The 115,343-nt window shown below is 31.4% G+C and carries 95 protein-coding genes and 4 pseudogenes (2 of these 99 only partly in view); 74 read left to right on the top strand and 25 right to left on the bottom strand.

Going from position 1 to position 115,343, the window contains the following annotated elements; all coding sequences use genetic code 11:
• Positions 1–648: the 5' portion of a COG4705 family protein gene (locus BM319_RS10625; protein WP_025568716.1), read on the bottom strand. 537 nt of this gene lie to the left of the window's left edge; 648 of the gene's 1,185 nt are visible here — the first part of the coding sequence; its start codon is at positions 646–648; its stop codon lies beyond the left edge, outside the window.
• Positions 649–853: 205 nt separating this feature from the next.
• The gene (locus tag BM319_RS10620; RefSeq protein WP_217648347.1) at positions 854–2,167 is read right to left on the bottom strand and encodes a tetratricopeptide repeat protein; all 1,314 of its coding nucleotides are present in this window, start codon (positions 2,165–2,167) and stop codon (positions 854–856) included.
• A gap of 1,003 nt (positions 2,168–3,170) precedes the next feature.
• Here BM319_RS10620 and BM319_RS10615 point away from each other — a divergent pair.
• Positions 3,171–4,373 carry an exosporium leader peptide gene (locus BM319_RS10615; RefSeq protein WP_286143723.1) on the top strand — a complete coding sequence of 401 codons (1,203 nt, stop codon included), beginning with the start codon at positions 3,171–3,173 and terminating at the stop codon, positions 4,371–4,373.
• 709 nt (positions 4,374–5,082) lie between these two features.
• Here BM319_RS10615 and BM319_RS10605 read toward each other — a convergent pair.
• Entirely contained in the window at positions 5,083–5,427 is a 345-nt protein-coding gene (locus tag BM319_RS10605) for a YetF domain-containing protein (protein ID WP_217648346.1), read from the bottom strand.
• Positions 5,428–5,893: 466 nt separating this feature from the next.
• On the opposite strand from BM319_RS10605, the gene BM319_RS10600 reads away from it, so the two are divergent.
• Both BM319_RS10600 and BM319_RS10595 read left to right on the top strand, forming a co-directional pair.
• Positions 5,894–6,334 carry a VOC family protein gene (locus BM319_RS10600; RefSeq protein WP_091022538.1) on the top strand — a complete coding sequence of 147 codons (441 nt, stop codon included), beginning with the start codon at positions 5,894–5,896 and terminating at the stop codon, positions 6,332–6,334.
• 262 nt (positions 6,335–6,596) lie between these two features.
• A complete protein-coding gene (locus BM319_RS10595) occupies positions 6,597–7,175 on the top strand; it encodes a dihydrofolate reductase family protein (RefSeq protein WP_091022536.1) in 579 nt (192 codons plus the stop codon).
• 304 nt (positions 7,176–7,479) lie between these two features.
• Here the strand turns inward: BM319_RS10595 and BM319_RS10590 are convergent, their stop codons facing one another.
• Positions 7,480–8,205 carry a YwaF family protein gene (locus BM319_RS10590; RefSeq protein WP_069035019.1) on the bottom strand — a complete coding sequence of 242 codons (726 nt, stop codon included), beginning with the start codon at positions 8,203–8,205 and terminating at the stop codon, positions 7,480–7,482.
• 338 nt (positions 8,206–8,543) lie between these two features.
• Between BM319_RS10590 and BM319_RS10585 the strand changes: the two genes are divergently transcribed.
• The 7 genes from BM319_RS10585 to BM319_RS10550 all read left to right on the top strand — a co-directional run bounded on the left by BM319_RS10585 (position 8,544) and on the right by BM319_RS10550 (position 13,781).
• Positions 8,544–9,047, top strand: a complete 504-nt coding sequence (locus BM319_RS10585) for a hypothetical protein (protein WP_069035018.1) — start codon at positions 8,544–8,546, stop codon at positions 9,045–9,047.
• 244 nt (positions 9,048–9,291) lie between these two features.
• Positions 9,292–9,639, top strand: coding sequence for a DUF6054 family protein (locus BM319_RS10580; protein WP_069035017.1), 348 nt, complete (start codon positions 9,292–9,294; stop codon positions 9,637–9,639).
• A 205-nt stretch (positions 9,640–9,844) separates the two neighbouring features.
• Entirely contained in the window at positions 9,845–10,321 is a 477-nt protein-coding gene (locus tag BM319_RS10570; protein ID WP_069035015.1) for a hypothetical protein, read from the top strand.
• 454 nt (positions 10,322–10,775) lie between these two features.
• A complete protein-coding gene (locus BM319_RS10565) occupies positions 10,776–11,252 on the top strand; it encodes a GNAT family N-acetyltransferase (protein WP_069035014.1) in 477 nt (158 codons plus the stop codon).
• Between the two features lie 328 nt (positions 11,253–11,580).
• Positions 11,581–12,417: a glyoxal/methylglyoxal reductase gene (gene pgoN / locus BM319_RS10560; protein WP_069035013.1), complete on the top strand. Its 837-nt coding sequence runs from the start codon at positions 11,581–11,583 to the stop codon at positions 12,415–12,417.
• Between the two features lie 96 nt (positions 12,418–12,513).
• A complete protein-coding gene (locus BM319_RS10555) occupies positions 12,514–12,993 on the top strand; it encodes an ankyrin repeat domain-containing protein (RefSeq protein ID WP_069035012.1) in 480 nt (159 codons plus the stop codon).
• Positions 12,994–13,211: 218 nt separating this feature from the next.
• Complete coding sequence (locus BM319_RS10550; protein WP_069035011.1) at positions 13,212–13,781, top strand: hypothetical protein; 570 nt, start codon at positions 13,212–13,214, stop codon at positions 13,779–13,781.
• Between the two features lie 71 nt (positions 13,782–13,852).
• Here BM319_RS10550 and BM319_RS10545 read toward each other — a convergent pair whose 3' ends face one another.
• Positions 13,853–15,559, bottom strand: coding sequence for a hypothetical protein (locus tag BM319_RS10545; RefSeq protein WP_069035010.1), 1,707 nt, complete (start codon positions 15,557–15,559; stop codon positions 13,853–13,855).
• A gap of 259 nt (positions 15,560–15,818) precedes the next feature.
• Complete coding sequence (locus BM319_RS24695; protein WP_175495596.1) at positions 15,819–15,989, bottom strand: hypothetical protein; 171 nt, start codon at positions 15,987–15,989, stop codon at positions 15,819–15,821.
• Between the two features lie 235 nt (positions 15,990–16,224).
• Between BM319_RS24695 and BM319_RS10540 the strand changes: the two genes are divergently transcribed.
• A complete protein-coding gene (locus BM319_RS10540) occupies positions 16,225–16,437 on the top strand; it encodes an alpha/beta hydrolase family protein (RefSeq protein ID WP_139226516.1) in 213 nt (70 codons plus the stop codon).
• Positions 16,438–16,471: 34 nt separating this feature from the next.
• On the opposite strand, the gene BM319_RS10535 is transcribed toward BM319_RS10540, so the two are convergent.
• Positions 16,472–17,389: an LCP family protein gene (locus BM319_RS10535; RefSeq protein WP_091022532.1), complete on the bottom strand. Its 918-nt coding sequence runs from the start codon at positions 17,387–17,389 to the stop codon at positions 16,472–16,474.
• Between the two features lie 720 nt (positions 17,390–18,109).
• Here BM319_RS10535 and BM319_RS10530 point away from each other — a divergent pair.
• The 7 genes from BM319_RS10530 (at position 18,110) to BM319_RS10495 (ending at position 29,604) form a co-directional block, all read left to right on the top strand.
• Positions 18,110–18,922, top strand: a complete 813-nt coding sequence (locus BM319_RS10530; protein WP_069035008.1) for a hypothetical protein — start codon at positions 18,110–18,112, stop codon at positions 18,920–18,922.
• Between the two features lie 95 nt (positions 18,923–19,017).
• Positions 19,018–19,638 carry a hypothetical protein gene (locus tag BM319_RS10525; RefSeq protein ID WP_069035007.1) on the top strand — a complete coding sequence of 207 codons (621 nt, stop codon included), beginning with the start codon at positions 19,018–19,020 and terminating at the stop codon, positions 19,636–19,638.
• Between the two features lie 199 nt (positions 19,639–19,837).
• Entirely contained in the window at positions 19,838–20,143 is a 306-nt protein-coding gene (locus BM319_RS10520; protein WP_069035006.1) for a hypothetical protein, read from the top strand.
• Positions 20,144–20,290: 147 nt separating this feature from the next.
• A complete protein-coding gene (locus tag BM319_RS24690) occupies positions 20,291–20,785 on the top strand; it encodes a hypothetical protein (RefSeq protein WP_091022530.1) in 495 nt (164 codons plus the stop codon).
• A gap of 812 nt (positions 20,786–21,597) precedes the next feature.
• Positions 21,598–22,194, top strand: coding sequence for a hypothetical protein (locus tag BM319_RS10505; RefSeq protein WP_069034308.1), 597 nt, complete (start codon positions 21,598–21,600; stop codon positions 22,192–22,194).
• 1,015 nt (positions 22,195–23,209) lie between these two features.
• Entirely contained in the window at positions 23,210–26,341 is a 3,132-nt protein-coding gene (locus BM319_RS10500; protein WP_091022528.1) for an efflux RND transporter permease subunit, read from the top strand.
• A gap of 518 nt (positions 26,342–26,859) precedes the next feature.
• A complete protein-coding gene (locus tag BM319_RS10495; protein ID WP_286143722.1) occupies positions 26,860–29,604 on the top strand; it encodes a bifunctional YncE family protein/alkaline phosphatase family protein in 2,745 nt (914 codons plus the stop codon).
• Positions 29,605–30,465: 861 nt separating this feature from the next.
• Here BM319_RS10495 and BM319_RS10490 read toward each other — a convergent pair.
• Entirely contained in the window at positions 30,466–31,791 is a 1,326-nt protein-coding gene (locus BM319_RS10490) for a serine/threonine-protein kinase (protein ID WP_091022523.1), read from the bottom strand.
• Positions 31,792–32,203: 412 nt separating this feature from the next.
• Between BM319_RS10490 and BM319_RS10485 the strand changes: the two genes are divergently transcribed.
• Positions 32,204–32,515 carry a hypothetical protein gene (locus BM319_RS10485; RefSeq protein WP_091022521.1) on the top strand — a complete coding sequence of 104 codons (312 nt, stop codon included), beginning with the start codon at positions 32,204–32,206 and terminating at the stop codon, positions 32,513–32,515.
• 348 nt (positions 32,516–32,863) lie between these two features.
• On the opposite strand, the pseudogene BM319_RS10480 reads toward BM319_RS10485, so the two are convergent.
• From BM319_RS10480 to BM319_RS10470, 3 genes and pseudogenes are all read right to left on the bottom strand, one after another.
• Positions 32,864–33,338, bottom strand: a pseudogene (locus tag BM319_RS10480) (hypothetical protein); the annotation flags it as partial.
• A 411-nt stretch (positions 33,339–33,749) separates the two neighbouring features.
• On the bottom strand, positions 33,750–36,377 hold the full coding sequence (locus BM319_RS10475; protein ID WP_091022519.1) for a hypothetical protein: 2,628 nt from the start codon (positions 36,375–36,377) through the stop codon (positions 33,750–33,752).
• Positions 36,378–37,115: 738 nt separating this feature from the next.
• Complete coding sequence (locus BM319_RS10470) at positions 37,116–38,498, bottom strand: hypothetical protein (RefSeq protein WP_091022517.1); 1,383 nt, start codon at positions 38,496–38,498, stop codon at positions 37,116–37,118.
• Between the two features lie 219 nt (positions 38,499–38,717).
• Here BM319_RS10470 and BM319_RS10465 point away from each other — a divergent pair, with 219 nt between their 5' ends.
• From BM319_RS10465 to BM319_RS10390, 17 genes are all read left to right on the top strand, one after another.
• Entirely contained in the window at positions 38,718–39,440 is a 723-nt protein-coding gene (locus tag BM319_RS10465; protein ID WP_091022849.1) for an amino acid ABC transporter ATP-binding protein, read from the top strand.
• 27 nt (positions 39,441–39,467) lie between these two features.
• On the top strand, positions 39,468–40,250 hold the full coding sequence (locus BM319_RS10460; RefSeq protein ID WP_091022515.1) for an ABC transporter substrate-binding protein: 783 nt from the start codon (positions 39,468–39,470) through the stop codon (positions 40,248–40,250).
• Between the two features lie 67 nt (positions 40,251–40,317).
• Positions 40,318–41,019, top strand: coding sequence for an amino acid ABC transporter permease (locus tag BM319_RS10455; RefSeq protein ID WP_069034298.1), 702 nt, complete (start codon positions 40,318–40,320; stop codon positions 41,017–41,019).
• 242 nt (positions 41,020–41,261) lie between these two features.
• A complete protein-coding gene (locus BM319_RS10450; RefSeq protein WP_091022513.1) occupies positions 41,262–41,999 on the top strand; it encodes an IclR family transcriptional regulator in 738 nt (245 codons plus the stop codon).
• Positions 42,000–42,317: 318 nt separating this feature from the next.
• Complete coding sequence (locus BM319_RS10445; protein ID WP_069034296.1) at positions 42,318–43,688, top strand: PTS transporter subunit EIIC; 1,371 nt, start codon at positions 42,318–42,320, stop codon at positions 43,686–43,688.
• A gap of 392 nt (positions 43,689–44,080) precedes the next feature.
• Positions 44,081–44,194, top strand: coding sequence for a glycoside hydrolase family 3 N-terminal domain-containing protein (locus tag BM319_RS25320; protein ID WP_439097787.1), 114 nt, complete (start codon positions 44,081–44,083; stop codon positions 44,192–44,194).
• 1,121 nt (positions 44,195–45,315) lie between these two features.
• Entirely contained in the window at positions 45,316–46,089 is a 774-nt protein-coding gene (locus BM319_RS10435; protein ID WP_091022511.1) for a hypothetical protein, read from the top strand.
• Between the two features lie 379 nt (positions 46,090–46,468).
• Positions 46,469–47,446, top strand: coding sequence for an ABC transporter ATP-binding protein (locus tag BM319_RS10430; RefSeq protein WP_091022508.1), 978 nt, complete (start codon positions 46,469–46,471; stop codon positions 47,444–47,446).
• Complete coding sequence (locus BM319_RS10425) at positions 47,443–48,246, top strand: ABC transporter permease (RefSeq protein ID WP_091022506.1); 804 nt, start codon at positions 47,443–47,445, stop codon at positions 48,244–48,246. The genes BM319_RS10430 and BM319_RS10425 overlap by 4 nt, the downstream gene beginning before the upstream one ends.
• 4 nt (positions 48,247–48,250) lie before the next feature.
• Positions 48,251–49,033 (top strand): ABC transporter permease, encoded by a 783-nt coding sequence (locus BM319_RS10420; RefSeq protein ID WP_091022504.1) that lies wholly within the window; start codon positions 48,251–48,253, stop codon positions 49,031–49,033.
• Between the two features lie 109 nt (positions 49,034–49,142).
• Positions 49,143–50,066 (top strand): type II toxin-antitoxin system SpoIISA family toxin, encoded by a 924-nt coding sequence (locus BM319_RS10415; RefSeq protein ID WP_091022501.1) that lies wholly within the window; start codon positions 49,143–49,145, stop codon positions 50,064–50,066.
• Positions 50,067–50,124: 58 nt separating this feature from the next.
• Entirely contained in the window at positions 50,125–50,313 is a 189-nt protein-coding gene (locus tag BM319_RS10410; protein ID WP_069034290.1) for a hypothetical protein, read from the top strand.
• A gap of 102 nt (positions 50,314–50,415) precedes the next feature.
• Positions 50,416–50,538, top strand: coding sequence for a hypothetical protein (locus BM319_RS25085; RefSeq protein ID WP_286143721.1), 123 nt, complete (start codon positions 50,416–50,418; stop codon positions 50,536–50,538).
• An 81-nt stretch (positions 50,539–50,619) separates the two neighbouring features.
• Positions 50,620–51,009 carry an 8-oxo-dGTP diphosphatase MutT gene (gene mutT / locus BM319_RS10405; RefSeq protein WP_091022499.1) on the top strand — a complete coding sequence of 130 codons (390 nt, stop codon included), beginning with the start codon at positions 50,620–50,622 and terminating at the stop codon, positions 51,007–51,009.
• 151 nt (positions 51,010–51,160) lie between these two features.
• Positions 51,161–51,556, top strand: a complete 396-nt coding sequence (locus tag BM319_RS10400; protein ID WP_091022497.1) for a VOC family protein — start codon at positions 51,161–51,163, stop codon at positions 51,554–51,556.
• A 263-nt stretch (positions 51,557–51,819) separates the two neighbouring features.
• Positions 51,820–52,560 (top strand): rod shape-determining protein MreC, encoded by a 741-nt coding sequence (gene mreC, locus BM319_RS10395; RefSeq protein WP_091022494.1) that lies wholly within the window; start codon positions 51,820–51,822, stop codon positions 52,558–52,560.
• Between the two features lie 101 nt (positions 52,561–52,661).
• On the top strand, positions 52,662–53,060 hold the full coding sequence (locus tag BM319_RS10390) for a MurR/RpiR family transcriptional regulator (RefSeq protein ID WP_091022492.1): 399 nt from the start codon (positions 52,662–52,664) through the stop codon (positions 53,058–53,060).
• On the opposite strand, the pseudogene BM319_RS10385 reads toward BM319_RS10390, so the two are convergent.
• Positions 53,031–53,546, bottom strand: a pseudogene (locus BM319_RS10385) (PDDEXK family nuclease); the annotation flags it as partial. The gene BM319_RS10390 and the pseudogene BM319_RS10385 overlap by 30 nt on opposite strands.
• Before the next feature lie 186 nt (positions 53,547–53,732).
• On the opposite strand from BM319_RS10385, the gene BM319_RS24685 reads away from it, so the two are divergent.
• Positions 53,733–53,897, top strand: coding sequence for a hypothetical protein (locus BM319_RS24685; RefSeq protein WP_175495595.1), 165 nt, complete (start codon positions 53,733–53,735; stop codon positions 53,895–53,897).
• A 350-nt stretch (positions 53,898–54,247) separates the two neighbouring features.
• Here the strand turns inward: BM319_RS24685 and BM319_RS10380 are convergent.
• A pseudogene (locus BM319_RS10380) lies at positions 54,248–54,841 on the bottom strand (transposase); the annotation flags it as partial.
• 308 nt (positions 54,842–55,149) lie between these two features.
• On the opposite strand from BM319_RS10380, the gene BM319_RS10375 reads away from it, so the two are divergent.
• The 13 genes from BM319_RS10375 (at position 55,150) to dcm (ending at position 77,632) form a co-directional block, all read left to right on the top strand.
• Complete coding sequence (locus BM319_RS10375; RefSeq protein WP_217648345.1) at positions 55,150–56,784, top strand: ATP-binding protein; 1,635 nt, start codon at positions 55,150–55,152, stop codon at positions 56,782–56,784.
• A 903-nt stretch (positions 56,785–57,687) separates the two neighbouring features.
• Complete coding sequence (locus BM319_RS25080; RefSeq protein WP_286143720.1) at positions 57,688–59,781, top strand: AAA family ATPase; 2,094 nt, start codon at positions 57,688–57,690, stop codon at positions 59,779–59,781.
• Positions 59,782–59,786: 5 nt separating this feature from the next.
• On the top strand, positions 59,787–60,278 hold the full coding sequence (locus BM319_RS25075; protein ID WP_286143719.1) for a hypothetical protein: 492 nt from the start codon (positions 59,787–59,789) through the stop codon (positions 60,276–60,278).
• Positions 60,279–60,292: 14 nt separating this feature from the next.
• Entirely contained in the window at positions 60,293–61,588 is a 1,296-nt protein-coding gene (locus tag BM319_RS10365) for an McrC family protein (RefSeq protein ID WP_091022490.1), read from the top strand.
• Between the two features lie 276 nt (positions 61,589–61,864).
• Complete coding sequence (locus BM319_RS10355; protein ID WP_091022486.1) at positions 61,865–63,709, top strand: hypothetical protein; 1,845 nt, start codon at positions 61,865–61,867, stop codon at positions 63,707–63,709.
• A gap of 14 nt (positions 63,710–63,723) precedes the next feature.
• Complete coding sequence (locus BM319_RS10350; protein ID WP_091022484.1) at positions 63,724–64,461, top strand: OmpA/MotB family protein; 738 nt, start codon at positions 63,724–63,726, stop codon at positions 64,459–64,461.
• Complete coding sequence (locus tag BM319_RS10345) at positions 64,451–65,692, top strand: hypothetical protein (protein ID WP_091022482.1); 1,242 nt, start codon at positions 64,451–64,453, stop codon at positions 65,690–65,692. The genes BM319_RS10350 and BM319_RS10345 overlap by 11 nt, the downstream gene beginning before the upstream one ends.
• A 10-nt stretch (positions 65,693–65,702) precedes the next feature.
• On the top strand, positions 65,703–68,450 hold the full coding sequence (locus BM319_RS10340) for a DEAD/DEAH box helicase (protein WP_091022480.1): 2,748 nt from the start codon (positions 65,703–65,705) through the stop codon (positions 68,448–68,450).
• A gap of 358 nt (positions 68,451–68,808) precedes the next feature.
• A complete protein-coding gene (locus BM319_RS10335) occupies positions 68,809–71,850 on the top strand; it encodes a UvrD-helicase domain-containing protein (protein ID WP_091022478.1) in 3,042 nt (1,013 codons plus the stop codon).
• Positions 71,840–74,461, top strand: a complete 2,622-nt coding sequence (locus BM319_RS10330; RefSeq protein WP_286143718.1) for a hypothetical protein — start codon at positions 71,840–71,842, stop codon at positions 74,459–74,461. Before BM319_RS10335 ends, BM319_RS10330 begins: the two co-directional genes overlap by 11 nt.
• Positions 74,454–74,660 carry a hypothetical protein gene (locus tag BM319_RS10325; protein WP_091022476.1) on the top strand — a complete coding sequence of 69 codons (207 nt, stop codon included), beginning with the start codon at positions 74,454–74,456 and terminating at the stop codon, positions 74,658–74,660. Before BM319_RS10330 ends, BM319_RS10325 begins: the two co-directional genes overlap by 8 nt.
• 76 nt (positions 74,661–74,736) lie before the next feature.
• On the top strand, positions 74,737–76,119 hold the full coding sequence (locus tag BM319_RS10320) for a UvrD-helicase domain-containing protein (protein WP_286143717.1): 1,383 nt from the start codon (positions 74,737–74,739) through the stop codon (positions 76,117–76,119).
• Positions 76,120–76,378: 259 nt separating this feature from the next.
• Positions 76,379–77,632: a DNA (cytosine-5-)-methyltransferase gene (gene dcm, locus BM319_RS10315; RefSeq protein ID WP_091022472.1), complete on the top strand. Its 1,254-nt coding sequence runs from the start codon at positions 76,379–76,381 to the stop codon at positions 77,630–77,632.
• Here dcm and BM319_RS10310 read toward each other — a convergent pair.
• The gene (locus BM319_RS10310; protein ID WP_091022470.1) at positions 77,624–78,961 is read right to left on the bottom strand and encodes a Sau3AI family type II restriction endonuclease; all 1,338 of its coding nucleotides are present in this window, start codon (positions 78,959–78,961) and stop codon (positions 77,624–77,626) included. The two genes, dcm and BM319_RS10310, sit on opposite strands and share 9 nt — an antisense overlap.
• 356 nt (positions 78,962–79,317) lie before the next feature.
• Between BM319_RS10310 and BM319_RS10305 the strand changes: the two genes are divergently transcribed.
• The 9 genes from BM319_RS10305 (at position 79,318) to BM319_RS10260 (ending at position 90,406) form a co-directional block, all read left to right on the top strand.
• On the top strand, positions 79,318–81,240 hold the full coding sequence (locus BM319_RS10305; RefSeq protein WP_286143716.1) for a hypothetical protein: 1,923 nt from the start codon (positions 79,318–79,320) through the stop codon (positions 81,238–81,240).
• Positions 81,227–82,072 (top strand): hypothetical protein, encoded by an 846-nt coding sequence (locus tag BM319_RS10300; protein WP_091022466.1) that lies wholly within the window; start codon positions 81,227–81,229, stop codon positions 82,070–82,072. The genes BM319_RS10305 and BM319_RS10300 overlap by 14 nt, the downstream gene beginning before the upstream one ends.
• 2 nt (positions 82,073–82,074) lie before the next feature.
• Complete coding sequence (locus tag BM319_RS25070; RefSeq protein WP_286143715.1) at positions 82,075–82,845, top strand: DUF6339 family protein; 771 nt, start codon at positions 82,075–82,077, stop codon at positions 82,843–82,845.
• A 128-nt stretch (positions 82,846–82,973) separates the two neighbouring features.
• Positions 82,974–84,323, top strand: a complete 1,350-nt coding sequence (locus tag BM319_RS24680; RefSeq protein ID WP_175495594.1) for an HNH endonuclease — start codon at positions 82,974–82,976, stop codon at positions 84,321–84,323.
• A gap of 39 nt (positions 84,324–84,362) precedes the next feature.
• Positions 84,363–85,100: an HNH endonuclease gene (locus tag BM319_RS10280; RefSeq protein ID WP_091022464.1), complete on the top strand. Its 738-nt coding sequence runs from the start codon at positions 84,363–84,365 to the stop codon at positions 85,098–85,100.
• A gap of 378 nt (positions 85,101–85,478) precedes the next feature.
• Entirely contained in the window at positions 85,479–88,202 is a 2,724-nt protein-coding gene (locus tag BM319_RS10275; protein ID WP_091022462.1) for an AAA domain-containing protein, read from the top strand.
• A 216-nt stretch (positions 88,203–88,418) separates the two neighbouring features.
• Entirely contained in the window at positions 88,419–89,015 is a 597-nt protein-coding gene (locus BM319_RS10270) for a hypothetical protein (protein ID WP_091022459.1), read from the top strand.
• A gap of 49 nt (positions 89,016–89,064) precedes the next feature.
• Positions 89,065–89,703, top strand: a complete 639-nt coding sequence (locus tag BM319_RS10265) for a hypothetical protein (protein WP_091022457.1) — start codon at positions 89,065–89,067, stop codon at positions 89,701–89,703.
• Between the two features lie 439 nt (positions 89,704–90,142).
• A complete protein-coding gene (locus BM319_RS10260; protein WP_056475785.1) occupies positions 90,143–90,406 on the top strand; it encodes an excalibur calcium-binding domain-containing protein in 264 nt (87 codons plus the stop codon).
• Positions 90,407–90,551: 145 nt separating this feature from the next.
• Here the strand turns inward: BM319_RS10260 and BM319_RS10255 are convergent, their stop codons facing one another.
• The 4 genes from BM319_RS10255 to BM319_RS10240 form a co-directional block, all read right to left on the bottom strand.
• The gene (locus BM319_RS10255; RefSeq protein ID WP_091022455.1) at positions 90,552–91,214 is read right to left on the bottom strand and encodes an amino acid ABC transporter permease; all 663 of its coding nucleotides are present in this window, start codon (positions 91,212–91,214) and stop codon (positions 90,552–90,554) included.
• A 12-nt stretch (positions 91,215–91,226) separates the two neighbouring features.
• Positions 91,227–91,865 carry an amino acid ABC transporter permease gene (locus BM319_RS10250; RefSeq protein ID WP_091022453.1) on the bottom strand — a complete coding sequence of 213 codons (639 nt, stop codon included), beginning with the start codon at positions 91,863–91,865 and terminating at the stop codon, positions 91,227–91,229.
• Positions 91,866–91,937: 72 nt separating this feature from the next.
• Positions 91,938–92,735, bottom strand: coding sequence for a transporter substrate-binding domain-containing protein (locus tag BM319_RS10245; RefSeq protein ID WP_069034257.1), 798 nt, complete (start codon positions 92,733–92,735; stop codon positions 91,938–91,940).
• Between the two features lie 14 nt (positions 92,736–92,749).
• Positions 92,750–93,478, bottom strand: a complete 729-nt coding sequence (locus BM319_RS10240; RefSeq protein WP_091022451.1) for an amino acid ABC transporter ATP-binding protein — start codon at positions 93,476–93,478, stop codon at positions 92,750–92,752.
• Between the two features lie 306 nt (positions 93,479–93,784).
• Between BM319_RS10240 and BM319_RS10235 the strand changes: the two genes are divergently transcribed.
• Together BM319_RS10235 and BM319_RS10230 are read left to right on the top strand one after the other, a co-directional pair.
• Positions 93,785–94,252 (top strand): hypothetical protein, encoded by a 468-nt coding sequence (locus tag BM319_RS10235; protein ID WP_091022449.1) that lies wholly within the window; start codon positions 93,785–93,787, stop codon positions 94,250–94,252.
• Between the two features lie 197 nt (positions 94,253–94,449).
• Positions 94,450–95,442, top strand: coding sequence for a helix-turn-helix transcriptional regulator (locus BM319_RS10230; RefSeq protein WP_091022447.1), 993 nt, complete (start codon positions 94,450–94,452; stop codon positions 95,440–95,442).
• Between the two features lie 151 nt (positions 95,443–95,593).
• On the opposite strand, the gene BM319_RS10225 is transcribed toward BM319_RS10230, so the two are convergent.
• Positions 95,594–96,118 carry a YcxB family protein gene (locus BM319_RS10225; RefSeq protein WP_091022445.1) on the bottom strand — a complete coding sequence of 175 codons (525 nt, stop codon included), beginning with the start codon at positions 96,116–96,118 and terminating at the stop codon, positions 95,594–95,596.
• A 330-nt stretch (positions 96,119–96,448) separates the two neighbouring features.
• Between BM319_RS10225 and BM319_RS10220 the strand changes: the two genes are divergently transcribed.
• Complete coding sequence (locus tag BM319_RS10220; RefSeq protein ID WP_091022443.1) at positions 96,449–96,958, top strand: hypothetical protein; 510 nt, start codon at positions 96,449–96,451, stop codon at positions 96,956–96,958.
• Here the strand turns inward: BM319_RS10220 and BM319_RS10215 are convergent.
• Entirely contained in the window at positions 96,955–98,370 is a 1,416-nt protein-coding gene (locus tag BM319_RS10215) for an Ig-like domain-containing protein (RefSeq protein WP_175495593.1), read from the bottom strand. The genes BM319_RS10220 and BM319_RS10215 overlap by 4 nt on opposite strands.
• A 431-nt stretch (positions 98,371–98,801) precedes the next feature.
• Here BM319_RS10215 and BM319_RS10210 point away from each other — a divergent pair, with 431 nt between their 5' ends.
• The 3 genes and pseudogenes from BM319_RS10210 to BM319_RS10195 all read left to right on the top strand — a co-directional run bounded on the left by BM319_RS10210 (position 98,802) and on the right by BM319_RS10195 (position 102,106).
• Positions 98,802–100,220, top strand: a complete 1,419-nt coding sequence (locus BM319_RS10210; protein ID WP_175495592.1) for a fibronectin type III domain-containing protein — start codon at positions 98,802–98,804, stop codon at positions 100,218–100,220.
• 237 nt (positions 100,221–100,457) lie between these two features.
• A pseudogene (locus BM319_RS25315) lies at positions 100,458–100,975 on the top strand (DUF6933 domain-containing protein).
• An 816-nt stretch (positions 100,976–101,791) separates the two neighbouring features.
• Positions 101,792–102,106 carry a hypothetical protein gene (locus BM319_RS10195; protein ID WP_091022440.1) on the top strand — a complete coding sequence of 105 codons (315 nt, stop codon included), beginning with the start codon at positions 101,792–101,794 and terminating at the stop codon, positions 102,104–102,106.
• A 34-nt stretch (positions 102,107–102,140) separates the two neighbouring features.
• On the opposite strand, the gene BM319_RS25065 is transcribed toward BM319_RS10195, so the two are convergent.
• Positions 102,141–102,275, bottom strand: a complete 135-nt coding sequence (locus BM319_RS25065; RefSeq protein ID WP_286133442.1) for a hypothetical protein — start codon at positions 102,273–102,275, stop codon at positions 102,141–102,143.
• A gap of 211 nt (positions 102,276–102,486) precedes the next feature.
• Here BM319_RS25065 and BM319_RS10190 point away from each other — a divergent pair, with 211 nt between their 5' ends.
• Both BM319_RS10190 and BM319_RS10185 read left to right on the top strand, forming a co-directional pair.
• Positions 102,487–103,230, top strand: coding sequence for a metallophosphoesterase family protein (locus BM319_RS10190; RefSeq protein WP_069034247.1), 744 nt, complete (start codon positions 102,487–102,489; stop codon positions 103,228–103,230).
• Between the two features lie 692 nt (positions 103,231–103,922).
• On the top strand, positions 103,923–104,273 hold the full coding sequence (locus BM319_RS10185; RefSeq protein ID WP_069034246.1) for a hypothetical protein: 351 nt from the start codon (positions 103,923–103,925) through the stop codon (positions 104,271–104,273).
• Positions 104,274–104,334: 61 nt separating this feature from the next.
• On the opposite strand, the gene BM319_RS25060 is transcribed toward BM319_RS10185, so the two are convergent.
• Entirely contained in the window at positions 104,335–104,466 is a 132-nt protein-coding gene (locus BM319_RS25060; RefSeq protein ID WP_286143714.1) for a hypothetical protein, read from the bottom strand.
• A gap of 292 nt (positions 104,467–104,758) precedes the next feature.
• On the opposite strand from BM319_RS25060, the gene BM319_RS10180 reads away from it, so the two are divergent.
• The 3 genes from BM319_RS10180 to BM319_RS10170 all read left to right on the top strand — a co-directional run bounded on the left by BM319_RS10180 (position 104,759) and on the right by BM319_RS10170 (position 107,247).
• A complete protein-coding gene (locus BM319_RS10180; protein WP_069034245.1) occupies positions 104,759–105,019 on the top strand; it encodes a DUF2187 family protein in 261 nt (86 codons plus the stop codon).
• 311 nt (positions 105,020–105,330) lie between these two features.
• Complete coding sequence (locus tag BM319_RS10175) at positions 105,331–106,227, top strand: ABC transporter ATP-binding protein (protein WP_069034244.1); 897 nt, start codon at positions 105,331–105,333, stop codon at positions 106,225–106,227.
• Between the two features lie 66 nt (positions 106,228–106,293).
• Positions 106,294–107,247, top strand: coding sequence for an ABC transporter permease (locus BM319_RS10170; RefSeq protein ID WP_069034243.1), 954 nt, complete (start codon positions 106,294–106,296; stop codon positions 107,245–107,247).
• A gap of 612 nt (positions 107,248–107,859) precedes the next feature.
• Here the strand turns inward: BM319_RS10170 and BM319_RS10165 are convergent.
• Positions 107,860–108,498: a GntR family transcriptional regulator gene (locus tag BM319_RS10165; protein WP_175495591.1), complete on the bottom strand. Its 639-nt coding sequence runs from the start codon at positions 108,496–108,498 to the stop codon at positions 107,860–107,862.
• Between the two features lie 374 nt (positions 108,499–108,872).
• A complete protein-coding gene (locus BM319_RS10160; RefSeq protein WP_091022436.1) occupies positions 108,873–109,520 on the bottom strand; it encodes a GntR family transcriptional regulator in 648 nt (215 codons plus the stop codon).
• 273 nt (positions 109,521–109,793) lie between these two features.
• Between BM319_RS10160 and BM319_RS10155 the strand changes: the two genes are divergently transcribed.
• The 4 genes from BM319_RS10155 to BM319_RS10140 all read left to right on the top strand — a co-directional run bounded on the left by BM319_RS10155 (position 109,794) and on the right by BM319_RS10140 (position 114,836).
• Positions 109,794–111,281, top strand: a complete 1,488-nt coding sequence (locus BM319_RS10155; protein WP_091022434.1) for a spore germination protein — start codon at positions 109,794–109,796, stop codon at positions 111,279–111,281.
• Positions 111,282–111,299: 18 nt separating this feature from the next.
• On the top strand, positions 111,300–112,385 hold the full coding sequence (locus tag BM319_RS10150; protein ID WP_091022432.1) for a GerAB/ArcD/ProY family transporter: 1,086 nt from the start codon (positions 111,300–111,302) through the stop codon (positions 112,383–112,385).
• The gene (locus BM319_RS10145; protein WP_091022430.1) at positions 112,382–113,464 is read left to right on the top strand and encodes a Ger(x)C family spore germination protein; all 1,083 of its coding nucleotides are present in this window, start codon (positions 112,382–112,384) and stop codon (positions 113,462–113,464) included. The genes BM319_RS10150 and BM319_RS10145 overlap by 4 nt, the downstream gene beginning before the upstream one ends.
• Positions 113,465–113,720: 256 nt before the next feature.
• Positions 113,721–114,836, top strand: coding sequence for a GGDEF domain-containing protein (locus BM319_RS10140; RefSeq protein WP_091022428.1), 1,116 nt, complete (start codon positions 113,721–113,723; stop codon positions 114,834–114,836).
• Between the two features lie 71 nt (positions 114,837–114,907).
• On the opposite strand, the gene BM319_RS10135 is transcribed toward BM319_RS10140, so the two are convergent.
• Positions 114,908–115,343: the 3' portion of a hypothetical protein gene (locus BM319_RS10135; RefSeq protein ID WP_091022426.1), read on the bottom strand. The gene runs 59 nt beyond the window's last position; only the last 436 of its 495 coding nucleotides appear in the window; the start codon falls outside the window, past its right edge; the stop codon is at positions 114,908–114,910.

Genomic DNA, 115,343 nt, shown 5'->3' with positions numbered 1-115,343 from the left:
TGATAAATAATCTCCTAGTGATGCTCCAAGTGGACGTGTAAGAATGTATGCAATCCAGAACCCTAACATTCCATCAAGTTTTAAAAACTTCCAGGCTAAGAATACACAAAGTATGATCACAATAACTGTTACACCAGTTTTAAAATACCCTAGTCCAAGTTGTTCAGAATATAAATCCCCAACAGCAGTACCTAGTGCAAAAGTAAAAAGAATCGCTAACCAATAAAATATTTCTCTTTTTCTTGTGAAAATTGAATGGATAGAAAGTGTTTTTTCACTAAGAAACCAAAATAGAAACGTTAATGCAAGTAGCGCGGAGAATACAATCGTACTTGTTTCAAGAGGTACGCCAATCGCGTCAGTCAAATTATCAGTTACCAATGTACCGAATACACTTATTAGTACAACAGTGATCCAATAAATACTTGGAACATATTTCTTTGCCTTGAATTGAAAAAATAAAGAGATAAAAAATGCAACACCCATAAGGACTGTTGTAAGTCCTAAACCTAAACCAACGTTAAAATTCAAGAAATCAGCAAATGTTTCACCAACAGTTGTACATAGAACTTTAATAATCCAGAAAAATATTGTAACTTCTGGTACCTTGTTAAGCATAGTATTTATTGTCTTTTGTTTTGTCTCCATAATTGAATTCCTTTCTATTGAATTAAAGTACATTTGTATAATCACACATAATAATGAAAGGAAAATGAAAAACTGGACAATTGAACAATTTATTTTTAGAAATTGATATCTTCTTTACATTATTTTGGTTTAGTGCAAAAAAACTGAGAACAAAGTAAAGGAGTAGGTCAAATTCCTACTCCTTTTATTATTGAATAAATAAAGATTACTTTGCTTTATTAAAATCCTGTGTCGCTTCTTTGTTCATGCCTTTTTTAAGGTAAGCATTTCCGCGATCACTGTAAGCAAGTTTAAATTGGGGATTCAATTCAATTGACTTGCTGAAATCGGCAATGGCCTGATCATACATCTGCTTATAGTAATAAGCAAGCCCGCGGTCGTCATATACGAGGTAATTTTTTGGATTTAAATCAATCGCCTTGTTGAAATCGGCAATGGCTTGATCGTACATCTGCTTACTGAGATAGGCATACCCACGGTTGTCAAAAACTTGGTAATCTTTCGGATTCAAATCAATGGCTTTGGTGTAATCAGAAATGGCCTGATCATACATCTGCTTGCTTTGATAAGCAAGCCCGCGGTCGTTATATACGAGGTAATCTTTTTGATTTAAATCGATGGCCTTGCTGTAATCAGAAATGGCCTGATCGAACATCTGCATATGATAATAAGTAAGCCCCCGATTGTCATATACCAGGTAGTCTTTTTGATTTAAATCAATGGCTTTGTTGTAATCAGAAATGGCCTGTTTATACATTTGCTTATCGTAAAAGACAAGCCCCCGGTTGTTATAGGCCAGATAAAATTTTGAATTCAAACTAATGGCCTTGTTATAATCGGAAACTGCTTGATCATACATGTGTTTATAGTAATAGGCAAGCCCGCGATTGTTATAGGCCTTATAATGTTTCGGATTTAATTCAATAGCTTTATCAAAATCAGAAATAGCCACATCGTACATTTGTTTATCCAGATAGACAAGCCCAAGATTACTATATGATGTTGCATAATCAGGTTTTAATTTTATAGCCTGGTTTAAGTCAGAAATGGCTTGATCATACATCTGCTGATCGTAAAAAGTAAGCCCTCGATTGTTATATGACAAATAATCTTTCGGATTTAAATCAATGGCTTTGTTGTAATCGGAAATAGCCTGATCATACATCTGCTGATCGTAGTAGGCAAGCCCTCGATTGTAATATAAAATGTAATCTTTTGAATTCAACTCAATGGCCTTGTTGTAATCGGCAATGGCCTGATCATACATATGCTGATTGTAGTAGGCAAGCCCGCGGTTGCTATATGGCTTATATTTTTTCGGATTCAATTCAATCGCCTTACTATAATCGGCAATTGCTTTATCGTACATTTTTTTGTGATTATACGATAGCCCGCGATTGTTATAAGCTTCCCATAAATTAGGATCATTTTTTATTGCCTTGTTTAAATGGGAAATCTCCGCGTCATACTTCCCCTGTTGTTCTTCTTTATATCCTTTATTATTGTAATAAACTGCCAAAGAGCTACATCCACCTAAAACCAAACCAAAAGTCAAAATGGAGATTAGTTTTAAAAATGATTTTATTGCACTCACCTCTTTCATTGAATTTATCAATTCGAACAAAAGAATAGCTTATAAATGCAAGAAGATTTCCTCCAGAAAGAACAGCCTTCTCCTTTATAATTTTGTAACCATCAGAATCACCGTTTTGATTATATGCTTCATAGTGGATTACTAAGCTAGTTACATAGTCTCAAAAACGAATTGAATTTATAAAGAGGAAATATAAGATAATGTTAATTTTTAAATCTTTATCTTAATGAAACACGAGAGTCTAAACGCGTTTATTTTAAAATTAAAACAATCGATCAAATTATATAACTAATACATAGATCAATTGCTAGTATTTAGCAGGCATTCTCTTTATCAAAGTAATAAATATATACAGTAAAAAACACAAACGCTTCAATCCTTGAAAAACTATGCTTTAATTCAATAGACCATTCTTTAACTTGAATGAATTCTTAGTACAACTTTCCTTTAAATGTATCCAAGTAGTATTACTTTTTTTCCTCTCGCCATTTCCTAAAGCATTCCCAAAATCCATTAATAGTTCTATTTTTTGCATCGTGCTTTTGTTCCCATTCCATTAATATATTAGCGTTCAATCTCACCACTCGCTTCTATAAATTTATATTTTCTTTAAAAGATTCCACGATATATTAATTCAACAAAAGCATGCGTTAGCCAAACATGAATCCTCAGATTCACAACAGTGAATGGAAGTTTTTATTGTACTCCCATTGTAATTGAATAAGCAGCAAAAAGGATTTTAATTTTGTAGCTCTTTTTTTTGCTTTAATATCTTCAATTTAATTTAGAAATAAATATTATATAATATAAAAAAATTAATAGAGTGGGACAAAAGCGATATGCAAGATTTTACATTTAGACATATTAATATATTGATGTTGAATTTGGACAAGTTTAACTATCAAATAATAAAAGGTAAGGTGATAATTTGAAAGATAAAGACAGAGAATTTCTCATAGGTCCTACAGGTCCTACAGGTGCGAGAGGGAAAAGAGGAAAAGAAGGCGAGGAAGGGAAAAGAGGTAAAATGGGAGCTAAAGGCGCAACAGGTGCAACAGGTGCAACAGGACCAATAGGAGCTACTGGGGTGACAGGTGAAACGGGGGCAACGGGACCAATAGGAGCTACTGGGGTAACAGGTGCAACGGGACCTGGTTGCATTGAACCTCCACCGATCGCTACGCGAATCGTTTATGTAAACAAAGCTGGAAATGATTCAATTGCAGACGGATCTGAATGTGCACCATTTTTAACTGTTACTGCAGCAATGGCATCAATAACGGATGCTATAGCACCATTTCCAGATCCTAATAATTTAACTAAACGTTATGCTATCTCTATTGGACCAGGTAGCTATATTGAACCATTAATTCATTTAAAAGCTAACGTCCAATTAGTAGGGACTAGTACTTTATTAACTAGATTGCAAATACCTTTCGATATTAATGATCCATCTTGGTTTGATTTAAATTTTTCACAAGATCCACGATCAGGGTTTGTCAATCTGACATTACTAAATAGCCCTCTCGATTTTAACTTTCAAACAGCGCAAAGTGTTTCAGGTAAATTATTTTTTGTCAGCGTCAACATCACTCCTACTCCAACATTTACGGCATTATCTACCTCTGTTAATCAAGTAAGTATAAGAGATTCACAGTTATCTTCTGGTTATACTCAAAATGGAATTAATATGGTGATGTTTTCTTCTTTCGTTTCTAGTGGAAATATTACTATTAATTCCCAAGCGACTACGGATGCTCAAGTTAATTTAGTAGGTGGGGGTATAAATGGCAATGTCATCGTTAATGTTCAACCTGGTCATATTCCAATCGATCCATTAAATTTAACAAGTTTTGCTATTACGGAGAATATTTTCAATCCATTTCCTAATTCAGGGAGTTTAATTGTTAATGGAGTTAATAGCGTTATTACAAGAGTCAGAGCAACAGTTGATTCAATACCTATTCGTTCTAGGGTAACTCTTGTAGGTACGAATACAACTTTAATTAGAGTAGATGATGCTTTCGGATTAGCGTATACACCGTCTAACCCAGGAGATTGGATAGCTCCCCCTCCAACAACAGTTCAAGAAGCATTAGATAGAATAGCTGCCAAGATTACTCCTGTCTAAAACAAAGCCCTTCATTTTTATCCACTAGGATTTCAAGTAGAAAGTTATAAATAAAAAAGGATTTTCATTATATGAAAATCTTTTTTTATTGCCGATAACGAGTGTTTATGTAAACTAGAACAGAACATGACATGCACGACGTTAACAAGTCAATATACAACTAAAATAAAATTTACTTAATTTTCCAAATAAAAAGGCGTATAACTAAAACAATTGATATTAATTTCTATATAATAATATTACATTTCTTGTTTTAATTTTTTACCAATATCACCTATTTTTTAGAGAAACTTATTCTGTGAGTTTCTCTCTTTTTACAAGCTTGTTTGCCTTTGCCCAATATATAAATTAACCCAAAGTAGAGAATCCCTTTCTGGAGGATTCTCTTTTTTTACCCAACTAAGACATGCGTTAGTTCAGCAAAAAATAAAAAATAGAGAAACTCTAGATAAAGAGCTTCCCTTAAAAAAATAAGTGTTTTGGGTAAAGAAAATATTACATGATAAAATATGTAGATTTAAATTTAATTGTTTAAGTTACACGCCTTTCGTATGTGAAAATTTGCTTAAAATTTAATAAATTCACTTTGACTCGGGAATTTTTGTTTCAATTAATCTTACTAAATTTTGAATGTCTTGTTTAGTTGCAGGTTGTAAGTTTGGCTTCAATTTATATCCTATTTGCCCATTAGTTTCTAAAGTAGCCCATGCTACATCTTCAATTGAAGTTTTCCTAACTGGTGTAAACGCATTATTAAATTTTCAGTTGTAAGTCGTATTTTTTTCATGTTTTCTAAATTTAAGTTTCCATCATCTATAATAACGATTGATCTACCAGTTAGTAATAATTCGATTGATTTATATTTTATTTTTAGAAACTGAAATACAATTACAATCAGAATAAGAATAGAAGCAACACCTACACTAGTCCAAATACTCTTATTTTCAATTGGACGACTTAGTAATGGGCCAATTGTACTCATTAAAACAATTTCAGAGATTGTTAATTTGGAAATAGAGTTTCTTCCAGCTATTTTTAATAAAAAAGTTCCCATAAAAACAATTAGCATTGCTTACAAAACAATATCTAGTTGCATATTATCATCCTTTTAAACTTAATTTTCCAAAGTGAATTAAAGAATTTTCATTAAAAAAGGTAGTCTTCATCTTGGATAAGAACAGCAAATGCTGCTTTTTTTATATGAATAAGGAAATTAATATCCCTCATAAATATCCACATGATGAAGCAGATAAAAAATCACGATAAGTATCACATATATTACTGTTAAAGCTACATCTAGGTTCAATAAATTCTCTAATCTAAATGTAATTTCTAATTAAACTAACGCAATGCTTTGGTTGAAAAACACAATCGGCTGAAAAGTTGGTTTTTTAATTGAGATAAAGGAGGCAGGTTTGTTGAGAAGGATATTTTCTGTTTTAAGCGAATTGTAATTTCAAACAAACCTTACACCAATACAGATATTGAAAATAACAGGTACATAGGAGGTATGAGATAGGGTGATTAATAGAATAGATCATGTGAGTATAAACGTAAACGATCTTTCAGAGGCTAAAGCGTTTTTTATTGACCTTGGACTTGATGTGAAAGCGGAATGGGAATTGGATGGAGAAATGTTGGACAGAATAGTTGGGCTTAATAATGTGAAAACGGCATGTGTAGGAATGGGGATGCCAGATGGTGAGGCATGGATCGAGCTAGTCAAATTTTATACACCGTCAGATGATAAAGATATACAGAAACCTCTTGCAAATACACTAGGTATCCGACATATTTGCTTTGCTGTTGAAGATATTGAAGCTATTATTGCAAAATTGAAAGAGAAGGGCACGGAAATATTTAGTGAAATACAGCAATATGAAGAAAGCTATAAGTTATGCTACGTTCGTGGCCCAGAAGGAATTATTTTAGAGTTAGCGGAGAAAATCAATAAACTTTAAAAACAATCGGGTGAGTTAGGAAGAACATGATCGACAATTTTGTCGTTGTTTTTTAATGTCTGATTGATAGTATTGATTAATTTAGAAATGGGGAAATTATCAAAGATTTGACATGAAAAACCTGATATTAGTTTTTTCCAAGTGAAAAATATAAGAAAATGATTTAAGAAGAAAACTATCTTCTAAACAATAAAAAAAGTTAGTAATTCCTTGTTTACATAAATAAAGAAAATAACTATAACTTAGTACATAGGAGGATTTTATGAGAAATGTTATTTTATTTTTACATTCTTCTTTAGATGGTTTTGTAGAAGGACCAAATGGTCAAATGGATATTGGATGGGTATCTTACAATGAAGAATTAGAAAAGCATGCTAGAGAAATTTTAAGTACTGTAGACACAGTGTTATGGGGAAGAGGAACATATCAAATGATGGAGAACTATTGGACATCAGTACCTTCTAACCCGGAAGCATCAGAATATGAAATTGAACATGCAAAATGGATTGAAGAGACATCAAAGGTTGTATTTTCTACGACCCTTGAAAAAGCTGAATGGAATAATTCAAAATTAGTAAAAGAAAATATTGAGGAAGAAATTAATAACATAAAAAAACAGCCAGGTAGAGATATCGTTATTTTAGGTAGCCCTAGGTTTGCACACGCTCTTATGGAACTTGATTTAATTGATGTCATTAAAATTACTATTTCACCAGTTATTATAGGAAGTGGTCTGCCTTTGTTTAAGGCCTCGGAATATAAACGCAACCTCTCACTTATCGAAAACAAAACATTTAATTCTGGTGCAATTGGCCTTACATATAATATTTTAAAATCATAAGTTATATAAGCAATGAAAACTTGAGCAACTAATGAAAACATTAGTTGTTTTTTATTGTACAAACTTCCAGCAAACAACAATAAGTTACTGCATTATTAACTTAGAAAGCAGAACATCTAGTAGGTCCAAAAATACTTTTCTTTTATAGCAGCAATCATATTTTTTTATTTTGCAGGTCATGTATTCATGGATGGGTACAAAAATTTATTAAATTAATTGAGATAATCGACATACAAAAAAGCCAATCCCAAACTAGGGATTGGCTTTTTCCTTAAATCTTCAAAACATATGTAAAGAACTTTAATTAATTTCTTTGCATTTTCCTTTTTAACCAAAAAGGACTATACAAAATGTAAAAGCTCACAATCATTACCAATTCTGCCGAGAGAAGATACCATGGCCAAGGTCCTAGATAATCTAATAGGGAAGTATTTTCGGGCTTTTTCATGAGATACATGAAGTTAGTTTTCAGCGACTTATTAATGAAAAATACGCAAGCTGCATAAAGGTTAACAATGAGAACGGTCACCCACATAGATGGTATGGTCGGTCGATATTTGCTGGCTACCAGCAAAATCAAACAGGCAAGCACCACTCCTCCGTGCGAAACAAAAAACTCGAAATATCGAAAATGTGGAAACGAATAATGGCCAAGATCAGGTGTCAAGATGGCTTGAATGGAACTGGCTAAACCGGCAAAATACATGAATTGAAACACTCTATAGCTATTTGTCAGAAGCATTATAATTCCCAGAATGACAGTAATATCACTAAGTTCAAGTGGCAAACCTGTTTTAAGCGACCAAGCATTCTCATACACAAGCCACATATGAAAAAAAATCTCAGAAGCCAATAAGAGAAATGCTAAAGAAAAACGAAAAAGTCGTTTTTTCCCCGAGTCCTGAATCTGTTTTCTAAAGACAAATAGAAGAACACTGAGAATCAAAATAATTCCGATCGTTATTAGATGATCTAATGAAAAAAGGTGAAACGGACCCAATTTTGAATGAAATTGAAAAAATCTTTCCAACTTAATACCCCATTAATTGATTTGATTTTTATGTAATAATTTTAGTTTGGGGCAAACTCTACCAGTTCTATACAGGATTTAACGTTTCAATTACCAAAGTAGTGCCTAATAGGAGCATTTTTTTTACATTAAAGTACATTAAATATTTAATAAAGGATTCATATAAAAAAGGTAGTTTCATAGATTTGTGTACAAGCAGTTTTTTCTCTTTTTACATATTATTTATAGATGTCCCTAATCTAATATTATTGATAGAAAGGAAGAAATTAATTGACTAACAACTTTGAAGAAAATTTCTTAGAAGTAAGTTCATCCGAAGAGTGTGGTGAGAATGAAGGATGGGATGTGATAAAATAGTGAAGGCAATTACAACTGGTGTATTTCATGTGCCTGTTGATAACCAAGCGCCAGATAGCAATGATATGATCAACATCTATTTCAAAAATCCAAGTTCAAAAACGCTTAAAGCTAATTTCGTTGTAGAATTTTCCGCTCCTGGGGTACCTGCCGGCGTTCAAAACCCAGAAATATCATCCCCAGCATTTGGTAACTGGACAGTAAATGTTCTCCCTCAGCATACACTCCTCATCGTTGTCACTGGTCCATCATCTCCTCCAGCTTTCGGAACATGGCGTTTTACATTTTGGGGCGATATTGACCGGAATGAGAAGAAAAACAAACTTAGTGTGGAAGTAATAGCTGGAAGAATATTTGGCTCTGGACCGGATTTGGCTTTTAACAATGCAGGGGCGACTTTCCCCCATGCGTTGTTTGTTGATGCAGAAATTGAAAAAACTGGACCATCAATTCCAGTCCCACCAGGAGGTATCATTTCGGTCTAATAAACTAAATAGTTTCTCTGACGCCTTTGAGACTTAAACTAAAAAGATCAAGTGGACCTATCTACTACCTCATGTGTAATAATAAAAAAGCTGCGGAATAGCGGCTTTTTTATTATTGAGCAGTATCTTCAATTAAATAGGATAATTTGCTTTGGAAAATTAAAAGAAATTATTGATAGAATTAAAGTAAATTAATTTAGGATGTATTCTTATATATCACATTATAAGGAGGATAATGTAAGAAATGAAACATTACTTAGAATTCACTGTAAATATTAATCCAAATCAAGCAACTCAACTTATTTTAGAGGACTTAGATTTAAAATCTAATTTGATTTTTCAGGATAATAAAGTTGCTGATGAGAAAGAAGTTGTTATTCTAGTTTTTCAAAAATTCTTTTTCAGAAACAATAGTACAGCTACTTTGACGGTTACAATTGACAACTTTAGTGGTGTTACGTATGTTAAGTGCATTTCCTCAGGTAATGGCGAAGGAATATTTGATTTTGGTTGGGGAGCAGGGAAAAGTTTTATCAAACCGATAAGACTAAAGTTGGCGACTAATATATTGGATGTAATTGAGGATAATTAATCTTTGTAGTGGGTAGTTTTCTTGCTGCTACAGCGGATCTTTTTATTTTAAGCACCCCTTCATTTATAAAATCTTTATAATAATCATTATGAAAGAGTGTTATTTTTGATAATTTTAGTACCGTTTCTATAACGCTACTTTTTAAAATTTTAATACCAACTGAAATAAAAAGCATAGTATTTCATACCAGATTAGGGGAAGGTTTATGCATGAAAAACCGATTTATTTAATTAAGCCTAGAATATTTACCTCAGATAAGTATTATAAGGTATATGTAAAAGGAGCTAGTCTTATTTTTGTAAAACTAGGTGGACAATTTTATGTAGAAAATGCAGTTGAAGAACAGCATTTTATATTAGGGCTGGTATTTTCCTTTTTTAGAAAGAAAGTTTTTGCAAAAAAACGTTCAGTCTTTGAAGCAAATATGGATAAAGAAATAGAAATTAATCCAGATTCCTTATTAGCTAAAAAATCTAATTTTAAAATTGATCTAAATAGTTTAAAGTCAATTCAAATAAACAATCATCCAACATTTCATTCAGGTTGGGAAGATAATGGGAGTGTTAAAATGACATTAATCAACGGAAAAAATCTTAAATTTAATATTCCTAAGTCTGTTTCAACTAAGTCAATTATCGCGATATTTGAATCCGAAAATTTACCAATACAAAATGTTTTTTAAAACTGAAGTTCAACAAGTGTGTAAGAATTAAAAATGAGGTATATTGAGAAATCATATTTTCTATTTAAATGATCATTACAACAAAGTAGTAAAATGGGATATTCGTACTGAAAGAAAAGTATTAGCAGGATGGAGATTATTATGCTGCCTCAGATAAGAATAGGAAAATGGCTAATCGAAGTTGATATTGATCGAACACGAGAATTTTATAATAAAGAAATGGAAGTTTGTAACTGCTTATATTGTAAAAATTACCTTGAAGTTACAAAGTATTTTAAGCCAACTGTAAACGATATAAGCTAATATTCCCTGGATTCTAAAAGAAGATCCTGAAGATTAAGTCTGAGATGAACAAACAGAAATAGATTGAAGTCTATTCAACTGATCTATTTGTTTTTAAAGTTCACATTTATAAATTACGGCAAAGTTAAAACAACCAAAGAGGTGAAACTGCATGGAGATTTCCATCCGAAATGCCAATCAAAAAGACTACGAGTCGTTATTATCTTTATTTAGACAGGTTCACGATTTACACGTTTTTGAACGACCAGACCTATACAAAGAAAACTCAACTCCAGTAGATGAAGAGGAATTCAATAACCAACTAAAAGATAGTAAACAGCATATTCTGGTGGCAACTCTAGGTCCTGTAATAGTAGGCGTGGCAGTTTTGAAGGTAGACGAAATACCTGAAAACTCATTTGTTAATGCAAGGAAGATCTTACTTGTTAATAGTTTATGTGTTGATGATGCGAGTAGGAAAAAGGGAATTGGGAGAAAACTCATGCAATCTGTTCTTGATTTCGCGAAGGATTTAAACGTTGATAGTATTGAATTAGGTGTTTCAGAGAGCAATCAAAATGCGATCCATTTTTATGAGTCTATTGGAATGGCAACAAAAAATAGAAAAATGGAGTTTCGTTTAAGTTAAGCAAAAGAGACGCCCGTAACGGTATCTCTATTTTTAGTTAATTAGTCACGCCCTACATTTTTTACATAAATCGTAGCCAAGGATTAGATTCTAAACAAACAGAACTATATCTTTTTTTTACGTTAAATAGGAGTAGATTTAAACAATATCGAAGAATGGATCCGAAATGGAAGTGTAGCAGTAGGGGGAGGAGGCAAATTAATTGCACCTGCTAAAAATGGAGACTATGATCAAGTTACAGACAATGCAATTCAATATATGGAAAAGGTACGTGCTGCCAAAAAATCTTTGCAGCTTGTATAAAATAAAAAAATTGGAGGTCATTTAGATGCTAACAAATTTAAAAGAAACAGTAACATTACATAATGGAGTAAAAATGCCACGATTAGGCTTAGGAGTTTTCAAAGTTTCTGAAGGAGAAGAAGTTGTTGAATCCGTAAAAGCTGCGATCCGAAATGGCTATATTAGCATTGATACTGCAGCAATCTACAAAAATGAAGAAGGCGTTGGTCAGGCCATTAAAGAATCAGGTATTGCTCGCGAAGAATTGTTTGTAACGAGTAAAGTTTGGAATTCAGACCAAGGTTATGAAACTACTTTACAAGCTTTCGAAACGAGTCTGAATTTATTAGGGCTAGATTATTTAGATCTTTATCTCATCCACTGGCCTGGTGTTGACAAATATAAAGATACTTGGAAGGCACTTGAAAAATTATATAAAGACGGACGTGTCCGTGCAATTGGTGTAAGTAACTTCCAAATTCACCATTTACAAGACTTAATGAGCGATTGCGAAATTAAACCAATGGTTAACCAAGTAGAATTCCATCCACATTTAACTCAAAAAGAGCTATTAGCTTTCTGTAAAAATGAAGGAATTCAAATGGAAGCATGGTCACCTTTAAAACAAGGTCAGCTTTTAGAAGAGCCAGTTTTAACAAAAATTGCTCAAAAATATAATAAATCAGTAGCACAAGTCATCTTAAGATGGGACTTACAACATGATGTAGTTACAATTCCAAAATCAATCAAAGAACACCGCATCGTAGAAAACGCAAATATTTTTGACTTTGAATTAACACAAGAAGACATGGAAAACATTGATTCATTAAACCAAGATAGTCGAGCAGGTTCACATCCTGATACGATGAGAGTTGGGTTTTAAGTTTGTAATTTTAGGGGAGTCTCGTTTGAGATTTCCCTGTTTTGTTTTATGCGATGTTATAATTAAAAAAGCAATCTTTGAAAAGGAAGAAACTAAATGCCTACTAAAAAAGCAGATATTACTACATTAGCTAGATTTGGAGATTATGAATCATTTAAAACTAAATTTATTTCTGATGATATTATTAAAAAAGATGAATTCAGTACTGATTTATTAGCAAAAGCTATTGCAGGTGAAAACTTTGAAATAGCCTTATTTCTAATTAAACAAGGCATAAATGTGAACGGAATTAATAAAGAAGGAAATACGGTACTTCATTTAATATGTGACTATCCAAATATAGATGTTGCCAAAGAAATACTTCAAAGTGGTGGAGATATTAACGTTCGTAATAAATATGGAAATAATGCGATGTGGACTGCTGTTTTTAATTGCAAGGGAAAGTATTATGAAATGGTAGAGCTCTTTATGCAATATAATCCTGATACGACTACGAAAAATAATGCAAGTAGATCTCCATTGGATTTTGCAAAACAGGTTGGAGACGATAAATTAATAGAGATTTTAATGAAGTGAAAAATAATAAATCCACAAGAGAATGTAATTAGTTTATAAGTCCAGATGTAGGATTACTTGAACAAAACTATGAGCCGAGCAATTGGCTCTTTTTATCTATATGGAAGAATAGTACTGCATAAAATACCCTACTATTGAAGGAATAAAAGTTTTATTCAAAATGGTACAATTATTTTTATAACAACACGTTTTTCATTAACATATTTTAGAGGTTAATTATGAAAATAAAATTATTGTACTATGCTCCATTTTTATTAACTGTGGTAGTAGTTATTTGCTATGGCATACCTGAAACTTTATCATTTGTTTTTGGATGTCTATTCACTTCAATATTTATCTTTGAACTTCGAATTTTAGTTCTTTGTTTATCATATGTTCTTTATTTTTTGATGATAGGAAAATACTTTAATAAAACAGTGGCGTCTTCTTTTCAAGCTGCTTTAAAAACAATAGCCTTACTAGGGATCTTTTTATTAGTTTCGCTTAATATTTATGAGCCAATCGAAAATATAGTTTATTTTACAAATGAAACAAAAACTGAATTAACGAAGCGGTCGCTAAATTTATACCAAGAAAGAATGAAAACAAAAGGAAAAGTTGAAGGAATTTATCAAACTAGTAAAATGCATGGCTGGGGTAAAGTTGAAGTTAATGGCCTTGCAGAAGGTAGGATACTAGAAATCTACATAATGCCAATTAAAAAAGAAGATAAACGCAGCGTAGATTTTTATTATCTATATATTGATGGGAAATGGAGACTAGAAAGAACTGAAGCATTTTTAAATTAAATAATAAAATAAAAAGCCTGTATCATTGATTACATGGTAATCGTGGATACAGGCATTTTTTGTTTAATAAATTATTGCTGCTGAATATGCGGTTGTTCCTTTAAATGATCCGTCAACTCATCTACTACAAACGCAAATTCATCGTAAGATACACATTCCAATGGGAATTCTAGTGCAACTTTATTTTGCTTGTTGTAAATAGCTACAACTTTTGAACGTCGATCAAGCATTCTTGTTTTCATGTTAGATTTTTGAATTGTGATTTTTTTTATGTCTTCTAATAAAATTTGAGAGTGAGCATCCTTATCGGTATATCGGACAACATTGCCGACGATTTCGATTTTATTTTTTAATAGTTTGGTTTTATAAATATGGTATGAAACGATTAAAACTGCAAGTAAAGATGTTAAAGTGATGTATACAGGGTCCATTGTGGAGAATGCTTGATATCCTCTAAAAGCTAGTAGGACATACCAAGCGTAGAACCATTTACTTATTTTTGGTTTCCCTTCGTAGTATACAATTGAAGCATCTTCTTCTTTTTCGTTCGCTCTTTTGTCCATAAATAGTTGTACATGTTCTTCGATTGATTTTTCATTGAACTGTCCATCTTCTAAATAAGTCCCATCCCACATATGAACAGAGTCATCTTCTTCCTCAAGAGCATAAGCTCCTACCCATGCTGGAATCACTTGATCATCATGTGAAACGGAAGCTAAATAATAACGGATTGGTTGGTTATATGAATTTTCAATATCAAGATGTTTAATTAACTCGATTGTTTCAGGTACAAAATCATGTTCTTGCACGATATATAGAAACAAGTGACTTTTAGCGAAGTATTCTTGTTTTTTCTCTTTAATAGGGAATAAGTGTTCTTTTCGAATTCTGAGTATTTCCCAATAAAAGTATTCTGTGGATTCAATATTTGTTGCACATTCCAACAGTAGATCTTCAGGTACGTCAATGTCACGTTGAAGAGCGGCAATAATTGCGTTCGTTCGAATAAACGGGTCAGTAAATGACATTGCTTCTTTAATAAAAGGTGTCATCTCATCGTTAAAGTAATACTCCATTAAAGATAGATAGATCGACATAGTTGAACGGATTTGTAAATAGGTTTCTTTCCAAGAGCCATACACAAACTTAATATCATAATCATTTTGATAAGGAAGAAATTCCTCTACTTGCTTTTGATAATCTACTAATAACAATGGTCCGATGTATTTTGTTTTGAAACGGTCTAGATAATTTTTATCTAAACAGTATGACAACAATCGATAAAAAGTAGTTTTATATTCTTCCACTTCAAATAATTGAGAATGTTTTTCTAATAGTTTAATAATGATGCCAGGGTTGGCATATAAAATATCTAATGGTAAGACAACTTGTTTGTTTTGAATATCTTGTTCAATTAATTCCAAGATTGCTAGTTCATATTCTTCTCCGTCAAAAGAGGTTATGTACCTGAATACCTCTTCTTTAGCAGCCTTACTATATTCAGGGTAATATTTTATTAAGGCCTCTGTTAGTTCAGGTATTTCGAAATGAGAGATGAAATTGATTAGATGGTAACTAGGTTCATCCCATACCTTAAATGATGTTGGATATGGATAAGCTGCTTCTTTTGCTAACCATTCTAAAGTTAATAAATTAAATTGTAGGTTGTCTACTTCTGATAGTTCAATTAATTCAAAAATTGCATCATGTCGAATAGCAGGATCTGTATGTTTTAATCCTTCGACGATACGTTTCAATTGAGATTTATAATTTGACACAATATTCCTCCGATATCTAGTTGTAAGTTTAAGAATTCTAATAATATTTTAATTTTATTGGAAATACTTAAAGAGCGCTACTGTTAAATAGTAGAAAGTATACTGAGTTATAAAATAAATTGATTACTTGATAATCGTGGGTACAGGCTATTATTTTATATCATAGTTGTTAAAGGTTTAAAATTGCTCCTTTTTGCATCAAATACTATTTAATTTTTCCATAAATTTTGTAGTTTGTTTTCTACTTTGAGTTATTCGATCATGAAAGTTGTTTTCGTACTTCGCCAATTACACTTTCTAGTGAATTATCTTTTGCAACAATAGTTCGATCACCAATGGTAATTGTTATAACACCAGTTGTGCTGTTTGCATAAGCTTGAACTTTGTTTTTAAAACAATTATTTATTCTTCTATATTCCTCATTCAACATACAAACAAATCACCTTTCTTATTATTGATGTCTTTGAGTATGCCTATAGGATTCTATGAATGTTTGCAAAACCATTTATTAATAGTTTAGTATATTGAAGCCTTAAAAAGTTTGTTTAAGATTGTCTATTTATTGGACAATCTTTTTTTATTTTACGAGGCTACAATAACTACTTCTTTCAATTGTTGGCTTGAATGCGGAAAAGGTAGCGAAGGATATTGAGTGACCATTGTTTGTGGCACATGGTAAGGATAATCTTTTACATCCGGTTGATGAGTCGGTTCAGTTTTTTGAGGCGGCAGCGGAGCCTAAAGAGTTGTATATAATTGATGGGAAGCATAATGATTTTATGTATTATGAGCATCCGGTGTTCCAGGAATTGGTTGGAGAGCTTAAGGGATTTTTTGGGAAGAATTTAAGTTATGCTAAATTGGAGACAGTAAGATAATAGTTTTTAAAGAAAGGACGCATTTTGCGTCCTTTTAGTAATTTAAAAACAGCTCCAAAGCCTCTTTATTTTTTTCTACATCTAGTTCCAATACTTCACCGGCTTTTTCATATCTTTTTGGAGTGAAAGCGTTGTTTACAGGAATTCTCAATGTCTCTACATCTTTATCTTTACCCTTAACGATGTAATCAGAACTTATTTTTAATAAGCCCATTGTAGACATGTTGGTTTGAATGTAAGGCTGGATTACCCCTAACGTTTTAGGCAAACTTGCAATTCCTTTAAAAGTAAGTACTTGGGATTTAATAGCTTCCAGCACTTTTTGTTGTCTAACAACTCGATCAAAATCACCTTTAGCATCATGTCTAAATCTTGCATAACCTAAAAGTTCTTTACCATTTAATTGTTGAACTCCAGGTTGAAGACTGACACCGATATGACTTTCCATTGGCTTTTCTACATTAATTGTTACTCCCTTTGGGGCAATTTCATCAATCATTTCTTCAAAACCTTTGAAATCTATTATTGCATAATACTCAATTTCGATTCCAAAATTTTGTTGAATCGTTTGCCGTAGAAGTTCAGCCCCTCCGAAAGAATAAGCTGCGTTAATCTTATGTTTTCCATATCCCGGAATTGAAACATAACTATCCCTCATAATTGAAACTAACTTTGCTTCGTGTTTTTTATTATATTGTAAGATCATAATTGAATCCGTACGAGAGCTGTCACCTTTTTTACGAGCATCTTCTCCCAACAATAGGATGTTAGTTTTATTAGGTATTTTAGTAGAATTGAATTTTATAGTTTTTTTATTAACGTTTTGTTGTCCTAACTGGGTTCCTTTTTTATATTGATAGAATCCATAACAAAGCGTCCCTGATATAAGTATGAGTAGGATTAAACTTAATTTTAATAAAAGACTTTTCTTTTTCTTAGGATTTCTATTCATAGTTTTCCGTTACCTTACAGCTCCCTCCTTGAACTTGCGCGGCTCTTACACTCATTTCAAATTAACTACTTCAAACTGGCCAAAAATTAGTAGGTTAAACTATTTTATATTTTTATAAATTTTGTATAAAAGTCCAATTATTACGCCTAAATATAAGGATAGAGTAATCAAGAACGAGTTTAATTCATCAAAGTTTAGTAAAACAAGTATTATTGTTAAAAGATAAAATATGATAGGTGAAGCGATTGCAAAAACAAAAATATTTTTCATTTAAGTAACCTCTTTATTATATTTTGAATTAATTAGAAAACCTTATCTATCAAATCGATCACCTCTTTATGTAATATATAATGTTTTTAATTATAGTAATCTTGGGAATGAATTTAGTGGAATTTTTGTGAATGTTTTAGTAAAACGTTACACATTTTTACTTTTAAAAGTACTTTTGTGAAGATTATATAAAATATAGGAATAATGCATGTTAATAGAATCATAGGTGTTAAATTTTCATGGGTTTCAATAGGAGAAAACGCAGCCGTAGAATATAATGTGATAACGTTCACAAAAATGACAATGAGTTTTAGTAAAATTTACCTTTAAAATGTTAAGCTAATTCCGTAAACGTTTACTAAAAAACTAGTAGTTACGAATGAAAAAGATTACTTCATTTAAGGAAATTTCTAACTGATTTAGTAAGGACACGGAGAAAGGGGAGGTAACATGAAAAAGTACTTAGGATTTAAGAAGTTAGGAGTAGCCATACTGACAGCAGGGATTTTATGTGTAACATCACCGACATTTGCAGCAAGCCCAGTTCAATATAAAATCGATTCGGCTAAAAAGGAAAATGCACAATTGAATTACATTAAAAAAGAGGGGTACAAACTGGAAAAACCAGTACAGTCTGTCGTGTATTATGACACTTCTCATGTACAAGAATCAAAGGCGAAATTAAAAGCATCTTCAGCTACATCAATTACTACAAATGCAGTTGTTACACCAAAAGCGATAGCGGTTGAACCGGGAACAACAAGGGTTACGACATACCAATATCCTGTTAGCGGAAGTCTTTATTTTGTTGAGAAAAAGAGTGGTGCTACTGCGAATTCAATATGGAACGTGAGTATGTATATTGTAGGAAAACTAGTGGGTACTGTTGGCGGTTTTATTCAAGATGGATTATCACTTGCGCTAGATTCAGTTGATAAAACTGCTGGGGCGTCTGTACAAACATTTAAATCATACCGCTACACAGAAAAAAATGGCCAAGTCTACAAAACTAGTAAGAGCTGGGGAACTTACTATACTGCAGAACAAGAGGAAACATTTAAACATGCTTTAAATACTTATCGTTCAAAAAAGTATAATGAAACTAGATCTGTAAACGTTGATTATGTACCATCTAGAGGATACTCTGCGTTTAAAATTGCTTATTCAACTAACTACAAAAATAATAAAGCTATTTCTGATCGAGCTTGGACAAACTGGTATAAAGGATACAACTATTATAAGACACCTGAATTTGCAAGCTAAATCTAACTTTTAATTTATAATGGTGATCTTTATATAGGGCAAAAACTAAAAAAAGAAGGAGAGGAATAGGGGGGACCCTATTCCGTTCTTATAAAATGAAAAAACTATTTATAGTAATTGTTACAGTGTTAACTATCTCGATTTTCACAGCTTGTGAAAAAATAGAAGCTTTAGAATCGAAACCTGTTTCTATACCAACCACTGCAGAAAAAACTTCTCCAACAAAGGAAAATGGTGACGATACGATGAAAGTTGAATCGGCAGATATTTTGAAGAAAAATTCATATGAATTCTTATCAGATAGTAAAAACTTTCAAGTTGAAGCTGAAACTTATCAATCTGCTGAGGGAAGAATAGAGATTGATGTTAGAGTTTCAAAACCAAAAACTTACATGAAAAATGTCATCGTCTCAGGCCAATTACCAATTAATGCTTATGAAGTATTGTATACTCCCGATTTGTTGATTACGAACATTTTAATGAAAAAATCTTTTTCAGATAAAGCAGTTTCTAAGGATTTTACAATCTCTCCATCTATTAAATCTCCAGGAGGTATTTCTGCAGGTAGAAGTTTTAACTTATTCCCTGAAGAGACATTCGAAGACGCTATAGCGAAATTAAATGAGATTTCTATAAAAGTAAGCTGGGTTGATAAGAGAGATAAACCTCATACTGAATATATAAAGACAAAGATCCAGATTAAACGGCCTAAATAGAAAACATTGCCACTTTGTTTAATTACAAATGGCCCAGATTTCGCTGGGGCTCTTCGTGTTGTATCAAGTTTTATGTTAAGTGAAAAAATGTAAAATAGTTCACAAAAATGACAAAGTGTTACAATTTACCTTTTAAGATGTTAAGTTAATTTCGTAACCGTTTACTAAAATACTAGGAGAGTAAATTTAGGCTAGAAAAATGAATATAAGAAAAATATTATTTATTATTTTATTTATCATTGTCTCATTCTATTTACTAAGTTTATTGACAGGACCAATAATGTTTTTTAATAAGAAAAGTAAATCATATCTAACTAATGAAGTTATAAGTATACCAATATCAAATACATTTCTTCCTATTAATGGGTCATATAGTCTTGGAGTAGGGGAAGGTACACCACTAAATTTTACCTATATTTACTCAAGTGATAAGAAAGACTTGTTTAATGAAATCTATTCGATCAATCTCAGTAATGAAGATTCAATTAGTATTGAGATGGATTAATGGGAATTACAGAAGAACAAATAGAAAAGACAATTAAGTATAATAATTAATCATTTTAGTTCAGTTTAAATAGATTAAATATCGCTACATTTTATTGCCTAACATAACTTAATAAACCACAAGAACTGAAATTGAGAGGTTAGTATTATGAATTCAAAACCAATGTTTTTTATGAACTTTTCTCTATTATTCGGGATCATTTTTCTATTATTCATAGAAATTAAGGGTTTTTATAATATTGAGTGGTCACGATCAAATATAATAATAGCTATATTGGCTATATGTTTTGTCATGCTAATATTAATTCTTTTTATTAATATTTTGTTCAACTTTATTTTAGACAGATTTACATCATATAATTTAGATTGTAAAAAGAATCAAGAAAAAGTTTTATTTACTATTTTCTTAGCTAATCAATTATTATTTTTAATAACATATCTTTTAGTAGAATTTAATAATCAATTATATTTTACCTTACAAGATTATAAATATATTACACCTATTATTTTTTCATTATTATTTTCTGTTTTATTGGGATTAAAAATTAAAGATATAATATATTTCAATGTCGGGATAATGTCTGCAAATATTTTTCTTTTGATTTCCCAGAAACTTTTCCTATTTGTAATCAAGTCCTTTTAATTGAATCATAAATAGGTAGAAAATATGTCAAAAGTGGATAAAGCAATTTTGATCAAAGATATAAATAATGTAAAATTATTTTGATTAAAAGGAGTAATTGAAGATTATGGATGAGAATGTTTTTCTAAAGGATGAGAAAGCTTTTCCTTTATATAGAATACTATCTATTTCATCGGGTATGCAGTCTTTATTTATTATGTTAAATGCACGTTTTATGATAGAAAGTATCGTGAATGTAGTTGTAACATGTTTATTTTTATTAAGTTACTTAGTTATTTTTATAATAATGCCTCGAACTAAACGAAATTATCAATATATTATTTTAAGTTTTTTATTATTTGTATGTATATCAATATTTATTAATAATTAAAATAGCGGAGGTCAGCATTGAATAATGGATGCTAACCTCCGCTTAAATTATTTCAGACCAGTAAGATATTATTAATTTTTGTAAGCGGATGAATCGTTTGTTGTGAAATCATTCACAAAAATGACAAGGAGTTTTAGTAAAATTCACCTTATTAAATGCTAAGATAAATATGTAAACGTTTACTAAAAATACTAGGAGATAATTAAGTTCGAAACATGAATAACAGAGAAATATTATTTATTTTTTTACCAATCTTTTTACTAGTTTTATTATTTACAGGACCATTAATGTTCAATAAGAAAAGTAAATCATACCCAATTAATGAAGTTATAAGTAAACCCATTTCAAACACATTTCTTCCTATAAAGGGTCTTATAAACTTGGAGTAGGAGAAGTTACACCACTAAATTTTTCTTATATATATTCAGGTGATAAGAAAGACTTGTTTAACGAAATTTATTCGATCAATCTCAGTAATGAAGATTCAATTAGTATTGAGAGTTTTAAAGTAGATGGAAATGCTAAGGTTGGTGAGTATCATGTAAAAACTTTGATTCTTAATATTGTCGCTAAATCTAAAGGAAAAACAGATATAAGGGAATTAACAATACAAACTAAAAGTGGATTAAAAAAATATGATGTTGGAGCATTAGAAATAAATGTAATTGATGATACTTCTGATAAGCCTCTAGAAGTAGGGAACTTTTATCCTATTATTAGAGATGAAAAAAATAATTACATTTATAGTTTGCAAAATAAAGGGAGCGATAAAATTGTTGTAAACAAATTTGATGCGGAATTGAATGGTGAACAGGTATTAAAGATTAAACCATTCGTTATTGAAGCAAATAAACAAAAAGAAGAAGAAGTTCCAATTAAATTTGATTTTAAAAAATCACCTTATGCAGTCACGGTGTTAAGACCATCAATACATTATTCAGATGGAAACAAACAAAGAGTTTTACTTCCACCACCAACATGGTATGGCTTGGGAATTACAGTAGAACAAATAGAAAAGACAATTGAATATAATAATTAAGCATTTTAGTTCAATGTAAATAGATTAAATATCGCTACATATTGTATTTAGGAGTTGAGAAGATGAAAAAGTTAAACTTTCATGGCGCAACTAACATTGAAGTTGAAGAAAAGAAATTATCATTAATGACACGACTTCATGTGAAAAATTTACTTTCACATTGTTGAGAATTATTTATTCATGATGATGCAATTGAATTTAAAGGTTGGAAAACTATTAAATGGTTCGATATTATTGATTTGAAAATGGAAAATGATGCAACTGTTAGTTCAACATTATTCACAACTCAATCTAGACTTTTCTTTCTAAAATCAGCGAAACCCATAAAGCTATCATTAAGAAATATTGAGGTTTTATACTTTTACGTAAATTGGAATTTTGCCACAGGAATAAGTGATAACAGTTATATTATGAATTTAATGAAAGAGAAAATATCATAGGCATATAAATAGATCACAATTAAATAGTTTTATTTTAGGTCCTGCTATAATTATTAGTAGAACCTTATAAATAGGAAGCAACTAACCCTTGTGGTAGTTGCTTTTTTTGTTCTTCGAAAGGATTGTAATGAATCCGGATATCAGCTTTATGATTGCAAGATATCCTTTCTGCAAGTGAATGAAGAACTTAAGGATTTAAATCTGTACTGGAAGGGAACTCATTAAGTTTTAATCCAATTTATGAGCAGTGATAGCTGTTTTGAAGGGCTTTCTCTACCTTATGGCATCCCGAAAAAACGTAAATTTATCTGACAAATAATTAAAAGGATTAACAAAGAATTTATATAGCTTTACAAATCTGAAATTGTAGATTAACAGATGGAGATTAATCTATTAAGAAGGAGAAAGGGGATAAATAAAGACACAAGTTTGCTTGTTGGGTTTTTAACTACTTGCTGAAAAAGAGGGCAAATTATGTTTCTTGCCGATTCAAAAAGTAAATATGCTTGGCATGTTTCGTTAGTGCAGTAAAACGTACATAATAATTTATTTATACAGGAGGGATTTGGGAGAAAATGAATCGTTTACTACAAGCCTCTATTAGAAGAGCGGGCCTTATTATTACCCTTACTGTTATCGTTCTTGTTTGGGGTGCAATATCTGCCTTTCAAATGCAGAGGGATTATCTACCTGAAATTAATAATCCTACTCTTACGGTTACGGTAAAAGCACAGAGTCTTCAGGCTGATCAGGTTAAAGAATATATAACAAAGCCTATCCAGGAGGCGGTCAGGGTAGTAGACAATCTTCAGGATGTGGAAACCAATTCTTTTAATGGGGGCTCGTTTATCAGTCTAAATTTTCCTATGAAGTATGATATGGAAAAGGCAGAGCAGCAAGTGAATAAAGCGCTGGAAGGAATTTCATTGCCAAAAGGATCTGATAAACCCCTTGTGAACCGTCTTAGTACGCATTCGCTTCCTATTATGACGATCAGTCTAAAAAGCAATAATGTTAATATTACCGAAAATATACTGAGGACTTCGGTACAAGAAGAAGTGGTAAAAGGACTTAAAACAGTACCTGGAATAAAGGACATTCAAGTGTCAGGCGGTGGTAACGCTGGATACGCTATCTCAATTCGCAAGGACGATTTAATTAAGTCCGGTTTTAGTGTGGACGATGTCAATAATTCTCTCAAACAACAACACACAACTGAAACAGAAGGGAACTTATCAGACGGCCAGATGACAGTTCCCATAAAAGTGAATGGTTGGGGGCTAAACAAAACAGACCTACAAAAATTGCCTATAAGTCGTGCAGATGGGAAAACCATTCCTCTTTCTGACGTGGCGGATATTTCGAATTCGATTGTTAATCTTCAGACCATAACCAGAACAAAAGGTACACCAAGTGTAGTACTTGATATTTTAAAAACACCTTCATCAAATATTAGCAATCTGTCGAAAAGCATTTACAGCCGACTACAAGATATAACACCGATTAAAACTAATGATGTAGAAGCTTCCATACTTTTTGATCAAGCTCAGCAGGTGAACCATTCCTTAGAGGGACTCGCTAAAGAGGGGTTATTGGGGTGCTTGTTTTCCATGATCTGCGTATTTCTTTTCTTTCGCAATGTCCGCTCTACATTATTGATTGTTATCTCTCTACCAATCTGTCTTTTAGCTACTACCGGTATCCTAAAAATATTAGGAATCTCCCTCAACATTCTTACCGTGTCCGGTCTTGTGGTGGCGATGGGAAGAGTTGTGGATGATTCGATTGTGATTTTGGACAATATCAACAGAAAAGTAAAAGAAGGAAAAGAATTAAAAAGCTTTTCATTCATTACACTGGCTGTAAAAGAGATGATTCCGGCGATCGTTTCATCTACGGCCACTACGGTTGCTGTATATATTCCAATAGCCCTTGTTGGCGGTCTTGTTGGTGCAGCCTTTTCAGGTTTTGCGTGGTCTGTTGTTGTTGCTCTTATTATTTCTTTAGTAGTTTCAGTTCTTGTGGTTCCAGCTCTATATAATCTTTTCTGGAAGGGAAAACCTACGGCACCCAATGATTTCCTGGCTCAACGTTCTTTTAAGATGTATGACTGGATTTTTCAGAGAAAGAAGCTTCTTAGTATACTATCTGTAAGTTTATTTGTCTTTTTGGCTGCAGCCTCAGCCTTGCTTCCCGTAAATTTCTTGACGATGACTAATAATACAGGGCAGCTTGGCATCCAAATTGAATTACCCAAAAATACATCGCTAAGTGAAGTAGACGAAGAAGTGAAGAGAGTTGAAGAACTGTTGCAAGGGAACTCAAACGTTACTTCATTTTCTTCCGGCCTCGGTTCTTCATTCACTCCTCAATCAGACGATGTATTTGATGTCGGAGGTGGATGGATCCAGCAGCCGAATATAGCCAACCTGTCCCTAAGCATTACAAAAAATGCAGATAAAACTAGAATGACTCGCCAATTACAAAAGCAGTTGGATTCACTAAAAAGTAAAGCAATTTATACGGTAACTGACAAGAGTATTTCAGGAGATGACTCTTTATTGAAAATTAATCTAAGTGGTGCGGATAGCCAAACTCTTGAAAATTTATCAGTCTCCGTTGGAAATCGCCTAAAATTAATACCAGGCCTTGCTGTGCAAGGTTTGGCTGATGAAGAAGGTACCGCTACTCAATATCAACTAACCTTAAATAGAAAGATGATTGAACAAAATGGTCTGGATTTAGTAGAGATAATAAATAGGTTCAAGTTAGACACGGCTGAAGGTACAATAGGCGAGATTTCACTTAACCATAATACTTATCCTATCGTTTTACATCTTAAGAATATGAATAGTAAGAACGCCTTCAATGATACAGATCCGGCCCTTCGATTATTAAATCAAATGGGAAACGAAGCGTTTATAAATAAAGAGGGAAGAACTTTTAGATTAAATCAGCTTGTGGTTGCAACTCCCATCACAGATGCATCTGTGATACAAGAGAAGGATGGTCATCCATACGCTGTTATTACGGGAAACATTCTCTCTAGAGATGTAGGGAAAGTAACTAAACAAGTTAAAAGTGTACTGAAGGATACTCCGCTTCCCGAAGGAGTCCAGTACTCTTTTGCAGGAGCTCCTGAGCAAGTAAAGGAAATGATCTACGAAATGGCCATTGCTTTATCATTTTCCATTTTGCTCGTCCTTTCCATTATCAGCTTTGTATTCAGGGGGTGGAAGGCACCGCTAACAGTATTAATTTGTATACCGCTTGCTGTCATTGGATCAGTCGCTGGTATGCTAATCTTCCAGTTAGAATGGAATCTGGCCGCCCTAGTCGGACTGTTAATGTTAACCGGAATTGTGGTTACAAATGGTATTGTATTAGTAGATAAAATAGAAAGAAATAGGTTGGCAGGACACAGTTTAGATGAAGCTCTATTCCTTGGTACTTTATCTAGAATTAGGCCGATTCTCACAACTGCTTTAACAACAATTTTAACTCTAGTGCCTTTAGCTTTTTCATCTCAAACTGACACGATTATCTCTCAAACTCTCGGTATAGTTGTGATTGGTGGGTTAGTTAGCTCCACATTTATGAGCTTATTTATGATTCCTATTCTGTATAAATGGCTTCATAAAGACTATGATCAGAGTCCTAACGAAAGCTTAGATCATATCATTCATAAATTTAAACTAACCGTTTAAGAAGTGTATTAAATCCTGTGAACAAAGAATCGTTTTAAAAACGGTTCTTTTTTTCTATTGATGAAATACTTTTATAAGTTTCATAGAATGTGCCGTCCAAATGGTTCACACAATCATTTCTGGTCCATAAAGAAATAGATGGGGTAGACTTCCGGAATTTATTTAGTAGTAAACCATAACTTTCTACTCATTTTTCGCAAAAATTGTTTTACTACGTCCCCGATTAGGGGTGTCTTCATTTTCCTAGTAAGAAATTATTTATGTTATTTACTTAAATTTTATTTAAGTTCTGTAAATTTATTTAGATAGGAAAATGAGGATTCCCAGGACTACGGATATTGATATACCAATGTTTTAATGTTGGTGCTTATTCCAAGATTCTTATTTTTTTAGGAAAAATTTACTAATTCATACTTAACTATACTAAATATAACCTTTATATAAATTTACTAAACTTGAATAGTAGATTAATAGAATAGGCGTATTCTTTAAGAAGATTCAGAAAGGAGTGAAGAATAATGAAGAAAAAAGGAAATAAGAAGAAACTGCTCGCTGGGATTACCTTAAGTACTGTATTGTTAGGATCTGCCGGCGTTTATGCTGCAAATGATAATGCTTTTGGAGAGAGGCTCGTTGGTCCTCAGGCAGACGGCTCCGTATTAGTACCAGCCAATCAATTAATCACACCAGCAGGAAAGCAAATTGAATTTGGGGGCAATCCGATTTCGGTTGCTGTAAATCCAAATGGTAAGACAGCAGCAACAATCGTTGGACGCAATAATTACGGTGGAAAAGGGATTAACATTGTCGATCTTTCGACAGGAAAATTGACTACTCAAGATTTATCGTTAGGCCTCTCTCAAATGTGGGGATTAGCTTATTCTGCTGATGGTAGCCAGCTATATGCAACAGGTTCATCAGGAACAACTGGAAAAGTAGTCGTTATGTCAGTTAGTGAAGATGGAACCCCAACCATCAAAAAAAGTATTAATCTGCCCAAAGCATCCGTCGGCGGAAATATTAATCCACTTGATATAGTGGTTACACAAGAAGGTAAGCTGCTAGTTGCCCTAAACCGTGATAACAGCCTTGGAGTTATTGATCCTCAAACCGGCTCTGTAACGAAAGTAGCAGTAGAAAATGCGCCTACAGGTGTATTAGTCAAAGGCAACTTTGCTTATGTAACGAACCAAGGTGGCCGTACCGCAAAAGAAGGAGACACAACGGTAGATTCTTCGGGGACAAATGTGGTTGTGGACCCTAAAACAGGTGCAACTTCGACAGGAACAGTATCTGTTATTGACTTGACTACGAATACAGTAATAAAGACGATTGAAGTTGGTGTGCAGCCTGAACGTATGACACAGTCGGGCCAATACATATTTGTAGCAAATACAAATAGTGACACGATTTCTGTTATTGATTCTAAAACTAATACCGTCGCACAAACGATCGACATCAAACCATACCCTAAAGCTGCTAAAGGCTCAGCACCAAATGCTGTAAAAGTGGTAGATAACAAATTAATGGTCAGCCTTGGCCGCGATAATGCGATTGCAGTATACGATTGGCAGGGACCTAAAAAGACTCCTGAACTGCAAGGACTCTTGCCGACAGCCTGGTTTCCAGTAGATATCGCTGTTGATTCTGAAAATAAGAAGCTAATTGTTGCTAATGCGGATGGGATTGGTTCTCGTGGACCTGCACGTGATTTAACGATTCAAGGAGTTAAGGTTACCGGGAAATCGTCATATGCTCAAATTGGTTCTCTTTCATTAATCCCATTCCCTTCTACCGAGGATCTTGCGAAAGGAACTAAGCAAGTTTTTGCTAACAACAACTGGTTTGGATTAAAGAACTTGAACGCAAAACCTCGACATAATAAAAAACCAGTTGCTATGCCTGAGCGTGTTGGTGAGCCTTCAACAATCAAACATGTATTCTATATTATTAAAGAAAACCGCACTTATGACCAGGTTCTAGGAGATCTAGGAAAAGGAAATGGAGAACCAGCTTTAACTCAGTTCCCAAAAGCAGTCACTCCAAACATTCACAAACTTGCAACTACCTTCCCGCTCCTTGATAACGTATATACTTCAGGTATTCAATCAGCAAGCGGACACCAATGGGTAATGCAAGGAACGAACACGGACTATGAGGATAAAGAAACAGATTCAGCAAATGTTAGAAGCTACCCTGGAGGGGCTGGTGATCCGATGGCGTACGCACCTACAGGACACTTATGGGATCAAGCAGTAAAAAATAACATATCTGTGGAAAACTTCGGCGAAGATACAACTGGTTTCACCGGATCAGCACCATTTGGTACATGGACGGACTGGTACAAAGATTATCAAATCCTTTCTGGACAGAAAGAGGGAGAGCTTCACGTACCAATAGGAAACTATTCGGCAACATACGATATTCCATCTCTCGGGCCGATTACTTATAAACCTTTCCCAACCTTTGACACGAATATTCCAGATCAATACCGATTTGAAATATTTAAGCAACGTTTTGAAGAGCACGTTAAAAATAAAGATTTACCAGCTTTAAACACGTTATGGGTAATGGATGACCATACTGCAGGAAATGCAACAGGTTCTCCTACACCACAAGCAATGGTTGCTGATAATGATCTTGCTATTGGTAAAATCGTTGACCTTATCTCACATAGTCCTTATTGGAAGGACTCTGTCATATTCATAACGCAAGATGATTCACAAAATGGATTAGACCATGTCGATGGACATCGCCAGCCTGCGCATGTAATCAGTCCATGGGTGAAAAAAGGTATTACGGACAGCCATTATTGGACTGTCATAAATATGGTAAGAAGTATCGAGCAAATTCTTGGTCTCCCGGCTATGAACCAAAATGATGCTGCTGCAGAACCGATGAGCGAGCTCTTTACAAACAAGCCAGACTATACACCATATAACTTCGAGCCTAACCAAATACCGCTTGATATATTAAACGGACAGCCGAACGCCAATACAGCTGCACTTGCCAATACAGATCAAGTTACACCAGAATCAAAAGAACTCTCAAAAAAATGGACGGAATGGTCTAACAAAAACAAGAGCTTATTTACTGGAAAACATGCTTCTCCGGATGAAGTCAATGCCAATATGCTGAATCATTCTGTTTGGTACGCAACAAAAGGTTTTGATCAGCCGTATCCAGGGGATAAACAACCGCTTAGCCCAGAAGAAGTGCAGAAGCAACCTGAAAGTAGTGCACCTAATCCAGCGAATAATTAAAAACGTGAAGGATATTTAAGAGAAAGAGGCTGATTGCATTATTTTTGGAGTCAGCCTCTTAGTAATCACATTTTTAGAAAAAGTTTAATAACTGTTCTAGATTCATAACGTTCAATACAAAGTGCTATCAGATAAGTAAGTTAAACTAACTTATCTGATAGCACTTTTAAATTACTTGATTAAATCAAGAAAATAGCAACAACAGTAGTAACAACCAATCCAATCAAAACATGCAAGCATCATAATTATTAAATATAATAGTGGAAAAATTTACAATACAGACAAGGAGTTTTAGTAAAATTTACCTTACTAGATGCTAAGATAAATACATAAACGCTTACTAAAAATACTAAGATAATTAAGCTTGAAACTAACAGAAAAATATTTTTAATTATTTTACCAATTCCCAAATAATAGATGACAAACCTTGTTGATAATAATATTCTAACATTTAGATCTTTAATAGATTCAAATAATTTAGGATATCGTATAAGAACATTGAAATTGAAGAAAAGAAATCATCATTAATGACTCGACTTCATGTGAAAGATTTACTTTCACATCGTGGAGAATTATTTATTCATGATGATGAAATTGCATTTAAAGGTTGGAAAACTATTAAATGTATCGATGTTATTGATTTATAATTATTAGTAGGACCTTTTTTAAATGAAAGAAAATAGTCTCAGGTTTATTCCTTTCATTTAAAAAAGCACATTTCAATTATGAACTGCACCCCGATTGTTAGACACGGCTAACAATCGGAGGTGTAGTTTAATTAATAGACAAATAGCACTAAAGTTATGGCAGAAATATTAAACTTAAATTAAATCTGATCTGTAAAATTTTAATTAATATACTTCATAGACTAAGATGTTCTTTTAATACAGTTGGTAGAGAGTACTTAGTTAGATAGATATTAATCCAACGGGCCTCTTTAGGGTTTGTTTGAAGTATATCAATAATAGTTAAAACCTTATTTAGTTCTTTAGTATTAGATACATGTTCTGCCAACTTTTTTGCAATGAAAAATCTTTTATGGTCATGTGCTAACGTAAGGAGTCGCTCTGTTATTTTCTCAAAGAGTTCATCATTATTTGGTTCTATACTATATAAATTTAATAAAAACAATGCAATCTTATCAGTAAATTCAAATGTGTGTTTTCCCTCAATTTGTGTAAAATAGTTTTCAATAACTTCTTGATACTTTTCATAAAAATGGACTTTAAAAACGGATAAAATTTTAGTGTCCAGTTTCATAAAATACTTTGTATATAACGTATAATCATTGTTAGATATTAGAAGATCTAAAATATCATTTAAATAAACATTTGCTCCAGTCTGGAAATAATATTTTAAATATTCATCAAATTGTTGTGGAGAGTTGTTATTGACATTATTACTAAGTAAATCGAAATGTCTCCTTAACTCATGCACACTTGAATAGCGTCGTTCTTTACTATATTGAGTAGCTTTTTTTATAAGAAATTTATACTTTGAATTTGAAATTATATCAGGGTTAATACTTATTGGAAGGCTTCCAGTTAGCATTTCATACAGAATTTTTCCAAGCGAGTAAATATCTGCACGCTCGTCTACATTTCTAGCATTCTCTTCTTCCCACTGTTCTGGAGCAGTATAAATGTCATTTCCCATACCCACTTTCGTTTCTGTCAACACAGTTACTTCTTTTCTTATAAATTTCCCTAAACCAAAATCGCTAATTTTCAGGTTATCATTATCATAAACAAGTATATTTCTGGGATTTAAATCTCTGTGAATAATATTGTTTGCATGAACATATTCAAGTGCATCTATAAGTTGCTCGAAAAAATAACGTGCAATCTCATCATCCATTGGTTTAAGGTTATCTTCTCTATATTGAGCGAGAAGGGTAACAAAATTACATTTTGCCAAAGGCATAGCATAATAGGGAATATAATCTATTTCTCCAAGATCATATTCTAAAATAGGTACAATGTTTTTGTGATCGAGTTGAGAATGAATTTTAATTTCTCTTTCAAATCTTTTTATGCCAATCTCATCCATTTTCACTTGATGAAGAATTTTTAGTGCCACGACCTCATCAGAAAAATACTTTTTAGCTTCATACACTTCTCCGAAGCCACCTTTTCCAAGCGATTTAAAAGTTTCATATAGAATTGGTGTATGTGGGGGTATATTCATTACTAAGCCTCCATAAAGTTATAATTAAAGAATATTATATCAATTCTCATATTTTAATATATATTAAAATTTAAAAAAAAAATTTTTGAACTGTTTTGTAACGATTAAAATTTAATTCTACCAAGCTATGATGTTTATCTCGAGTAATTAATAGGATTATAAGCTTTAAGGCCAGAACAAATCTGCAATGTTGTATTTCAGAATTTGGTAATTTATACTAAAACTAGTATCATGCCAAGTAAAGATTCATTTTAAATTTAAAGCTTGATAAAGGGTAGGGTAACATATAAGAAATGCATTATTCAGCTTTATTATGATAAGCAACAAATATTAAAAATATTTCAACTTAGTTTAAATAAAATATATGAGAGTGAAGATTTATTTAATAAAAAAGAAGAAATTAGGAGAAATTATGACGCAATTTTCAAAGTTATTAAAAGGTCCGTATTTAGAAGAGTTAGAAACAAATGAATGTATAATTTGTGGGGAAATAGTTAAAAAGGGTGGATTTTGGCAAGGGAATGTTCAGCTAATTATATGTACAAATGCCTTATGTAATGAAAAAATTTTACACTTAGTATTAGATAGCTTTTATGATAATGGCTGGAGAAACAATGGTGGAGAGCCATTAGATAGATTAAGGGATTGGTTAAAGATTGCTAGAGATGTATACTTAAAGAAAGAAGAACTAGAAGTTATGATTGAGAAACGTAAATTTAGATAATTAATAAATCTTAAAGGTAGTGCAACTGATAAAATAAAAATTTTTGGGGGTATCAGCCATTTTCCAATTAAGCACAAGATTTAGCTAATAATAATGTTAAATATAAAATTAAAATTAATGATATTTTTTGGTCAATATTGATATCTCCATGGTAAATTAAAACAAGTAGGAAAATAAATAAATCCAATAGATTCAACAGATTCAATATTAAAAATATATCTGACTGATTTTATTTGTAGTTAAGTTAAACTGTATAGAATGTACAAACATATGTAAACGTTATATAAAAATGGAATTGATATTCGACTAAAATCAGCTATTAAATTTTAATAGCTGATTTTTTGTCTTCTATATCAAGAAAATCGCAACAACAGTAGTAACAACCAACCCAATCAAAACAGGCAACAAATTCCGTCTAGCCAATTCAAATGGACTAACATTACAAATAGCCGCCGCAGGAATCAACGCCCAAGGAATCAGTGTTCCACCACCAACCCAAAGCCGCAATTTGCACCATAGCAGTTAATGTTGCAACCCCATGACCAATTGGCGTAGCAAATAATGAAGCAACAGATCCAGCAAGTGAAATTCCAGAGAATCCAGATCCATCTAATCATGTAATTACCCCGACAGCTGTTAAAGTTACTCCTGCAACCCTTGGATTTACAGGTACGAAATGTGCTAAAGCAAATCCTAAATCATTTACAATTCCATGAGATCCTTTTGGCAAATAATCTCCAATAATTGCAGTAAATCCAATATTCCCAAGATAGAAGAATGCAGCAATTGGAATAACCGAACCAAATACTCTAAACCCAAATTTGAATCATATAGTGATGAAGAAGGCTTCAAGGCTAGAATTTTGGTAAATTAATAAGTTGATGGTATAAATATGCAAAAAAAACTTTAGCTAAACAAATTGAAGAACAATTGATTGCTTCTAAAACTAAAGAATGTCAATTGTATTAAAGTATACTATATCTAAGTTTTATCTACTATTGAAAGATAATGTAATTCGGGTAAAAACTAATAGTTTAGTACAGTTAATTTAAGTAAACTTAACAGAAGTAATTCGAACAGATGTTTTTATCAGAGTACATAATAAATCTTCTTTAAATTTTGCTTATTTCATTTTTAACAAATGAGAAGAAACAGAGAATAAATGTTCTCTCTGTTTCTCTTAATTAATTCTTTTACTAAATTAGAATCAAAAATTAACTTTAGAATGGTTTTATTATAAATATAATATTTCATATACGTTGTTAATTGAATCGAAAAAGAAAACAAATTTACAAGCATTGATGTTTAAATCGGATGAAAAGTCAATACCAAGAACCACGCATTCAGAAGTTCCAAGATTTCTCATTTTATTTTTAATATCTTCGCGACTTTCATCAAATAATTTAGTAATTCTTCTTCTATGAAGAAGTTCTGTCTTATTTCCGTTTATCTTCTTATTTTGGTAAATCAAAATAAGAAAGGAAATATTATTAATAATTAAATTTTGATTTTCATTTTTAAGTGTGCTTATTAAACTAGTTTTTGTATCTAGCTTATTAATAACTGGACTATCTTTTATACTTTCATGTATAAGTGTTGAGATATTATTTGGTAATGAAGGGAAGGTATGCCACATTTTTAAGATTTTCATACTGTCAGTAATTCGAAGTAATGAATCTGAATTAATTGCTTCAATCACAAACATATCCATTATTTTTGATATTTTTACGTCAAGTTCACTAGTAAAAGCTTTATTTGGGTGAAATATCTTTGTTTGTAAAGCGTATTCATTCCTAGAAATATTTAATTCTAATGAATAACCATATAAATAAATATCCCTATCCATAATTCCTTGATTATGTTGTAATCTAAATTTAATGTAATTGGCTAGGATATCTCGCTCATCTCCAAAAAACTTATATTTATTTTCAAAAATAATTCTTGATACTATGTAATGAATCCTTTGTGTTGAACTTGATAAGGAAATTAAAGCTTCTTTAAGATCTGGAACAGATATACTAATACCTAATCCTTCTGTATCAACTATATAATTTGCTGCAATTAGACTATTAAGTTGCGTAGAGATAGTACCCCAGGAGTCAAAAGTAACGTTCATTACAAAAATTTCCTTAACCGAACTTAAATCCACCTGAATATCTCTACGGTATTTTTTCTTATTTTCTTGGATTTCTTGTTTAATATTTATTTTTTTACCAACTTGGTCCTTTAAATAGGATTTAAAATTTAGAGCTTGTTTTGTAGCTTTGTTTATTGATCTACCTATTAAATCTTTTACATTTTCGTGTTTAGCAGTATATAAAAGTCTGTCAGATTTTGCTTCTATAAGGAATGCGTATGTTCCATACACTATTAATAAATCATTTTCATTAAAGTTATTTGTATCCTCATTTTGATGGTAAATTAGACCAGTATATATTTTAGCACCACTAACATATTCACTAAAAAGTTGTTCTATCTCTTTTTCTAAGAAAGCTGGCTTACACTCTTTCTCCCTAAGTTTTTCACCTCCGTCTTCGAGACATTCATGAATTATATAATGTAAATTATGAGTTACTGCATTGTAACATGGTAGGTAATAATTTTCCTCTACCTTTATGAAAGGCTTCATCAAAACAGGATTATTTATAATAAAATGATTAAAATCATCTAAATCATAATTATTACCCAATAGATAATTATCAATAATATATTGAAAAGTTAGATTACTGTTCCTTATCTTTTGATTTTTTGTTGGTATGTGTAGATTTTGTATCTCAATATTTAATGTACCTTTAAATCGACTTAATTTATCTTTGATTATTTCTTCATTACCCAGATTTAATAAGTTAAGTTTTAATATATCATCATCAATTTTATATAAATTTTTTTGAATTACTTCCAAATCAATTATTGCATAAAGATACTGTTTAAAGGACTGTAAATCTACAAATTTATTTTTCATTAGATGTAGATAATTATTTTTTAGGTTAAAAGCTTCAGCCATTATTTCAATAACGTTTGACACGTTATTAAAATCCGTTAGATTAAATATTTCCTCCTTTAAGTGCCTTATATTCTCCAATTTAATTGTCAAATTATTATTGATAATAGCAAACAGTGTTGTAATTTCTAAAGGATAAGACCCCTTTTTATCATATTTCGAATTAATTGTGTCACCTTTTATCGTTTCAAAGTTAAATAAATCTATATGTCTTTGGAAATTGTCGACAGCTTGAGTATCATTTCTAAGTGTTGCTTTTTTATAAAGAAATTTCGTTTTAATCTTGTCTCGCTCAAAATCCGTTGCATTTTCAGAATTCATGTTTTGAAAAATCTGAATTTGACATATATTAGCTAGCGATTTAATTAGCCTTTTTATTACAGTCAAATTTTTATATCTCTCTTGGTTATTTTGAAAGATAAGATAGTCTAATTCAACATTGTCATAAGTAAAATTCTGAAGCAAATTATCTTTCCTTTGTATATCATTGGTAGAAAATAATAAGTATTGTAAAATTTCTATTTGATACGAGTGTAGAGGCCCATCATAATAGTCGGTATCATGACCGGAGTTTATGGAGGAAATATCTTCTAGACTTTGAAAAGAAAAAAAGCTTAGTAATTGCTCCCTTTTATATGGTATTGAATCAATAATTAATTTTTTTATCTTATTCACTAAAATAGAAGCATCAACACTTAATGCAACTAGTTTCTTATGTTCTTCAAGATTGACTGTCAACCATGAATCTAAAGGTAAAACAATAGAGTCTTTTTCTGTCAATCCTTTATTAAGTTCATTAATTATTTTTTTATAAAGATCATCCACGCTACAAATTAAATCGTTATTAGTATGTAATATCATATAGTTTACTCCTTTATTAATTTGTTGAATATTATAAATATTCATAATTAATATTGTCTTTTAAAATTACATATCATGCAATTGTTAATTTATAATCTGTTGTTTGCATATACGAATTTATTAAATAGTTAAATTTGCAGAAGTAATTAAGGATAGTACTAATGAAACTTAAAGACAATATACTAATGACACTTATAGGTGATTCAGAAGTTGCAAAATTGAGATGGAAAAAAACTACTGAACAAAAATAAATAAATATTAAGAAGCAGATCGTTAAATCGAAGTGAAAAGCAAAGTTATTCAAAAAATAGGTAACTAATTGTCAGTATTTACAGCAATTATTTTTGATTTAGATCTAGTTGGATTAAAATTGAAAAAGGATAGTCATAGATAATATGTTAATAGTAAATAAATAAAAAATTTTATTTTTTTCCCTTACAATTCTCACCTTTCTTTTACTTTCAATAATGTGTTTAATTGTGTGGATATTTTTCCATTAATTTTTGTAGTAATGACTGTTCCCAAAAATATTTTTATTATATTAGTAGATTTAAAAAAGGATATTATTTTTGAAAGAAAATGAAAAAATTAAAAAGCTACACCTTTTCTATTTAAAATATAATGAGTAGCTTTTTTAATTTTTTTATTTAGTTAGAAAGAATCTCGTTAATTAAATTGAAAATAATAACTCAAATTATTCATATAACACCTTGACTAATAAAATAAGCTGCAATTTAGTTATATCAAAAATATAGCAACAACAGTAGTAACAACCAACCCAATCAAAACAGGCAACAAATTCCTCCTAGCCAACTCAAAAGGACTAACATTACAAATAGCCGCCGCAGGAATCAATGCCCAAGGAATCAATGTTCCTCCACCAACCCAAATCGCCGCAATCTGCCCCATAGCTGTCAAAGTTGCAACTCCATGACCAATCGCCGTAGCAAATAACGAAGCAACAGATCCAGCAAGTGAAATTCCAGAGAACCCCGATCCATCTAAACCTGTAATTGCTCCGACAGTTGTTAAAGTTACTCCTGCAACCCCAGGATTTACAGGTACTGAATGTGCCAAAGCAAACCCTAGATCATTTACAATTCCATGTGATCCTTTTGGCAAGTAATCTCCAATAATTGCAGTAAATCCACTATCTCCTAGATAGAAGAAAGCTGCAATAGGAATAACCGGACCAAATACTCTAAAACCAAATTTGAATCCAAGAATTAAATAATTTGTTACTTCTTCGAATCCTTTATTTTTATGCCCCAACATTGATAGAAATGAAAGGATGATTAATGCAGTACCCCCGATTAAAGCTGTTGCATCTCCACCTTGTAAATTGAAATGAACCATCGCCCAAATATCCACTGCAAATAAAATGAAAACAAGAGCGGCCATCCATTTTTGTTGAGTAGATGAAAGCAGATAGTCCTCAGCTTTAGTATCCTCTTCAGGTAATTCGACTGTTAAAAGTCCTCTTTTCATATCTCGTTTTAAGAAGTAAAAAGCAACCACAGTTGTCACGACACCCATTACGATCACAAGTGGAATACTTGCATGTAAAACATCTGAAACCGGAATGCCAGCCGCGTCAGCTGTTAGTTTAGGAGCGCCTTGAATAACGTAATCACTTGAAAGAGCGATACCATGCCCAAATAAATTCATTGCCATCGCAACACCTAAAGCTGGTAACCCAACTCTTAAAGCAACTGGAAGTAAAACCGCACCAATTAATGCTACTGCAGGAGACGGCCAGAAAAACCAAGATACAACCATCATTACAATACCAATCGTCCAATAGGCAAGTGTGGCGTTCCTCATCACCTTTGTAAATGGACTGATGAGTGCCTGATGCACTCCACTATCAGTTAAAGCTTTACTCATAGAAACAATAATTGAGATTACTAAAATAGTAGAAAGTAATTCTGTTATGGCGTATATGAAACTTGAAAACAAGATACTAACTGAACTAGTTAGTGACTCAGTAGCTACCAAGCCAAGTAGAAAAATTCCTGCGAGGCAGACTAGGCTAGTGTCACGTCTCAGAATTAAAAATAAAATAATTAAACCTATAAATGCTACATAAAGCCAATGGATGGCAGTTAAATCGACATGCATGAGAATAGCCCCCTTTCGTTACATATATTGGATAACAATATATGCATTCGCCTAGTTTAGGGTGATTGGTAAGATTTGACAGATTGACTTCTGAAAAATTGAAAGAAAATTACTTAATGACGGAATAGTCGGAATTGTGTATAATATTGATAAAATAGAAATGGTTTCCGCATTATGGAAAAAGTGTTGTTATTTACTCGATGGGAGGGATGAATGAAGATGATTCAGATCAAAAGTGTAAGTAAATCATTTGGGCCATTACAAGTATTAAAAGGAATTGATTTAACGATTGAAGAAAAAGAAGTGGTTGTTTTATTAGGGGCAAGCGGATCAGGAAAGAGCACTCTTTTAAGATGTTTAAACTTTTTAGAAATCAATGATTCGGGAGACATTTATTTTGATGGTGAATTGGTTCAACCTAGTAAAACAGATTTGAATAAAATTCGGTCGGAGGTTGGTATGGTTTTCCAACACTTCAATCTCTTTCCGCATAAAACAGTTTTAGAAAATATAATTGAAGCTCCTATTCATGTTAAAGGAATGAAAAAGAGTGAAGCAAAAGAGATTGCTTATGTTTTGCTGGACAAGGTTGGACTGATAGATAAGGCTGATGAATATCCAGATATGTTATCAGGGGGACAAAAACAAAGGGTTGCGATTGCACGTGCACTTGCGATGAACCCGAGGGTAATGCTGTTTGATGAACCTACTTCAGCCTTAGATCCAGAACTAGTAGGAGAGGTTCTTCAAGTTATGAAACAGTTAGCAAGTGAAGGTATGACAATGGTTGTAGTCACTCATGAAATGGGTTTTGCTCGAGGTGTAGCGGATCGAGTTTTATTCATGGAGGAAGGTTTAATTTTAGAAGAGGGTACACCTAAACAGTTTTTTGAAAATCCGCAAAATGAAAGAACAAAGCAATTTCTTAATAGTATTTTATAATTTTAAAAATTATGGGAGGTATAAGAAATGAAAAAGAAATGGTATGATGTTTTATTATCTTCAATGGTAGCAGGGACAATGTTTCTAAGTGCATGTGGAGCAGATAAAACCAGTAATCAAGCGAGTTCAAAAGAATTTCATTATGCGATGAGTGGGTTATATAAACCATTTAACTTTAAAGAAGATGGAAAGCTAACTGGATTTGATGTTGAAATCGGTAAAGCACTTTCGGATAAAATGGGAATGAAGGCTGTACCAGTAACGAACCCATGGGAAACAATTGTTCAAGGATTAGTGTCCAATAAGTATGATGCGATTTTGGGGAGTATGACGATCACTGATGAACGATTAAAAGTGGTTGATTTCAGTAATCCATATTATATTTCAGGTTCTCAGATTTTTGTCGCTGATAATAATAAGGAAATCAAATCTGCTGAGGATTTAAAAGGGAAGAAAATTGGCGTTGTAAAAGCAAGCCCTTATAAAGATTTAGCGATTAAATATACTGGAAAAGAAAATGTAGTTGATTATGATAGTGATCTGACGGCAATCATGGATCTTCCAACTGGTAGATTAGATGCTGTCATTACGGATCAAATGGTTGGCTTTAGAGTCATTAAAGAAGGAAAGGCTAAGATTAAGGATGTTGGTACACCACTAACTCACGATAATCAAGCAATTGCTGTAAGGAAAGATGATAAAGAACTTGAGAAGAAAATTAATAAAGCTTTAGATGAAATTATTAAAGATGGAACTTATGAAAAAATTAGTCAAAAGTGGTTTGGTCGCAATATTCTTGAAGAAAAATAATAATAGAATACTAGCGTAAAATAGAGCCTAAGATTTTTTTAGGACAAGATGAGGGGTGAGGTTCATCATGCATATATTTTTAAATACATTTCATGTGTTTTTAGTAGCAACTTTATTAACATTAAAATTGACAATCGTATCTACTATCTTAGGAAGTGGAATAGGTCTTATATTTGCATTTTTTAGACTCTCACGGATTAAAGCACTCAATTATATTGCTAATCTCTATATTACGGTCATTCGTGGGACACCGCTTATTGTTCAAATTGCCATTTTATATTTCGGTCTTTCTAGTATTATTACATTCTCGCAGTTTTGGGCAGGTGCATTGGCGCTAGGTGTGCATAGTGGAGCATATATTGCTGAAATCTTTCGTGGTTCAATTCAATCAATTGACAAAGGACAATTGGAAGCTGCCCGTTCTCTTGGGATGTCCCAACCTTTAGCAATGAGAAGAATCGTACTACCTCAAGCATTTAAAATGGCGATTCCTGCTTTAGGTAATCAATTTATAATTGGATTAAAGGATTCTTCACTTGTAGCATATGTAGGGATGCAAGATTTATGGGGAGCAGGACTAAGTGAGGCTGCCTCTAACTTTGAACAAATGAATACATATATTGTCGTAGGTTTATATTATCTTGCACTTGTACTAATCATTACGTTTGGAGTTAAAAAGCTTGAAGATTCTTTAGATGTGAGTCGTGGTAAAAAACGTAAATTAAGAAAAAATAAGTCTAATGCATCATTAGAATCAATAAAGTTATAAATTAATTGGAAAAACAGACGATAAACTTGTAAGATAGATGTAAAAAATTACTCTCACAATTATTCAATTGCAAGTTCGAAAGGAAACAAGAAGAGCTGAGATACTTAAGTCAACGCATCTTTAAAGAAACGTACGTATACTACCAGTACGTAATAAACGGGAATCCACCTAACGTGGAAACTTCCCAGATTTTTGAACAGACTCCCCAAGATAAGAAGTGAAGAGTCATAGGAGTTATGATCATGGTCCAATCAATTGACCGAGCTATGCTTATTATCGATATCCTAAATTCGGATGAATCCAAAAGTAATTGGCAAATTACCGAATTAGCGGAAAAAACATCTCTATCTCTCGGTACGCTTCACCGATTACTTAACGCTTTAATCCAACATGGACTTGTTGTACAAATACCTGAAACCAAGCATTATAAGTTAGGGTATAAATGGATGGAACTTGGTCTCCGTCAATTGGATAAAATGGATTTCAGATTAGTTGCAAGACCAGTAATGGAGCGTTTGGCGCACCTTTTAGAGGAAAGTATCTACTTAAATATTGAGAGCGGAATAGATGGAATTGTGATTGATAAAATTGACAGTCCTTTAAAAATTAGAATTGCTGAAAATTTGGGTATCCGAATTCCACTACATATTGGTGCTCCCAATAAAACCATTCTTGCTTATATGAAAGAGTATGAAATTCAACAAGTACTAGATCAACTTAATCTTTCACCTGATTCAATATCAATTTTAAAACAGCAACTAGTTGAAATCAGACAAAATGGCTATGCAATAAGTCAAAGTGAAAAAACAGAGGATACGGCGGCTATTGCGGCTCCAATTACTGGATATCACAACAAAGTACTTGCTGCTATAAGCGTGAACGTACCTGGATTTCGTTTTACTCAGGAACGTGTTCCGTTCTTGATCGAAGAAGTAATGAAAGCAGCGGAAGAAATTTCAAAGAAGATAGGGAAGATATAGGTGATATTAGACGCATTCCACTAACATGGGATGCGTCTTTTTTTATATAAACATACTTGATAGAGACTCATCATATTCTTTCCTCTTAATACCTTGTCATAAAAGCGATATCATTAGCGTAAAATTTAAAAGAAAATTTCAAAATCCGTAATAAAAAAATCGAAATTTTGTTTTTGGTAAATAACCTATGGATGTAAATTTTTAGGAAAGGGAGAGGATAGACAATTTAAAAAACTATCAATCTATCAACGCTGACTATTATCATAAACATTTCAAACTATTTTAAGAGGTAGGATTATTTTGAAAGGAGTTATGAAGATGGCAAAGGGGATTAGCAAATACTTAATAATTGCTGAACATTTATTAGAGCATTTAGGCGGAGTAGAAAATATTACGACGTCCACTCATTGTATGACAAGACTACGAGTAGCTTCGAAAGATCATTCAAAGGTAGACATAGAGGCAATCAAAAAGACAGAAGGGGTTCTAGGAGTTGTAGAAGAAGAAACGATTCAAATCATACTCGGACCTGGTGTTGTAAATAAAGTTGCAGCAGAGTTTGATAAACTGCTTGCGGCGGCCACTGATTTTGATCTGAATGAGGTAGCTTCAAAAAACAAATCAGAGATTGATAGAAAGAACGCAAAACCTTTTAAACTTTTTTTACGTAGAATCGCAAGTATTTTTATTCCGTTAATTCCTGCCCTTGTAGCTTCAGGATTAATAACTGGTATTACAAAAGCAATTGTTCAAGCGGAATGGCTTGCTGCAGACTCAAAATTAGCTATTATTTTAACTGTTATTGGATCGGGTCTGTTTGCTTATCTTGGAATCTTAGTCGGAATAAACGCCGCAAAGGAATTTGGTGGATCACCCGCGCTTGGGGCATTGGCAGGTATTCTTGTCATTAACCCTGGAGTTGCAGATATCTCATTGTTTGGGCACAATCTTCTTCCTGGTCGTGGAGGGTTAATCGGAGTTCTTTTTGCAGCAATCTTCATCGCTTTAGTTGAAAGGCAAGTAAGAAAATTTGTACCGCAATCTTTAGATATTATTCTCACACCTACCATAGCATTATTAATTACAGGTATCGTTACATACCTTGTATTTATGCCTGTTGGCGGTTATGTATCAGATGCGATTACAAAAGGCTTGCTAAATGTTCTTGATTATGGAGGAGTTGTAGCTGGATTTGTACTTGGAGCAACATTCCTTCCACTAGTAGTTACTGGGCTCCATCAAGGTTTGACTCCAGTTCATCTTGAATTGATCAACAAAATTGGAGATGACCCTTTACTTCCAATCCTAGCGATGGGTGGAGCGGGTCAAGTAGGAGCAGCGTTTGCAATATACTTTAAAACGAAGAAAAAAAGCTTAAAACGTGCAATCGGTGGGGGACTTCCATCAGGAATGCTTGGAATCGGTGAACCATTAATCTTTGGTGTAACGCTCCCGCTAGGACGTCCATTCTTAACTGCATGTTTAGGTGCCGGAATCGGTGGAGCATTTCAGGCTCATTTCCATATCGCTACCATTGCTGTCGGTGTTTCAGGACTTCCATTGTCATTCTTAGTTCATACGAATCAGATTTTATTGTACTTAACTGGAGTTATTATCTCTTATGTAGCTGGCTTTATTTTTACTTATTTATTCGGGTTTAAAGATGAAATGGCGGTTGAATTCAAGTAATTAGAACTAACTGAAAATGTATTTTACTCAAGTGGAAGGTGTTTTGAGGAAAAATCTAATCATTCAATGCACCTTCCAAGATGATTTCATCAAAGGCTTTATAAGTAGGATGTTTAACTAATATACAAGCAATAGTAAATATTGGCATATATGAGAGTAACTGCGATTTATAATCTCTACAAATCTTTAAAGAAAAGGGAGGGAAAAGATGACTAGAAAGAAATGGGAAGCTTTAACAGCTGTACTTTCAGTTTCAACTTTGACACAATGGAACTAGGTGCAACAAGAAGTTCCAGACAATAAAAGGAATACAAAGTGAGAAGTTTTGGTAACAGCGATACTAGTATTGACAGTCATTACCAACCTCCGATTGTTAAACATGACAAGGAAAGATTACGTTCGTTAAGCTAGCACCTTTCCAGAAAGCAATTGATAACAGTGTAGATATGATCATGACAGCTCATATTAAGTTCCCTCTCTTTGATGATACAAAGTTAGCAAATTAGATTGTCAAGAGATTATGGTTCCAGCCACGCTTTCGGTTTTACATAATCTGTACTTTTGGCAACATAATCTAAATTTGTATAAAAAATAAAAAATATGAGCTTCTTTTCTTTCTTCTCGATTTCCACTGTTTAGCCCTATTGAAGAATCCCCTTGTTTTATTGCCCAGTTTTCTGCTTCTTAAATAAGATTTTTACCAATTCCTCTTTTACGATAAGTGGAATCTACCACAAGCGTTACAACGACAGTAGTTGGATCCCCCGATTGTTTCACTAATGACTAATTCTGGAATAACATTTATAGTCGCTTTTCTTATTTCCATTCAATTTGCGCCTTATAGAATATGATTACTTTAATTAATATTTCTATTACATTACCTTCTTCAACTAAGTGCCATTTAGGACAAAAAAAGTGCGCCGAAGTAGTCCATCGTTTTGTAACAAACGCATGCGTAAATTGTATAAGGAAAAGTTTTTTACTTTATTTAAACTTAGAGTATAAATGAAAAATTTCGTAATATATTTCTGGTTTATCATTTCATTATTTTAGATTAAAATTTTAACATAATAAAAATATCTACTCATTCCCTCGTAAGCTTTTTCGAGAAAAAAGTCCACATAGTAAAATAATTTCTATTTTTGTTAAACACCAATAATTCTAACTTCCCCCTAAAAATTGAGTCTATATATTACTATTAGACAAAAATTTCAGAAAAATATTTTTCCAAACATATACAATTTTTCCGATATTTGCTATATCATTAAGATAATGTTAGAAACAATAAAATTTTATTAAAAATATTAGTAGAATAATAGTTTATTTAATATTTTGTTAATGTGGAATTAATATATTGTACATATTTGAATTTCTTGTATTTTAAAACTCTGTAAGTATAGAAAATATTGAGAAATTGTATAAGAGTAATATAAATAGTAACAATTCAGACATTATGTTACATCAACTAGCTTTAATGAATGAAGAAGTAGGTAATAAAAAGACGTCACTTACTTATTTCACTAAATTTACAAACTTGAATAGTAAAGATCTAGATTATTGGTTTGCAGTTAGAAAAGAAGTTAATACAAAGGTAATATTATTACAATCATAATTAGGTGGATTAGTTTTGAAAAAAATATTATTGGTTTTATTATTTGTAATTGGATTTATCTTCGCATTGGTTATTAAGCAAGTGTTTTTCACAGGTTTAAAATTAGAACATAGTAAGTATATTTACAATGCTACATTTATGTACAACAAAAGTGAAGAAAACTATTTACCAGTTAGTGTACAGACCGTGAAAGTAGCAAAAAAAAGTGTCGATGATTTATTAGGAACAAATAATAAAGATATTGATATTTTTATTTTGAATGAAAAAAAGTTTGAAAAAGTAGCATATCAAGACCTTATCGCAGGATTTTATGATGAAGAAAAAAATGCTATATACTTACGAACGTCTAAACCAAACTTGCCTATTTATTTTGAAAACACCCTTGCACATGAATATACTCATTTTCGTTTGATACAAGTATTAAAGTCAAATGATATTATATCCTCGAAACTTCCGTTTTGGTTTCATGAAGGTTTCGCTACTTATGTTGGAGAAAAAATACAAACGCAGTGGGGAGAAAACGTTGACAAATCTGAATTTCCACTTATCTCATTTGAACAATTAAATACTCATGAACAGTGGGATAAAGTAGGCGGTCCTTATCAGCAAAGTTACTTTGCTATTGAAGAGATTGTTGAAAGAAGTGGAAAAGAAGGTGTTTTAAACATTCTAAATGAGATGAAGAATGGAGAAGAATTTTATTCAGCTCTTCAGCATGTAACAAATTTAACTATGGTAGAATTTGAAAACCAAATACGTTTAAGAATTAAGCAATATGGAAATTCATAATTCATATTTGTAGAATATAAAGGTAAGGAAAGGAGAAGATAAGGAGATTACTTTTCACCTCTTTTCCTTTTTTAGTGAATTAAGATTATTAATGAGAAATAGTAAAGATAAAATTAACCAAGTATACATTTAGTAACTCCCCTCAAATTAAAATCCTTAAATTCAACAAAACTTGTCTACTTATAATTATTCTATTAAAAAGGATAATACGCTTTTTTAATTGAACTATACTGCCATGTGATTGTATAAGAAAATCAAATTTACATTCACAAAGCCTATTTTTCTAAAATTACCGAATAAACTGAAAAAGATATTGACGTGCCGATAGTATGATGATAGTATTTTTCTTCCAGTCAAAAAAAGTTAGGAGGGGAAAAATTTGATTACAGTAGATGGTTTAAGTAAATCCTTCAAGGTTGCGAAACGGTCTTCAGGACTTAGGCAGGCAGTGAAGGGGCTTTTTTATCGTGAGCATACGATTGTTGAAGCGTTGAATGATATTTCTTTCTCTATTGAACCGGGGGAAATCGTCGGGTATATTGGTCCGAATGGCGCAGGGAAGTCAACAACGATAAAAATCATGAGCGGAATATTGGTTCCAGATCGAGGGACGTGTAACATAATGGGATACACTCCATGGAAGGAAAGAGCTTCCTATGTAAAACAGATCGGTGTTGTTTTTGGGCAACGGTCTCAATTGTGGTGGGATGTACCCGTCATAGACTCGTTTGAGCTGCTCCGTGATATTTATAAAATTCCTCAAAACGAATATCAAGATAATCTTGATCTACTGATTGACACTCTCGATTTACAAAATCTGATTCATTCACCTGTACGACAATTAAGCTTAGGACAAAGGATGCGTTGTGAAATTGCAGCATCATTGCTACATAGTCCTAAAATTTTATTTTTGGATGAACCTACAATTGGGCTAGATGCTGTTTCAAAAATTGCCGTACGCGAGTTTATTAAAAGAATAAATAAAGAAAAGGGCGTTACCGTCATTCTTACGACACATGATATGAATGATATTGAAGCTTTAGCTGATCGAGTTATTTTAATTGGTAAAGGAAGTTTATTATTCGATGGTAACTTAAATGAATTACGAAAATATTTTGGGACTCATAAAACGATTACGGTAGATTACCGGGAGGACCAGAATCCATTTAAAATTCCTGGAACCACAATGATGTCATGGTCTCCTGAACGGGCAATTTTAAGTTTAGATACTGAACAAGTTAAAATATCTGACGTGATTTCCAGTTTATCTAGTAAGGTTGATCTACTTGATGTAACGATTGAAGCACAACCAATTGAAGAAATTATCGTTGGTCTCTACAAGGAGTTTCAAATATGAAGCCATATGTCTCTGTACTAAAACTACGATTATTGAACGGAATGCAATATCGTTCAGCAGCATTGGCGGGAGTAGCAACACAGTTTTTCTGGGGATTCATGTACATCATGATCTTTGAAGCTTTTTATAGTCAAACTGTACATTCTCAACCACTTTCTTTAAAAGAAATCATTACATACTTATGGTTACAACAATCCTTTTTAGCTTTCATCATGCTGTGGTTTCGTGATAATGAGCTTTTTGATCTGATTACAACTGGGAATATCGCATATGAGCTCTGTAGACCATGCGAAATATATGGATTTTGGTATTCAAAACTTTTAGCCCAACGCTTATCGAGTGCAATTCTAAGGTGTTTCCCAATCCTACTTGTCGCATTCCTTTTGCCTCAACCTTATAAAATGACGTTACCACCAAGTGTCTTAACCTTTGTGTTATTTTTGTTTGCCCTTATTTTTGGTTTACTTCTTCTTGTTTCGATTTCAATGTTCATTTATATTTCAGTTTTTGTAACAATGTCACCTATAGGCTCTTTACTACTGTTTGGGGTTTTTGGTGAATTTTTCTCTGGATTAACAATTCCAATTCCACTAATGCCGGCTTGGCTTCAGACATTTGCTTATTTCCTTCCATTCCGATGGACAGCTGATTTCCCGTTTAGGGTTTACTCTGGGAATATTCCTCAAACTGAAGCAGTAATTGGGATCGTTATACAAATTATTTGGTTAAGTTTACTTGTTTGGCTAGGAAGAATCGCTTTCAATAAAGCCTTACGAAGTGTCGTGGTCCAAGGAGGTTGACACTATGAAACTATATTTTAAATATCTTCTAATTCTCTTTAAATCTCAAATGGAATACCGCACTTCATTTTGGCTTTTAACTATCGGCCAGTTTTTAATCCCGTTCTCGATGTTTGCGGGTCTTTATTTTTTATTTGAACGTTTTGGACAAATTAAAGGATGGACTTTCTATGAGGTTGCACTTTGTTTTGCAATTATCCATATGGCATTTGCTTTAAGTGAATGTTTTGCTCGTGGATTTGACTCTTTCTCTAGTTTAATAGCTAGCGGTAGCTTTGATCGAGTACTTGTTCGTCCAAGAAGTACAATTGTTCAAGTTATGGGTTCTAAATTCGAGTTTACTAGAGTCGGTAGATTACTTCAGAGTTTAATTGTTTTGATTTGGGCATTAAATAATCTTTCCATCGAATGGAGCAGTATGAAAGTAGTAACCATTATTTTGATGGTTATTAGCGGGGTCTTTATTTTTACTGGAATCTTTATTCTTGCTGCAACGATGTGTTTTTGGACAATTCAAGGTCTCGAAGTAGTCAATATTTTTACTGATGGCGGAAGAGAGATGGCACAGTACCCATTAAATATTTATCTGAAATGGATAACAAAATTTTTTACATTTGTTATTCCTTTTGGATGTGTTAATTATTTACCTTTAATGTACATTCTAGATAAAACGGATGGGAAAGCATATCTATATATGTTATCGCCAGTAGCAGGGATTATTTTTATTATACCTTGTTTACTAGTTTGGCAAATTGGAGTGAGGCATTATCGATCGACAGGTTCGTAAAACTCTTTACATGATGGATCCGTTCAATTAGAGTTCCAATATTCTAGTTATTTGTGAAGCAAACTCTACCTTTTCTTTGATAAAATATTAGATATAAGGGGGAGTTAAGTTGAAAGTACAGATAGGTAAATATAAGGTTAACTTCTTGGTAATATATGTGATATTACTTGTATTGATGTTTAGTATCATATTTTCACTAATGTTTTTATTACATGTATCTCACTTGAAAGTTTTATTTGGAGGATTTTCTATTTTATTGCTAATTGTTTTAGCTTTTTACTGGATGGACAGTAAAAGCTTTCATAACAACTTAGGTCGTATACGAAGGACATACTATACGTTGTATTTAATCGTCATGGCAATTGGAGTAATAACTAGTAATCTAGATTTTAAGAATTGGAAGTTACTTACAGAAATTTCAGCTTTAGTAGTTTTTATAGATTTAGCTGTATTTCTATGTCCAAACATTTTAAAAATTTGGAGTGCAGAGTTTAAGTATGAAGATGAAGTTCGTGAGGCTTTGACAGAGAGTAAGCAAATGATTTTAAAAAGTGCCAAAAAAGCAGAAAACTTCTCTAAAGTCATACAAGAAACCGTTGTTTCCTTTGATAATAAACCTCTTCCACAATCAAGAGAAGAGTATGTTAATCAATTATCGGAATATCTGAAGCTATATAGCGATACATTCGGTATTGCCATCACTATATTTATATTTGACTCACCAATTAGCGAGGAAGATAAGCAAAATAAAATTCAGTCCCAGATTACTAAGATGAGTATTAGACATGCAATAAACTTGTCAACAAATGAAGAAGATAAAAAGAATATGATAAAGACTTTTTCTTATGGTGAAACCATTATTTTAAAAGAGGAAAAACTAATTTCTATACCTTACTTCGGAAATTATTATAGCATGATTGTGACATTAGAGGCAGGAGATGTAGCGGTCGATGGGATTGATGCTTCTTATATTTCAAACTTGTTATATATTTTTGATTGGTATATGGTTGATTTAGAAGAGGATGATGAATAATTATAATTATTATGATAAGATATGAATGAACACATCTAATAAAACAGGAGGGGTTATCATGTCAAGTATAAGTGGACAAGCAGTAAGTGAACTTCGTAGATCTGCAGGTATTAAGCGAAGAAAATCTAAGTCTAACGCCCCTACAGAAAACTCCTTACGACCAAATACACAAGTAGCAGTTGTTGAAGGATTTAGAAATGTTCTTAAAGCTAACGCTAAAGCAGAAAAACTTACATATACAAGGTAATTTCATTAAGCAGGGGATGATTAAATTCCCTGCTTTTCTTATGCATAAATGCTTCTTTTCCTGTATAGGATTGGTATTAAAAGATTGTACAGGAGGGGCATTATGGGATTAAAACGAAAAAATAAAAGAAAATCCACTCAACCACACACAAAAGTAGTCGATTTTGGAATGGGTAAGACATTAGCTAAAATTGAAAAAGCCATTCGGATTTTAGAAAAGAAATAGTATTAAGATTATTTGGATAGGCTGTCTAATGTACTTCCCAAATAATAAATATATAATTGAATTAAAAGGATTAAAAAAACAATGAAAAAACAAATTAAAGTAGTTGGAGCTGTCATCAGAAACGATCAAAACCGAATACTATGTGCTTTACGTTCACCAGAAATGAGCATGCCAAATAGCTGGGAATTTCCTGGTGGAAAAATAGAGAAGAATGAGAAACCTGAAGAGGCTTTGGTTCGTGAAATACAAGAAGAATTAGGCTGTGAAATATCTGTAACTGAACTAGTTCATGATGTAATTCATGAGTATCCAAATATAATTGTAAATTTGATAACTTACGAAGCAAAGATTATAAGCGGTAAGCCAGTAGCTAATGAGCATGCGAAGATAGTATGGAAAGAAATCTCTGAGTTAAAAGAACTTGAATGGGCCCTAGCTGACCTTCCTACGGTTGACAAATTGATTAGATAAAATATCAATTACTATATGTCGAACGAATGATATAAGAAATATTTCTTTGGAAATTGAATTTCTTTCCATATCCAATATAATTATAAATAGCAACTATAGTGTACATACTAGATGAGTTAAGGAAAATTCTTGTAAATCATAGGAGGAAACTATGGGAAGATTAGTTCATTTCGAAATTCATGTTGATAACATGGAACGTGCAAAGAAGTTTTATGGAGAGGTATTTGGTTGGACGTTTCAAGATTGGAGTGAATATGCAGGAATGCCATACTTTGGTGCAGTGACAGGCAATGAGGACGAAATGGGAATTAACGGTGCCTTAATGCAACGCCAAAGTGCTCCTCCTGAAGCAAACCAACCATTAAATGGATATGCATGTACCATGGGAGTAGAAAATTACGACGTTACGGAAGCTAAAATTGTTGAAAATGGTGGCAAAGTAGCAATGCCTAAATATGCACTGCCTGGAATGGCATGGCAAGGATACTTCAAGGACACTGAAGGTAATATTTTTGGAATTCATCAACCTGATGCTAATGCGAAGTAATTATTTATGGATTTGATGAATAATTCATGAGTTAGATTTGAACAATCATTTAAATATTTATAGGAACAAAAGTCAACTGTCGGTAGTTGGCTTTTTATTAATTCTTAACTTTTGGTAACAATTGGGGATGATGAAACAGCAGATTCTATTAAAATTGTTCAAACACAAAATTGCCATATTACCCTTCTTATTTAGGATATTTTTCATGATATTCTTAAATTGCAATAATTCATGATAATAACAGGTAAGAAAAGGAAAAACCGATGAAAAAAATAATTATTATTACGGTGTTAATCGTCATTCTTTTTACAAGTGGGTATCTATTCTCAAAAAGCAAGACATTCGAAAATTACACAAACAATATCAATGACTTAATTAAATTAAAAAAAGAAAATGATTATCTAAATGAAAGAATGAGCAATGAAACATTTTTAAAAGCTAATATAACTGAACTTACTATCGAAAATAAAGAATTAAAACTACTAAAAGAAAGACTAAATAAAGAAAGTCAAAAATACAAAACTGAAGTAGCAATCGTTACAAAAAGAGATTTTGATACATGGAACAGCTTTGTAGAAATAAATAAGGGATCAAAAGATGGAGTAAAAATAAATACAAATGTAATAACTTCTCAAGGCTTAGTACGTAAAGTAATCGAAGTTTCGAATCATACTTCAAAGGTAGATTTATTAAGTGCAAATAAATATACCTCATATATATCAGTCCAACCAAAAAATAATCATCAATTACAAGGCCTAATTAAAGGGGCAGATGAGAAAACTGGCTATTTAAAAATGACTCTTTTCAATGTAAATGATCAATTAAAAGCTGGTGAAACCATTGTTACCTCTGGTCTAGGAGGAATCTATTTACCAGGTATTGAATTAGGTAAAGTAAAGGAAGTTAAAATTGATAATTTAGGTCTAAATCAAACAGCATATATTGAACCTTTATATGATTTAAACGACTTAGAGTACGTTATTTTATTGTTAAGTAAAAAATAAAAAGGAAGAAAAATAGGAAAAGAGAACAATATTATAGTTGTTCTCTTTTTGAAGTTAAATATCAGTAATAATAATAGTACATAAATAAGTAGGTGCTTGCTATGTTACATTTTAAGGAAAGGATTCAAAAATTTGAATATAAACTAAACGATACTGATGATCAAATTATTGAGTTTATTATGAATAACAAAGAAGAAGTTGTTGGCTACTCTATACAATATTTAGCTGCTCAATTGTATACTGTTCCAAATACAATAACGAGATTAACAAAAAAATTAGGCTTTGATGGATTTTCTCAAATGAAGATTAGTTTAAAAGAGGAGATTATTAAGCAGAATGTTTTTACTGAAGAGGATAGTCTATCTTTTAACATTCATAAAACAATAGGATTAATTGATCAAAATAAGTTAGCTCTCACTACGAAATTAATTCAAGAAGCACGTATGGTGCTTTTCTTTGGCGTAGGTGATTACAGTTTGTGCCGTTGTTGCATTTACTAAATCTAATAACAATAGTCCATCTTCATAATGTTTATAAACGTATAACTCTATGTTTCTGTTAATTTGTTCTACGGCATGTCCATCGTATTTAGTAAACCCGCCTGCTATGCAAAGAAAACGAGGGCTACTCCAGTCAATAGCGTTTGATACTTCTTCACCGTATCTACGCATTACCATAAGTTCAAACTCCGCTTTATGGTCTAATAGCCAATCTAAGTAAAATAAACCTTGATTTATTACATTCTCATTAATTGATCGCTTATATTCAATAATTACGGGTGAATTGTTTTCATCAATACCTAGGGTATCAATTCTGCCTGAGTGGCGTTTACCCGTACTATGTTCGGAGGCTAAAAAGCGTACGCCTAAAAATGTATCTAAATGCCGTTCAATAATGTGTTGTAACGATTTTTCTACGGCAACTGATTGTCCTGTTAATTCAACTACGGTATCACCGTTTAACCTAAAAATTTTTATATCGCCCAAACTTATTTCCCTCCTATAAGCTAGTACTATTATAGCATTTACATTTGGTAAAATCTTCATATTAAAAATAGAAAAAGACTATTTTATATTATTCCGAAATTTGACTTATTAACGCTTGTCATATTAGGTACAACGAGCTAATACATTCAAATTAGGCGCTAAAAATTAATTGCGGGGGTGCTACGTTTGGAAAAGAAATGGTTTACGGTAATCTACTATACAACCGTTGTAGACGGTAGCGGTTATTCCGAAGAATGGAGTATATCAAAAGGTAAATTTAAACGTTATGTGCAAGCGGAGAGTAAAGAAATGTTAATAATGCAAATTAAAAAGGAATGCGAATTAAGCTAGAAGATAGTTATAGTATGGACCTAATAAACCCTAAATCAATTGAGCTCGTAAGTATCCGACATGGTAAAAATGACTATGCTTAAAGGTGGGTTTAAAGTAAGCAAACGGTAAGGGTGTAGTTAATACGCCCTCTTTTTTTATGCATTAAACACTCCGTAATTCACGTTATTTCAACCGACATTGAACGTAATGGGTAACTCCTATGTTGTTGCTAAGAACTTTTCAGCTCATAAGGTTAAAGGATAATAATAGAAAGTTTGTGAAATAGTGTACTTCAACTAACTCATGCTTAAATTGAATAATAAGATCGGCTGTATAGTCGGTTTATTTATTGCATTAAACCAGCAAAGGACTGCCATAAATAGAACGTGACGGAGCCTAGTTGAACCTCTTTTGGTAATACGATTTATTGTGGCATTGAACTTACCAGACTGAAATACACTAGGATCAACTCCAGCGAAGGCTACTAATTTTTTAGGATGATTAAACCGTTCTATTTCACCAATTTCAGAGAGTATCGTTGCAGCGATTTTTTCTCCGATACCTGGGATAGACTGGATTATCTTATATTATTCGATATCTTTAGCGAGTGTAGCTATTTGTTCCTCTAAGATAGATAGGTGCTCTTGGTATTGAAGAAGCATTTGAATAAACATATTTGGACTGATTAAATGAACTTTGGTAAATAATTTTATCAAAAGGATTATTCATGGCAGCTTCTTTCAATTTAGCTGTTTTTTTAATGCCTATTGGTAAGAACGTGTTTTACATAATGAACGGATCTTCTCAGCTAAATTCACTTCACATTCTATTAAAACTTTTTCAGAAGTGGGAAATTCATTTAATAGATTTAAAGATACTTTAGAAAATAAATCACCAAATACGCGTCTATATTCAGGGAATACTTGATCTAACATAGTGTGAAATTGTAGCTTTGCTTGGATCTGAGTACTGTGTCAACTTATCAAAGCCGTGCTTGCAATTATTGATTCATGCAATAAATCATGAGTGTAATAGAACTCAATCGACAATTAGTCACTATTAAGTTACGTTGTATACAACGTAATTCATTATAAAGGAAAGTTTGTAACTCGGCTCCCGTTAATTGTAAGGAACTAGCTGCTTTTTATTTGGGTGGCTTTTCTTATTGAAGTAACGGGCAGTTTAGAGGAAAAGAGTAATTAAATAATATTTGCCAGCTAAAATTTAGTAATCTAATATATAAAGAAGAGAAATATAGGAGGATTTACTAATGAGCACTCATGAATTTGAAATGAACATAGATGGAGAAATAATCAGATGGGCAGAAAAATCACACGCACAAATCTTCCGCAACTTCTGGCAGTTCTTCATGGAAAAAGATTTACAAAAAACAATTGAAACAATCGATTTTGCAGGAATCCGTACTTCCAATTTTGAATACTTCGTAGCTAAAAATGGAAGTAAAAAGAAAAATATCTTTGTAAAAGATAATTACTACGTTTACACCCACTTAACGCCATCCGCAATGCAAAAAGTATATGAAAAATTCATTCGAGGCTGGGAGGATATTTATAAACAACCGAAGGGCGAAATGCTTATCGTGGAACAGGAGGAAACGCCTGAGGAACTGCACACGGAAGAAAAGCCAAATTTGAAAAATATTTATGAAAAAAGCCATGCAATTGCTTCGGTTCAGGCGAATCATGACTTACATCATAGTTCTCTAGTTATAGAACCTTCCGTTACAAAATTACATAATGAAACAGAACCATTAAGAATTCTTTTTGGTCATTCGGCCAACAGTAATGAACCATTGTATTGGCATCCAACTACGACGAGTAAAATCATGCATACGAATACAGGTATAATTGGCACGATGGGAACGGGTAAAACTCAGTTTACTAAATCGCTGATTAAACAGATACATGATGGTGCTCTATCTAATGTAAATGGAACACCTATTGATATTCTCATCTTTGATTATAAAGGTGACTATATCAAAGAAGACTTTATAGAAGCGACAAACGCTACAGTGTATCATCCATATCACCTTCCGTATAATCCGTTAGCTTTATATAGGGGAAAACAGCTAAAGCCGCTATTGCCTTTGCATACAGCTAGTACCATTAAAGAAACAATTGCTAATGCTTTTAATCTAGGTATAAAGCAACAGCAGTTATTAAATGATTTAATCATTGAAGCTTATTCACAAGCTGGCATTCATAAGGCTGATATGGCTACATGGGATCTGGTACCACCTACATTAAATAATGTATTTGAACGATTGATGAATCGGGAGGATGTAAAAGAAGATAGTCTTTATGCAGCACTAAAACAAATATATGATTTTGAAATCTTTTCTCCCAATAGTGAGGATACTAAGTCCTTATTTGACATGATACAAGGTGTATCGGTTGTAAATCTGGCCGGTTATGATCCAAGTGTTCAAAACCTAATCGTAGGAATCACGTTGGACACCTTCTATTCCCAGATGTCTACAAAGGGACACAGTACCATTCAAGGAGATTATCGTGAATTAACAAAAATGATACTTGTTGATGAGGCGGATAATTTCATAAGTCAAAACTTCTCTTCTTTAAAGAAAATTATGAAAGAAGGAAGAGAATATGGCGTTGGTGTCATCCTTTCAACCCAATTCTTAGACCACTTTGCAACGGCAGATAATGACTATGCTCAATATATACTGACTTGGATTATCCATAAAGTACCAACTATTAAAAAGAAGGAAGTAAAAGCGATCTTCAGTCCAGAGAATCAGGCTGAGGGTGAGCAAATTGTTAATAAGATCGCGCAACTTCAAAAACACTATAGCCTAGTCACGTCTGTTACCAATAATAGATACGAAATGATGGAGGATATGGCGTTCTGGAAGCTTCTAAATTAAAAATTCTAAATTTATACTTTATGCAGGGTGTGCTTTAGAATGGTTAAAAAATACGTGTAATGAATAATACGAGAAATTGAACGCCGTAGATTTTAACGGCGTTCTTTTTCAATGAATTCGATACTAACTCTGAATCGTCACGCATACGAAATTCGTAAACAACTTCAAACAGTAAATTCGTGTGATTGTCAGTATCAGCTAATCAACCAAATTATAAACGTTAGTTAGTTCACAACTTTTTTGTTAAGTTAATAAAGGAATTTGTGCGACCAGCATGTACTTCATATAAAATAACGCAAGCGTTATTCGAACAAAACAGTAGTTGAGAGATCAACATTGTAAAATTTTCTATGATTTCTTCTTCAACTTCAAAATTGTACAATTCACCCTACCTCATAATAAAGCTTTACATTTCGATTGCACAAAAATTGCACAGACTTTTTTGAAACAATAGAATTATAGGAATTACAATGAATAAAAATTTAGCGACCGCTTGATTTACAGGACTTAAATGAACTAAAATATTCACATTATTGTATAATACTCGTACTCTGTATTTGACAGAGTAGGGGTCTCACTAGTTTTTTATATCCTAATTGAATTATCCTTAAAAAACAGCTCTTAATTCCTTTACGTAGAAGGAGTTAAGGCTTTTTTTTTAAGTTTTTATTTTATCTAGTTAGGAGAAATAATATTGGCAATCTTAATAATAATTCCTTCACAGTCGAAATAAATAAGTTAGAAAGATTTTAATTAAATACTCTTTATTAATAATAATGTTTTTTAATTATGAAATTACTCATTTAAATTTAGTAATCCACGTATATGCCTTGGTGTAGTAAAATTAAACGTAATTATTCTTAATAAAAAAACAATTGATATAATAACAAAGAGGTGCTACTAATGAACTTACAAGAAAAAATTGATAGCTCATATCCACGATATTATGATTACGAAGTAAAAATTTCAAAAGACCAGTGGATAGAACTAATACAAGACAAAGAAGTTTTTAAAGAAAAAAACATAGAGCACATGAAATGTATCTATAAATTTGAAAATCACGCAGCTACATGTAAGGAAGTAAGTGAAATATTGGGCGGGACCGCCCAAACATATAACGGATTAGCAACCGCTTTAGCAAAAAGAATTGCATCAAAGCTTAATATTGAAAAATTACCTGCTAGAAAAGGTGATTCAGATGTTTATTGGTGTATCTTATTTTATGGTCAAGAAGTCGATGATAGTGTCAGGGGTACGTTTGAGTGGAAACTAAAACCCGAATTGGCACATGCACTACAAAATCTATATCCTGATATGGAATATCCTAAGCCAGTTATTGAAAAGAAATTAGATAATGTTCCAACTTCAATTTGGTTAGCAACAGTACTTCTTACATATATGTCTTTTAAAAGAGACAATGAATTAAATGATACCAACATCTTTTTTGAAATGAACAAAATACAGAAAATGGCCAAACGAATATGTAGTAAAAAAATAAATTCAGCTAGGATTTCTCAATGGTGTAACGGTGATCATAGTGAACACAATTATTGTTATCTAAGATCAGGAGAGAAAGCTCTTAGAAGACTAACTGCGCTTGGGGAGTTTGGTGGAGTTAAGGAACGACCTGATAATTTGGATTTAGATATGGTATTTGAGTTGGATGATAGTATTGTTAGTGTAAAAATGTTGGTTGATTTTGTGGATGGGGTGTACTTTAACTTGATTAATGAAAAAGATATAGAGGATGATATTGATTTTGAATCATTAGTAAATTTTTTGCTATGGTATGCTGGTAATAAATACATTGTTCCTGAAAAAGCAGTTAATGAAGAAATTTATTCAAAACAGCAGAATATGAACATTAACCAAATTGAGTATATGAGTCAAGCTAGAACATTAGGAATGAAAGCAAGAGGAAGTTTTGTTGAATTGGCAAAACGAGTGAATTATAGTTTTAAAAGTTTTGAGATGGGGAATTGTTCTAACTGGGTTAATCAAGCGCAAAAATTCCCTGAGTATTTTTGGGTTGAATTTAAGAAAAAAGGTTTCAAAGAAAGTAAATCAAGCATTTCATTATCTATCTCCAAAATAGAAGAACAAATTATTATATATGTTTCTGTTGAGGCAAAAGAAAATGGAAGTAAAAAGGATGACTTTGATAAGCATAATAAATTGATATATCTGGAAAAAAATGACCCAAATATATATTATAGGGCACAAATAAATAAAGAAGTTAATAAAATTTTGGATTATCCAAGAGAAGAAATAATAAGAATGGTAGAAAACAATGAACTGATTAAAGTTCAAGTCGAAGTTGAAATTAATGGACCATACGTTTCAGCAAATACATCTAAAATTGTAAAACAGATTAAAGAAGCATTTGTTAAACTTGAGCCGTATTATAATGTGACTATTGAAAATCAGAAAATCGACACAAGCCCAGGAGAAGAGAGTCCAATTAATCAAAGTTCAATCAAATTAAATAATGAGTTTAGTCTAAACTCTATACTATATGGCCCCCCAGGAACCGGTAAAACTTATAATAGTATTCTCTATGCAGTAGCTATTTGTGAAAAAACAAGTATTGAAGCATTAGAGAAGAAATCTTATGAAACAGTATTAAATCGTTATAAAGAATTAGTAAAAAATAATAGAATTGCTTTTACAACTTTTCACCAGTCTTATGGATATGAAGAATTCATCGAGGGAATTAAACCAGTTATTAGTAATCAAAGTAGCACTTCTTCAACTGAGATACAATACGAATACTCTTCCGGTGTGTTCAAGAAGTTCTGTGACAAAGCAAAAATAGGAAATCATGAACCATACGTTTTTATTATAGATGAGATTAATAGAGGGAATATTTCAAAAATATTTGGTGAACTAATTACACTTATCGAAAAAACTAAAAGAATTGGAGCAACAGAAACTACTTCAGCGATATTGCCTATACAGGCGATGTTTTTGGAGTACCAAATAATGTATATATCTTAGGAACTATGAATACAGCTGACCGGTCAATTGCATTAATGGATACTGCTTTAAGAAGAAGGTTTAAATTCATTGAAATGATGCCAAATTCAAATGTACTGACAGAATTAGGAATTAATCAAATTGAAGGAATCGATATAGCAAATATGCTAAGAGTTATTAATGAAAGAATTGAGTATTTGTATGATAGGGAACATACAATCGGACATGCATACTTTACAGATTTAGCAAAGGATCCTTCTTTAAGGAAACTAGCCGAAATATTCCAAAATGGAATTATCCCACTCTTACAAGAATATTTTTACGAGGACTATGACAAGATTCAATTAGTGCTTGGTGATAATGCCAAAATTGATGATGAGTATAAATTTATTCTTGATAAAGAATTAAAAGTAAAGAACGTATTTAAAGGTAATCCAGATATCGATTTGCCTGAAAAGAAATATATGATTCAGAAAGAGGCCTTTTATAAGACAGATAGTTATATACAAATTTATTAAAGTTTGGTGAAGAGATGAACAAGCTGTTAGAGGTTCGAGAGTTTGAGGCAATTACTTGCAACGAGGATTATAAAAATGATACCTCTTTAAAATATATAAATGAAGAAATCTTTACTGAATTAGAAAATTACATCTTAGTCTTTAACGAGTCAGATGAGGCAGATGCCATGGACTTCTTAAAGATTGGTGTACGACGCAATGTTGGGAAAGTTATTCAAGCAAGGAATTATGTTGGAATTATTCAAACGAAAAGTAATTTTCAACTTCAAATACTTCCAAAGATTTCAAACAATGCTATAGAAGATACGAAGAAAACATTTCTTAGTATGCTTCGTAGTTTAAAGGACTTTCCAAGTAAAATATTCAACGAATCAAATTTAAAAATGGATCGAATGAACCTTTATGAGATATTCATCAATATGTATATCCAAGAAGTACTAAGTCTCATTAAAAAAGGTTTACGCTCATCTTATTTGTCTAAAGAAGAGAACATAAATTTTTTTAAGGGAAAATTGATTGTTCAAAATCATATTAAGAAAAACCTTATTCATAAAGAGCGATTTTATATGAGATATGACGAATTTGGAATAAATCGTCCAGAAAATCGTTTGATAAAATCCACACTGTTGAAATTACAAAAGATATCTAACAGTGCGACTAATATTAAAGAAATTAGGCATCTTCTTACTAATTTAGAAATGGTTAAATCATCAACAAATTTCACGAAGGATTTTTCAAAAGTTGTCATTGATCGAAATACAAAGGATTACGAAATGTTAATGCAATGGTCAAAAGTATTCCTGATGAATCAAAGCTTTACAACTTTTTCTGGAAATACTACTTCAAGAGCGCTATTGTTTCCAATGGAGAAAGTTTTTGAATCATATGTTTCTCAGAACTTAAAGCGAGTACTTGCTGATCTTGGTTGGGAGATATCGGTACAAGATAAAGGATACTATTTATTTGATAACCCGAGGAAATTTGCTTTAAGGCCGGATATTGTTATTACACGTGATGATGGTAGTAGAATTATTATAGATGCAAAGTGGAAGTTACTGAATAATAATCCACAAAAGAATTTTGGTATTTCGCAAGCTGATATGTATCAAATGTATGCTTACTCTAAGAAATATGAAACATCAGAAATATGGTTATTATATCCTTTGAATGACGAGATGGAGAACGCCGATATTAGTTTTGTTGCGAATAATTTAGAGTTTATTGAAACTAATGTGAGAGTATTTTTTGTGGATGTTACTAGGATTGGTGAAAGTTTGGGTTTGTTGAAGGAACAGTTGGTAAGAGTATAACATTTCACTTGTAAAGCCCCGTTAATGTCATTACATTACGGGGTGTTTTCATGACTTTTACCAGGATTCTTATTGATGAAATACCAACTGTAAATGTGAAATTCGAAATTAAAAAACTCTCAAGTAAATACGTGAATATTTATAAAAGTTTTAAAAAGTATAAAATTGGCAACAATTGCATTATTTTTTTTCTGAATCTCATACTATTGAAATTGAAAAAGTATTATAATAATACAGGTTTATTAATAAAGTTTTAGAGACTTTAAGGAGGACTAAATGCAACAATATCTTAGCTTTATATTCATGTTTTTAATGTTGGTTTTAGCAATATTTAGTATTAATAAAATATACAGACCTTATCATATGGCGAGGAAAAGTGTAGATGAAATTATTATTAAACTTAAGGAGATAAGTCAATTTGATAATTTGGATCGATTTTTAGAATTCGATAAATGGTTAGTAAGTAAGCAAAGTGAAGATTTTTATTTTTTGTATGTTATTCCCTCTTGGAAGAATTTTTTTAATAAATATAAACAGAATCAACAAAATGGGCTTATTTTTACTCCAGATGTGTATGACTTTTTCTTAGAAGAAGAGTTTTTAAGAAAGTTTGGAAAAAGGAAATTAGCTGAAACAGTCCCAGGATTATTTCTTGCAATAGGAATAATAGGTACGTTTACTGGTATTGCATTAGGAGTAAGTGGATTGAAAGCCACTGGTGATGCAAGCACAATGAAAAATGGGATAAATATATTATTGGAAGGAATGAAAGTTAAATTCTTATCTTCTATAATAGGAATACTTTTATCGGGCGTATATCAATTTTTCGATAAGTTAATTTACTATCCTAATCTATTAAACGATTTCACAAATCTTAGAAGTGCACTTGATGAAACCTTCCCAACTCAAGAAGAAAGTATTGTATTACATCAAATGTTATTAAATCAAAAAGAACAAATGAGTGATTTCCAAACATTCATGACAGAAATGCTCATTCCAACAATGGTTTCTGGTTTTACAGAATCGATTCAGAACTCACTTGTACCACACTTAGATGAAACTAAGACAATGATGAATACAATGATAGAAAATACTAGTGCATCTCAAATGGATACTATGAAGCAAATGACTGATCAATTTGTTACTTCACTTAGTGAAATGACAGGGGATCATATGAGAGATTTAGGTGATGCTTTAAAGTCAACAGTTGAATGGCAGCAAAAAGTTCACAGGGAAATGACTGTTTTAGTTGAATCTATGCAAAATTCGGCTAAAGAACAATCTATATTAATCGATAAATCTACTACTCTTACAGAACGTATTAATAGTTATATAGAGCAAGTAATTGACTATCAAAGTCAAATGGAAAGCACAATTTCTCAGTTAAATGATGCTAATGAAAAGAATAGTAACTTACAGAGTATTCTTACTGAACTTATTAGCAGTATGACAGATGAACGAAAAATATTCGATAATCAATTTAAACAGCACTTAGAATTATTAGATGATAGTATGATTTCACTTTCGGGACATACAGAATCTCAAGTTTCACTAAATGATAGACTGCTAAAAAATCTAACAAGGTTTAATGAATTAACTGATAAACAAATGAATGTTTCTGAATATTTAACAGAACAAATTGAGTTATCGAATGAGTCTACTTCAAAAATCAATTTAACTTTAGCTCATTTTGAAAAAAATGGTGAACTTATTGTTGCTATTCAGAATGAATTAAATGCATCACTTCAGATGTTACTAAATGAAAGAAAAATAGTTGATCAAGTTTATTCTGATGTAAGCACTAACCTTATTGCTCAATTAAGAGATATGGATCAACGTATAGACACTTTAAACAATTTATGGAAATCTAGCTCAGATGTATTAAATTCTGTAGGTAAGCAATTATCTACTTCAATGGAATTGTTTACAAGTGAAATGCATAAAGGACTTGAATATACTTTTAGCCAGTTTGATGAAGAACTTGGAAATTCAGTAAAATATCTATCTATGGCAGTTGATTCTATACATGAAGGTGTAATTGAATTACCTCCTACGTTAGAAAAGTTAAAGAATACAATTAACTCAATTAATAAACTAAATTTAACAACAAATTCCAAATAAGGTGTTGAAGTAATATGGCTAGAGGTTTTCGCAATATAAGGCGATATCCTTCTGTCGGGCATGAAGAAGAGAAGGAAAGTTTTTGGGTATCTTATACTGATTTAATGTCTGGTTTGGTAATAATATTTGCATTAGTATTAATGATAGCAATGTTTACTATGCAAGATTCGTTTGAGAAGTCACAAAAAACAATAAAAGAAAAAAATAAAGTGATAGAAGATATTGTCGGAGTTAAAACAAAATTGATAGATCAACTAGTAAAAGAATTTGATAATTCAAATTTACAATTACAAGTCGATCCAAATACTGGGGCAATTCGATTTTCTGGCGGAGTTTTCTTTGCGTCTGATAGTACAGAGATAACTCCTCAAGGACGAAAATATCTTGAAGAATTTATTCCAAAGTATGTAGATATTTTAATGTCTAAAGAATTTAAAAATGAAGTTTCTCAAATAATTGTAGAAGGTCATACAGACAAGCAAGGCACTTATTTATATAATCTAAATTTATCTCAAGGAAGAGCGCTTTCTGTTGTACAAGAAATTTACTCACCTGATTTTCCAAAGTTTAAACATCAGCAAGAGTTAAGTAGTATAATTACAGCCAATGGTCGATCATATAGTGTACCAATCAAAGGGAAAAACGGGCAAATTGATCCTAATAAATCTAGACGTGTTGAGTTCAAATTTAGATTAAAAGACGATCAAGTTATTGAAAAAATAAATGAAATGGTGAAAGCAAATGAGCGTTAGTTCGAAGTTTTATCATTTTTCATATACACCTAAAAAACTAGTAGATGAAAGGATACGAATTGAGAATAAATTTGAAGAAATCGATAAAGAAATTCCTACAGTAAGTGGGAAGGTGAAGTTACCAGATTTGTTAGAAGAAATTCGTAAAACAAAATTAAAAGAAATAGAAAGTATTCTATCTAGCTTTAGTAAATTAGATATTCGGATACTTATGTATGAATACCCTTTTTCAAATGAGAAGCACGAAGATCAAATTAAGATAAATCATATACTAACTGCTTTATATAGAAGTGAGTTTGGTAAAATAATTTGGAAATTGTTTCAAGAAGATTTTTCTAATGAATATCTCAATTCTTTACTAAAATCTTCTTATTCAAAAGAACGAGAGAAGTTTGTAGGTATGTCTGAAAAAGAATCTTTATCATTTGGTGAAGCTTTAGAAAATAAGACAGGAATCGTTAATGGATTAATTGATTTAGCACTTAATTCAAATGATAAATTGTCAAAAGTATTTGGGCAATGGAAAGTAGTTAAGGAGAGTTCACTTGAGAGGAAATTAATTGAAGGTGTGCTATTAAAAGGTGTTAAATCGAATAAAATTTTTGAAGCTGAAAAAATGAAACAAATAATTGAGTATTTAAATAAGATGCCATTAAACGTATACCAAAATATTTTGAAAAACTATATAGAGGTTAGAGAATATAAAAAGTTTGATGATGAGATATTAAAAAATGCTATAAATAGATTATTAAACCCAAAAGATGATGACAAGTTATGGAATTTTCTTGAAGATACTTCAATGAATAAAGTAAAAAAATGGATAAACCAAGCTAAACTGAAAGAAGTATTTGAACAAGATAAAGATAATAAAAGATTCGAGTATTGGAAAAGATTTAATGATTTCTTTGAAGATGTCGAAGTCATTAGAGATCCACTAGTGGCTTTTATGTATTTTAAGGATTTTGTGGTAGTTGAATTTGGAATAATGGGAGCAGCTTATTTCTACCATAAAACAGGATTTGATGAATTAATATATCCTAGAATTAATTCTTTTAAATTTAGAAATTCAAGAAGTAATTCTACTAAGGAAAATATGTTAAAGGAAACTATTACTGAATATCAAGGAATAGAATTATATATTAATAAATTAACTCATCTTCCGGTCGATACATGGCCAGTTAAGAAGTTCGATCCCCAAATGAGCATTTATTTAAATGAATTACCAAAGTGAGGAATAGAAGATGGTAAAATTATTCAATTTCAGAAAAAAGAAAAATGAATTTGAAGAAGTTACTAAAATTCATATAATAGAATCGAAAACTGAGCAAGGTATCGTATATCAACTGCTTAATCAGAAAACAAACGATTCTTTATCCTTTCCTTTACAACTTTCAATATCTGAATTAAAACTACAAGACCAGTTAGATACTCTCGAGGCCCTAGAACAACTTTGGTATGAAGAAGCACTAATTGATAATGAAGGGAAATATCTTCTTCAAGCAGAATTTATTTTTCAGCTTGATGAAGAGTATTTAAAACAATTGAAAATTCCTTCACCTACTTCTTTTCAGTTGAAATTAGGTCATGAAGGTATAATTGGAACAAGCAAATTTAAGTTTATTCTTGAGAAACATTTAAATAATTGGAATCACATCGAACGTACTGGAAAACAGATAGGGCCATGGGTAAAACTGGCGGATGGTACTGAATATTTGATGTCATCAGAGCAGTTTGAATTTCAAAAAGATCTTAAAACTATTCCAGGAATGGAAAATAAAGAAGACATTCTGGGTTACGTAGCGAGTATTCGTTCAAAAGCAAAACAATTAAATATACCAATGGACGAATATCTGGAAAAACAACAGTATCTATTCATTGATCAACTGGAATTAGATTTAAATTATGATGGTAAAGAGATAGCATTATTACCAAAATTTAAGTCAAACGATAATATTTCACAGAATATACTTGATATAATGAGTGACAAAAAAGCTAGATATCTTAGTCAAGATGGATCGAAGATTTTTGTTAATAAAGAGACTTCAAAACAAGCGGATATATTAAGAGAAAGTCCAACGATAAAAGGTCAAGCAATTCCATCATTTGTTGAAAGTCCAGAGGCATTTATTCCTGAATTTGCTGGAATTGATTTATCTCAATTTAGTGACCGAGTAAAAAATTTAGGCATTAAAGTTTATAAAGCTCAACCTTTCGTTTTTGCAACCGAAAAAGAAAGAGGTTGGTTCGGTTTAACAACCGGTTTTTCAGCAGTAGATGAATTGGGTGAAAAACAAGATTTTGCTAATGAAGAAATTGAAATTCTAATTTCAGAAGCGAAGAATAAAGGCCAAAATTATATTGAATGGAATGGTCATTGGCTTAAAATTCCTGAAAATGCAAGTGAGTTTATTGAAGGCACCAAAAAGATCAGTGAAGAAATAGTAAATGATAATGGAATACAACTTCATAAGTTACCATATATTCTTGAAATCTTTGAAAATATTGATCACCTAGAATTTAATCAACCTTTACTAGATCTTCAGACAGTATTTAAAGATTCCGGTATATTTGAAAAAATTACTCCTAAGTCATTCAATGCGACATTAAAACCATTTCAAGTGGATGGTTATATTTGGATGAAATATTTACACTATAGAAGAATTGGCGGACTCCTTGCGGATGATATGGGGCTGGGGAAAACTGTACAAGTAATATCATTTTTAACTTATCTATATGAGAAAAATGGATTACAACCTACATTAATAGTTGCCCCTAAAACATTAATTGAAAATTGGAAAAATGAAATAGGTAAATTTGCTCCACAATTGCTCAATAAACTATATACTCATCAAGGAACTAGTAGATATAAATATCCGGAATCATTAAATCAGTGCAATATTATTTTAACGACATATCAAACTCTGGTGAATGACCAGCTTTTATTTGGTCAAGTTAATTGGAGCGCAGTAATCTGTGATGAGGCTCAACCTATGAAAAATCCATCTACCTCAGCTTCCCATGTGATAAAAGCTCTAAAAGCTAGAATGAGATTAGCATTAACTGGTACTCCTGTAGAAAATAGCTTAATCGATTTATGGTCAATTGTAGATTATGTGCAACCAGGATTATTAGGTAGTTTATCAACTTTTAAAAAAGAATTTGTGACACCATTAAAATCAGGTGATAATGCAAATCGAATTGAAAAAGAACTAATTTCAAGAATTTCAAGTGTATATAAACGAAGAACAAAATCAGAAGAACTTTCAGGACAATTACCTGAGAAAAAAATAATCTCAAATCCAGTTCCAATTGGAGAAATACAATTAAAATTATATTCTGAAGTCATAGCACTTGTAAAAAATGGAATGATGAAGGGTTTAGAAGCGGTTCAACATTTAAAGAAACTGTCTTCGCATCCAGCTTTACTAAGTGAGTCTTATGAAAATGTATCATTTAAAGAGATACCCAAATTAAAAGAAACCATCGATATTATTCATTCTGTTCGTCAAAAAGGAGAAAAAGTACTTATTTTTACAGAATATATTAAGATGCAATCTATACTCCGTAAATGTATTCGCGATGAATTTAATGTAAAACCGATGATAATAAATGGTCAAACTGATAAACGAATGGATATAGTTGAATTATTTAATCAAAAAGACGGATTTGATGTTATGATTCTTTCGCCAAAAGCAGCAGGTACAGGGCTTACAATTACATCTGCAAACCATGTTATTCACTATACTAGATGGTGGAACCCTGCTGTTGAAAATCAAGCAACTGATCGAGTTTATCGTATTGGGCAAGAAAAAGACGTTTATGTTTATCATCCAATTGTGACAGACACAAATGGTTTTACTCAAAATGGGACAGTTGAAGAAATTGTTCATCGAATTTTAGAAGAAAAACAACATCTTGCATCTAATATTGTTACGACTACCAAATCTGTCAATTTTGAAGATGAGGTTTTAGGTGTATTATTAGGGTGATTTGTAACAAAAAAACTCCCAAATATGGGGGTTTTTTTGAAAATTGATTAATGTATTTTTTTGGAATCAATTCCCTTTATTATGTTTTTTTTAAAATGATGTTCAAATAATAAAAATAAATTATACTTATATAGAGAATTGAGTAAAAAGTTTTACAAAAAAAGTAAAAGTCTAACAAACTAATAGGTTGTACAGATTTGTCAATATAGCTGTAGATTAGAAAATTAAACTTGAATATTCTGACTGTTTTAAGGATTGTATTAATTCTTTAATGTTAATATATTCCATTAAATGCCGCCAATTATTTTTTTTTGTTTATACTCTAATTACCGACTTAATTCTTAGGAGGTTTTGTAAATTGTTCATCGAAGGATTGGTTGAATATAGACCAGGAATTGAAACAGAGCGATTTGTATGGGAGCATGTTAAGTCCGGATTTTCAAGTCGTGAAAGCTTTGGATTTCTACACTTTCCAATGTTTAAAAAAAACTACGATGGAAAACGAGAGATTGATATTTTGCTTGTCGACCGAGAGCTTGGCGTTAATATAATTGAAGTAAAAGGAATAACTATCGAGCAAATTGAGTATATTCAAGGGCATAAATGGTACTTTACAAATTATCATTCTACTAGTGGAGAGCCCTTTAACCAGGCTGAGCAGCAGCTAAATATGCTTTGTGATGATATAGAAAAGAAAGCTATACTTTATCGTACTTTTAATAAACGTGCAATGGTTGCTTTACCAAATATTACTCACGAACAATGGAAAAAGCGAGGATTTAGTCAGCAATTAAACAATCCTTTCATCTTATTTAAAGATGATTTTGAGAAAGGAACTTGGATTCAAAAGCTTAAAAAAATTCAAATTTATAAAGCAAGAATTAATATAAATGATTATAAATGGCTTACATTAAAAAAACATTTTTTTATTAAAGATCAACAGAAAGAAATTAATAATAAAAGACAAAGTCATTACTCTTCCTTATATATTTTCGTTAATGAGAAGCAATTTTTAGAAGAAAAAGAAAATATTGAAACAAACTTAAAAGAAGGAGTAAAGATTTATATCTTTAGCGATTTCTCAATCTCTAAAAATTGGCTAGCATCACAAGAGAACTTCGTTGGAGCGTTTCAGCTACAAGTATTCCATTCAAAAGAGTTAGGCCAATTTATTAAGAAACAAATCATAATTGATGGTGAGGTAGAAAAATCATTTTTGAAGGACATTCTAGCTCCAGCTTTTCCAATGTTTAACGTTGGTCAGTTTATCGCTACGCATACACCTATTAATGAAAAATTAATGATAACAGCAGGTGCAGGAACTGGTAAAACACATGTAATGATTGATCGTATTTTCTATTTACTAGAAAAGGCTGATATTACACTAAAAGATATTGTGATGATTACTTTCACGAATGCATCAACAGATGAAATGAAGGAGCGTTTACAAAAAAGGCTACTATCCATGTTTAATTTGACTGGAAAGACCAAATTTCTCTATTTTGCTGAGGAAGTTAAGAACATGCAAATTAGCACAATTCATTCTTTTTCTAAGTCAATATTAACTGAATTAGCCCATGAAATTGGATTCGGTCGAAACGTGATAGTGAGGAGTTTTATTAAAATCAAAAATGATATTATTGAAAGCCTCATAGATGAATTTTTTAAAGAATACCATATTAAAGATCTTGTAAAACTGAAGTTAACGCACTATAACTTAATTAAGATGGTGAGGAACTTTTGGGATGAACTAGAGCGGAAGGGCCTTACTAAACAGGAAATCGAGTCACTTGACTGGGGAAAAGTAGTGGATGAAAAATATAGAATTTTAAATGATCTTTTTAAATATGTGTTCGAACGCTGTGAAGGGTTACTTGAGACTGTTAAAAAAAAGGAAAATGCGATTGATACTGGGGATATGATAAGAAAGCTGAAGTTGTTTACACAAGGGGATAAAATGAAACAACTTCAAATGGAAAAGTATTTATTTATTGATGAATTCCAAGATAGTGATAATACTCAAATTGAATTAGTGGCATGCCTACGAAATCAATTAAATTATCAATTATTTGTTGTTGGTGACATTAAGCAATCTATTTACCGTTTCCGCGGGGCTGACTATACATCGTTTGAAAGACTTGAAGAAAGGACAGGGAAATTCGAACCGGTTACTTTAAATCAAAATTATCGAACAACTAGTAGTTTATTATCAAAGTTAGATAAGGTGTTTTCATTTTGGGGACAAAAGCGTTGGGGGCCAAATAGGGTAAAAGAAAATTTACTTCCGTATTCTAAAGATGATTGCTTAATAGGTATGGAGATTACTAAGCCAACAAATGAAGAATTTCTGTATCCTAGGACTAAAAAGGAATTTTTAGAATCTGAAACAGTTGAGCAGATTTGTAAATCGTTTGAAGTAGTAAATCAACTACCTGACAATGAAAATAAAAAAATCGCACTTATAGTCCGAACAAATAACCAGGCTCTCGAAGTTCGTAAATGGTGTGAACGTGCCAAAATAGGGACCAGCCAAAATCTAGATGGTACTTTTTATAAATCAGAGGCCGTTTTACACTTTAAAATACTCTTAGACGCTTTATTATACTCAAATGAAGCAAGTTATATCGTAAATCTCTTACATTCACCTTACTTTAATTATGAAATACCAAGTAAGCTATTGGTTTTATTTAAAGGTAATAACGAAAAACTTATTGAGTTTTTAGTATCACATATAGGAAATGATTTTACTCAATATCTTGAAGATTTAAGAAAGCTACCAGTTCTAGCTGTAATACAAAAGGTAATATCTGAAAAGGGACTTTTAAATAATATTCGCTCCTATTATGAATCAAAATTTGATAATGATTTAACGATTGAGTCATCAATTAAACAATATGAGAAAAACTTATATTATCTTATGAATATTATTCAACAACAATTTGATTCGATGAATAGTACACTTTGGAGAATTCATGAATGGATATCATTACAGATTCGTGTGAATCGAAGTGAAAATGAGCCGTTGATTGAAACAAATGCTGGAGTTGAAATAACCACGGTACATCGATCAAAAGGATTAGAATACCATACTGTAATTATGCCAAAACTTTCTCACCAATTTGACCACGATTTAACGAGCTTTTATGTTCAAGATGAAAAAGAAATGAATGGCGAAACAAGAATGGTCGGTTGGAAATTAAGAGACTTTCAAAATAATAATTTTTCTACTCTTCAAAATTATGAAAGTTTTGAAGTGCAGAGGGAAGAAACTAGGCTATTGTATGTAGCCATGACACGTGCAAAAAAAAGACTAATCCTGGTGATGCCTAAAAAAGCAAAATCAGATACATGGGGTTGGTTATTAGAATCGGCTTTGGATGAGGTGAATTATGAAGATTGACGTATTTACGTATGACGATCCAAGACGATGGAGATACCATACTCAATATAATAATATAAAAAACGCGATTCATATTTGTGCTACCAAAAATATGTTAGATGGGATATCTGAAGCTTATCAAGACATTGAAGCAGATGAGTTTACCTATATGTTTACGATTCGTGAATTGATTGATGAATTATTAATTAAGTGGAGTTCATCTGAAAATCAGTTAAAGCAATATCTGGCTCTATCTCGTGTTATTAGTGAATACAATACAGAGAATTTTGATTTAAAAGAGGCATTTCGAAATAATCGTACTGACATACTAGAAACAATAAGATTCCTTACGTTTACAGGTGTATGTCCAGAAGACCTATCTAAAATAGACATTAAAAAGGATGAGTTGACAGATAAGGAGAAACTATTTCAACAAATTTGGTTCAAATTAGAAGAAATTGATCCTACATTTAAAGAAATTAGGAATCAGTTGCGTAAAAGATGGTCTACTACAGAAGTGAAAAATACACTTAATAAGCTTTTATCTAAGAAAAAAATAACTAAAAATGTAAATGAAGTAAATAAAATAATTTTACACGGCTTCTACTTTATTACCCCAGAGCAGCAGGTATTTTTACAAGCTCTTGGTAAAGCCGGGTTTGAAATCGTATTCTTTAACTTCTATGATCAAAGGTACTCTGACACTTTTAATTTCACAAGGGCGTTCATTTCAAAACAATTTAACTGGACTGATAATTGGAAAATCGAAAGTAACCGCGAGATTAAGAGAGAAACACTCGGATCGAAATTCTTATCTGCATTTGAAGATGAAACTTCATGGTATAAAATCAATCAGGAAATTATTAGTTATGACTCCTTCTTTGAATTTTTAAATGCTGTAATAGTACCAAATTATCCAATTGGAAAACCACAAGATGAACGAAAAGATGTTCAAATTATTGCAACAAATGCAGATATATTAAATGATATATTAGTTCAATATTATCCAGAAAAGTTTGCAGAAAGACGAAATTTCCTCCAATATCCTATTGGGCAATTTATAAGTAAAATTCATCAAATGATTGATGCTTCAAATTTAATCTTAAATGAAGATATATTAATTTCAGCTTTTTCATCTGGATGGTTATATAATCCTTTAACTAAAAAGAATGCAAGAGATTACTCCTATTTGTTAAAACAGCTATTACCTTTCTTCGAAAACTGTATTAATGTACATGAAGAATGGATACCTAGGTTTTCAGAGTTATTGGACACCTATGACAATATATTACCTGCCTTTGAGGAACTTGAGGATAATTCAATTGTTAAAATCGTTCGGAGCCCATTTACAAAAATTGCTCATTTTTCTTTGACAAGAAAGCAAGTTGAAGAAGTACATTATTTTGTTGAACAACTTATAAATATTGCAAATGAATTGTTCGATGTAAAAAATAAAGAGGCATCTATTAGTGAGCATTTTAAAAAATTACAAATTATATTAGATGAACGTAATCCAAGTAATCACTTTGACTTGTTCCCTGATGAAGTTGATATTATTGGAAAGTTGAATGATAAATTAAAGATTATTCGCGACGATAATTACTTCTTATATGACGACATTGGAGAAGCTATCAATTTTTACCTAAGCGGGAAATTATCACATAAAGATGAATCTTTTATTAAGCCATTTATAGAGGTAGATGGTGAAGCATTTAAACAAAATATTACTAGATTCTATTTAACTGGATTAGATGAAAAAGGTTTACCGCTAGACGAATTTAGTACGCCATGGCCGTTACAAGAGGTAACTTTTGAAAAATTATCTATTCGTTATGATGTACTTGAACTAAATACATTAAGAAATAAATCAGTTAAACAAATTTCTAGATATTTATTGTTTATTGCTTTTGAATTCTTAATTGAGAAAAATATGGAACTTTCATGGATGAAGAATTTCTTAGATCGTAAAAATCTTCAACCAGCAGTATATATTCACCAGCTTGGAATGAGGATCAAAGATTTTAAGTTTGAAGAGAACTGTGAATTGAATGAAATTCGGCCAAACCCAGTTGACTTTAATAATTTTGAAATAGAAATAAACCATAAGGATCTTTCAGATTTAGAGTTTAAAGATTTTTTAATTGAATATAAGCAGTGTCCTCGACGATTTTACTATAGTTATATACTCAATAAAATGCCTGTTTTTAAAGAGGATTTTATCCATCAATTTTTGTATACTGATCTAATTAGATTAGTGAGAAGGAGTACTTCATTGGATAATCCACAGGTTATAGAAATTGTGGGAGAATTGTTTCCTCAATGGACTGACTATAAAAAAGAGGTAATTGCAGAAACATATATACGTAGTGCAGGATCAAAAGAAGTATTAGAGGAAATAAGTTCGTCAACTAAAGTAAGTAAAGCGAGGATAAATTTCCAATTTCCTGGACTTAAAAATAAAGAAAGAGATAGTTTAGTAGAAGAAACGAAAAAAGATTTGTCTTCTTTAATAGAAGACTTAGAGGAAGTAATTTACAAAAATACAGCAATATTTTCTGCAGTTCCAGGGAAGCATTGTCGTTTTTGCCCTCATTTAGATACATGTAGTGAAGGGGAGTATCCAATTGATTGAGGTGAATAAAAAAAATAATATCTGGAAAATGGTAGCTGCAAAATGGAGATTTAAGGAAGAAGAAAGTGAATTTCTTGTTTCGATTGAAGAAATTACAGAAGAAATTACAAATGAGATTCTTGATGGTGGACTTTTAAAGAGTACATTTGATTTTTTAGATTCAGACGATGAGGATGATGACGACGAAGACTGGCCTTAATAGAATCAAGGAGGTGTAGAGAAGGAGAAATTCGTCTCCTTAATATATAATGGAAAATAAAATTGAAAGTGAAGTAATGTTAACTGCCGAACAACAAGAAATTGTCGATTACAATGGAAAAGAAATATTAATCAGGGGGATTGCTGGTAGCGGTAAAACCTTGGTCCTATTAAAAAAAGCAAAACAAACTGCATTAAAATATCCTGATGAAAAAATTGCTATTTTTACATTTGTTGGAGCACTCTCTAATTCAACTAATCTATTAATAGAAAAATATAATCTAAAAAATTTAGAAGTAAAAACCTTTCATTCATGGGCTATGAGTAACTATGCAAAAGTAATGAAAAAGAGATTCTACCTGACTAAAGGTAAGCAACAAGATGATTTTATTAAGAAAGCGATAAAAAATCTATCAAGTCTTAAACATCGTTTTGTAAATAACGAGGAATATTTCGAATTCATAAAAGATGAGATAAAGTGGATTAAAGGTAAAGGAATATCAACGAAAAATGACTATCTTGAAGTTAATCGAAGAGGTAGAGGAACAAATACACGAGTTACTATTTCTGATCGTGAAATCATTTATAAGGTATTTGACCAATATAATAAAGAAAAAGATTATTTGTTGGATTTTGATGATGCAGCCGTTATTCTTATGAAGCATCAAAATCAAATCCCAGACTCTATTAAGTATGATCATGTTTTTGTCGATGAGGCACAGGATTTACAACAAGTCCAATTACAAGTATTAAGAAATATTTCTAAAAAATCATTTATAGTTGCTGCTGATAAAGGACAGAAGATTTATAAAACTTCATTTACTTGGAAAGATATTGGATTAAATGTAACGGGTAATCGTACAAAAATATTAAAGGATTCATACAGATCAACTAAACAAATAATCAAATTAGCAGGAAGTCTTCAGCAAAATGACAACATTATTTACGATGAAGAATATGTAGTACCTACTTTGCCCGATAAGGAAGGTCCAATACCTCATTTATTTAAATGTAAAACAGCTGATTTACATGATAAAGAAATAATAAAATCATTAAAAAGTATACTTGGAAAAACCCCTAATTGTACGATTGGAATTTTATATCGTGATGGAAAATCTAGGAATTCAGCAAAATACAGAATTCAAAAAGCATTAAAAGTAGCAGGAATTGAATATGAGGACATAAAGGATAATGGGAATCCACATACCTTTGGAATTAAACTTTGTACTTTCCATTCAGCTAAAGGTCTTGAATTTGACTTTGTATTTATTATCGATTTAATAGAACCTACTCGAATTCCAGATGAAGATAAAGAAGAGAATTATTGGGAAATTGAAAGACGATTACTTTATGTTTCAATTACTCGTGCACGTGCGCATTTACAATTGTTTACCTACGGGAATCCATTAAGGCTAATTAATGAATTAGATTCTTCTTTATATAAAAGTATCTCACTCTAATAGTTAAAATATTAGTAAATGTGAATGAAAAAAGCACTTGACCTAATCAATAAAAATGATTAGGTCTTTTTACTTAATAAATGGAAAGTTACTTTTTGCTTTTTTCTTGAATCTAATATTTATTTAGAATACTCATAATAATTTTTCTCGAATTTTAGTTTACTTTTTTCTTCATGTTTTAAACAAAATCATGTATCATAGTGATATAATAAGTGCAGAAAGTATGTTCGTGTTTTGTTTGGGAAAGGATGTAAATAATATGCTTAAAGTTATAGAATTATTTGCAGGTGTAGGAGGATTTAGACTTGGTTTAGAAAAAACTAAGTTTTTTAATATAGTGCTTGGAAACCAGTGGGAGCCCTCAAAAAAAGCACAAGATGCGTTTAATTGTTATGCATCCAATTTTAAAACTGGAGTACACCTTAATCAAGATATTGCAACAATTGATATTGAAAACATCCCTGAAGCAGATGTTTTAGTTGGTGGATTCCCATGTCAAGATTATTCAGTCGCACGTTCTTTGAGTGGTGAGCAAGGAATACAAGGGAAAAAGGGTGTTTTATTCTGGGAAATTATGAGATTGGTGAACCAATTAAATAAAAAACCTAAATTTATTTTACTGGAAAATGTGGATCGTCTATTAAAGTCTCCATCAACACAAAGAGGTAGAGATTTTGGTATTATGCTTAGTAGTTTGAGTAATGCTGGTTATGATGTTGAATGGCGTATAATTAATGCAGCTGAGTACGGTATGGCACAAAGAAGGAGAAGAGTATTTATATTTGCATATAGAAGTAATAGTGAGTATGCAAATTCTCTTAAAGATAAATCCAGTGATGAGATTTTATTTAATGAGGGCTTATTTGCGAAAAAGTTTCCAGTTGAGCCTTGGCTTAACAATTTGTCTAAAATTACTGAAGAAGAAATCACGTCCGATATTTTATCTACATCTGATAATTTTAAAGCTCAATTTTATAATGGTGGAATTATGCGTAATGGTAAATTTTTAACCCAAGAGTTAACACCAAAAATTGAAAAACCAACACCTTTAAAAGAAATATTAGAAAGAAATGTTGATGAAAAATACTATTTAAAAGAAGAAGTTGCTAAGAAGTTTGAGTATTTAAAAGGTCCAAAAAGAATTGAACGCACTTCTGCGACTGGTCATAAATATATTTTTTCAGAGGGTGGAATGTCATTTCCTGAAGACTTAGATAAACCTGGAAGAACTATGTTAACTAGTGAAGGAACTTCAAATCGTAGCTCTCATGTAATTGCAGATTTAGATACGAATCGATTAAGATTTTTAACTCCTGTTGAATGCGAAAGATTAAATGGATTTCCTGATAATTGGACAAACACTGGAATGTCAGAACGAATGAGATATTTCTGTATGGGGAATGCACTTGTTGTAGATCTTGTAGCAAGAATGGGTGAAAGAATTAAAGAAATTGAGTTAGAATTTAATAAAGAATTAGTAGTTACCAAAAAAGAAGAAAATGTCTCACTTTGAGACATTTTCTTCTTTTTTTATTTGTTCAAGAATATAGGAATTATTTAACCAAAAACATTTCTTTACTAAATTCTCACCATACGGTGTAGGGTAAGTAGCAGAAGCATTTCTAGCATGTGGTCTTACATGAGCAACAGGATTTTCAGATTGTTTAGGCAAATCATGCGCAAGTCCATTATTAATCTGAATAATTGTTTTATTCCATACAATTTCAACTTGATCAAGATCTTCTGCAGGAATTGTCCAAAAGAATGCATTATCAAAAATATAATCTTCTTTATTCTTTTTGAAAACAACGAATAAAAATCTAGTGTCAAGAAACATATTTCTTAATTCTGATTCTTCCCAAGTTTCATTTATAATCTCATTATATTTAAAAGTTGGAAATGACATACTTTCTTTAATTTTTCCATTTTCCTCAATGCGTATAGCTTTAATCTTAGTATTAGATTTTATAAATTCCTCAGATTTATTTAAATCCTTTATTTCAGAGTTCAGCATTTTAGCAGCTATTAAATATGTTTTCCCTTTACTTGCTTCATTGATATCAAATAAATTACAAAGATCAGAAAGGCTTCTTCCAAAATAATTACGATAGATACCGAGAATAAATTCATCAATTGTTTTCCCTTGTAAGTCATCGGTGATGGGAATATATGTTTGTTTACGCTTCAGAATATATTCATTTAAAACATATGTCATATAGGATGATTTAAGAGAAAATGCACGTTGTTTAGCTAATTCATTTGAAAATGGTTGTTTTCTAAGACTTTCTTTGTTTGCTCCTTTAGTACATGCACTTAAATAAAATGTATCAGATTCAGATAATTCATGTGCTCTACCTTCTTTAATTTTACTTACGATTGTATTCCAATCCGATTTTATTATTTCTAAATCCTTCTCTGGAAATTCGAATAATTGAGCATGCGTAATTTTATAATTTTCTTTTGAAACACCTTGTTGAAACAAATAAAAAATTAATAAAATTAATTTGTTTTTTTTCCAAAAGGAACTGTTTTCAAAATCATACTTATATTCGTTCATGTAGTTGATAATATTTAGAACTAATCTTTCCTTTGATGAATAGGTTTTGTTCATATTTTGTTTATAAGGTGTAACTTTTAGTTCAACTCCAGCTTCGGCAAAATCAGCTTCACTATTTGAATTTGGTTCATACCCGAAATGATACTTCTCAACTATGGTACCCAGACCACCTTTATGTGCTTTGTTATTAGTAACATCATGAGGCATAATTTCATAAAACGTTTTATTTTCTAATATTTTGGCGTATCGTTCGATATCTATTGGATTGCTAGTATTATAGTCCATTTAAATAATCTCCTTCTTACTAAGTAATCTAATTATAAGTATTATTTGCTATTCCAACAATATCAAAGAACCTGTTCATTTATTTGAGTATGTACTTTTAAAGTTTAAAAATTAAAAGGGGGCAATTTCATATTATTTTAATGTTATTAATTTTAAATAGTTTCTTTAACGATAAGAACAATCCAAAAGTCCTATAATTTTCAAAATATTGTTAATACCTATTCATAAACTTGAATGGGTAATTTGTTATAATTAAATTGTAAAGAAATTTAATTTGACTTTGAGGGTTGTAAATTTTATTGATTAGTTTTAGTTAAAAAACAATTTAAATGTTTGATATAAAAGGAGGAACAAAAATGAATTTTTGGAATTTCCCTTCCGCGCTAGGTGGTAATATAAATTCGATTAATGATGCAGGTATTGAAACATTCCGAAATAATGTTGTCGAAGGTAAGGTTCGAGAAGATATTCAAAATTCTTTAGACGCAGTAAAAGATAGAACTAAGCCGGTAATGGTTGAGTTTTCACATTTTACACTAGATATTACAAATTTCCCTGGTAAGAACGAACTTATTAATGTATTTAAAAACTGTAAAAATACGTGGAATGGCAAAAATAAAAAAAGTGAGGATTTTATTGATCAATCATTAAATATACTTCAAAGAAATAAAATAGATTTTTTAAGAATTAGTGACTTTAATACAACTGGTTTAGTGGGTGCTGAGAGCGCAGAAATAGGTTCACCTTGGAGTTCACTTGTAAAGGAGTCAGGTTCGTCGAATAAAGGGGACAGTTCTGGTGGTAGTTTTGGAATTGGGAAAGCTGCGTCTTTTTTAGCATCTGATTTACGAACAATCTATTATTCTAGTTTTGCAGATGATGGGTATGAATCTCATATAGGAGTTTCCAACATAATGTCATTTAGAAAGCAAAATAATGAAATAACCCTTGGAAAGGGCTACTATACAAATAAAAATGAATCGACTGCAATAAATGGACTAATAAATTTAGATCCTAAATTTATTAGAAAAGAGACAGGTACTGATATTTACGTTTCTGCTTTCTATCCTAAATCAGATTGGAAAAAAGAAATGTTGCACTCAGTAGTAAAGAATTTCTTTATCACAATTATTGAGAAAAAGTTAGTTGTAAAAATTAACGATATGTTCATAAATCACGAAAATATTGGTGAATTAATTTTAAAACTTGAAGATAATGAGGAAAATAGAGTATTAAAAAATTATTACTTGTTGTTACATTCTAATAGTGTTAAAAGATTCCCTTATCCTGCTTGTGAATACAAAGGTAATATAACTTTTAAAGAAGGGGAAGCAGAATTATTTTTAATGGACGGTGAAAATCTGAATAGAAGAGTTTTAATGACAAGAGAAACTGGAATGTTTATATATGAGCAAAAAAATCTAAGTGGTAGCATTTCATTTACTGGTTTATTAAGAATTACCGGAAAAAATATGAATAAAGTTTTTAAAGAAATGGAAAATCCTGCTCATAATGAATGGGTAGCTAATAGATTTCATAATCCAAGTTTAGCAAAGAAGATTTTGCAAGATTTAAGAAAATTTATCAGGGAAACGATTAAGGATACTTATACCCAGTCAAATTCAGAAGTAATGGATGCTGTAGGATTAAGCGACTTTTTACCTAATCAAAGTTTAATTTCTAGTGAAGGTACTATTGATAAAGAGTCCATTACTTCTAGAGTAAAAACAATAAATTTCTCCAAAAAAACTGTTGAAAAGTCTAAAAAGAAGAGCCGTTCGAAAGAGAAGAAAAAGTCCGAGGAAGTTGAGGAAATACTTGGCACAACTGGAATAGAAGCTGATAATGAAGGTGAAGAAGAAACAGAAACAAGTACTGGAAACGAAAAAGATAATACATCTAAAGATAATAATGATGTAGAAAATGATAGAGAAAAAGATGCAGAGAGAAAACAAAATTCTACAAAAACCATCCCGATTACATCTAAGCAGAAATATCTTTGTACAGATAAAAAATCTGGTAAATACAAATTCAATATTATTACTGACAAATCTATTCAAAATGGACGTCTCGAGTTTATTGGAATTGGCGAACAAAGTGATTTTGACCTACCTTTAAAAAATGCAATTTTTAATAATGAAGATATTGAAATTGAAAATATTTCAGCAAACGCAATCAATTTTAAATCTAAAAATAAAAATAAGAATTTAAATTTAAGTATTGAAATTGAGTATCCAGAATATTGCACCATGGAGGTTTCTGTTTATGAAGTTAAATAGTTCATACCCTTATCCGGTTTTATTTGAGGGAAATGATGATTATATTAATTCGGAATTTAATGTAGATATTGCTGTTGATGAGTCGTTTGGTGAGTTAAAGATAACAACAAATTTTAAATTGCAGAATGAAGAGTTAGAGCATTTAATTCATAAAGAAATGGCCGTGTATATGATTCATATTGAGTGTCCACAAACTAGTTTTAGAAAAGCATATAATTCAACTGAGGAAATATTAAATATTGCGATTAAATCAAGTGAAATAAGAGGGAAAGTTATTATTCATTCATTTGTAGTCGCTCTAAAAAATATTGAAAATTATACAAACATTTTTTTAAATGAGTGGTATAAAGACTCATTAATAACATTCGAAAAAGGCAACTTTTTAGCAATTGGAGATGCAATCGAAGTAACACTATTGGAAGAAAACATTGAACATATGAACTTACCTTCAATCGTTTCGATTCATAAATCAGATACAAACGAGTTTATGGAAGTAGATTTATCCTCTTCAAACATAAACATACTCTTACCAAAGTATGAGTATGAACAATATGCTAATGCTTCAAATTCTAATTTGAAAAGTACAATACTTTCAATGGTAATTATGCCATGTCTTACACATACGTTTTCACAAATAGCTGAAAATAGCGAGGATTATGAAGATAATCTATGGTATCAGGTTATGAAAAAATTATTTAAAGACAATGGATATGATATAGCGGATGTAGGGTCAGATACGCTTCCGCCACTTAAAGCTACACAACTTGTGCTAAGAAAACCAGTCAAAACAAGCTTTGAGGAAATATCTAAGTTTCATAACATGGAGGATTAATCATGAGATTACAATTTATGTCTGAAGAAGGATTACAAGATTTAAGGTTAAATTATGATTTGCATAGGAAAGCATACCATAAAAAAAATTATACCTGGTTTGATGAATTTTTCAATCAAAAGGGTAGACTAATAGAATCTAATATTGAGTTCGAGATGCCCAAATTAAATTTTAGTGAAAACTTTGCAGTAAGTGATAAAGAAAATGTTAAGTTAGTTTATCGAGCCCTAAAAAATTTAACAATTTCTCAGGCTACACAAGAAAAACTATGGGCTGGACTAGTTCATTTACAATTTAGAGAATATGCATTTAATAGACTTAGTAATGAGTTAAGTGAAGAAAATGACAAACGAATAAATACTGCATTATTCTTTAAAAATGGAACAAAAAGATCTCTGTTTGTTCATATTCTAGCCAGATTATGGTGGGTAGGATATATGACCTATGATGAAAATAATAAAGAGAACCCATTTTGGTTAACTGATTTCTTCTGCGAAAAGGATTTCTCTGCCAGGTCTGTTGTATTTTTTTCTAGTAATTTTACTTCTAATCGTAATATTACAATAGGTATATTACGAGCAATTTATAAATTAAATGAGCAAGGCCACAATATTACGAGGGACTTTTTTGTTCAAGCGAATAAATATCTAAATGTTATTGGTGGAGCTATGGTTTTAGATATGTTAAGTACTGAAGAGGTAGAGGAACTAATCATGGCACATTTAATAAAAGTTTTAAAACTTGAAGATAAGCAACTTCAACAAGTTTTTTAAAAGCTTTAACAGATGATAAAAGGTTTTAAGTTTTTTTCATACTTAAAAATTCTATCTTTGAAATTAGTATATTAGAATTATCAATTTAAGAATATTTATCATATAAAGTGAGGGGTATGCTTTTGGATATGAGCAATTATAATAAAAGCGTTGCAAAAAGAGAATATGTTAAGGGAAGAAGTAAGGAAACCGAGTTCTATATTCTTACTGCAAAATTCACTGATAATGATTATAAGCTTACTTTGTTGAGAAATCATTCAAAAGTATATGAAAATCATTTTGAAGGTTTAACAAAATCAAAGTTTGGTGCCTTTGAATGGCTTCTAAACTATGATTCTTCAATATTTGAATTGGATAAAGTAACAATGGTTCATTACAAGGAAGATAGACCAAATACAGATTCTTGGGTTAAGGATACAAAAATTGAAATGCAAAAAAATTTAGATTCTTATTATAAAAATTCAAAGGTTCAGAATGTTGTAAGAGTGCAAGAGGTTAACAAGCAAAAAGATGAAAAACAGTATTCCAAAGCCAATCATGATTCAGAATTAATGAATAAGAACACTTGGATTTTTCAAGGTAATCCTAAAACTTTTGATATAGACAATTACGTTTCTGATTATAGATATGTTTGGTGGTCCCTAAGACAAAAGCATTTCTTAGATACAATTGCGATTAACGATGAAGTCTTCTTTTGGAGGTCAGATGGAAAACAGCGTATGTCAGGTGGAGTACTAGCGAAGGGAAGAGTAGTTGGTTTGCCTCAGGAAAGAGCAAATGATGAAAGTGCTAAAGATTACTGGTATACAGATGAATGGAAAAATCCATATCTAGCAGTAAAGCTAGAAGTGCTCGAAGTTAAACTTGAATTAGGTTTTATTAGCAGACAAACACTACTAAATCATTCTATTTTAAAAGATTTACTTATTCATAAGTTAAAGACGCAAACAAACTATATGTTGTCTCAAGAACACGCAAAAGAATTACAAAAGTTATGGGCATCAAAAGCTAGTGACAAGAATTATCGAATAAGTATAAATGATTTAGAAAGCATAATGGATTCTGAAATAAAGGAGACTGAGAAAGAGCAAGTGATCAAGTCCAGAATTGGTCAATCTACTTTTAAAAAGGCTCTTTTAGCAATTAATACGAAATGCGTATTATGTGGAGTCTCAGATGAGAGATTTTTGGTTGCTAGTCATGTTAAACCATGGAGTCAATCTAATCATCGTGAGCGTCTAGACGTTAATAACGGTTTATTGCTATGTCCAAATCACGATGCTTTATTTGATAAGGGATATATTAGCTTTGATGTTGATGGAAATATTTTGATTACAGACAATTTAGATGCAATTACTAAAATGTTTCTAAATATTAATGAAAATATAAAAATTAATTTGAATGAAAGTCAAAAGGAATACATGAACTGGCACCATAAAAATATATTTAAGGTTCCGTTAGTAAATAGTGAAATCTAAACCATAATAACAAATTACGCATCTTAGAGAGGTTACATCATGACATTTTCTAAAGTTAGTGTTCCACAATTAGAACCAGTTAAACGAGCAAGAGAATATAACCTTTATGATGATTCTACTAGAGATAGAGCAATTTTTGAATATCTGTTTAATTCTGAGAGTCATCGATGGATTGATGAGCATGTAATTGGATTAAAATCAAATGAAAGTCGTGGATACCAGGCAATGGGAATATTGCATTTTATTGGATTAAAAAATATCCATAAAGGAATATTCAATGGCAAAAGTATTCAAGAAGCTATTTTAATACTTGAAGACCAAAAATATGATTTTAACTTAGTACTCGATTGCCTTTATAGGCTTACTAATCAATCAAAGAAGAGCTGGAATTTAGTAGATATAATATTTGAAGATATAGAATCAGAAAAAGCTGAAGAAGAAAGTTATTACACAGATGGAGCGGTAAAAAAATATTACGGAAAGCGTTTTGAAAGAAATCCTGAGAATAGAAGAAAAGCTATTGAAATACATGGCTTAAATTGCTTTGCTTGTGGGTTTAATTTTGAAAAGGTTTATGGTGAGCGAGGAATGGATTTCATCGAGGTCCATCATCTTAAACTCTTAAGTACTTTAGGCGAAGAGGTTATTATTAATCCAAAGGAAGATCTCGTACCTGTTTGTTCGAATTGTCATAGAATGATTCATAGAAGAAAAGACCATGTATTAAGTATTGAAGAATTAAAGGCAATGATTATAAGGAAAGATTGGTCATTATGAAATATATGTGTGGAATTAAAATGGGATATTAAGTTTTTAATTTAAAATTATATCAATAATAAGATAATAACGTTCTATTATGAGAACGAAATAAAATAATTATTAAGAAATGTGTACATCGGGAACTGTACACATTTTTGTTATGGAAAGGAAGGCATATAGTTAGTCATTTTAAAATAAAATAATTTAGAGTTAATAGATTATAGTAGAATTTGAAAATTAATTTATTGAGTATGAAAAGATGGCAAATGAAACACGTTCATTTTTGCCATTACAAAAGATATATGTACCTGAATAAAAATAAGTTATTATATATTAAAAAGACTCCCTTTTTAGGGAGTTTTGTTATGTTGATTAAGATAGAAGGGACTCAGGGAATTGAACGATGACAAAGATCTTATCCTAATAAAAAACATGGATAAAACGGAAGAAATAGAGTTTTGTGAATTAGTAAAAGACAAATTCGAAGTTAAATATCGAAATAGTAGTAAGTCTTATTGCTATAATTCTTTGAATGTTTGTTGGTATAAGGATCCCAAAGTATATGACCCAAAGAAATGGCTTGTTTATGAAAATAACAGTCCAGTCAACGGTGTATTTACGATTCTTGATTTTGGTGAATATATAAAACTTAAGTTTCAATCAGGTTATAAAAAGTTATACAAAAAATCAGAGATTTATATCGAAGAAACTAGTTTAAAGAATAGTAGTTCCAAAAACATCTTTGAATACTTAAATAAACTTGGAGGACAAATTAGTGTAAGGGATGAAAGAGAGAAAAGTTTTTTAAGTCAACAATACAGTAAACTTGAAGTAATTAGTCCTCGTAGCGTTCTATCAACATATATAGAAAAAAAGTCTTTTATAAAAAAAGATATTGAAGCAAATGCTATTTTCCCTTTTGGGTTTAATCAAAGTCAAAAATATGCAGCTGAGAAAGCATTAAATAATCAAATAAGTGTAATTGAAGGACCACCTGGAACTGGAAAAACACAAACTATCCTAAATATTATAGCAAACGCAATTTTGAATGATAAAACTGTCGCAGTGGTATCGAATAATAATTCTGCAACTGCAAATGTGTTAGAAAAGTTACAACGATACGAAATTGATTTCATTGCTGCATATTTAGGAAATAACGAAAATAAAGCGAAATTCTTAGCAGAACAAAACAGTATATTACCGAATATGAACGGCTGGAAAATGCCAATCGAAGAATTTGAATTATTAAAAACAGAATTAATTTCATCTCAGAAAAAATTAAACGAGATGCTAAGTTATCGAAATAAACAGGCACTTTTAAAGCAAGAATTATCAAATATACGAACAGAAAATGAGTATTTCAATCAATATTATAAAGAAACTGTTTTTGAAAATTATCATTTCAAATCCATATCTAAATTAAATTCAGATAAAATATTAAAATTGTTAATTGAATATAAACAAAAGTCTTTCAAAGGAAAAATAACTTTAACAGAAAAGTTATCCAACTTATTAATTTATGGAGTATATGATTTTAAAATTTATAGTTATCCACCTGAACAAACTATCTCATATTTACAAAAAAATTTTTATGAGAAAAAAATTAAAGAGATTAATATTCAATTAAATGGATTAACTAAAACACTTGAAAACTACAACTTTGAAAATGAAATGAAAGAATATAGCAGACGTTCAATGGATTTATTTAAAGCTAAGTTGGCGATGAAATATAGTGGCAGTAATAGAAGTGTTTTTCAAAAAGGCGATCTTTGGAATAACTTCAATAAATTTGCTAATGAATATCCAGTAATCCTAAGTACAACTCATTCTTTACTTAATAGCACCGGGAAAAATTACCTGTTTGATTATGTAATTGTAGATGAAGCTTCCCAGGTTGATATAGTTACTGGGGCGCTTGCACTTGCAGCAGCTAAAAATGCAGTAATAGTAGGTGATACGAAACAGCTTGCCAATGTAGTGACTAAAGAAGTTGCAACGATCACAAACAATATATTTAATTCTTATGGATTAGAGGAAGCTTATAATTATACTACAAATAGCTTATTGTCATCGTTCCTTACATTATTTGAAGATATCCCTAAAACACTATTAAAGGAACATTATCGCTGCCATCCTAAGATTATTGGGTTCTGTAATCAAAAATTTTATAATAATGAATTGATTGTAATGACTGATGAAGAGGATTTAAATAAACCATTGGTATTATACAAAACTTCAAAAGGTAATCATGCGAGAGAGAGGATTAATCAAAGACAAATTGAGGTAATCTTTGATGAAATTATACCGGAACAAAAAATTGATGAAGGAAAACAATCGGTAGGTATTATTTCACCTTATCGTTTGCAGGCCGAAGAGCTTTCAAAGGTTGCAGGTCATCGGAAAATACAGGTAGATACGGTTCATAAATTTCAAGGGAGAGAAAAAGATGTAATAATCCTGTCTACAGTAGCTAATAAAGTAAAAGCTGAAGACTTTGTAGACGACCCAAATTTAATAAACGTTGCAGTTTCTCGTGCTGTCGATAAATTAATTGTTGTAGCATCAGACGGTGGGGAAGAATGGAAAGGCACTAATATTGGAGATTTAGTAAGATATATTCAATATAATAATTTTGAAGTTATTGAGAGTAAAATATATTCTGTATTTGATCTTCTATATAGTAGCTATTCAGATAAATTACTAGATACGTTGAAAAAGACTAAGAATGTTTCTAAATATAAATCAGAAAATATAATGAATGTGGTCATAAGTGACATTTTGAGTTTGCCTGAATATCAAAACCTTAGTTATGTAATGCACCAGCCTTTAAGGATGTTAATTAGAGACCCATTTAAATTGACAGATGAAGAAGCAAAATATGCGATGAATATTTTGACACATACTGATTTCCTAATTTTTAATAAAGTTGATAAGATGCCAATATTAGTTGTTGAAGTAGATGGTTATGCTTTCCATGCAAATAATCCAACACAATTAAAGCGTGACAGAATGAAAGATGAAATATTGAATAAATATGATATTCCTATAATTAGACTAAAAACAAATGAGAGTAGAGAAGATGAAAGACTACGATTAAAATTAATGGATGTCATAAGATAAAGTAAAAAACTCTATAAAAAAGAGCCAATATATAACATTAACCTTTAACCTGTTCAATTATTTGAACAGGTTTTTTATGTTTATTACTAAAAACCCCAATCCCCCAAATAGAACCAATACTTTCATTTACCCACTCAATTTTCTGACCATCCCATCAGTTAAGATTAATCCAGATTCAATCAAACCATAATCTAAAAAACTGAAGGAGGATTTTATATGAAAAAAATTACTTACCTATTATTAGCACTTCTAATTACCCTACAGGCCGGCTGTTCATCAAACAACCAAGCTAAGCAAACAACCAAAGATCCAAAGACAAAAGAAGAATCAGTAGCCGTAGACAAAGGTTTATTCAACGTAAAACTTACATTACCAGCTTCAATGTTCGAGGGAGATGACATAAATAAAGTCATCGCCGATGCAGAAAAAGAAGGGATCAAAGTAACGAAAAACACCGACGGATCTCTAACCTACAAAATGTCAAAATCTCAACACAAGAAAATGATGAAGAGTATTAAAGATGAGATCATTAAAACTGTCAATGAAACAAAAGAAAGTAAAGATTTTACCTCATTAAAGGATATTACCTACAACAATGATTTTACAGAGTTTACTTTGATTGTAGACAAATCAGCCTATGAAAATAGCATGGATGGTCTTGCAGCATTTACATTTGGGATGTCCGGAATGATGTATCAACTTTATAACGGGGTAGATCCAAATGATTATAAAGTTACCATTTTAGTAAAAGATCAAGCTACTCAAAAAGAGTTTGATAAAATCGTTTACCCAGATTCGCTTAAAGATAAGTAATTCCAAAATTTCATTAGACTAACAAATAAATAAAAGTGAGGTAAAAAAAATGAACAGAAAATATTCAAAGGTAGTAAGTTTATTAGGAACAACTTTATTAACAATTTCCTTATTAACAGCATGTGGGCAAGGTACAAAAGATGTGACTGTAAAAGAAGACACTCCCAAAAAAGAAGATGTAAAAACAACTAAAAAAACAGAAAAACCAAAACAATCCAAACTTGGTTCAAGAACGAATCCAGTCCTATTTAAGAAAACTGCTACTGTTGATGACGAATTATATAATGACAATGGAGATTCATTTCCAATTAAGTTTGACTTAACTGTAGAAGAAGTAGTACGTGGAGATGCTGCATATGCTAAGTTAAAAAGCATGAATGAATTTAATGACCCTGCGCCAGTTGGTTATGAATGGATATTAACTAAGGTAAAAGTTAAATTTGTAAAATCAGCTACTGAAGATTTAGCATTTAATATTGATGGAATCATGAACTTTAAAGTAGTAAGTGAAAGTGGAGATATTTATAGCGGAGATGTTTATGGAACAACGAATCCTGATTTTAGCTATGAAATGTATGTAGGGAATGAAAAAGAAGGCTACATTGCTAATTTAGTAAAAACTGGAGAAAAAGCGCAATTAAGATATGTAGAGTTTATTGGAGGTCAAGTATTCTTTAATTTGCAATAATACCCATACTCATCTAAAAATGTTAATGACAAGAACGAAATGATAGTGTGTACAGCCAAGTCTGTACACATTTTTTCTTTTATTAACAGACCATTAAAAACACATTTGGAGAAATACTTTTCTCAAACAAAATGATGATCTAGCGAGAAAAACTCTAGATTCCAAAAACGGTGGAGTCCTAGTTCTAAGTTACAACGTTCCAGACAACATTCTACACTGGAAAATTGATTAGAGGTAATGAAATTAGTGAATAATCCCTAAATTAATCTGGTTAATTTTTACTAAAATAACAGGATTTTCTATGATAAAATTATAAATAGATTAAGATAAATGTGAAATACAACTTGTTTCTTAGCAAACTATTAAACATATTTATTTACTCGAAACTTTATAAATTAGGTAGCATTTGTTACAAAAAAATAGATTGGAGTTACTACAGATGAAAAAACTTGTTATTGGTATTCTTACAATTGGACTTATTCAAAGTTATTCAATTATTTCAACTGATGATGCTAGTGCAGCTGTGAAAACATTTAAAAACTGTACTGAATTGAACAAAACATACAAGGGTGGAGTTGCCCGTAGTTCATCCGTTAAAAATAAAGGCGGTAAAACTAAATATAAACCGTATGCATCAAAAGCTCTATATGACGCTAATAAAAAAATGGATCGAGATAAAGATTTAATAGCGTGTGAAAGATAAGTTTAACAAGAATTTAAAAAGATAGTTCCTAGTAAGGAAACTATCTTTTTTTGTGTTTATGAAAATACGAACACCCAGGTGCTACTTAAGAAGATGTGACTATATGTAAAATAAAAAATCCGGCCCAATAAATGAACCAGATTTCTCAAGACTGCTTAATCTCCAATCTACGCGCAACCAAAGACAAAACATAATTAACTATAAAATACATCAACGAAACCATCACCATAACAGGGATCACATAGGATTCCTTCTGCGCATAAATAATCTGACCATTATGCAATAAATCCGGCAACGCAATAACAACCGCTAAAGACGTATCTTTCAGTAAAGAAATAAACTGACTAACCAGTGGTGGAACCATTCGTCTCAATGCTTGAGGCAAAACGATGTGACGCAATGTCTGGATATAATTCAGTCCAGATGCACGTGCTGCCTCAATCTGTCCTTTTTCAATCGAGTTTAAGCCACTTCGAATAATTTCTGATATCATCGCTGATTCAAAAACCGTCAAAGCTGCGATGGCTGCTGTTGTTATTTTCATTTCAATCCCGATTTCTGGTAAGGCAAAATACGTAAAGAAAATAATTAGTAACAAAGGCAGGTTCCGAATGATTTCAACAATCGCGGTTAGTAATTGAGTAACAACAGGAATCTTCGTATATCTAAGCGTACCAATAAGTCCACCAATAATGAAACTTAGTATAATTGATATGGCAGCGACCTTAAGAGTGACACAAAATCCTTCTAGTAAAAATTTTATATGATCCAGTGTGTAAACATCAGCGAACGGCTGTAGAAAATCCATCTAAGCACCTCCTTAATTACTTCTCGCTAAGCGTTTTTCTAAATAGCCAACACCAATACTTAAAGGAATCGTTAAGACTAGATAAAATAAGGCTACAAAAATATAAGTATCAAACGTTACGTAAGTCATTGCAGATATTAGATCGCCTTGATACATTAAATCTCCACCAGCTACGACTGCTAACAATGATGAGTTTTTTACTAAATTTAGAAATTGGTTTCCAAGAGGAGGGATGACGATTTTTATCGCTTGGGGAAGTATAATTAATCTCATTGCCTGTCCGTAAGTCAATCCTGTAGAGCGAGCGGCTTCCATTTGTCCTTTTGGAACAGAGAGGATACCGGCACGGATTGCTTCGGAAATGAAGGCTGCTGTATAGATGGTTAATCCGATTGTTCCTGCAACCATTCCACTAAAACTTCCAGCTAAGTAAGTAAAAAACACGACCACTAGTACAGGGATATTACGGATAAATTCCACATAAATCGAACCTAACCAGTTAAGTGGTTTAATTGGAGCAATTCGCATAACTGCAATAAATGTTCCTAAAATAAAGCTACATAGTAATGCAATTAAACTAGTTAAAATGGTTACTCTTAATCCTTCTAAAAAATACTCCATATGATCTGTTAGTATCGAGAAATCAATCAAAGGATTTCCTCCTAATGATTAGGAAAAGCAGGCCCGTAGAATTACGGACCCTGCAGCTCCCAACATCAATAATTATTTTTTAATCCATTTATTTTTAATTTCATCGTATTTACCTGAATCTTTTAGGCTTTTTAATGCTTTATTTAACGCATCGACAAGATCTTTATTGCCTTTTTTAACAGCAATTCCATAAGGCTCTTGCGTAAAAGTTCCACCTACTAATTCAAATGAAGGATCTTCTTCTTTCATACCGTAAAGGATTGAATCATCAGTCGTTAGGGCATCACCTTTACCAGCTTTTAAGGCTGTAAATGCTTCAGCATAGTTTTCAAATTCAAGTACTGTTGTATCAGGAGCTTTCTGGCGAATATTTACTGCAGAAGTTGACCCTTTAACAGCAAGAACTTTTGTCCCTTTTTTCAGATCAGCAAGTCCATGAACTTTGCTACCTTTTTTCACAAGTAAAGATTGTCCCGCATTAAAGTAAACATCAGTAAAATCAACTTCTTTTTTACGTTCTTCATTAATGGTCATTGTAGCGACTACCGCATCAACTTTGCCGTTATTTAAGAGGCCAACCCTAGTTTTTGACGTAACCTCTATGTACTCAGGTTTAACATCATTCCCAAACATTTCTTTTGCAAGTGCTTTAGAAAGGTCAATATCAAATCCTTCTACTTTACCTGTTGAAGGGTTTTTCAATCCAAATAAACGAGTGTCATATTTTACACCAAATACGATTTTCTTATCATCCTTAATGCGTGCAAGAGCATCTTTGCTTTTCGAATCATCCTTACCACCACAACCTGCAAGAACTAAGGCGGCTGTAGTTGAAACCAAAGCCATTTTCATGAATTTTTTTAGAAACATTCCATTACCTCCTATTAGTGATTTAATATACGGCTAAGAAATAAGCGAGCCCGTTCTTCACGCGGATTCTCATAAAACTCAGCCGGAGTTGCTTCTTCTAATATGCGACCCTCGTCCATAAAGACGATTCGGTCGGCAACTTCTCTGGCAAATCCCATTTCATGAGTCACAACAACCATCGTCATGCCTTCCTTAGCAAGAGTCTTCATAACATCGAGCACTTCACCAATCATTTCAGGATCAAGTGCTGAAGTAGGTTCATCAAAAAGCATAATATCCGGTTTCATCGCAAGCCCGCGAGCTATTGCTACACGTTGTTGCTGACCACCAGAAAGCTGGGAAGGATAAGATTTCGCTTTCTCTAAAATGCCTACCTTTTCAAGAAAATGTTTCGCTGTTTCATCAGCCTCTTCTCTAGATTGGCCCAGCGCTTTCATTGGAGCAAGAGTGATATTTTCAAGCACAGTTTTGTGCGGATACAAATAAAAATGCTGAAAAACCATTCCAATATTGCGTCTTAACTTATTGAGATCTGTCTTTTTATCCCCAACAGAAATACCACTAACAGTAAGTGTCCCGTCATTAATTGACTCTAGATGATTGATACAACGCAACAAAGTACTCTTACCAGAACCAGACGGACCAATCACGACAACAACTTCACCTTTATTGATTGTGAGATTAATATCTTTCAAGACTTGAAAATCGCCATAAAACTTATTTACATGTTTAAATTCAATCATTCCTGACCTCCTGAACAATTTTATTGACTATGTAAAATGGAGAATTTTGGGAATCAATATTTTATGTGTATGCTTGTTTACATTTTCATATCACGATTATTTCGTTTTTAGTCTTTTTGGACGAGGACTTTTGCACTAGATACTTAAGGATATTTTTTACTAACAAAATTCAATGTTCTATCATATTTACAATGATTTTCTATAAATTAATATGTTAAGATTTTCACATGCTGATATTTTTTTCCATATAAGAGAATCATGCAGAATGGTTAGCGAATCGGTTATTTAGAAAAGGAGGATCTATTCATGACACAATATCATTATATTTCTTCACCAATGCGACTGAAAGAAGGTACCTTTGGTGACAATCCTATTTCTCCTAATGTTTATGCAACTGAACTAGATTTTACACATCTATATATTGAAAGAAATTATGACCCAGAAGAAAAAAAGATTTTTAGTTTCTCCAAACACTTCCAATATAAGCATCAAGTATGGATGATGTCTCAACAAGTTCCAATGAAGGGAGAAAAACGGATTTCTCCAGAGGGTGATAAATGTTTGAAGATTTTATATGAATACATTAAAGAGGCTGTTAATGAGAATGGCGTAATAGAATATTTCGCTTCATTGAATTCAGAAGAGGACTTACCAATTAACCATAGACGCGAAATTACACTCACAGATTTAAAATCTCCAAGAGACTTAATAATAGCCCAAAGGGAGTTTGTTACAATTTATAAGGACTGCGCTGATGGAATAATATCAAACTAATAAAAGCATCTCCACCTTAAAAAGTACCCTATTGAGTTTGCACCTAAAAGTGCTACTCAATAGGGTATTTTTCTAGTAAAAATAGACTAGTATTTTTTAACCATCATTTTTACCAATTAAATATGTTAAAATTAAAATCAGATTAAGTTACATATAAAATACATCTTATGAATTTTACTAAATAAACGGAGGATTCCATGGATAAAAACCGTGTACGCTTTTATAATTTAATGAAGCTTCTAGAAAGAAAAACAGATATTGATAATGAGTTTACCTTTGATGAAATCAAAAAGAGATTAGCAGCAGGAGAAGAGGACTTTTCGTATAGTAAAAATACATTTTTAAAAGATATATCGGTATTAGAACATGTAGGTTTTGATGTAATTGAAAACGCTTCAGATGGTAAGGCAACTACATATAGTCACCAAGAAAGACTATTTGAATTACATGAACTCCGTTTATTAGTAGATGCTGTTACAGCTTCAAGATTTTTAAACAAACAAGAAACCAAAAAGATAATCGATAAATTAAAAAACCTTACAAGTGAAAATGAAGCCAAAAAGCTTCACAATGGTATTATCCCAGACACAGCCATCAAGAGTGAAAGCAATCGAATACACTTCTCAATCGATCAAATTCATCAAGCCATCGCTGAGAAAAAATTACTTACATTTCAATATGGTCGGTACAATTTTAAGAAAAAATTTGAATTAAGCCATGATGGAAAAGAGTACTCAGTAAAGCCCCTCGCAGTAATTTGGTCAAATGACTACTATTACTTAATTACAAGAAGTTTACCAGATGATCAACTTAGACACTTCCGAGTAGATCGAATGAGAAAAGTTAAGAGAACAGAAGAGAAATTTCAAGATGAACGCTTTAACGTTGATGAATATTTAAGTACAGTATTTAATATGTTTGCTGGAGAACCTGACTATGTAAAAATCAAGTTTAAAAAAGGCTTATTGAATGTAGTACTAGATCGATTTGGTTTAAAGGCTGATATTCAACAAGTGGATGAGGAGCATTTCTTATTAACTACAAAAGCTGCGATTAGTGATGGATTGATTACTTGGATTTTAACATGGGGTAAAGATGCTCAGGTTATAAGTCCACCATCGGTGATTGATAAAGTTCAGGAACAAATTATTGAGATGAGTAAGTTGTATAGTATGAATTTGCAACAATAAGTTTTTACTAAAAAGAGTATCTTTCGGGGATGCTCTTTTTTCATAACGTAAAAAAACATACTGTCTATTTCGGCAGTATGTTTTCTCAAGGAAAAACAAAATTTTAAATAGGCTTAGGAAAGATAAATTTCCAATCGTGTATGGATTAGGTTCAAAGTAGTTTGCGATGCGGAACGCTTTTTTCCGTGCTCAAAGCGAAAATCTCGTTTTGGTCGTTTACCGCTCGTTTCGGCAAGCTGATGCAACGGTTACTTAAATAATAGAAATAGAAATGTTCGGCTCCTTCACGTACTTCATTGACGTTCTCCCATTTGATCTTGGTTTCTTCCACAGGTGTGATCTCATGGATCCCGTTTTCATCGAGCGTAACGGTAGTTTCCCCGAACGATTGCTTATTAAGTGGGTTATTAACGAAGCTTTTTACACTTTGTTTTAGTACATACTTATGATGGAAGGGTAGGTAACCAAAATATACCAAAGTGAAAAGGCCAATCCAAATAAGGTTTTCTTTGATATTTGCATCGAATACATACGCATACACAAATAGCAAAGCAACATAATTTATAGCTGAAGCGATCTGATTCTCCCAGAACTGGCTTGTTTTTCGATTGGTCGCGTACAAATCGAGGTTAAATCTCATCACGTCTTGTTGGTCATAGGTGTAGGTGTAGTTCATGCTGTCTCTCCTTGTTTTCAGAAAATTCTATCTGTCTTATTTCAGTTTACTCGAGTTATATCTTGGATACAATACATCTTTCAAAAGATTAGGGGATTATCATTCTTGTGACGTTGTAACTGTTGGAACAATACTGTTTCAAAATCGCGAATCCGTAAAGACCAGCGATCATCTTCTGTTCGTTTGATGCGTTTTACGTGGAAAAGTGAGTGCTTCCTAATAAAACATTCATATTAACTTCAAAATTACTTTAATTAATATACATTCAAATATGTTACTATTTTCACAAAGTGAAACTATTTTTTACTAAAAATGATGTGAGGTTTGTGAATGATGCTAAGGGTAATTTTCTTTTCATTTATTTCAATTGTAGGGATCGGTTTAATAATATTTTTATATATACTATTTTTCCTACCAACCCTAGATACAAAGATTAAAATAGATAAAAATGAAATAAGTAAAAAATTAAATAGTAACCAAACAATTCTTATTCCTACTGAATTTGAAGTGAAAAATGTATATCTAATAGATGATGGTTTACTTTCACCACATATTGAAGTGCATCTTTCAAATGAAATTAATATAAGTATTCATTCATCAGATTACTTAGATTACGAAGGTGAGAAAAATGTTAGAACTAAAATTTTAAATAGTCTTAAAGTTAGAGAATATCAAACGAAAGATGGAAGAGTAATCTATATTTTTAAAGATGGCCAACTTAATTATTTTTATGAATTCTACGAAACTTTTAGGAGAAGTATTGATGAGTATTTATTAAAAAAAGTAGGACTAAATAACAAGAACCAAGGATTTAATCCTTGGCTCAAACACCTATCTTAATGTCTTACAACTTTTAAAGTTGTTGCTTGACTAGTATTTCCAGCAGCATCCCTTGAAGTTACAGCAATAGTGGTACCTTTTTTCTGGGCTTTAATCTTAACTGAAAAGTTTCCTTTTGAATCAGCTTTAGCAGTACCTAAAACCTTACTTCCAACTTTCACGGTTACAGTTGAGTTGGCTTCAGCTTTTCCAGTTACTTTCAAGTCGTTGTCATCTACTTTATTAACCTTTGGCTTTCCTGGTGCAATAACATCTACAACGGTTACAGTTGTTGCTACACTTACATTTCCTGCAGCATCTTTAGCGGTTACAGTCAGTTTTGTTCCTGCACTTTGAACGGCTGATAATGGAACCGAATAGATTCCAGACGAATTAGTTTTTGCAGTTCCTAACACCTTAGTCCCTTTTTTTACAGTAACAGTAGAATTAGCCTCGGCTTTTCCTGTTACAACTTTGTCATTATTATCAACCCTATTTACAACAGGCTTAGCTGGGGCTATAACATCAATAACTGTTGTAGTTGCTGCTACACTAGTATTACCAGCAGCATCTTTAGCGGTTACAGTCAGCTTTGTTCCTGCACTTTGAACGACTTTTAAACTAACCGAATAGTTTCCAGACGAGTTAGCTTTAGCAGATCCTAATACAGTAGTCCCTTTTTTTACAGAAACAGTAGAACCAGCCTCTGCTTTTCCAGTCACAACTTTGTCATTATTATCAACTTTATTTACAATCGGTTTATTTGGGGCAACATTGTCCTCGAAACCAGTTGCGATAGCATATAAGTCATCTTCAGTATTATTGTCAATATCGTCTGCATTATCATAATCCATAACTCCTATATAATAAGTACCAGCTTTAGCTTGATACGCTTGGTACTCAGTCCCGTCATCGTCATATTCCGAACCTAAGTATACTAACTTATTACTCTCAACAAAATCCTTTTCTACAGCTGCAAATAAAAGATCAATATTAATAGAGTTAGTTGCCCCAGCTATATATAAAACTCCATCAGTCGGTATGACTACTTTATGTAAATCTAAATCATACAAAGGAAGTAACTGCCCAATCAAGATTTTCTCATATGATGAATTATCTGCATAAGCAAACTCATCATTATATTCCGTCTCATAAATAAAATCATCATCTGCACTAGTGACATTATCTTTATTCATAGTACCCGTTTTATTAAAGCTTTTTACTGAAAAGGATCGAGCATATTTTACTTCTTTTCCAAGCTGATTAAACGTATGAAAATCTAGGATTCCTTTTTGAAGAGGTTTTTTAACCTGATGTTCAATCATCTTCTTTGATAAATCGTATCCCTTTCCTTCTGCCTTAACAGTTCCTAAAGACAATGGTGAAACTAATAATCCTAAAGTAACCAATGATAAGATTTTTTTATTAAGCACCAAACCACCCCTTGTTTATTATTAAGAACACTGAGGTCTCTAATGCTACTACAAATAATCAGGTACAACTATGGGCTTCAATACACATTTATTTTTCGACAATTAGAAAGACTATAGGCTTGTTTAATGAAATTTTAATAATAGAATTTGAAAGTAATTAAGTTAAATAAGACTATTTATGACGATTTTAATTGGAATTTATATTATTAAATCAATTAAACTCCTTAAGTATTTGGGAGTGTTTTGATAAAATATGAAACTATTATCATATGCGAATAATCTAAGAATCATCATTTGATTCTCTTTTTTGATGTTCAAATTTTTGAACACCTTGCTTTATATAATAAATTTATCAAGTTTAGGAGGTATAAATAGTAGAGCGTTTAGGTATGTAGTAGTGCAATAGAATGAAAGACAATAGGGGGAAAATCATGAATAAAAGAAGTTTTATGTACTTATTTTTAACATTTTTAATTATGTTTTCATTTAATTCAAAATCAGCTTTTGCTGAAATAGGAGACCGTAGCACGCCATATAGTGCATGGTTTAATTATAACTTTTCACTTCAAGAATATGAGTGGGATACACCTAAAGAAGTAGAATTGCAATTATTTGATATGTATACAGGTGACGAAGCAAATGAAATTGTGGCGAATGAAAATATGTATAATACGAAACCTGCAGATGATGAAGAATGGATTGTGATGGGTTTTAATTTAAAATATGTCTCAGGACCAGAAGAACCTTTATACGCTTATGATGTAATTTATAGTTACGATAGTTTTTATACGAAGTCTGGTCAAAAAGTTAACCCAATTGATACAGCAATATTTTCAGGCCAGTTTGAAGGTTTAGATGAATTCGATGTAGAGTTATATCCAGGTGCTGAATCTGAAGTTTATTACGGTATTTTAGTGAAAAAAACAGTTGGCTATCCTCTCATTCGAATCGGGATGGGTTATGACTCTCGTGCAGATCAAACGATATATGGATGGTTCTCAACAGATCCAAATTATGTGGAGCCTATTCTTTCACCTACTAACGTAAAGGCAGCAGCTAGTTCATATAATAGCGTTAAATTAAGCTGGACAAAAGCGGATGATGTGACAGGTTATGAGATTTATCGTTCTATTTCCAGTACAGGTACATATACGAAAATAGCAACTACTTCAAGTACTTCGTATACTAATACATCTTTAAACACAGGTACGACTTATTATTATAAGATTAAGTCTTATAAAACAGGAACACCTACACAATACAGTGATTATAGTAAGGCAGTATCTGCAAAACCGGTTCTGTCTACACCAACTTCCGTAAAAGCAGTCTCATCTTCATACAATAGTGTAAAAACGAGCTGGGCAGCTGTAAGTGGAGCAAGTGGATATGAAGTTTACCGTTCAACGACAAGTACGGGAACATATTCACTTGCTGGTACAACTACTTCAACAAGCTTTAGTAATACAGGGCTTACAACAAATAAAACTTATTATTACAAAGTAAAATCATACAGAATAGTCGGAAGTAAGAAGGTCTATGGAAATTATTCATCAATAGTAAGCGCAAAACCAATTCCATCAGTTCCAACTAATTTCAAGGTCGCTAAAGTAAATTCAACTAGTTCAAAAGTATCATGGAGTTCTGTGAGTGGAGCAAGCGGTTATGAAATTTACAGATCTACCTCAAGTGCTGGAACATATAGTTTAGTAAAAAGAACAACTTCAACTTCTTATACAAATAGCGGTTTAACAAAAGGAAAGACCTACTACTATAAAGTAAGAACGTATCGAACAGTTGGAACTACTAAAGTATATAGTGGTTGGACAACAATCAAGAGCGTTAAGCTTTAAGAATTAACTAATTTATATTATAAAAGAAGGGAATCATTTGACGATTCTCTTTTTTTTATGATGAAACTTTTGAGAACCTTTCATATTAATGACAAAGAGGGATACTACTGTTTAATCGCTTTTTAAATAGACCAATATATAAAGTAAAATAATCTTAAATTTACTTTTATATACTGGATTTAGTTGATGCGATGTTAGAATATAACTAAAAATAATTAATAAACGAGGATCTTAAACATGTACATTCAACTAACAAAAAAGCTTTCAGATGAAATGAAAATAAAAGTAGAGAAACCAGATTTATCAAATGAAAATCAACTTTTTTGCTGGCATGCTAATATCTTTAAAATTGGCCGTAAAAAGTGTGTATTGGTAATGAATAATGTAACTAGATATTGTTTTGTTATGTATGGTCTATTAAAAAGGATTTTACAAATTTTGAAGAGTTAATGAAGAGAAGTATTGTGACAAATTTTCTGGCAAACGAATTTGATGTTGAGAAAGTTGATGCATATATGAAACAACTAGTTGAAGTTCAATACACTGCGACAAGCGATCGAAGTATTATTTCAAAAATGAATGATATGATCTATCTTGCTGAATCTTATGTTTATCACAAGGCTGAAGAAGGAGAAATTATTAGTTTACTTCATTTGAATCTTGATCTTAATGATACCCCTTTATACAAGTTACGTTCTTATCCGAATAAATTGATGAAAGAAGCATTGGATGAATTTTTTCATCAAATGAAGTGATCCTAGGAAACCTTCAAATGTGGTGATTCTAATTGATTTAAATCCTCAATATTTGAGGCGTAGCTTTAATCATAATTCGTTCTTACTGTTTTCTTTATATTTCTTTAATGCTTCATTAAATTCTTTTAGAATCACCTCATTTGGAATTCTGTCATTTTTACTCTTAACTTTTGTGTTTCCTTTTAACGGAACGATAATTCGATATCGTTCTTTTTCTTTTATATTAGTTGCGATTACATATGAATTTTCGGGAATTAAAAAATATCCTCAGCGTCCATCTTCCTCAAAGCTCTGTTACTTCTTTCATAATCAATTCGTTGTTCAACAATAACTTCTCATCTGCTTTCAATTCCCCTTTTAAATTAACACTTATTATAAAAGAGATTTTGAGTAATTGTTACAATTTAAGGAACAAACGTTAATAATCAGTTCACCTTCATACAATTTTCAAATTTAGAACATTTTACCAGAAATTAATATGTTAATATAATCAAAAAATCAAAACGTTTTCTGGGGGTTGTGTTAAATTTGAAAAGTTTCTACTATCTTATTTTTAGTTACTCAATTTTCATTTTAAATGTCACCTTCAACGGATTTAACAACTTCGATATATTTTTAAGTTTAAATTGTATTAGTATTTTATTAAGCTTGCTGAGTTTTCTAGTTTCAATCATTTCATCAAATAGGAGATGGAAGGAAAAGGTCAACATTGGTCTTAGTTTGAGTTTAATTCTAGTATCATCTCTTTGGATTAACTTAGTTTATGTTGGGGTTTAAATGGTTTTAAATAGTAATTTCAACTAATAGGTGAGTATAATGGAGAAGTTTTTTAGAGTAATATTATTTCTTATTTTAACTTTTATTGTGATTGTTATTTTGTTGATTTTCTTTTTAAAACCAGCCAGTAATGAAATTAGCGGTTCTTCTAAAAGTGTTCAAATTGTAGAAGAAGAAAATTATTCTGAAGGTTTTGGTGGTGGAGATATCATTACAACTGTTGCTGTTGAAGGGCAAAATATGGTTGAAAATAGTTCGGCACAACAAGGATTTGTTCCACAAGAAAACCGGACAGGATTCTATTTTGTAAAAGAAAAAAGTAACTTCTGCTATCAAAATAAAACGACTGACTAACTAATAGCAGTCGTTTTACCTAATGAGCTAAATCTCACTTCTTACAATCATAAGCAACCAAAGTAATATCCAATTCCTCTTCCAAATTCTCAATCTTACTCTTCGCATCATTAGTTAAATCTGCAATAAAAAAGTCACTGTTATTTAAATCTTTGTTCTCATTACTCATTTCAAAAATCCCCTTTACCAAAATTTTACCTTTTCATTATTCCCTGTGCTATAGAAACTATCCTAGCTATAATTGGACAATTAAATAAAATTTTATTAAGTAAAAAGGCTATAAGACGGATAACTTACTTTAGTAATTTACATTTGTTAAACTATTTATATTATTTAAACAATTTAGTGGGAATAATAGGTTTACAGAAGGGGTTGGATGTATGGATAAGGATACGGTTTTTGCAATTGGAGATATACACGGAAGCATAAATGAATTAGAAACATTACTTAAACAATGGAACCCAGATAATGAAAGGCTAGTACTTCTAGGAGATTTAGTTGATCGTGGAGAGAATCCATACGAGGTATTGATAAGAGCGCAGCAATTAGAAAAAGAAGACGGAGCGGTTGTTATACTAGGAAATCATGAGCAAATGTTATTGGACTGGCTTGAGCAACCTGAGTTTAAACAAGCGTATTACTACGGACAAGGTGGTTTAGAAACAATTAATTCATTTTTTAAATTTGAAATTACAAATAAAAGAGGTCCTAATGAAGTAGCGCAATTAATGAAAGAGCAATTTGAAGCTGAACTACAATTTATTAAATCTAGACCACTGTATTTCGAATGGCAAAATTATGTATTTGTTCATGCCGGAGTCGATCTGAATCTTGAAGATTGGAAAGAAACGACTGACAAGGAATTTTACTGGATTCGCGATGAGTTCCATTACGGAAAAAATGAAACAGATAAGACATTTATTTTCGGTCATACACCAACATCAATTCTTCACAAAACTGAAGGGAAATTCGATATTTGGTATTCACCTTGTAAAACGAAGATCTGTATTGATGGGGCTGCTGCATATGGTGGAGTTTTACATGGTATTAAAGTAAATAAAGATGGAATAATTTCAACTCATTCAATTTCTTCTCTAACAAGGTCAACTAAATATGAAATATAATTGAAAGAGTTGAAAGAAATCTATTATAAATTAATACATAGTTTTTGAATTTATAGTAAAAGTCGTTGCCTTTAAGGTAACGGCTTTCTTTTTTTGATATTGATTTTTGCACTAAAATTATTGCAAAAAATATAGTTTATTAGACTAAAATCAATTCACTTTATGTATTGAGGAGGTGATATTATGAATAATATTTCGATCAATATTAAAGAAAAAAATAGAGCTTTTGAAAAGGTACAAAACAAAATTGAAAAATCCATTAATTATAGGGTTCTTAAGTAAAGAAGCAAATTATGATTTGTATAAAAAAGCTACTCTTGACCAGCTAAAGAAAATATAGATTCAGTTAATTATGATAAAAAAATTAGAAAAATTAATAGTCGTTATCCATTAATACTAAATAGTCAAAGCTCAACAAATAGACTAGATAGGTTGGATACTTTGTGAAAATGAATTCACAACCGTCCAAGATGATTTATCTAATGGTGGAAATGACTTTATAAAAAAATAGGTACTATTATATGTTTTCGGACTATTATGATAAAATTAATCTTATTCAAGTTCATTTTGAGGTAAATGGTAATTTGAATAGGAAGAAGAGCTATTTATATGAGTTCTGACCTTTAATATTTCAGAGGTTGACTTTCCGACTACAAGAGAAGCCACCCGTGGCTAAGGAGGAAGAATTAAAAATGACAAAACTAGACCTACTGAAAGATTTTATTCTTAACAAAGAACTAGACATCGATGTATCTATACCTACTGAGGATTATACAAATTTTTCATACAATGGATTTGATGCGGGTACAGTCTATAATAATGACACCTACAGAATTTCTGTAGCTCGTGGAACAAAGGTAGAACGACTATTCCGTAAACGTAAATACAAAATGAAAGTTTCTAAAACCAATAACAACAATCTAGTTGCAACCTTTGAACTAGAAAGTGCTGTTGATTTTGTACAAGTTAAAACGCTGCTTCTAAATATGGATAAATTAGCTAGTAACGGACTTCGTGAAGAATTGAACCGTGCAGTAAATTAATTTCATTTTATTATTTAATTGGTATGACTACAGAAAAAATAAAGCTAACTGTAAACGTTGGTTAAATAATATGATCGAACCCACCAATAGATGGTGGGTTTTGTTTCATCTGATTTGATACTTTTGAGTAGACATATGTTCCACCACTATTTTTTAACCATGTTTGATTTATTCCAAATGCCATTTTAAACATAGAATCTAATTCTGAAATATCTACTCGATGAAAATCGAATTTGTCTACAGTCTTTTTTTATTTTTAAGGCGATATACATGCTGACAAAACATCATTTAATTCAATGAGATCAAGTAGGAATGATCGCGCTAAACTCTTTTCACTTCACCTAAAAAAGAACTAGTTATCTAAAACTATATCGACATAGATTTATAGGTACACCGTCACGGTGAAATCTAGTATCGAGTTCACTTTTGAATATTCTGATATTTTTGTAATATTAAATAAAAGTAAATAAAAAGGTGATAAACATATGTGCAAAAATAATAAAACCATCATAACTATGAATAAATATTATGTAAGACCAGGTGACGAAGTCGAATTTATGCCAAAAGAGGATAATGTAAAAGAGATCAAGCCCAATTCAGTAAAAGGTATTGTAACAAAAGTTCTTTCAAACTCTGTCATTGTTGATATGAGAAATGATCGTAACCACCGTAATTATTACGATCATGATCACACTGTAATCAACCACAAAAAGTATAAAATTTTAGCTCCAATTTCAAAAAGTTAATTTCCTAGAAAATAGCCTTAGCCCAAATAAAAGGGATAAGGCTTTTTTTTATTTTGGTACTTATGAACTTATATGAATTCCTAATATAGTAAAAATTAAGTATGTAAAACTACCTAAGATTTGAACGCAAAAAAATAAAAAGAATTCTAGGGAAGATTACAAAATAAACGAAAAATGTAATATTTTTCATATTTACGTAACAGTAATTGTCATTTATTAACAAACTCAGACTTTAGACCGTTTTGCATTTCAATTAGTTTTGTTAAAATATTATTAGAAATTTAGAAAATATTGGAAATAAGGAGGACGAAATGAAAAAGGCAATTGTACAAATTAAGAACTTATCAAAGGAAATAAAAGGGAAGAAGATTGTTTCTGATTTAAGCTTTGATATTTTTGAAGGCGAAGTTTTTGGATTCTTAGGTCCAAATGGAGCTGGTAAGACGACGACGATCAGAATGATGGTTGGTTTGATGAATATCTCTGAAGGTGACGTTGTCATTAATGGTCATAGTATTAAGTCCAACTTTGAAGAAGCAATTAAGAATGTAGGGGCAATTGTAGAGAATCCAGAATTGTATAAATTTCTAAGTGGTTATGATAATTTACTGCAATATGCTCGAATGGATAAGAATGTAACAAAAGAGAAAATTAATGAAGTTGTTGAGCTTGTTGGTTTAACAGGAGCTATTCGTCAAAAAGTTAAAACGTATTCTCTTGGTATGAGACAGCGTCTTGGTTTAGCTCAATGCTTATTGCATGATCCGAAGGTTTTAATTCTTGATGAACCTACGAATGGACTTGATCCAGCGGGTATCCGAGAAATGAGAGATCACTTGCAGCTTCTTACGAAGAAAAAAGGCATGGCCATTATTGTATCGAGTCACTTATTAGCAGAAATGGAAATGATGTGTGATCGAATTGGTATTATTCAACAAGGTAAGCTTGTAGATGTACAAACAGTAACAGAGCTTACAACTGAAGATGTTCAAACGTATTCAATTGAAGTGAATAATAATGAAACTGCACTTAAAGTATTATCTAAACATAATGCGCAATTAGTTGATGGAGAAATACATATTGAATTAACGAGAGAAGATGTACCGAATGTAATTGAGTTATTAGTCGAAAATCGCATTCGCGTATATGGATTTAAAGCAAATGCAAAAACATTGGAAGATCGTTTCTTAGAAATTACGAATGTTTAACATCTCTTTAGTAGTCTCATTAGTTTGTTGATGCTTTAGAATTTCCAAAAGAAAGGAACTTAGAATATGTTAAAATTGATTCAAAATGAATGGATAAAGATTATTAAAAGACCAGGTACTATTGTAATGGTTGCCCTTATTGTTTTACTTGTTGGTGCTACTGGTGCTTTTGTAAAATATTATGAACATAAAAAAGAGCAAAATGCAGATCAGAATTGGAAGCAAACATTACAAGTACAAACAGCAGAAGATAAAAAACAATTAAAAGGTATAAGTAATAAAGACCCTCAAAGACAGTTTTTAGAACGATCAATTGCAATTAATGAGTATAGAATAGACCATAATATATCACCAGATGAGAAGACGAATGTTTGGACTTTTATGGATACTTCATCAAGTTTAATTATATTAGTAAGTTTATTTACGATTATAGTTTCTGGTAATATAGTAGCGAGTGAGTTTAATTGGGGGACGATTAAACTATTACTAATCCGTCCTTTTTCTAGAAAAAAAATAATTATGTCAAAGTATTTAACTAGTATTCTATTTGGTTTTGCTATGTTATTTATATTATTTCTAGTTTCGAATCTACTTGGTTTAGTACTTTTTGGTGCAGGAAGTGGGAATACTTCATATTTAGCATATGTCGATGGCCATGTTGAAGAGCAAAGTAGGCTTGTCTATTCTGCAAAGCTTTACGTAATGAGTTTTATCGAAACATTTATGCTTGCTACGATGGCGTTTATGGTGTCAACAGTATTTAGGAACAATACAATTGCGATCGGGATCTCAATTTTACTATTAACAGTCGGAAATACAGTAACAGTTATTTTGTCGGGATTCTTTGACTGGACAAAGTTTATCTTATTTGCCAATACAAACTTAATGCAGTACGTTAATGGCACTCCACCAGTTGAAGGCATGACAATGACATTCTCAGTAATTATGCTATTAGTCTATTTTGTTATTTTCCTAGGATTATCAATAGTTGTATTTTCAAAACGAGATGTAACAGCTTAAGTTGTTAGAGTGTTCTTTTTTAAGTACTAAAATCAATAAAAAAACAAAAGCCTTATTCTGATTTATGAATAAGGTTTTTTCAATGTATTGAAAGATATAGGAGTCAATATAAAAAGTATGCAGAAGTTTCTAATACCCGTTGATTAAATATTATTTTTTACGTTCTTAATTGTTTAAATAATGATTTCTATGAAAATTATTTAAGACTTCTTTCAAAAATCAATGTAAAAGTAATGAATACGCTCATTTTAAAAAGTAAAGTCAAAAAGGCGATTACTTTAATTGCAAATGTAAAGTTGCATTAGTAGAAATTGAATTTGACTTTTAGATATATTTAGTCAATAAAACAGTATTTTTTATATAATGATTATTCTAATGATTTAAAGATTAATTTTTATATTTGAAGAGTTGATTGGAACGAAGGGATGTTCGACTCCTATGGGAGATGCAGGAAGGGTGAGACCCCGCAGGAACGAGGAGGCTCAGCTCATGCCCCATGGAAAGCGAGCAACCCGTAGTGGAAATCAACAAGACATTCTTATTTCGTTGTTATTTCTTTTTTCAACAGCAAAAAAAACCTTATTCTAATTTATGAATAAGGTTTTTTTATTTCTAAAATAATGATTGTATTTTTTCTTTCATGATTTCATTGTACAGTTTCAATGCTTGGTCATACTCTTTTTCTTCAAAAAATTTAGTTAATTCTTCATACTGCTTAATATGATTTTCAACAGAACTTCTTCTATAGGAATAATATTTACTTGCAATAATCTCAAATTTATTTTGTAAAGCTCCGATTGTTTCCATTAATAAATCATTTTGGCTCGTTTGTAAAATAAGATTATGATAACGATTAGCTTCTAAGTAATATAAATCATGATCATCATCAGCAACCGCATTTTTCAATAACTGAGTACATTCATACATTTCATAAATTGGAAAATCAAGCATTTTCCTTTTAGCTTTTTCAATGCTTCCAATGCCTAAAAATAATCGACATTCAAAAAAATTAACGATATCCATCAATGTAATTTGAATATTTTGCACCATTGAGCCTTGGTTTTTAAAATGTTTAACTAAACCACTTGATTCCAATTTGACAAGCGCCCTTCGGATAGGGGTTCTACTCATGTTCAAATCATTTACAAGTGATGCTTCAGTTAAATATGTTCCAGGGGAATATTTACCTTGTATGATAAATTTTTTGATTTCTTCATATGCTTTTTGTTCTAGTGTTATATTATTTGGCAAGTATTTCACCATCCTACTTTCTAGTGTTATTTTAATTCCAGCTAAACTGAGTGGGATTTTTTATAAATGCACTCATTATACTTACAAATCAATAGAACTAATATTATACAAAAAGTATACAATAAAATTGACTAAATAGTATAGAAAAATAATTGATTCAATTATTTGGTAATAAAGGGAAATATCTAATTGAATGAATCAAATGATATGTGAAGTAGGCTGGTGTTTAAAGAATACTGAAGTAGGTATGTTAAATTTATATTGATTTGAGTATAAAAATTGTATACAAAAATAACTTTATTAGTTAATTATCGATAATCAATAAAAAAACATCTAAAGCCTTAAAAGCTTTAGATGTTTTTATTGCATTCATATTAGAACATTAAATCCATAAATGCTTCTTCTTTCAGTTGAGTTAAGATTTCAGTTGCTTTATCAAATTCAGATTTTTCCACACGATCAATAAGAGAATTATATAAATCTAATGTATGTGGAATTCTATTTTTTCTTACATTAAATACATTCGATGACGTTGCTTCTTCAGTAAATCTCTTCCATAGATTATCAAGCATTTCGATGATTAAATTATTTTGAGAATTTAGTAAAAATGTTTTATAAAACTCTGTCAACGCTCGGTGATAATTGTAGGCATCATCCCCGTTGTATGCTTTTTCCATAGAGGTAGTCATTTCTCTAAGTAGTTTGACATTAAATGGAGTATGCTTCCTTTGGGATTTTTCTACACAAAATACAGCAAAGCACCATTGAATTTCAATCATATTTATAATTTCATGTAAAGTAAAATGAGTATATGTAACAGTCGTTCCATGAAAGTTATTATGTGATAACAACCCTTCAGATACAAGCCTTCCAAGTGCTCTTCTAATCGGTGTTCTGCTCATTTGTAGTTCAGATACAAGTGCAGTTTCCTTCAAATGCATACCAGTTTGATACTCACCTGAAAGGATCAAACTTTTTAATTTTTCATATGCAATTTGTTCTAAAGTTTTCTCTTTTGCCATTTTATTCTCCTACTATAAATGTATTAACTGATTCATAAAAGATCTTCTTATTTAATCCTTAATAGTATACATTAAAAATCCAATTGATAAGCTATAGAAAAAAATAATTCAATTTTTGATAAAGGAATATAGGTGTATTTTAGTATTAGTAGGTCGAATATTATCTGAATTTAAAAATGTTCAATTAGTTAAACGATGTATTTTTTTCCATTAATTAGAATAATTTCCAACCCCATTTCAAATCATAAAATAAAATCAAATTAGGGGAATGGTATGAGAACTTATAAAGATGGTATGAAAAAAGATTCCTCAAAAGAAAATTGGATTGATGAATTATCGAAATCAAATGATTTTATTAAATTTAAAACTTCAAGTGATCTTCAGAATGATAGTTACTATAGTATCTATTTTTACCGAACATTAATTAGGTCTGAGATCATGCATGATCAAATACTTCCATATTTGACAAAGAATTATACTCTTGAAGATTTGATGTCTCAACTTCCAGTTCAACAACTTACGATTACTTCAGATAGTTCTAAAATCAAAAGTAAATTGCTAAAAGGTTATATGGTAATTCAGTATGGTGAGAATATAACTGATTGTTTACTTGTTAATATATCGAATAATGTTTCCAGAACGATTGGTCCTCCTATAATGGAAGCTACTACTTTAGGTCCGCAGGTTGGATTTGTAGAAGATTTGGATGTAAACATCAATTTAATTCGAAATAAATTACCAATTTCTGATCTTTATGTCGAGGAATTGGTAGTTGGGAAGCTATCAAAGACGAATGTTGCTGTTATCTATATAAGTGGAATTGCTGATGATGAAAATGTTAATACAGTTACACAGAGGATAAAAGATATCCAATATGATCATATTCCGGACAGTTCATTTATTTCGTCTATGATTGGTGATAACACGCATTCTATTTTTCCACAATCGATTCCAACTGAAAGGCTTGATCGTACAATCGGAGGTTTAACTGAAGGGAAAATCGCCATTGTTGTTGACGGTTCTCCAAATGTTCTTTTGACTCCTGCTTTAATAGATGAGACTTTTATCGCGATGGAAGACTATTATGTCAATTGGGAACTTGCTACATTTTTCCGTTTACTAAGAATATTCGGTTTTGCACTTTCGATATTTATAACGCCTTTTTATGTTGCAGTTTTGACTTATCATTATGAGCTAATTCCACCTCGCTTACTTGAATCATTAGTCATATCTAGAGCATCTGTACCGTTTCCTCCAATTTTTGAAGTGTTATTTTTAGAAATTACGATCGAGCTAGTAAAGGAAGCTGGACTCCGATTACCATCAAAAATTGGACAAACGCTTGGTATTGTTGGTGGTATTGTAATTGGGCAAGCTGTTGTAGAAGCTAAGCTTACGAGTAATATTCTCTTAATCTTAGTAGGACTTGGTACACTTGCATCCTACACATCTGCAATCTATAAATTTAACAATACGATTCGATTTATAAAGTTTCCAGTCATCATAATGGCTCAGCTAATTGGACTTTTAGGGATTTTTATGGGCTTTATCTATTTAATGACGCATTTGCTTCGATTAACCTCTTTAGGAAGACCCTATATTGGAACTTATCCGTTTAGGAAAACGGCATTTAATGATTTATGGATCAGATTACCATTTTCAAAGCAGAAAAAAAGACCTACGAATTTAAGACCAGCTACACTTTTTCGTGCAACCAATGATATAAAAAGACCTGGTCCACCGAGTGATTTTGATGAATAAAAAAGGAGAGGTTTATTAATGGCATCGTATAGAAGACAACAAGTTTCACCGTATCTCCTATTTTTTATTATTACAAGCTCTCAAATAGGCGTAGGTGTTTTAGGGTTTCAACGACTCATCGCACAAGATGCTGGTTATGATGCATGGATCAGTGTCATAATTGCTGGGCTCTTTGTTAACGCAGTTGTATGGATTATGTATAAAATGTTATCGAAGGCACAAGGAGATATTATTGATGCGCATAAGCAATTTTTTGGTAATATTATCGGATCAATCTTAAGTTTAGTTATTCTAATCTATTATCTAATTTTAGCAATATCTGTTTTAAGATTATATATTGAAATCGTTCAAGTTTGGATGTTTCCGTCTATATCAACGTGGCTATTATCGAGTATCATTTTATTATTATGCTACTATATTGTATCAGGTGGGTTTCGTGTAGTAGTTGGGATTGCGTTTCTATCTGGAATCTTTACGGCAGTGCTATATGCTTTGCTATTTCATTTGCCACATAAATATATTCATATGGATAATATTTTACCTATTCTTGATCATTCGTTTAAAGATTTGTTATTGTCTGCAAAAAAATCAATCTATACAATGGCGGGATTTGAAATATTACTAATGGTTTTTCCATTTATTCGTAATGGAAATTCTTCTCAAAAGTATGCTCAATGGGGAATCGCTTTTTCAACTTTAGTCTTCACTTTATCGGCTTTTACAACTTTTTTACTATTAAGTGAAAAACAAATTGCACATGTAATCTGGGCGAGACTCTATATAGCTAAATTAATTCGTTTTCCATTTTTAGAAAGATTTGAATATATACTAATTTCCAGTTTTTTAATAAAGGTTATTTCAATTTTAGCTCTATTATTATGGAGCTCAAGCAGAGGCTTAAAATTAATTTTTAAATGGAAGCAAAAGTATACATTAATATTGATTAGTGTAATTAGTTTTATCGTTTGTCAATTACTTGAAACTCGATATCAAATTAATGCATTTACAGATTATACAAGTAGAATTGCACTTTACATTTTTTATGTTTATATACCACTTTTTTCAATCCTATTTATGATAATGAAGTCTGGGAAAGCAAAATGAAAAAATATCTTCTATTTTTTATTATTTGTATTGCATTATCTTTAAATGGCTGTGCACTTGTACCGTCTGCGAATGTTAATGAACTAAATATTATTGGAGCAGCTGGGTTCGACCTTCCAAAACCGAAACAACTGAAAGGGACTGTTGTTTTTCCTGTGTTTCGACCTTCTGGACAGATCGAATTTAAAGTGTCTTCTGCAAATGGAGAATCAATAAAAAAAGTGAGGGAAAGATTAGATAGTCAAATGAGGTATCGGTTAATGTCAGGTCAGATGCGAGTTGTTACATTTAGTCTGGACTTAGCCAAAAAAGGTTTTTTTCCAATTATTGATACGTTTAATCGGGACCCAGCCGTTGGGAATATCATACAATTAGCTATAGTTGATGGTGAAACAAGTGATTTACTTTCATTAAAACAGTATAAAGATGAAAACATAGCTTTATATCTATACGATCTCCTTATACACAATTCAGAGACTGGACCTTTTCCCTATACCGATTTCTCGACATTTCTCTATCAATATTTTGAAGTAGGGCAGGATCCGTATTTACCGGTGTTAAAAATAGTGAATGACAAGATTAAATTAAATGGCATTGCAACTTTCAAAAGAGATAAACTTATAACAATTATTCCTTGGAAATATGCTTTCATATTTAAAGGGATGAAAGAAAATTATAAACAAGGATTACATCAGTTCAAAATTGATGGAGATTATGTAGCAATTGATAATATAAAATCTAAAAGTAAATATGATATCAAAATCAAAAAAGGAAAACCAGAGTTTACAATTCATATGAAGATGAATGCCAGAATTCAAGAATATACTGGTGATAAACCAATAGTACTTCCTAAACATATTAAACAAATAAGTAAAGCAATTGAAAGGGATATTGAAAAAGATGCAAAAGAGCTTATATCACTCCTTCAAAAAAATAATGTTGATCCAATTGGTTTCGGCTCAAAATTAGAAGCACATTACAGGGAATTTGATGAAAAAAAATGGGAGAAACAGTATTCGAGTGCAAAAATTAAAGTAAAGGTTAATTTAGATATACTTCATACAGGAATTGTTGAATAGATCATGTTTCGAATGAATAGAAGAACTATTAAAACGTGAATGGAACTAAAAAAGGACGTCTTAAGGTCATTGTTAGACAGATAGACGTCTTTTTTAATTAAGAACATTGTATAAAAATTGTATACAAACGATTGAGTAAGTATGTTAAAATAATATTACGGAAAAGTTAAGTATAAGATAATTTAATCCATAGATCAGTTTCTTTAATAATTTATAAATAATCATATTTATTTTAAGATAATTCCTGGAGGGGATTATGCTTTTAAAAAATATTTTCATAACCCATACAATCATCATTAGTTTTTTTTATTTAACCTCTTCCATCTTATGGGGGGAAGCAAGACAAAAGTTTGCAGGGAAATCGAAATTTCAAGAATTTTTTATCGGGATTCTATTGAGTTTATTAACGATTGTATTAATAAATTTTCCGATTATCACGGATCATGGAACAAATATTCAAATTAGAGCTCTTGGAATGGAAATTGCAGCAATCTTTTTTGGGAATATCACCTTAGTGACAATGTTTTTCTTCGATATTATTGCTTTTTATTTTATTAAGGGATTGAATTATGTTTATCTAATTGATTCTCTTTTGCTTTTGATTGTTTTATTTTTGGGATTTTATATGAATTATCAAAAATGGGATGAAAAAAAGAGAATACTTATTTTGACTACAATTATTATTCTGTATAGATGTATCGGTTTTTATTTAATCGATAAATGGATGCTAAAACCGATTGGTGACATTGTATTAGGAAGGCTACTACAAACGATTGGGTTTTGGATTTTAATGTTTGTTCCAGCATTATTCTTAAGTTACTTTATAGCCTATAAAACACGCAATACAGAAATAAAATTAAAGAAAATGGAAAATATCGCAAATGTTGACAGTCTAACTGGATTATATAACCGTAGATACTTTGAAAAACAACTTTTAAATGGATGTTCAAAATCCTATGAATCATCAATACCTATGACATTATTAATGATTGACGTAGATCATTTTAAAAAATATAACGATTTATATGGTCACCCAAAAGGTGATGAATGCTTAAGAAAAGTAGCAACTAATTTGCAATTAGAGACGACAAGCGAATCAGGTATTGTTGCACGGTATGGTGGAGAGGAATTCTCAATTTTATTACCGAAATCTGATCTGAATGATGCACTTAAAATAGCTAATCGATTATGTAAAAATATAAAAAAGTTAAAGATTGAACATGAGCAATCAGAGAAAAAACTAGTTACATTAAGTATTGGTGTAGCATCATTGATTGCTGAAACTGAACAAGATTATTTAAAATTAGTAAAGCAAGCTGACCAGGCATTATACAAATCAAAGCATAATGGAAGAGATCAAGTGAGTTACTAAAATATAAAAAACATCTATTAATCACTTCAGAAAAAGGTGATTTAAGATGTTTTTTTATTTATTTTGCTGCTTTATTTTATTAGTGGATCTAAATTAAAGTGGTTCAATGCTTCGTTGACTAAATCAATATCATAAACGTTGTTCTCTAAGAAAAATTTTATGACTAAATCATTTAAATCACTGTCTGATAATGTATAGCCAGCAGAACTTAAGAGTTCGTTCGTTTCAATTTTATCTAGTTCAAGTGCTAATGATAAAGCAATGATTGTATTTTTCTTTGGAAGATAATTAGGAATGGAGCGGATTTTTGAAAAGTGTTTTCGGTCAATTCCTGCCTTTTTATAAACTAATGGATCACTGACATTTTTTTGATCAATAAAGTTAAATAGGAGCTCTCTAAATGTGGGCTTCAGTTTATTTTTAATAAATGCTTCAATTTCTATATTTTCTAAAGGCTCAGCAGCAAACATTTCATTTTTACTAAAATGTAATTCTTCTATTTTTACT

The organism is Bacillus sp. UNCCL81, assembly GCF_900112535.1.
In the GTDB taxonomy this organism is placed as follows: Bacteria; Bacillota; Bacilli; order Bacillales; family Bacillaceae_G; genus Gottfriedia; species Gottfriedia luciferensis_B.
This window is presented reverse-complemented; position numbering and strand designations above follow the sequence as displayed.

Coding starts and splice junctions, on each gene's coding strand:
- BM319_RS10400 (WP_091022497.1), top strand. CDS start 51,161: ATGGGAAGATTAGTTCATTTCGAAATTCATGTTGATAACATGGAACGT.
- BM319_RS10255 (WP_091022455.1), bottom strand. CDS start 91,214: ATGGATTTTCTACAGCCGTTCGCTGATGTTTACACACTGGATCATATA.
- BM319_RS10260 (WP_056475785.1), top strand. CDS start 90,143: ATGAAAAAACTTGTTATTGGTATTCTTACAATTGGACTTATTCAAAGT.
- BM319_RS24680 (WP_175495594.1), top strand. CDS start 82,974: ATGAGCAATTATAATAAAAGCGTTGCAAAAAGAGAATATGTTAAGGGA.
- BM319_RS10145 (WP_091022430.1), top strand. CDS start 112,382: ATGAAAAAATATCTTCTATTTTTTATTATTTGTATTGCATTATCTTTA.
- BM319_RS10300 (WP_091022466.1), top strand. CDS start 81,227: ATGAAGTTAAATAGTTCATACCCTTATCCGGTTTTATTTGAGGGAAAT.
- BM319_RS10465 (WP_091022849.1), top strand. CDS start 38,718: ATGATTCAGATCAAAAGTGTAAGTAAATCATTTGGGCCATTACAAGTA.
- mutT (WP_091022499.1), top strand. CDS start 50,620: ATGAAAAAACAAATTAAAGTAGTTGGAGCTGTCATCAGAAACGATCAA.
- BM319_RS10140 (WP_091022428.1), top strand. CDS start 113,721: ATGCTTTTAAAAAATATTTTCATAACCCATACAATCATCATTAGTTTT.
- BM319_RS10170 (WP_069034243.1), top strand. CDS start 106,294: ATGTTAAAATTGATTCAAAATGAATGGATAAAGATTATTAAAAGACCA.
- BM319_RS10155 (WP_091022434.1), top strand. CDS start 109,794: ATGAGAACTTATAAAGATGGTATGAAAAAAGATTCCTCAAAAGAAAAT.
- BM319_RS10225 (WP_091022445.1), bottom strand. CDS start 96,118: ATGAACTACACCTACACCTATGACCAACAAGACGTGATGAGATTTAAC.
- BM319_RS10220 (WP_091022443.1), top strand. CDS start 96,449: ATGATGCTAAGGGTAATTTTCTTTTCATTTATTTCAATTGTAGGGATC.
- BM319_RS10190 (WP_069034247.1), top strand. CDS start 102,487: ATGGATAAGGATACGGTTTTTGCAATTGGAGATATACACGGAAGCATA.
- BM319_RS10390 (WP_091022492.1), top strand. CDS start 52,662: ATGTTACATTTTAAGGAAAGGATTCAAAAATTTGAATATAAACTAAAC.
- BM319_RS10550 (WP_069035011.1), top strand. CDS start 13,212: ATGAAAATAAAATTATTGTACTATGCTCCATTTTTATTAACTGTGGTA.
- BM319_RS10350 (WP_091022484.1), top strand. CDS start 63,724: ATGGCTAGAGGTTTTCGCAATATAAGGCGATATCCTTCTGTCGGGCAT.
- BM319_RS10450 (WP_091022513.1), top strand. CDS start 41,262: ATGGTCCAATCAATTGACCGAGCTATGCTTATTATCGATATCCTAAAT.
- BM319_RS10455 (WP_069034298.1), top strand. CDS start 40,318: ATGCATATATTTTTAAATACATTTCATGTGTTTTTAGTAGCAACTTTA.
- BM319_RS10535 (WP_091022532.1), bottom strand. CDS start 17,389: ATGAATAGAAATCCTAAGAAAAAGAAAAGTCTTTTATTAAAATTAAGT.
- BM319_RS10570 (WP_069035015.1), top strand. CDS start 9,845: ATGCATGAAAAACCGATTTATTTAATTAAGCCTAGAATATTTACCTCA.
- BM319_RS25065 (WP_286133442.1), bottom strand. CDS start 102,275: ATGAGTAATGAGAACAAAGATTTAAATAACAGTGACTTTTTTATTGCA.
- BM319_RS10495 (WP_286143722.1), top strand. CDS start 26,860: ATGAAGAAAAAAGGAAATAAGAAGAAACTGCTCGCTGGGATTACCTTA.
- BM319_RS24690 (WP_091022530.1), top strand. CDS start 20,291: ATGAATTCAAAACCAATGTTTTTTATGAACTTTTCTCTATTATTCGGG.
- BM319_RS10445 (WP_069034296.1), top strand. CDS start 42,318: ATGGCAAAGGGGATTAGCAAATACTTAATAATTGCTGAACATTTATTA.
- BM319_RS10340 (WP_091022480.1), top strand. CDS start 65,703: ATGGTAAAATTATTCAATTTCAGAAAAAAGAAAAATGAATTTGAAGAA.
- BM319_RS10320 (WP_286143717.1), top strand. CDS start 74,737: ATGTTAACTGCCGAACAACAAGAAATTGTCGATTACAATGGAAAAGAA.
- BM319_RS10210 (WP_175495592.1), top strand. CDS start 98,802: ATGAATAAAAGAAGTTTTATGTACTTATTTTTAACATTTTTAATTATG.
- BM319_RS25060 (WP_286143714.1), bottom strand. CDS start 104,466: ATGTTTAAAATGGCATTTGGAATAAATCAAACATGGTTAAAAAATAGT.
- BM319_RS10520 (WP_069035006.1), top strand. CDS start 19,838: ATGAATATAAGAAAAATATTATTTATTATTTTATTTATCATTGTCTCA.
- BM319_RS10270 (WP_091022459.1), top strand. CDS start 88,419: ATGAAAAAAATTACTTACCTATTATTAGCACTTCTAATTACCCTACAG.
- pgoN (WP_069035013.1), top strand. CDS start 11,581: ATGCTAACAAATTTAAAAGAAACAGTAACATTACATAATGGAGTAAAA.
- BM319_RS10595 (WP_091022536.1), top strand. CDS start 6,597: ATGAGAAATGTTATTTTATTTTTACATTCTTCTTTAGATGGTTTTGTA.
- BM319_RS10265 (WP_091022457.1), top strand. CDS start 89,065: ATGAACAGAAAATATTCAAAGGTAGTAAGTTTATTAGGAACAACTTTA.
- BM319_RS10310 (WP_091022470.1), bottom strand. CDS start 78,961: ATGGACTATAATACTAGCAATCCAATAGATATCGAACGATACGCCAAA.
- BM319_RS10365 (WP_091022490.1), top strand. CDS start 60,293: ATGAACAAGCTGTTAGAGGTTCGAGAGTTTGAGGCAATTACTTGCAAC.
- BM319_RS25080 (WP_286143720.1), top strand. CDS start 57,688: ATGAACTTACAAGAAAAAATTGATAGCTCATATCCACGATATTATGAT.
- BM319_RS10245 (WP_069034257.1), bottom strand. CDS start 92,735: ATGTTTCTAAAAAAATTCATGAAAATGGCTTTGGTTTCAACTACAGCC.
- BM319_RS24695 (WP_175495596.1), bottom strand. CDS start 15,989: ATGTTGAATGAGGAATATAGAAGAATAAATAATTGTTTTAAAAACAAA.
- BM319_RS10195 (WP_091022440.1), top strand. CDS start 101,792: ATGGAGAAGTTTTTTAGAGTAATATTATTTCTTATTTTAACTTTTATT.
- BM319_RS10230 (WP_091022447.1), top strand. CDS start 94,450: ATGGATAAAAACCGTGTACGCTTTTATAATTTAATGAAGCTTCTAGAA.
- BM319_RS10490 (WP_091022523.1), bottom strand. CDS start 31,791: ATGAATATACCCCCACATACACCAATTCTATATGAAACTTTTAAATCG.
- BM319_RS10375 (WP_217648345.1), top strand. CDS start 55,150: ATGAGCACTCATGAATTTGAAATGAACATAGATGGAGAAATAATCAGA.
- BM319_RS10185 (WP_069034246.1), top strand. CDS start 103,923: ATGACAAAACTAGACCTACTGAAAGATTTTATTCTTAACAAAGAACTA.
- BM319_RS25085 (WP_286143721.1), top strand. CDS start 50,416: ATGGGATTAAAACGAAAAAATAAAAGAAAATCCACTCAACCACACACA.
- BM319_RS10160 (WP_091022436.1), bottom strand. CDS start 109,520: ATGGCAAAAGAGAAAACTTTAGAACAAATTGCATATGAAAAATTAAAA.
- BM319_RS10345 (WP_091022482.1), top strand. CDS start 64,451: ATGAGCGTTAGTTCGAAGTTTTATCATTTTTCATATACACCTAAAAAA.
- BM319_RS10525 (WP_069035007.1), top strand. CDS start 19,018: ATGAAAAAACTATTTATAGTAATTGTTACAGTGTTAACTATCTCGATT.
- BM319_RS10565 (WP_069035014.1), top strand. CDS start 10,776: ATGGAGATTTCCATCCGAAATGCCAATCAAAAAGACTACGAGTCGTTA.
- BM319_RS10180 (WP_069034245.1), top strand. CDS start 104,759: ATGTGCAAAAATAATAAAACCATCATAACTATGAATAAATATTATGTA.
- BM319_RS10460 (WP_091022515.1), top strand. CDS start 39,468: ATGAAAAAGAAATGGTATGATGTTTTATTATCTTCAATGGTAGCAGGG.
- BM319_RS10580 (WP_069035017.1), top strand. CDS start 9,292: ATGAAACATTACTTAGAATTCACTGTAAATATTAATCCAAATCAAGCA.
- BM319_RS10175 (WP_069034244.1), top strand. CDS start 105,331: ATGAAAAAGGCAATTGTACAAATTAAGAACTTATCAAAGGAAATAAAA.
- BM319_RS25075 (WP_286143719.1), top strand. CDS start 59,787: ATGAATACAGCTGACCGGTCAATTGCATTAATGGATACTGCTTTAAGA.
- BM319_RS10420 (WP_091022504.1), top strand. CDS start 48,251: ATGAAACTATATTTTAAATATCTTCTAATTCTCTTTAAATCTCAAATG.
- BM319_RS10585 (WP_069035018.1), top strand. CDS start 8,544: ATGGGATGTGATAAAATAGTGAAGGCAATTACAACTGGTGTATTTCAT.
- mreC (WP_091022494.1), top strand. CDS start 51,820: ATGAAAAAAATAATTATTATTACGGTGTTAATCGTCATTCTTTTTACA.
- BM319_RS10240 (WP_091022451.1), bottom strand. CDS start 93,478: ATGATTGAATTTAAACATGTAAATAAGTTTTATGGCGATTTTCAAGTC.
- BM319_RS10605 (WP_217648346.1), bottom strand. CDS start 5,427: ATGGGAACTTTTTTATTAAAAATAGCTGGAAGAAACTCTATTTCCAAA.
- BM319_RS10475 (WP_091022519.1), bottom strand. CDS start 36,377: ATGATATTACATACTAATAACGATTTAATTTGTAGCGTGGATGATCTT.
- BM319_RS10410 (WP_069034290.1), top strand. CDS start 50,125: ATGTCAAGTATAAGTGGACAAGCAGTAAGTGAACTTCGTAGATCTGCA.
- BM319_RS10235 (WP_091022449.1), top strand. CDS start 93,785: ATGACACAATATCATTATATTTCTTCACCAATGCGACTGAAAGAAGGT.
- BM319_RS10470 (WP_091022517.1), bottom strand. CDS start 38,498: ATGCATGTCGATTTAACTGCCATCCATTGGCTTTATGTAGCATTTATA.
- BM319_RS10305 (WP_286143716.1), top strand. CDS start 79,318: ATGAATTTTTGGAATTTCCCTTCCGCGCTAGGTGGTAATATAAATTCG.
- BM319_RS10500 (WP_091022528.1), top strand. CDS start 23,210: ATGAATCGTTTACTACAAGCCTCTATTAGAAGAGCGGGCCTTATTATT.
- BM319_RS10425 (WP_091022506.1), top strand. CDS start 47,443: ATGAAGCCATATGTCTCTGTACTAAAACTACGATTATTGAACGGAATG.
- BM319_RS25070 (WP_286143715.1), top strand. CDS start 82,075: ATGAGATTACAATTTATGTCTGAAGAAGGATTACAAGATTTAAGGTTA.
- BM319_RS10280 (WP_091022464.1), top strand. CDS start 84,363: ATGACATTTTCTAAAGTTAGTGTTCCACAATTAGAACCAGTTAAACGA.
- BM319_RS10355 (WP_091022486.1), top strand. CDS start 61,865: ATGCAACAATATCTTAGCTTTATATTCATGTTTTTAATGTTGGTTTTA.
- BM319_RS10330 (WP_286143718.1), top strand. CDS start 71,840: ATGAAGATTGACGTATTTACGTATGACGATCCAAGACGATGGAGATAC.
- BM319_RS10530 (WP_069035008.1), top strand. CDS start 18,110: ATGAAAAAGTACTTAGGATTTAAGAAGTTAGGAGTAGCCATACTGACA.
- dcm (WP_091022472.1), top strand. CDS start 76,379: ATGCTTAAAGTTATAGAATTATTTGCAGGTGTAGGAGGATTTAGACTT.
- BM319_RS10555 (WP_069035012.1), top strand. CDS start 12,514: ATGCCTACTAAAAAAGCAGATATTACTACATTAGCTAGATTTGGAGAT.
- BM319_RS10150 (WP_091022432.1), top strand. CDS start 111,300: ATGGCATCGTATAGAAGACAACAAGTTTCACCGTATCTCCTATTTTTT.
- BM319_RS10485 (WP_091022521.1), top strand. CDS start 32,204: ATGACGCAATTTTCAAAGTTATTAAAAGGTCCGTATTTAGAAGAGTTA.